Genomic DNA, 110,743 nt, shown 5'->3' with positions numbered 1-110,743 from the left:
GTCGCTGAAGGCGTTCACCAGCGCGGTCACCAGCTCGTCGAGCTTGCCCTGGCTGCTGGCGTCGGTCACCAGCCAGCCGTTGGCCAGGTCGATCCAGACCCAGGTGGCGCCCCGGCGCGGAAAGGCCTGGGGCAGCAGCGCCAGCAGCGCGTCTTCGCGCAGGGCCTTGGTTTCTTTTTTGCCGGGCTTGCGGCCGGTGGCGGCTTCAATGTGGTCGGCTTCTTCTTGCGCCTTTTCGCGCACCACCGAGCCCGGCACGCTTTTGGTTTCGATCATCAGCTTCAAAATGCGCTGCCCCGCTACCGACTCCACCAGCGGGCCGTGCGGCTCGCCGCGTGGCTCCACCCAGCCCACCGACTTGTCTTGCGAGGCCCCACAGGGCACAAAACGCGCCGCGTCCAGCGCGGCTTCCATCGCTTCCAGCGTCACGTCCCAGCCGGGCGCGATGCGGTAGATCGTTACATTCTTGAACACGGAAATCCTTGGGTTGTGCCGGTGCGTCTGGGACCGGCGCCCGCTCCCGCCATCGGGAGGGGGTTGAAGTGAGGGGCTTTGATGATACCCACCCAAATCCAGGGTTCAGGCCAGCGCGTTCAGCGGTGCCAGCTGGTATCCCGCGGCTTCCAGTGCTGCGCGCAGCTGCTGCGCCGAAGCCACAGCGTCTGGCCCGTCACCATGCACGCAGATGCTGTCGATGCGGGTCGGCAGGCGCTGGCCATCGGCGGTGACGATGCCTTGCGCGTCGAGCATGCGCAGCACGTGTTGCACGCAGGCCTGAGCGCTGTGCAGCACAGCGCCCGGCTGCGAGCGCGGTGTGAGCTGGCCGTCGGCCTGGTAGGTGCGGTCGGCAAACACCTCGCGGGCCACGCGCAAGCCGGCGGCCAGGCCCGCTGTTTCGAGTGCAGATAGGGCGGGCGCGAGCAAGATGAGTTCGCGGTCCAGCGCCCGCACGGCCCGGGCCACGGTGGCGGCCACCTCGGCGTCGGCGCAAGCGACGTTGCTCAGCGCGCCGTGCGGCTTGACGTGGGTGACCCGGCCCCCTTCGGCAGCGGCCATGGCCTGCAACGCACCCACTTGGTACAGGATGGTGGCTTCCAGCTCTTTGGCCGACAGTTGCATCGCGCGCCGGCCAAAGCCTTGCAGGTCGGGAAATGCAGGGTGCGCGCCCAGGCTCACGCCCTGGGCCAGCGCTTGGCGCACGGTGTCGCGCATCACCACGGGGTCGCCCGCGTGAAAGCCACAGGCGATGTTGGCGCTGCCAATGACTTGCAGCAGCGCAGCGTCGTTCCCCATGCTCCAGGCGCCGAAGCTTTCGCCCAGGTCGGCATTGAGGTTGATGGTGGGTTGGGTCATGGGGCTCCTTGTCAGGGCGTGGCGTGCAACACGCCACTGATCAGATTGGCGCCGTATAAGGCGGCTTCGTCTACGGTGCCGGGCGGCAGGTAGGTCTCACGGGTGGTGAGCCAACGTTGCCAGCGCTCGCGCTCGTTCAGCAGCGCACGGTGTGCCGTTTCCAGGTTGACGGCTTGAAAGCGCACGCGTGTGCCGGGCCGCAGGTGCGCCAGCCGGGGCAGGTCGGCGCTGATCACGGTGGCAATTTTTGGGTAGCCGCCGACAGTCTGGCCGTCGGCCAGCAGCACAATCGGCTGGCCATTGGCCGGCACCTGAATGGCGCCTGGCGCCACGCCGTCGGACACGATGTCGGCAGCCGCCGCGTTGACGTGGGCCAGCGGCTGGCCCACAAACCGCAGGCCCATGCGGTCCTGTGCCGCAGAAGCTTCCCAGTCCCGGCTCAAAAACTGCGCAATGGCGTCCGCCGTGAAATGGTCTTGTTGCGGGCCGAGCAACACCCGCACCGTGCCTTCGGTGGGGCTCCAGGGCGAGCGGCTGCGCCATTCTTTCGGGTCGGACACGCTCCACTGTCCGCAGGGCAGTAGGTCGCCAGGGCGAAAGGCGCGACCCAGCACACCCGTCAGCCCGGCACGCCAGTAGCTCGAACGGCTGCCGAGCTGTGGCGGCATGCGCAGTCCTCCCGCCACGGCCAGGTAGGCGCAGCCGCTCTCTGCCGTGCCCAGTTGCAGCAAGTCGCCCTCACACAGCGTGGCGCTGTGCCAGGCGGGCAGGGCGCTGCGCCTGCCATCGCTGCTTAGGCAAACTGCGCTGGTGCGGCCCGCCAGCGCCACCCGCACAGGGCCAGCCTGAACACGCAACACCGTGCCCATGCCGCGCAGCTCCAGCACGGCCTCGTCCAGGCGGTTGCCCAGCAGCGCGTTGGCGGCCTGCGCCAAGGGCGCGTCGAGCCACCCAGAGAGCGGCAATCCATGGTGCCGGTGGCCGGCGCGGCCGCGGTCCTGCACGGTGGTGCCGATGCCGGGTTGCACGATCTCCATCGCGCCGCTCATGCTTGGCGTGCCTTCAGAAAGGTTTCGCGCGGCAAACCCCGGGCAATTTCGGTTGCGAGCGCGTCATGGGTTTGTCGGTCCACGGCGTACCAGCGCACCTCATCGCCGGCGGCGAGCATCGCCGGTTGGTCGGCATGGCGCAGGTCAAACAACACCACCGGCGTGTGTCCGATCAGGTTCCACCCGCCGGGGCTTTCCCAGGGGTAGATCGCACACATTTCGCCTGCCACCGCCACGGATTGCGCCGGTACCTTCTGGCGCGGCACGGGCAGGCGGGGCATGTGCAGCTCGGGCGGTACACCGCCCATGTAAGGAAAGCCGGGTTGAAAGCCCAGCATGTAGACGCGAAAATCAGCGTCCAACAGACGCTGAATCACCGCGTTGGTTGTCAGCCCTTTGGCCTCGGCCAGCCGGGCGAGGTCGGGCGCCCAATCGGCGTCGAAACATACCGGGAGGTGCCAGAGACGTCCCTGCTGCATGCCGTGGCCAGTTCCCTGCGCCAGTACCAGCAGGCGCTCGCCCAGCGCGGCGGCGTTGGCCGCCAGCGGGTTGTAGTGCACTGTCAAAGAGCGGAAGGTGGGCACGACATCGGTGACGCAGGTCAGCAGCGGGTCTGCATGACGCGCCTGTTCCACGCGGTCAGCCAGACCCATCACGCGGGCGTTGACGTGTGGCGAGATAGATGTGCCCAGCTCCACGGTCCAGGCGCTGTCGCCCAGTGGCAGAAGGCGGGGCGCAGGCGCAGACGGATGGGCCACAGGGTGGGTGGCGGCAGCCGCTGGTTAAAGCTCTTCGACGCGCCGGGCCGGGTAACTGTCCCAGGCCTGGCAGCCAGGGCACTGCCAAAAATGCTGCCGGGCCTCGAAGCCGCAGGCCGCGCAGCGGTAGCGCTTGAGCGGGGCGCTGGCTTGCTCCAGTGCCGCCTGCACCCTGGTTTTCGCGTCGGGTTCTGAAAGGGGTTCACCCGCCAGCCATTGGGTGGCGATCACCAGCGAGGGTTCTCGCTCCAGGTGGCTGAGGTAGCGGGAGCGGGCCGTTTGCGGGTCTGCACTCAGGCAGGCCAGGGCTTCGGTCACATCCAGCGAAGGTGCCCGGTCATGGCAGGCCTGCAGCAGCGCCAATGCCTGAGCTTGCCGATCCGTTTGCTGGCCGAGGTCGGCCAGGGCGCGTGCGGCTAGCGGCATGCCTTGCGGGGCTTGTTGGCTGAGTTGAACCAACGCATCAAATGCGCCGGTTGGGTCACCGGTTTGAACTTTGAGGCTGGACAACGCCATCCAGGCCCGCGCCAGCTGCGGTGCCTTTTCGACGGCTTCTGCCAGCAGCCGGGCGGCCAGGGCGGTATCGCCGCTGCGTTGTGCTTGTTCGGCTTCTTCGCACAGGTAGTGCGCCAGCCTGGTGGTGAAGCTGCCTTGCTCGGCGGTTTCGAGCCGTTGCGCAATGCGTTTGGCCTGTGTCCAGTCGCGTGAGCGCTCGTATATGGCCAGCAGGGCCAGCAGGGCTTCGCCTTCAAAGGCAGAGCCTTCCAGCTTGTGCAGAGCGGTTTCGGCGCGGTCCAGTAGACCAGCTTTTAGAAAGTCCAGCGCCAGGGCGTGCTGTGCACGGTCGCGGTCTTTGCGGCTCAGGTCGGCACGGGCCAGCAGGTGTTCGTGGACCCGCACGGCGCGGTCGTAGTCGCCCCGTCGGCGAAACAGGTTGCCCAGGGCAAAGTGCAGTTCGGCGGTGTCGGGATCGCCTTGAACGGCTTCAATGAAGGCGTCGATGGCCTGGTCTTGTTGCTCGTTGAGCAGGTAGTTCAGGCCCCGAAAGTAGGCTTTGGGGGCTTGCCGACTTTCCATGCGCCACTGGCGCAGGTCCAGCCGGGAGGCACCCCAGCCCAAGGCAAAGGCCAGCGGCAGGCCCCACAGCAGCCAGGTCAGGTCAAAGTCCATGTCGTGGATCGTTCGGGCTCGGGATCAGGGTGGAATCGGCTTCAAAGGCGGTGCTGGCCGCTGCGTGCTGGCGCCGGGCCTTTTTGGCCCGCAGCCACAACGGCAGCATGACCGCCACACCCAGAAAGACGCCCAGCACCAGCACCATCAGCAAGACGAGCACCAGCGGCGCCTGCCAGCTGGCCCCAAAAAAGAGGCGCAGCGTGACGGGTTCCTGGTTGTTCAGCGCGAATGCGAACAACACAAAAAAATGGCTGCATTGAGCAGCCACATCAGGTATTTCAAATCATCCCCTTTGTGGAGGAGTGATTGTAGCGATCAGGTCGCTGCACGGGGCAGTCGCCTTCAAGCGGGTGTTTGGGGTTCGCGTCCCAGTATCTCTGCGGTCTTGGCGTCCACTTGTTCGCGCAGGGCTTTGCCCGGCTTGAAATGTGGCACGCGCTTTTCCGGAATCATCACACTCTCGCCCGAACGCGGGTTGCGCCCGATGCGAGGCGAGCGGCGGTTGACGGAAAAGCTGCCAAAACCCCGAATTTCGATTCGGTGGCCCTTGACGAGGGCGTCACCCATCGCGTCGAGAATCGTCTTGACGGCGAATTCCGCATCGCGGTGGGTGAGCTGGCCAAAACGGCCGGCCAAGGCTTCAACGAGGTCGCTTCGGGTCATGTCTGGGAGAAAGCTCGATCAGGCTGTTGGGCTGAAATGGGTGGGCGCTTGCGCTCCCACCCAGATTCAGTCGGCTCAGTTGTTGTTGTCGAGCTTGGCGCGCAGCAGGGCACCCAGGCTGGTGGTACCAGCGTTTTCGCGGGAAGACTGCTGGCTGAGCGTTGCCATGGCTTCGTTCTGGTCAGCCATGTCTTTGGCTTTGATCGACAGCTGGATGTTGCGGGTCTTGCGATCGATGTTCATCACCACGGTGGTGACTTCATCGCCTTCTTTCAGCACGTTGCGCGCGTCTTCCACGCGGTCACGGCTGATTTCGGAGGCGCGCAGGTAACCCAGCACGTCTTCACCGAGGTCGATCTCAGCGCCCTTGGCGTCCACGGTCTTGACCTTGCCGGTCACGACGGAACCTTTGTCATTCACCGACACGAAGGTGGTGAACGGGTCGCCGTCGAGCTGCTTGATGCCCAGGGAGATGCGCTCGCGCTCCACGTCGATGGCCAGCACGATGGCTTCGACTTCCTGGCCTTTTTTGAAGTTGCGCACAGCAGCTTCGCCGGTTTCGTTCCAGGACAGGTCGGACAGGTGCACCAGGCCGTCGATGCCAGCAGCCAGGCCAACGAACACGCCGAAGTCGGTGATCGACTTGATCGGGCCCTTGACGCGGTCGCCACGCTTGGTCTGTTCAGCAAACTCGTGCCATGGGTTGGCGCGGCACTGCTTCATGCCCAGGGAGATGCGGCGCTTGTCTTCGTCGATGTCGAGCACCATGACTTCGACTTCGTCGCCCAGCGACACCAGCTTGGAAGGGGCCACGTTCTTGTTGGTCCAGTCCATTTCGGACACGTGAACCAGACCTTCGATGCCTGGCTCCAGCTCAACAAACGCGCCGTAGTCGGCGATGTTGGTGATCTTGCCGAACATGCGGGTGCTTTGTGGGTAGCGGCGAGCAACGCCCATCCATGGGTCGTCGCCCATTTGCTTCAGACCCAGAGAAACGCGGTGCTTCTCGGTGTCGAACTTCAGGATCTTGGCGGTGATTTCCTGGCCAGCCGTCACCACTTCGCTTGGATGACGGACACGGCGCCAGGCCATGTCGGTGATGTGCAGCAGGCCGTCGATACCGCCCAGGTCCACGAACGCACCGTATTCGGTGATGTTCTTGACCACGCCGTGAACGATGGCGCCTTCTTTCAGCGTGTCCATCAGCTTGGCGCGCTCTTCGCCCATGGAGGCTTCCACCACGGCGCGGCGGCTCAGCACCACGTTGTTGCGCTTGCGGTCGAGCTTGATGACCTTGAATTCCAGGGTCTTGTTTTCGTATGGGGTCAGGTCCTTGGTCGGACGGCTGTCCACCAGCGAGCCTGGCAGGAAGGCGCTGATGCCGTTGACCATGACCTTCAGGCCGCCCTTGACCTTGCTGGAGGTCGTGCCGGTGACGAATTCGCCCGACTCGAGTGCTTTTTCCAGCGACATCCACGAGGCGAGGCGCTTGGCCTTGTCGCGCGACAGCAGGGTGTCGCCGAAGCCGTTTTCCACGGAGTCGATGGCGACCGACACAAAGTCGCCCACCTGGACTTCGAGTTCGCCCAGATCGTTCTTGAATTCGGCCAGAGGCACATAGGCTTCCGACTTCAGGCCAGCGTTGACCACCACGTGGCTGTGTTCGATACGAACCACTTCGGCGGTGATGACTTCGCCCGAGCGCATTTCAGCGCGTTTCAAGGACTCTTCGAACAGGGCGGCAAAAGATTCAGACATTGAATTTCCTAAAACCACTCAGGCGTCGGGATGCAGCACAGCCTTGCGGCGGTTCGCATGGAAATCGACGGATGGGCGGCGTTGACATTGCGGTGCGCAGCACCGCGGGGTTAAGTGAAAGAACCATCAGGCCTGCGGGCTGAGAACGCCCGGCTGTGCCGTCTGGGCCATCAAGGTGGCGCTTTCAGTCGCCTGAAAACACCGTTTTGCCTTGCCACCAGCTCAAAACCTGTTGCACCGATTGCTCGACGTTGAGTTGAGAGTTGTCCAGTAACAAAGCGTCTGCGGCGGGCTTGAGCGGTGCATGGGTTCGGGTTGAATCCCTCAAATCACGCATTTCCAAGTCCGCCAGAAGGTCTGCAATACTAGCAGCAATGCCTTTTGAAATCAATTGCTTATGCCGCCGTGCGGCGCGCTGTGCCGCTGTGGCAGTGAGGTAGACCTTCAGGGCAGCATCGGGGAAAATCACGGTGCCCATGTCTCGCCCGTCTGCCACCAGGCCCGGCAACTGGCGAAAGCCGTGTTGCAAGGCCAGCAGCGCCGCCCGCACTTCGGGCACGGCCGACACGCGCGACGCCGCCATGCCGGCGGCTTCGGTGCGCACGGCTTCGGTCACGTCCTCGCCGTTGAGCAGCATGTGTTGGCCGGTGAACCGGACCTGCAAACCGGCGGCCAGGGCGCCAAGCCGCTTCGCTTGGGCGGGTTCGCGCAGGGACGCTTCGGTGGTGGAAAGGCCTGCGCGTTCGGCCGCCAGCCCGACCAGCCGATAGAGCGCGCCCGAGTCCAGCAGGTGGTAACCCAGTTTCGCCGCCACCTCGGCAGACAGCGTGCCCTTGCCCGAGGCGGTGGGGCCATCGACGCAAATCACCGGAATGCGTGCCGTGTCGGTCTTGCAGACGCTGAACAACGTTTCGAAATAGTCCGGAAATGTTTTGCCCACGCACTTGGGGTCTTCAATGCGCACCGGCAACCCAGCCGGGTTGAAGGCCGCGAGCGAAAAGCACATGGCCACGCGGTGGTCGTCGTAGGTGTGGATGCTGCCGGTGATCCAGGCTGTGGGCGGGGTGATGCGGATGAAGTCAGCGCCTTCTTCCACCGTGGCACCCAGTTTGCGGCATTCGTTGGCCATGGCGGCAATGCGATCGGTTTCCTTCACGCGCCAGCTGGCAATGTTGCGCAGGGTGGTGGTGCCGTCGGCGTAAAGCGCCATCACCGCCAGCGTCATGGCCGCATCGGGGATGTGGTTGCAGTCGAGGTCAATGGCTTTCAGGGGCCAGGCGCCTCGCCGCACGTGCAGGGCGTTTGCGTCGCCTGAGATGTCGGCGCCCATGAGCCGGGCGGCTTCGACAAAACGGATGTCACCCTGTATCGAGGTCAGGCCCACGCCTTCAATGGTGACGCCATCGGTGCCCGGTGCGGGCGAGGCAATCGCGCCCAGCGCAATGAAGTAGCTGGCCGACGAGGCATCGCCTTCAACCGGAATGCGCCCGGGCGAGGCGTAGCGGCTCCCCGCAGGGATGGTGAAGCGCTGCCCGCCGTCCCGCTGCACCTGGACGCCGAATTTTTCCAGCAGGTTCAGCGTGATTTCAATGTAGGGGCGGGAGATCAGTTCGCCCACCACGTCAATGACGACGGGGCGATGCTGAGCAACCAGGGGGAGCGCCAGCAGCAGGGCGGTCAGGAACTGGCTGGAGACGTCGCCACGCACACGGATGGGTTCGTCGAGAGACAGCGTTTGGGGTACACCGTTGCCCAACTTGAGCGGTGGGTAGCCCTCGTTGCCCAGGCAGGCCACCGGACAACCGAGCTGGCGCAGGGCATCCACCAGGTCGCCAATGGGGCGCTCGTGCATACGGGCGATGCCACTGAGCTCAAAGGCACCGCCGTGCTGCGAGGCCAGTAGCGCGAGCGCGGCGGTGAGGGGGCGCATGGCGGTGCCGGCGTTGCCCAGAAAAAGCTGGGCCTCCCGCACGGCAAGCTGCCCCCCGAGACCGTGCACACGCAGCGCACCGTCGGCTTGGGGTTCGATGCGGCACCCCAGTTGGGCCAGCGCCGCCAGCATCACCTGCGTGTCGTCGGAGTCGAGCAGGTCCACGATGTCGGTGTGGCCCACGCTGAGCGCAGCCAGCAACAACACGCGGTTGGAAATGCTTTTGGAGCCTGGCAGCTGGACGGTGCCGCCCGCGCTGGTCAGCGGCGGGATGTCGAGATGATCGATGGAAAACATGCAGAAATGGATGTGGCCAGCGCCGCAGGCGCGCTCAGCTTTGCGGCTTGATGGCGGTCATGCGCCATTGGGCGCGGGTGCTGCTGGCTTGTTCGATCAGTGCTTCCAGCGCGTCTGGGTTGCCCGATGTGATGGCCACTTCAAGCGCGTGCAGGGCGCGCTGAAAATGCTTGGACTGGGCCAGCAGCTCTTCCCGGTTGGACACCAGAATATCGCGCCACACGCTGGGGTCGCTGGCTGCGATGCGGGTGAAATCGCGAAACCCCGGGCCGGCGAGCGACAAGAATTCCTCGCCCTGGGCTTGGCCCTGAATGGCATTCATGAGCGCAAACGCGATCATGTGCGGCAGATGGCTGACCGCGGCATAGGCCGCGTCGTGCGCCTCGGGCGACATCTGCTTGACGTGGCAGCCCAGCGCCGTCCACACGGCCTGCGCTTTGTTGAGTTGTACCGTGAGCGTGCGCTCAATCGGCGTCAGGATGACCTGGCGCCCGGTGTACAGGTCAGCGTCGGCATGCTCCACGCCCGACAGTTCTTTGCCCGTGATGGGGTGCGCGGGCACAAACATGCCCACCTGGTCGCGCAGCACCCGGCGCGCGGCATCAATCACTTCCCGTTTGGTCGAGCCCACGTCCATCACCAGCGTGTCGCCGCGCACCAGGTGGCGAATAGCCTTGAAAGTGGCCTCGGTGGCGGCCACGGGTACGGCCAGCAGCACCAGATCGGCACCCGACACCGCCAGCAGGGCCGACGGCGCTTCCACATCGATGACGCCCATTTGTCGTGCACGCTCGGTGGTGGAGGGCGATTTGCTGTAACCCACGACGCGCTTCACGAGTCCGGCGCGTTTGAGTGCGAGCGCGAACGAGCCGCCCATCAGGCCGCAGCCGATCAGGCCGAGTTGTTCAAACATAAGATTCCATCCAGAGCGCCGTCACGGCGCTCCAAGCTGCAACACCGGCCTTGGTGCGTGTTGCTGTCGGGTTGATGAAGGACGTACGGTTCATTCGTTCACCGGGTAGGCGCCCAGCACCTTGTAGAAGGCGCAAAGCCCTTTGAGTTCCTCAAGGGCTGCGGCCACGTGAGGCTGCGAGGGGTGACCCGCCAGGTCGATATAAAAATAGTATTCCCACTGCCCCGACTTGGCTGGACGCGATTCGAAACGCGTCATCGACACCCCGTTGTTCTTCAGCGGCACCAGCAGGTCGTGCACGGCACCGGGCCGATTGGGCACCGACACCACGAGGCTGGTGCAGTCTTTGCCTGAAGCTGGCGGCGTGGCCAGGGTTTGCGGCAAACAGATCACCGCAAAACGTGTGCGGTTGTAGGCCTCGTCCTGAATGGCGTGGTGCACGATGTGCAGGCCAAACTGGCTGGCCGCGCGTTCGCTGGCCAGGGCCGCCCAGGTCGGGTTGGTGGCGGCCAGGCGTGCGCCTTCGGCATTGCTGGACACCGCACGGCGCTCGGCCAGTGGCAGGTGTTGGCTCAACCAGCCCTGGCACTGCGCCAAGGCTTGCGGGTGCGCCATCACCACGTCAATGCCTGCGTCTGAATTGGTTTGGCGCAGCAGGTTGTGGCGAATCAACAGGCTGACTTCACCGACCACATGCACCGGCGAGCGCAAGAAAAGGTCGAGCGATCGCGCCACCACGCCTTCGGTGGAGTTTTCCATACCCACCACGCCGTACTGCGCCGTGCCGGCGGCCGTGGCATGGAAGACTTCGTCAAAGTTGGCGCAGTAAATCAGGTTGGCCGCGCTGCCAAAAAACTCAATCGCCGCTTGCTCGCAAAAGGTGCCCTGGGGACCCAACACCGCGACGCGCTGGGGCGCTTCCAAGGCCAGGCAAGCCGACATGATTTCGCGCCAGATGGACGCCACATGCTCGTTTTTCAGCGGCCCTGTGTTGGCTTGGGTGATCTTGTCGATGACCTGGGCCACGCGATCCGGACGGAAGAACGGCGAGCCCTCGGCCCGTTTGATTTCGCCCACCTGTTCGGCCACATGCGCGCGCTGGTTGAGCAGGCTGAGCAGCTGTTTGTCGATGGAGTCGATCTGCACGCGAAGGCCCGCCAGGGCTTCGGACTGGATAGGTTGTTGGCTCATGGTCCTGGGTTTGGCTTAGGCCTGTTGTTGTTCGAATTCGCGCATGTACGCCACCAGCGCCTGCACACCCGCGAGCGGCATGGCGTTGTAGAGGCTGGCGCGCATGCCCCCCACCGATTTGTGGCCCTTGAGCTGCAACAGGCCACGCGCCTTGGCGCCGGCCAGGAAGGCGTCGTTGCGGGTTTCGTCGCGCAAAAAGAACGGAATGTTCATGCGTGAGCGACAGTCTTTGGCCACCTTGTTCAGATACAGCTGCGACTGGTCAATGAATCCATACAGCAGGTCGGCTTTGGCCAGGTTGCGGTGCTCCATGGCGGCCACCCCGCTCAGGTTGCCTTCCCGTTGGCGTTTGAGCCACTGAAAGGTGAGCCCCGCCATGTAAATGGCGTAAGTGGGCGGCGTGTTGTACATCGAGCCGTTGTCGGCCACGGTTTTGTAGTCAAACGCGCTGGGGCAGATGGACAGCGCGTGGCCCAGCAGGTCTTCGCGCACCACTACCAGCGTCAGGCCGGCTGGCCCCAGATTTTTCTGGGCACCGCCAAACGCCAGGCCCACCCGCGACCAGTCCACGCTGCGCGAGGCGACGTGGGAGGAAAAGTCGATCACCAGCGGTGCGTTGCTGCCCAAGGCTTTCAGGTCGGGCAGCTCATGGACTTCCACGCCGTGGATGGTCTCGTTGCTGCACAGGTGCACATACTGCGCCTCGGCGCTCAGCTGCCATCCGCCCGGGGCGGGCAGGGAGGTATGGGCGTCGACTTCGTTGCTCGCTGCCAGATGCGGCTGGCAGTACTTGCGCGCTTCTTTGAACGATTTCTGGCTCCAGCTGCCCGTCACCACAAAGTCCACTGCGCCACCGCGTGAGAGGTTCAGCGGCACGATAGCGTTTTCAGCCAGGCCACCGCCTTGCATGAACAAAATGCGGAAATGTGCGGGCACAGCCAGCAGCTCTCGCAAATCGGCTTCTGCTGCGGCAATGATGGACATGAACTCCTTGCCGCGGTGGCTCATCTCCATCACGCCCATGCCGCTGCCCTGCCAGTCCAGCATTTCCGTCGCCGCTTGTTGCAGCACCTCGGTGGGCATGGCGGCAGGGCCGGCGGAAAAGTTGTAAGGGCGGTTCATGGCAAAAAATCGGTGGCTCAGGCCACGCTGCAAGGTGGCCAGGGGGTGCTAAGAGCGCCGTGCTGCCCCGGTGTGAGGCGGCGCACGGTGGGTTCCGTCAAGGTGCAGGCGTTCCTTCTGGCTCGCTGCCCTCGCTGTCGTCCGTTGGTTCCACCTCGTCGGCTGGCACATTGGCGTCGTTTTCCACAATGCGCTGCAGGCCTGAGAGCTCGGAACCCTCGTCCAGTGCGATCAGGGTCACGCCTTGCGTGGCGCGGCCCATTTCTCGGATCTCGCTGACCCGCGTTCGCACCAGCACACCCTTGTCCGTGATGAGCATGATCTCGTCGTCGGTGTGCACCAGCGTGGCTGCCACCACCTTGCCGTTGCGCTCGCTTTGCTGGATGGCGATCATGCCTTTGGTGCCGCGACCATGGCGGGTGTATTCCGCAATCGGGGTGCGCTTGCCATAGCCATTGATGGTGGCCGTCAGCACGCTCAAGCGGGTGGTCTCAGGTGTTGCGCCCTCGGGCGCCTCGTCGCGCTCGGCCACCAGCATGGCGATCACGTTCTGGGTTTCTTCGATCATCATGCCGCGCACGCCGCGCGCATTGCGGCCCATGGGGCGCACGTCGTTCTCATCAAACCGCACAGCTTTGCCACCGTCACTGAACAGCATCACATCGTGCTGTCCGTCGGTCAGCGCGGCGCCAATCAGGTAGTCGCCTTCGTCCAGGTCCACCGCAATGATGCCGGCCTTGCGCGGGTTGCTGAATTCGTTGAGTGTCGTTTTCTTGACCGTGCCCATGGACGTTGCCATGAACACATAGCGGTCTTCAGGGAAGCTGCGTGCCGCGCCTGTGAGCGGGAGCACCACGTTGATCTTCTCGCCTTCTTGGAGCGGGAACATGTTGACGATGGGGCGACCCCGAGAGCCGCGCGAGCCAGCAGGCACTTCCCACACCTTCAGCCAGTACAGCCGGCCACGGTTGGAGAAGCACAGGATGTAGTCGTGTGTATTGGCAATAAACAGCTGGTCGATCCAGTCGTCTTCTTTGGTGGCCGTGGCCTGCTTGCCGCGTCCGCCGCGTTTTTGAGAGCGGTATTCGCTCAAAGGCTGGCTCTTGATATAGCCACTGTGGCTCAGCGTCACCACCATGTCGGTGGGGGTTATCAGGTCTTCGGTGCTCAGGTCTTGCGCGCTGTGCTCGATCTCGCTGCGCCGGGCGCCCAGTTTGGTCTGGCCAAACTCCATCTTCACTTCGGTCAGCTCTTCACCAATGATGGTGGACACGCGCTCGGGCTTGGCCAGGATGTCCAGCAGGTCGTCAATGACGCCCATGACCTCCTTGTACTCCGCCACGATCTTGTCCTGCTCCAGGCCGGTCAGGCGCTGCAGGCGCATTTGCAAGATCTCTTGCGCTTGGGTTTCCGACAGCCGGTACAGGCCATCGCCACCCATGCCGAATTCCTTTTCCAGGCCGTCGGGTCGGTAGTCGTCGGCATTGACCACACCGCCGTCCTGACGCGAGCGCGTCAGCATTTCGCGCACCAGTTGGCTGTCCCAGCTGCGGGTCATCAGTTCGGCCTTGGCCACCGGTGGGGTAGGGCTCTCGCGGATGATTTTGATGAATTCGTCGATGTTGGCCAACGCCACAGCCAGGCCCTCCAGCACATGGCCGCGTTCGCGGGCCTTGCGCAGGTTGAACACAGTTCGCCGTGTGACCACTTCCCGGCGGTGCTCCAGAAACACCTGGATCAACTCGCGCAGGTTGCACAGACGCGGCTGGCCGTCGATCAGCGCCACCATGTTGATGCCGAAGGTGTCCTGCAACTGCGTCTGCTTGTACAGGTTGTTCAGCACCACTTCGGGCACTTCGCCGCGCTTCAATTCAATCACCAGGCGCATGCCCGATTTGTCCGACTCGTCCTGAATGTGGCTGATGCCTTCAATTTTCTTTTCGTGCACCAGTTCGGCAATGCGTTCCTGCAGCGTCTTTTTGTTGACCTGGTAGGGCAGTTCGTCCACGATGATCGACTGGCGCTGGCCGCGGTCGATGTCTTCGAAGTGGCACTTGGCGCGCATCACCACGCGGCCGCGACCCGTGCGGTAGCCGTCCTTCACCCCGTTGATGCCGTAGATGATGCCGGCCGTGGGGAAATCCGGCGCGGGGATGATCTCCATCAGATCGTCAATCGTCGCCTCGGGGTTTTTGAGCATGTGCAGACACGCATCCACCACCTCGTTGAGGTTGTGCGGCGGAATGTTGGTGGCCATGCCCACGGCAATGCCGGACGATCCGTTCACCAGCAAATTCGGCAGTCGCGACGGCAAGACCAGCGGTTCTTTTTCCGAACCGTCGTAGTTGGGGCCGAAGTTGACGGTTTCCTTGTCGATATCGGCCAACATCTCATGCGCGATCTTCGACAGACGGATTTCCGTGTAACGCATGGCTGCCGCGTTGTCTCCGTCCACCGATCCGAAGTTGCCTTGGCCGTCCACCAGCATGTGGCGCAGCGAAAAGTCTTGCGCCATGCGAACGATGGTGTCGTACACCGCGCTGTCGCCGTGCGGATGGTATTTACCAATCACGTCACCCACGATACGCGCCGATTTTTTGTACGGTCGGTTCCAGTCGTTGTTCAGCTCGTGCATGGCAAACAGCACGCGCCGGTGTACCGGCTTCAAGCCGTCACGGGCATCGGGCAGTGCACGGCCCACGATCACGCTCATGGCGTAATCGAGGTAGCTGCGGCGCATCTCTTCTTCAAGACTGATGGGCAGTGTCTCTTTGGCAAACTGTGTCATGAGCAGGTGCAGGTATCCATGTAAGAGCCGAAAGGCAACCCAGCATTTTAAGGGTGTCCACCACGGGCTTCGAAATTCATTGTTTGTTGTGCATCAACAACGAATAGGGGGCCTTCGTTGGAAGTGCTCACAGGCCGGGGTGCCATCATCTGGCAGCCTGTCGCTGGCTTGTGGCACAATAAAATCCAACGTTTTGAGTGGTGGTCACTCTCAGCGTCATTGATTTACGCAGTTTGTCTGCGGTTTACCTAGAGGAATACCATGAAAAAATTGAACAAAGTGGCAATGCTGATTGCAACCGCTGCCATGGCATCTGCTGCTGCCGCCGCTGGGCACTCCGCTGTGGGCGCAACGATTGACAACTGGCGTGCAGCTGACGGCACCGTTTGGAAAAACGGCACCAACGAACTGTGCTGGCGCGATGCCAACTGGACCCCAGCAACCGCAGCCGCAACTTGCGACGGCGCCATCGTGCCCAAGGCCGCTGCACCTGCTCCAGCACCTGCGCCCGCACCAGCTCCTGCCGCTGCGCCCGCACCTGCTCCAGCACCAGCGCCCGCACCAGCTCCTGCCCCGGCAGCTGCTGCCAAGGTGACCTACGCTGCTGACGCCTTCTTCGACTTCGACAAAGCCGTGCTGAAGCCTGAAGGCAAAGCCAAGCTGGACGATCTGGCTGGCAAAGTCGGTGGCATCAACCTGGAAGTCGTGATCGCTGTGGGTCACACCGACTCCACCGGCGCTGCTGGCTACAACCAGGCTCTGTCGAACCGCCGCGCTGAAGCTGTCAAGGCTTACTTGGTGAGCAAGGGCATCGAAAGCAACCGCATTTACACCGAAGGCAAGGGCCTGACCCAGCCGGTTGCTGACAACAGCACCCGCGAAGGCCGCGCCAAGAACCGCCGCGTGGAAGTGGAAGTTGTCGGCACCCGCGCCAACTAATCGACCCACCGCTTAGGCGAAAAAAACCGCGCTTCGGCGCGGTTTTTTTATGGCCGCCCGATAATCACACCATGAACACACACGTCAATGCCGATCCGGCCGAACTGGCCAAATTTTCCGACCTGGCCCACCGCTGGTGGGACCCCGAGAGTGAGTTTCGTCCCTTGCATCAGATCAACCCTCTGCGGCTGAACTGGATTGACGGGCTCGTGAATTTGAATGGCAAGAATGTGCTGGATGTGGGGTGCGGCGGCGGTATCTTGTCCGACTCCATGGCGCGCAAGGGTGCGCTGGTTACGGGCATTGACCTATCTGTCAAAGCCTTGCGCGTGGCCCAACTTCACGCGCTGGAGGCTGGGACCCGCAACGTGACCTACCGCGAAGTCAGTGCTGAGGCCATAGCGCTTGAGCAGCCTGGCAGTTTTGACGTTGTGACCTGCATGGAAATGTTGGAGCACGTGCCTGATCCGGCTTCTGTGGTCAAAGCCTGTTCCGATTTGGTCAAGCCTGGTGGTTGGGTATTCTTCTCCACCATCAACCGCAACCCCAAGTCGTTTCTGTTTGCCATCATTGGCGCTGAGTACGTATTGCAGTTGCTTCCCAAAGGCACCCACGAATACGCCAAGATGATCCGTCCCAGTGAGCTGGCCGGGTTCTGCCGGTCAAGCAGCCTGGAGCTGAGCGAAACCCGCGGCATGGAATACAACCCCTTGACCCGCCGGTACTGGTTGAGCCAAGACACCAGCGTGAACTACATGTTTGCGACCCGAAAGCCATGACCGGGTGTGTGTTCCGCGGTATCCGCGCGGTATTGTTTGATCTGGATGGAACCCTGATCGACAGTGCCCCTGACCTGGGCGCTGCGGCCGACCTGATGCGTACCGGCCGTGGACTGCCTTCTTTGCCGCTGGAGCTTTACCGGCCCATGGCAGGTGCTGGTGCGCGGGGCATGTTGCACGTCGCATTTGACATGTCGCCCGAGCACAAAGACTACGAAGCGCACAAAGAAGAGTTTTTTGTGCATTACGAGGCTTGCTTGACGCAGCGAACGCAAGCATTTTCAGGGGTGGGGGAGCTGCTGGACGTGCTGCGCGGACATGGATTTCTCTGGGGTGTTGTCACCAACAAGTCGCAGCGCTTCACCCTGCCCTTGACGCGAGCCATGCCGCTGTTCAATACGGCCAGCACCATCATCAGCGGCGACACCACACCCCATGCCAAACCCCATCCTGAGCCTCTGCTAGAGGCTGCCCGCCGCCTCAATCTGCCGCCCGCGGTGTGTGTGTATGTGGGCGATGACGAGCGAGACATCGCGGCCGGCCGGGCCGCTGGCATGTTTACTGTGGCTGCGCGATACGGTTATCTCGGCATGGGCGCCGACGTTTCTAGCTGGGGCGCTGATGCCGAGGTAACTTCTCCGGTAGGGGTCTTGAAATTGCTGGAAATGCCTTAAACTTGAATGCTCAGGGGCTGCACTGGTTTCGACGTGGGTTCGGACGCGCAGCAGGGCATGTCGAGGTTCTGTCACCTCGTTAAACCGCAGAAAAAAAACTAACTGCAAACGACGAACGTTTCGCACTCGCCGCTTAATTGCCGGTGAGCTTTGCAACAGCAGGCCTATGGGCTGGGCAAGGGTTCAGACGGCGCAAGCCGCGAGAGTCCAGGCTGCAAAGATAATTTAATAGGCTGGTCGTGCGTTGGGTAACTTAGCGCATGGCAAGACAATAGGTTGCTGGCGTTTTGTATAGCGTGCCACTGTGCGATACAAAATGTGAGACTCAAACCAGATGGCTACACATGTAGAACTGTTCGAAGAAGGCTTGCGGACGGGGGTTCAAATCCCCCCAGCTCCACCATACCCTGTGACAAAGGCCGCTAGGAAATGCTCCTAGCGGCCTTTTTCTTTGGCCGCACGGACAATCAACTTGTTGCCCTTCGCACACATCCAGGTGCGCCGAATAGGGCAGGGCATTGCGCGAGGGCTGGCTTTTGTGTGGTTGAGCCGGAGGCGGCGTTTTATGAAAGGCATTTGAACAACAAAAAACCGCCCGAAGGCGGTTGTTTGCTTTTTTTGCTGGCAGCGCACCGGTTTCAAACGGCAGACCCTGCGGGTCTGGGCTGTGGCCTGACTGTTCAGGCCGGTGTGTGATCAGGCAGCGGCGAGAGCCAGTGCTTTGACCTTGCTGGACAAACGGCTCTTATCGCGAGCTGCTTTGTTCTTGTGGAAGATGCCTTTGTCGGCAACGATGTCCACCACTTTTTGCATTTTGGCAAACAGTTCGGTGGCTTTGGTCTTGTCGCCGGCCAAAACGGCCTTTTCGACGTTTTTCACGGCGGTGCGGTACTTCGAACGCAGCGAGGTGTTGGCGGCGTTGATCTTGACGTCTTGGCGAACGCGTTTACGGCCAGACGCCAGACGGGGGTTTTTTTTCTTCGGCTTGGTTGCCATGGTAGTTTTCCTTCAAATGTTTGGAGATGATGCCAGCAAAGCCCGCGATTTTAGCATGTTCTAAATCACGGTCTCGCAGCGTCCCGCCGAGCGCAGGCGGCTCTGGTGCCTCTTTGGGCTGAAGCGTGCTCAAACTGCTTCCACGGGTGCTGGGTACACTTCCTTGGTGACCTTGTTCAAATCTGCCTCCCTCGTTTCTTTGTTGACGCTGGTTTCACGCATCACTGGCTTGGTGCGTGAGCTGTTGATGGCCGCCACGTTTGGTGCCAGTGCGCTGACCGACGCGTTCAACGTCGCTTTTCGCATTCCCAATTTGCTGCGCCGCCTGTTTGCGGAAGGGGCGTTTAGCCAGGCCTTTGTGCCTGTGCTGGCCGGTGTGCGTGAAAAGGAGGGCGATGAAGCGACCCGTCAGATGGTGGACCAGATTGCGACGGTGCTCGCCTGGGCCTTGACCATCACCTGTGTGCTGGGGGTCGCCGGCGCGCCGGTGCTGGTGTGGGCCATGGCCAGCGGTTTGAAGCAAAGCCCGCAGGGCTTTGAGGCCGCTGTTTTCATGACGCGCTGGATGTTCCCCTACATCGCGTTCATGTCGTTTGTGGCGTTGTCGGCTGGCATTTTGAACACGTGGAAGCGCTTTGCCGTACCGGCTGCCACGCCAGTGTTGCTGAATGTGGCGATGATTGCTGCCGCCTACTGGGGCGCGCCTTGGTTTAAAAGCCTGGGTATCGAGCCGATTTACGCCATGGCGGGTGGCGTGCTGCTGGGTGGTGCGCTGCAGTTGGCGGTACAGCTCCCGGCTTTGCACCGGTTGGGTATGCTGCCTCACGTCCGGTTGCGCTGGTCTTCGCTGAAAGCGGCGTGGAACCACCCGGGTACGCGGCGCGTCACCACGTTGATGTTGCCAGCGCTGCTGGGCGTGAGCGTGGCTCAAATTTCCTTGCTGATCAACACCCAGATCGCGTCCCATTTGGTCACCGGCAGTGTCAGCTGGCTGACGTATGCCGACCGGTTGATGGAGTTCCCCACGGCCATGCTGGGGGTGGCACTGGGTGTGGTGCTGCTGCCCCAGTTGGCTGCGGCCAGGGCGGCTGACGATGCTGTGCGCTACAGCGGCTTGCTGGACTGGGGACTTCGGTTGGTGGTGTTGCTGGCGGTGCCCTGTGCGGTGGCTTTGCTGACCTTTGCCAAGCCCTTGGTGGCTGTGCTGTACCACTACGGTGCTTTTACGGCGGCCGATGTGCAGCAGACGTCGGTGGCGCTGATGGGCTACGGCGCGGGCCTGATCGGTTTGATCGCCATCAAGGTGCTGGCGCCCGGTTTTTACGCTCGGCAGGACATTCGTACGCCGGTGAAGATCGCCATTGTGGTGCTGGTGCTGACGCAGTGTCTGAACTTTTTGCTGGTGCCGTATTTCGCCCACGCGGGTTTGGCGCTGGCCATTGGTCTGGGTGCCATGGTCAATGCCTTGTGGCTGTTGATGGGTCTGATGCGCCGCGGTGCCTACATGCCTACCCCGGGATGGGCGCGTTTTGGCTTGCAGGTGGTGGCGGCCAGCGCGCTGCTGGCGGTGTTTCTGATGTGGGCTGCGGCCCGCTTCGCATGGCTGGGTTTTGAGGGCCAAGCCTTGCAACGTGTGGGCCTGCTGGCCCTGTGTGTGGGGGGCGGTGTGCTGGTGTATTTTCTGGCCTTGTTGCTGGCGGGTTTGAATCTGCGCCAGTTCGTCAGAAAATAAGGCCCATTGCCGCTTCATGGCGCTGACTGGCGTTGCAACTCATGTCCTCTGCCTTTGACTTTTCTGTGCCCACGCCCCTGGGTTATTTCGCTGCTCTGGTGGGTGATGACGACAGCTTGCCGCTGTTGGAGGCTGCTGCGTCCATTGCGCAAGACGAGTACCCCGACCTGGATGTGCAGCAGGTGCTGGGCGACGTGGACCAACTGCTGGCCCGCGCTCGCCGGCGCTGTGGTGATGTGACCGACCCGCTGCAGCGGCTGCGCGTCTTGAACCAGTTTTTCTTTCGGGACATGGGGTTTGGCGGCAACGTCAACAACTATTACGACCCCGACAACAGCTATCTGAACGTGGTGCTGCGCACGCGCCGCGGCATTCCCATTGCGCTGGCCGTGTTGTGGCTGGAACTGGCCCAGGGTCTGGGGCTCAAGGCGCGGGGTGTCAATTTTCCGGGTCACTTCATGGTCAAGGTGAATTTGCCCAATGGCCAGGCGGTGATCGACCCGTTCACCGGGCAGTCGTTGAGCCGGGAAGACCTGTCTGAGCGGCTGGAGCCTTACAAGCGCCGCAACGGTCTCGTGGACGATTTCGACGTGCCGGTCGGGCTTTACCTGCAGGCGGCGACACCGCGCGATATTTTGGCGCGCATGTTGCGCAACCTGAAGGAAGTGCACCGCACGCAAGAAGACTGGCTGCGTCTGATTGCGGTGCTGGACCGGCTGCTTATTTTGCTGCCCGATGCCTGGACCGAATACCGAGACCGCGGCCTGGCATGGGCCGAAATGGGTGACAACCGGCTGGCTGTGGCCGATCTGGACACCTACCTGGCGCAAACCGACGACGCGCTGGACCGCGATGCGATTGGCCAGCGCCTGCAGGAGCTGCGCCGCGCCCTGAACTGATGACCGCAGCGCAAGCGCGGGCGGTGCTGTGTTTTACCTGCGCTCTGTGCGCCAGCGAACAGACTTTTTTACATTTTGAGCGCCTCATGTGTGGGGGTGTAACCGGGGTTGACCTGCCACCCCAAGCCCTTCAACAATGCCATTGGCGCTGTCATTTTTTGCAGCAAAGTCCAACCCAACGAGAACCACAACCATGCTGAAAAAACTCTACCGCCTCGTCGCCGCCGTCATGATTCCTTGCATCATGCTGGCGGGTGTTCCCCTCACGGCCCAAGCCTCCATGGTGTCCACCGAGCAAGCCATGGTGACCGCCGCTGGCGACGCCGACCGTGAGCGCGTCACGGCGTTCTTCTCGCGGGACGACGTCCAGACCTCGCTGCAAGCGCAAGGTGTGAGCGCCAGCGACGCCATTGCCCGTGTGCAGGCCTTGTCCGACGCCGAAGTGGCCCAACTGGCCGACCGCGTGGACCAGGCGCCTGCTGGTGCTGGCGTGGTAGGCGTGCTGTTCACGGTGTTCCTGATTCTGTTGGTGACCGACATCATGGGCCTGACCAAAGTGTTCCCGTTCACACGCAGCATTCGATGAGCGTCTGGCGATCTCGCCACGCAGCCCCCGCTTTGGCGGGGGTTCTGCTTTGTGTGTCGCTCTTGTTGGGCGGCTGTGCTGCCACCCCACAACTGGCGCAGCTGGAACGGCAGTGGCCCACGCAACTCCCCGAGCGCGTGTTGTTGGATCGGGTGCCTTTTCACCCGCAAGACGACAACCTCTGTGGTCCGGCCACCTTGGCCATGGTGGCGCAGGCGGCCGGCAAGTCGGTCACGCCCGAACAGCTCACGCCGCAGGTTTACCTGCCTGGGCGCCAGGGTGCCTTGCAGCTGGAAATGCTGGCGGCTGCGCGCCGCCAGGGCTTGGTGGCCTACCCGCTGGCGCCCAGCTTGCAGGCTGTGCTGACCGAAGTGGCCGGTGGCCATCCGGTGCTGGTGCTGCAAAACCTGTCGCTGCCTATCTCGCCCATGTGGCATTACGCGGTGGTGGTGGGCTTTGACCGCGATCGCCGCGAGATCTTGCTGCATTCGGGGACCACGGCCCGCATGGCCATGCCCTTGTCGACCTTCGAGCACACCTGGGCGCGGTCGGACCACTGGGCTTTCCGGGTCAGCCCACCCACCCAATTGCCGGCCACCGCACAACCCGACGCCTGGGCCAGTGCCGTGGCGCCGCTGGAGCGGGTGGACGCGCAAGCCGCCGAAACCGCTTACGCCACGGCGCTGGTTGCCTGGCCTGGGCACCGCATCAGCCTCTTGGGCCTGGGCAACACCGCTTACGCGCTGGGCCGCCGCGAAGACGCCGCGCGCGCGTTTGAGTCCACCACCCAGGCTCACCCAGACTTCGCCGACGCGTGGAACAACCTGGCGCAGGTGCGCCTGGAGTTGGGACAGCTGGGCGCGGCACACCAGGCGGCCTCGAAGGCCGTGGCGCTGGGCGGTCCCCGTTTGCCGGGGTACCGCGCATTGCTGGACAAGATCGACGCCCAGCGCCGGTGACCGCTGCCGATTTTTTTGCCGGCACCACAATGGGCGTTTTGCACAAGGAAGCACGTTATGTCACGTTTGATGCTGGTGGGCGCCACGGGTCTGGTGGGGCATTGCGTGCTGCAGCAGGCGCTGGCAGACGCGCGGGTGCACCAGGTGGTGGCGCCCACGCGCCGCGCGCTGGCGCCACACCCCAAGCTGCTCAACCCGCTGGTGGACTTTGACCACTTGCCGGAGGACGCCGATTGGTGGGCGGTGGAGGCGGTGATCTGCACACTCGGCACGACCATCAAGGCGGCAGGCTCACAGGCTGCGTTTTACCGTGTGGACCACGATTACCCGCTGCAGGTGGCGCGTCTGGCTCAGTGCCATGGCGCAAAGGCCTACGCGCTCAATTCAGCCCTGGGGGCTTACCCGACATCGCGTGTGTTTTATTCGCGCACCAAGGGCGAACTGGAGCGGGATTTACAAGCGCTGGGCTACCCGTCACTCACGTGTGTGCGGCCAGGCCTGATCGGTGGCAAGCGCCAGCAAGACCGCCCCGCCGAGCAGCTGGCGGTGCGGCTGTCAACGCTGCTGCAGCCCTTGCTGCCCAGGCGTTACCGCGTGGTGCCGGCAGCTCGTATTGCCCACTACCTGCTGCAGGCGGCGCTGGCAGGCACACCCGGCGTGCGGGTGCTGATGTCAGAGCAACTGGTCTAACCAGCTGCGCTGGCGTCAGACCACCGTGACGGCCGCGCCGTCGCCGCGCGCGCCGATGGCCCCGATCTCGTAAACCGTTTCACCCAGCTCGCGCAGCGTGGCGGCGCAGGCGGCCGCTTCCTCGGCGGCGATCACCACCACCATGCCAATGCCGTTGTTGAAGGTGCGGTTCATCTCCACATCATCAATACCGGCCGTGGCTTGCAGCCAGGCGAACAGCTCGGTCTGGGGCCAGCTGCCCTTGGTCAGGTGGGCGGCGGTGCCTTCGGGCAGCACGCGCGGGATGTTTTCCAGCAAGCCGCCACCCGTGATGTGGGCCAGCGCCTTCACGGGGTGCTTGGCCAGGGTGGCCAGCACGTTCTTCACATACAGGCGGGTGGGCGCCATGATGGCCTGCTTGAACGGCTGCCCGTCCAGCGTTTCTGGCAGGTTGGCGCCGGCGCGTTCGATGCATTTGCGCACCAGCGAGAAGCCGTTGGAATGTACGCCGTGCGAGGCCAGACCCAGCACCACGTCGCCAGCGACCACGTTTTGACCGGTCAGAATCTTGCTTTTTTCGACCGCACCGACGCAAAAACCGGCCAGGTCGTATTCGCCAGCGGGGTACATGCCGGGCATTTCAGCGGTTTCACCGCCAATCAGGGCGCAACCGGACAGTTCGCAGCCTTGGGCAATGCCACCCACCACGGCGGCAGCGGTGTCCACGTCCAGCTTGCCGCAGGCGAAGTAGTCCAGGAAAAACAAGGGTTCGGCGCCCTGCACCAGCACGTCGTTCACGCTCATGCCCACCAGGTCAACGCCCACGGTATCGTGCATGTTCCATTCAAAGGCCAGCTTGAGCTTGGTGCCCACGCCGTCGGTGCCGCTCACCAGCACAGGTTCCTTGTAACGCTTGGGCACTTCAAACAGCGCGCCAAAGCCGCCGATGCCGGCCAGCACGCCTTCGCGCATGGTCTTTTTGGCCAGCGGCTTGATGCGTTCGACGAGCGCGTCGCCAGCAACAATGTCAACGCCGGCGTCTTTGTATGAAAGGGGGGTGGTGCTTTGGGTCATGAAGGGCAGGGCACGGCGGGAGAGCCGGGCGGGTCGTTGGGACAGAATGGGCAAGACTTTCGGGTACCCTGAATGCGGCCCGATAGAATTTGCCCCAGATTTTAAGGGTTTGCCCCCGCGACCCGTTCAACCCCGACGCACCGACCCATGTCATTGACCCCCAACCAGATCCGTGCCGCACTCTGGGCCGCGATCGCCGTCGTGAGTTGGCTGCTGCTGTCGCTGCTGGCGCCGGTGCTGATGCCCTTTCTGCTGGCGGGTGTGCTGGCCTATGCGCTGCACCCCTTGGTGGAGCGGCTGCACGCCAAGCGTGTGCCGCGCTGGCTTGGCGCCGGTCTGGCCATTGCAGCGCTGATGCTGGTGCTCCTGGCGGTGCTGTTGCTGATCGTGCCCGTGATCACCAAGCAAGTGCCGCTGCTGCGGGAGCAAGTGCCGGCCTTGCTGGAGGGGCTGAACACCGCCCTGCTGCCGGTGGCCGCCCGCTTCGGCATTGACCTCCAGGTGGACGTGAGCCTGGTGCGCGAATGGCTTGGCAAACTCATCACCGGCCACGAAAGCGAACTCGTCGAAGGCTTGCTGTCGTCCCTGCGCATTGGTGGCAGTGCGCTCGCAGCGGTGTTTGGCAATTTGTTCCTCATGCCCATCGTGGCCTATTACCTCCTGCTGGACTGGATCAACCTGGTGGAGCGCGCCAAGACGCTTATTCCCCCTCGCTGGCGCATGGGTGTGCAAAGTTTTCTGGATGAAACCGACGGCGTGCTCGGCCAATACTTGCGGGGTCAGTTGCTCGTCATGGGGGTGCTGGCGGTGCTCTACACCGTGGGCTTGGCCCTGGTAGGCCTCAAGCTGGCGCTGCCCATTGGGGTGTTCACCGGCTTGGCGGTGTTTGTGCCTTACCTCGGTTTTGGTCTGGGGCTGGTGCTGGCGCTGCTGGCGGCTTTGTTGCAATTTCAAAGCCTGTTGGGTGTGGCGCTGGTGGGCGCTGTGTACCTGGTGGGGCAGGTCATCGAAAGCATGTACCTCACGCCGCGCCTGCTGGGCGAGCGCATTGGGCTGCACCCCATCGCCGTCATCTTTGCGTTGCTCGCATTTGGCCATCTGTTTGGTTTCGTGGGCGTACTCATTGCGCTGCCCGCCAGCGCCGTGCTGCTGGTGGCCATGCGGCGCGCCAAACACGGCTATATGGCCAGCAAGCTGTATCTGGACCAGTCGCCGCCTGCCACCGCATCTTCGAAGGCTGACGTTTGAGCACCGCATCCGTTCCCATGAAACAAATGGCGCTGGACATTGGTCTCGCACCGGTGCCTACCCTGGCCAACTTTGCCGTGGCGGGCAACGAAGCTGCGCTGGAGCACCTGCGCCTGTGGACCGACAACCCGCTGCGCTCCCCCGTGCCCACCTTTCTGTGGGGTGAGGGCGGCAGCGGCAAAACGCACCTGCTGAGCGCGGTGCGTGAAGCCCTGCGCGAGCATGGCAGCCGCGTGGGCTGGATCGACGCCACACGCCTGCACCCTGGCGAATACGACGACCACTGGGACGCGGTCCTGCTGGACGACTGCCACCTCTACACCGCCGAGCAGCAGGCCGCGGCCTTCAACTGGTTTATCAATGCACAGAACCCGGCCCACGGCCCCGCCCGCTGGGTGTTGGCCACAGCCGACCGGCCGCCTGCCGACCTGCAACTGCGCGAAGACCTGCGCACCCGCCTGGGCTGGGGCCATGTGTTTCAACTGCACGCCCTGGGTGAGGCCGAGCGGCGATCGGTGTTGCGCCGGGCTGCCGACGAACGTGGTGTGTTTCTGGGCGACGAGGTGATGGACTTCATGCTCACCCGTTTTTCCCGAGACCTTTCCAGCCTCATGCTGTTGCTGGACCAGCTCGACGCCTACGCCTTGCGCACCCAGCGGGCCATCACCATACCGCTGATCAAATCGATGCTCGAAAACGAATGAACCGACCGACCCAAGTCTTGACTGCCACCCCCCTTGCCGCCCAGCGCGTTCGACTGGCCCTGTTTGACCTGGACCACACGCTGATTCCGCTGGATTCCGACTACGCCTGGGGCCAGTTCACGGTGGGTCTGGGCTGGCGCGATGCCGACAGCTTCACCCGCGCCAACGACACTTTTTACGCCCACTACAAAGCCGGCACGCTCGATATCGCCGAATACGTGCGCTTTGCCACCGGCGCGGTCCGCGAGCACGGCCGCCAGCGAGCCGAGGAAGCCCACCACCGTTTCATGCAAGACGTCATCTTGCCCGCGCTGCGCGAGCCGGCGCTGGACCTGGTGCGTGCGCATCAGGCGGCGGGTGACGAGGTCGTCATCGTCACCGCTACCAACGAATTTGTGACCCGCCCCATCGCCAAAGCCTTTGGCGTGGACGAGCTGATTGCGATAGATCTGGAGCACGATGCCCAGGGCAATCCCACCGGCGCCATTCGCGGCACACCGTCGTTTCGCGAGGGCAAAGTCGCGCGTGTGGAACAATGGCTGTCCGCGCGTGGACTGAATTGGTCCAGCGTTGAGCACAGCACCTTCTACAGCGACTCCATCAACGACCTGCCGCTGCTGGAAAAAGTGCACGAGCCCGTGGCCACCAACCCGGACGCCCGGCTCCAGGCCATTGCTACCGAGCGGGGCTGGCGCATATTGAATCTATTCGAATGATCAAAAAATTCATCGACAAGCTGCTGGGCAAATCCAGCGCCTCCAGCCGCAAGGCCAGCCCATTTGGCAAGCGCGAAGACGTGCCCGTGTCGGTCCACGGCATCGACCGCAGCCTGGTGGACCAGCGTGCGCTCGACGTGGTGCACACCCTCAAGCAAGCCGGTTTTGAGGCCTACATTGTGGGCGGCGCCGTGCGCGACCTGTTGCTGGGCCTGCGGCCCAAAGACTTTGACGTGGCCACCAGCGCCACCCCCGAGCAGGTCAAAGGCCTGTTCCGCCGCGCCTTCATCATCGGGCGGCGCTTTCGCATCGTGCACGTGGTCTATGGCCGCGGCCGTGAGCACGAAATGATCGAAGTCTCGACCTTCCGCGCCTACCTCGACAGCGCCGACGCCGAGCAGGTGGCGGGCAACGAGCGCACGTCCAAGGGCGCACTGGCCGGCATGACGCATGCGGTAGACGCCAGCGGCCGCGTGCTGCGCGACAACGTGTGGGGCCCGATCGAGCACGACGCCGCGCGGCGCGACTTCTCCATCAACGCCATGTACTACGACCCGGAATCGCAGGTTGTGGTTGATTTTCACAACGGCATTCGCGACGCCAAGAAGCTTACCCTGCGCATGATTGGCGACGCCGCCACGCGCTACCGCGAAGACCCGGTGCGCATCATCCGCGCCGTGCGCTTTGCCGCCAAGCTCAGTGGCCTGGGCTTCAAGTTTGACGCCAAGACGCTGGAGCCACTGGCCTCGTCGCGCAACCTGCTGGCCGATGTGCCGCAGAGCCGCCTGTTTGACGAAATGCTCAAGCTGCTGCAAACCGGCCACGCGCTGGCCAGCGTGGACCAGCTGAAAGCGGTGGGGTTGAACACCGGCATTTACCCACTGCTCGACGTGGTGGTGCAGCGCGCCGAAGACCCGTTTGTGAAGCTTGCGCTGCAAGACACCGACCGCCGCGTGGGCGAAAACAAGCCTGTGGCGCCCAGCTTCTTGCTGGCCTGCGCGCTGTGGGCCGACGTGCGCAAGGGCTGGAGCCAGCGCCTGAATGCGCGCCCAGGCCAGCGTCCGCCGCCGCCGTTTGCCGCGCTGCAAGAAGCGGTGGACGAAGCGTTTGACGCCCGCATTGGCGACGTGTCGGGCCGCGGCAAGCTCGGCGCGGACATGCGCGAAATCTGGATGATGCAGCCGCGGTTTGACAAGCGCGTGGGCACCTCGCCGTTCAGCCTGGTCGACCAGGCGCGTTTCCGCGCTGGTTTTGACTTTTTGCGCCTGCGCGCCCAGGTGGGCGAAGTGGAAGAAGAACTGGCTCACTGGTGGGAAACCTTCCAGCATGCTTCTGACGAAGTGCGTGAAGACATGGTGGATGCCCAGCGCCGCGAAAGCCTGGCCAAACCGGGGCCGGGCAAGGCCCGCCGCGTGAAGCGCACCGATGCCGATCATCCCGCCCAAGCCAGCGGGGTATCGCCCGCCGCTGAGCCTGCGGACGCGTTGGCACCTGATCCCCGCTTTCGCGCGCCAGCCCAAGACGGCGATGACCGTAAGGGCGCTCAAGACGCCGACAGAGCACCGGCCAGTGTGGGTTTTGGCAGTGCGTTTTCATCCGACAGCGAAAGCGAGTCTGCCCCGGCCAAAAAGCGCCGTCGGCGCCGCCGCAAGCCCAACGGCGAAGGCGGACAGGGCAGCGAAAGCCCGACCGCAGATTGAGCCTGGCGGTGCACCGCGCAGCCAATGCCCAGACCGAAGGCCGTGACGCTGTCACGGCCTTTGTTGCGTTGGGCGCCAACCTGGGCGATGCCGCGCACACCGTGCGCGCTGCGCTGGTGGCGCTGGGCCAGGTGCCGGGTGTGCAGCGGGTGCGCAGCTCCAGCCTGTACCGCACAGCGCCGGTCGATTCCACAGGCCCCGATTACATCAACGCGGTGGCCGAAGTTGCGACCACGCTCAGCGCACCGGGCTTGCTGGCCGCGCTGCAGGCGATTGAAAACGGTGCAGGCCGCGAGCGCCCCTACCGCAACGCACCGCGGACGCTGGACCTGGACTTGCTGCTTTATGGCCTTGCGCGCGTCGATTCAAGCGCACTGACCGTGCCACACCCCCGCATGTTGGAGCGGGCGTTTGTGCTGGTGCCGCTGGCTGAAATTGCGCCGCAGTTTGTGAGCGCAGCGCAGCTGCAAGCAGTTGCTGATCAGACCATCGAACTGCTGGCCTGACGTTTTTTTGCTGTGTTCAGGGCGCTAGGCGTTCGCGCAGCCAGCCACCGTCGGTCTGGGCGGTGTAGCGCAGCCGGTCGTGCAGGCGGCTTTTGCGGCCTTGCCAAAATTCCCACTGCTCGGGCTTGAGCCGGTAGCCGCCCCAGTGGGGTGGGCGTGGCGGCTGCAGCATGAACTGCGCGCCGTAGCGGGCGGCGTTGGCCACCAGCACGGTGCGGCCAGAAATCACTTCGCTTTGCGGGCTGGCCCAGGCGCCGATGCGGCTGTCCAGGGGGCGGCTGTGAAAGTATTCGTCGCTTTCTTCGTCGCTCACTTTTTCAACCGTGCCTTCAATGCGCACCACCCGCTCCAGCTCCACCCAATGGAATTGCAACGCCGCATAGGGGTTGCCGGCCAGTTGCTGGCCTTTGCGGCTGGCGTAGTTGGTGTACCAGACGATGCCGCGTTCGTCGTAACCTTTGATCAGCACCACGCGGGTGCTGGGGCGCAGGTCGGAGCCCACGGTGGCCACGGTCATGGCGTTGGGTTCGGGCACTTCGCTGCTGATGGCTTCTTGCAGCCATTTCGCAAACTGTTGCAGCGGGTCGGTGTGCGAGGCCGACTCACTGAGTTCGGCTTTTTCGTAGCTTTTGCGGAGGTCTGCAATGTTCATGCAGTCAGTATAGAAGTGCGCTTCGAGCGCTGTCTTGTGCTGGGTCAATCGGCCAGTTGCAGCAAGGCGCGTAGCGCAGGGTCTTGAATGCCGTGCCGTTGCAGCCCATCCAGCGTTTGGCGCGCATAGTCCACCGTGCTGCCATAGCGCCCCACGGCGTGTTTGAAAATGTCGCGGTATTGCGCGGCGTCCAGCGTGCCGGTGTAGCTCGGGCTGCGGCGCGACAGCGTGAACGCCAGCGCTTGCACCGTGCCCTGGGCCGTTTGGCAGGACAACCATTTGGGGTCGTACACCGGGTTGGGCATTTCACGCGCCCACAGGGTGGGCATCATGGCTTCGACCTGGTGGTGGGGCACGCGCAGTGCCAGCCCGGTGCAGCTGCCGCCCGACACCAAGGCAAACACCAAACCCGGGCGCTCTGGCGTGCCGCGGTTGATGCGGCTCCACATTTGCAGGCTGCGGTGGTGGCCATGAACGCGAGCGAGCCGCTGTTCGGCGGCTTCAAACTCGGGCCGCCACACCAGCGAGGCGTAGGCAAACACCCACAGATCGGGTTGGGGTCCTTGGGCACGCCACTGCGCCAGGGTGGTGGCCATCATCTGGGCGCCATCACGCTGGGCAGGGTCCCAGGTGGCTGGTGGCCGCGTGGTGGGCCGTGTGCGGGCAAGACGGGTGTCAGGGTAGGCCATTTACAATCGCGGGCTGTTCTTGTCAGTCGTTTGGATTAACGTGTATTCCGTTGGCTGGCGGGCTTCAAATCCATTTCGGTTTTCTTCTCTTTATTATTCTTCACGGAGTGTTTCCCATGTCTTCCCAAGATAACGACCAGGATGTTCGCGTAGTAGCGGTGGTGTTGGTTGCCACGATTTTGCTGGCGGTTGGCCTGGCGCTCGGCATTGGTATTCACAAAGCCCGCAGCGGTGCTGAGCCCGCAGCAGCCGCCACTGCGCCAGCGGTGGAGGCTGTTGTGGCGGCCCCGGCCCCCGCGGCTGACGACGCCAGCGTGGTGGTGGACAACGGTGTGGTCAAGTTCTACTTTGCCTCGGGCAAAGCCGAACTCGCGACCGGCGCTCTGGACGCGCTGAGCGATGCCATTGCCGCGGCCAAGGCGGGCAAGCGGCTGGTGCTGTCGGGCTTTCACGACGCCACGGGCGACCCCGCCATGAACGCCGAGCTGGCCAAACAACGCGCTTTCTCGGTGCGTGACGCGCTGGTGGGTGCCGGTGTGGCCGAAAGCAGCCTGGAGCTCAAGAAGCCCGAGCAAATGCTGGACAGCGTGGGCAGCAACGCCGAAGCGCGTCGCGTCGAAGTGATGGTTGCCGAGTAACTGGCACGGTTTCCCGAACAAAAAACCCGGCGTTGCCGGGTTTTTTATGGGGAATGAATGGGTTTCGGTGGGTGTTCAGCGCAGGCCTTGGCCGGTCTGGGTATCGGCCCGCTGAATCAGTTCGATCTTGTAGCCGTCCGGGTCGGTCACAAACGCGATCACGGTGCTGCCACCTTTCACCGGACCCGCGTCACGGGTCACGTTGCCGCCCGCCGCCTTGATCTTTTCGCAGGCGGCGTAGGCGTCGGGCACGCCCAGCGCAATGTGGCCGTAGGCGGTGCCCATGTCGTAGCTTTCGGTGCCCCAGTTGTAGGTCAGTTCAATCTCGGCCTGGCCGGGGTTGCCGCCGTCGAAGCCCAGAAATGCCAGCGAGTATTTGTACTCCGGGTTTTCAGAGGTGCGCAGCAATTGCATGCCCAGGACCTGGGTGTAGAAGTCGATGGAGCGCTGCAGGTTGCCCACGCGCAGCATGGTGTGTAGGAATCTCATGGCGCTATTTTGAAGGCATTCTGAAAACCAGGCGGGCCGCCGTGTCACTTCAGGTCAGGCCGGGAGCCGCAGGGTCACCAGTTTTTCGCGCAACGCGTTGAGGCGAAAGGGTTTGCTCAAAAAGTCGTCCATCCCCGCTTGCAGGCAGCGCTCGCGGTCGCTCTCAAACGCGTTGGCCGTGAGTGCAATGATGTAGGGCTGGCGCGGCAGGGCCAGCAAGCGAATGGCTTGGGTGGCTTCTACGCCGTCCATACCCGGCATCTGCATGTCCATCAGGACAATGCTGTAGTCGTTGGCCGACACCATCGCCACCGACTCGTGGCCGTCTTTGGCGGCATCGGCCACCAAGCCCAGTTTGCCCAGCATGGCCACCGCCAGCGTGCGGTTGATGAAATCGTCGTCCACGACCAGCACCCGGTGTTGGGCGTTGCTCGCCTCCATGGGCAGCAGGGGCGACGGCGCGGTGTCCAGCGCCCGGGCGCCGTGGCCCAGAAACACAGAAAACTCAAAGGTGGAGCCCTCGCCCGCGCGGCTGTGCACGCTGATGCTGCCGCCCATGGCTTCGCACAGCCGCGCGCAGATCACCAGCCCCAGGCCGGTGCCGCCAAAACGCCGCGTGGTGGACGAGTCCACCTGCGAAAACGCCTGAAACAGGCGGTCCATGCGGTCGGCCGGTATGCCGATGCCACTGTCTCGCACCGAAAAACCCAGGCGCACACCGTCGGCATGGGTTTGCAGCAGTTTCACCGCCACGTGCACGGCCCCCTGGCTGGTGAACTTGATCGCGTTGGACAGCAGGTTGGACACAATTTGACGCAGCCGGTTGCGGTCACCCATGACGGTGGCGGGCAGCGCGGGGTCAAACGTGGTGTGCAGCGTCAGCCCTTTGTCGCTGATCTGGGGGCGAAACGGGGCCAGGGTGTTGTCCAGCGCGCGTTGCAGGTCAAAGCTTTTGGACTCCAGTTCCAGCTTGCCCGCATCGATCTTGGAAAAATCCAGAATGTCGTTGATGAGCGCCAGCAAGGCGTCCCCGCTGCTGCGCACGGTGCTCAGGTAGGCGCGCTGCTCGGTGTCGAGCTGGGTCATTTCCAGCAGCTGCGACATGCCCAGAATGCCGTTCATGGGCGTGCGAATCTCGTGGCTCATCATGGCCAGAAAATCGCTTTTGGATCGGGCTGAAGCTTCGGCGCGCTCCAGCGCCCCTTGCAGCTCGGCGGTGCGTTCGGCCACCTGCTGCTCCAGGCCCGCGGCCAGTTGCTGCAAGGACTGGTTGGTGTGGTAAAGCGCCAGGCTTTTTTCTTCAAGCAGACGCTCAGCCTCTTTGCGGGCGGTGCGTTCGCGTGCCAGGGCGCGGGTGAGCCTTTCGCTTTCGTCGGTCATGGGCGTGTCAGGTGGTGCGGGTGAGCACAAAGCGCTCGCGCTGCACACCGTTTTCTTGCAAGGCGCTGCGTGACAGGTCGGCGCGTTCGCCAAAATGGGCCATGCAGCCTTGCATGAGCCCCTCTGCCAGGTCTTCAAAATGGCGCGGCGAGTCGTACACCAAAATAAGGCGTTGGGGGGTGTGCTCCTCTACCGTGAAGCGGGGCAACTGAGCGTCGGGGTAGAGCTTGCGCACTTCGGCATGGATCACATCCTCAATGCCTGCGAGAAAGTCAAAAGCGTTGGTCTGGTGGGTGAAAAATCCCGGATAGCCGCGCGCAAACCGGCTAAACAGGTGTTGGCCGAATGTGAGCAACAAATCGCGCACGGCCACGCCGGAGCGCTGCGACAGGGCCACCACCATGGACACCATTTCGCTGTGGGGGTAAGTGCCGATGGCGGTGTAGGCGCCACCTGACGGCAAGTCCGAGTCGACAATGATGTGGTCCACCATCTCTGCCGAGAAGCGGTCTTCGACCATGTCCAAAAATTCGGTGAATACGACACCTTTCACGGTTCAACTCCTGGCATGACGGTGGTGCAGCGCGCGGGTGCGACTGCAGCCATTCTGATGGCATCACCTTTTCCCATAGCCGGGAAATATCCCCTTTTTGCTGTGCATTTGTAACGATCCAGAGCGCACCCTGTCTGCCGAATGACTTGAAAATGGGTTGCCGGGCTGCCCGGTGGTGGTTGCCCCCGTTTTTCCTGCCTGCACAATCAACGAACGGCCCACCCTACCGACGCATTCCCAGCCCATGAGCACCCCTTCCTTCCGTCCCTTTCGCCGTGTGGTCGTGGCTTACGCCCTGGCGGCGTTTCTCTGGATCTGGCTGTCAGACCGGGCGGTGGACCTGCTGTTTCATGACCACAGCTGGCATCTTTGGGCTCAGACTTGGAAGGGCTGGCTTTTTGTGGGCGTCACCACGGCGTTTTTGTATGTGTTGCTGCGGCGCCTGCACAGCCAGATGCAGCGTGCCGCGGCCCTGGAAACCGCCGCGCTGCGGCGCGAGGCTCATACAGCAGCGCTGCTCAGCGCCGTGGCCGACGGTTCGGGCGAGGCGATTTTTGCCAAAGACCTGGAAGGGCGCTACCTGTTGTTCAACCGCGAGGCCGCGCGCTGGACCGGGCAGGCGGCCGACAGCGTGCTGGGGCGCGACGACCGCGCCTTGTTTCCGCCAGAGCAGGTGCAGGCCATACAGGCCAACGACCGCCGGGTGATGGCGCAGGACAGCACGCAGACCTTTCAGGAGGTGCTGGACACCCGGCAAGGTCAACGCATTTGTCTGTCTACCAAAGGCCCATTGCACGGTGCAAACGGCGTCACGGGCCTGTTTGGCCTCACGCGCGACATCACCGCCACGGTGGCTGCGCAGCGCCAGCTGGAAAACAGCGAACGCGGGTACCGGCTGCTTTTTGAGGCCAACCCGCACCCCATGTGGGTGTTTGATCGGGCCAGCCTGCGTTTTTTGGCGGTGAACGAGGCTGCCATGGCGCGCTATGGTTATGAACGGTCCGAGTTTTTGGGCATGACGATAGAGAACATCCGGCCGCCGGACAGCGTGCCCGCCTTGCGACAGCTGTTGGCTGGCATTGAACAGTCCCGCCCGCGTGAAATTTTCAACGTGGGCGTGTGGACCCATCGCACCAAAGACGGCGGTTTGCTGGAGGTTGAAATACTGACCAGCGAGATTGATTTTGAGGGCCGCCCGGCGCGCCTGGTGCTGGCGCAGGATGTGATGGAACGCAACCGGGTGGCGCGCGAACGCGATGCCGCGCACCAGCGGCTTCAGGCTGTGCTCAGCCGCATCACCGACGCGTTCATGTCCACCGACACCGACCAGCGCCTGGTGTATGTCAACAACAAGGTGGCGCTGCTGGCGGGGCGTGTGTCGCCCGGCGAGATGCTGGGCCAGGTGGTGTGGGACGTGTTTCCCGAAGCGGTGGGCACCGCTTTTGAGGCCGCCTACTGGAGCGCCCTGGAAACCGGGCAGCTCACGGTGGCTGAAGACTGGTACCCGCCTTGGGGCTTGTGGCTGGAGGTGCGCTTGTTCCCGTCTGATGAGGGTGTGTCGGTCTACATCACCGACATCTCGGAGCGCAAACGGTCCGAGCAGGCGTTGTTGCAGTCGCAAAACGCCTTGTCCAAGCTGTCGATGCAGCTGATGGCCCAGGAACGCGAGACCGCACGGCGCATTGGCCAGGCGCTGCACGACCAACTGGGCCAGCAACTGGGCAGTGCCCGGCTGTACCTCGACGTGGCGATGGCGCAGGCCGCGGTGGTTGACAGCGCCCTGCCGACCCGCCATCCCTTGAGCCAGGTGTCGGCCTTGCTGGACGGCGCCATTGCCGAGGTGCGCCATGTGCTGCGTGACATGCGGCCCCCGCTGCTGGAGGACCAGGGCCTGGCCGCTGCGCTGGACAACGAACTGCGCCTGTCACCCGCGCAAGACCTGGGCTTGCGGGTGGCGCTGGAGCTGGGGCCTGCGGTGCGCGGCCTGCGTTGGCCCGATGCCGTGGAATACGCCAGTTTCATGATTGCCCGCGAGGCCATTGGCAACGCGCTGCGCCATGCCCAGGGCACCTGCATCCGGGTGGCGCTGGACGGTGACCCGGGCCACCTGAGCCTGCGCATTGAAGACGACGGTGTGGGCCTGGAGCCCGCCAACCTGCAAGGGCGCCCGGGGCACCTGGGTATGGTGGGGATGCGGGAGCGGGCTGCGGCCATTGGCGGGCGCCTGGTGGTCGAGCGCGGTGCGCAAGGCGGCACCGTAGTGGCGTTGACGCTGGAGCTGGTGGAGCCATGAGCGACATCTACATCGTGGACGACCACGCGCTCATGCGCGATGGTCTGCGCGTGGTGCTGGAGCATGGGGGGCACCGAGTGGTGGGTGAGTCGGACGACATCACCACCGCGCTGGCCGACATCCAGCGCCTGGCGCCCAGTGTGTTGCTGCTGGACCTGCACCTGGGCGAGCGGTCGGGCCTGGAGTTGCTGGAGCAGCTGGACAAGCGCCACAGCGCGGTGCGCACCATTGTGCTGACCATGTCCAGCCAGCCGCTGCATGTGGCCGAGGCCTTGCGGCTGGGTGCGGTGGGTTATGTGCTCAAAGGGTCTCCGGCGGCCGAGGTGTTGGCCGCGGTGGCTGGCGCCGCCCGTGCTGCCAGCTACCTGGGCCCCGGGGTGCAGGCGCTGGCCACGCTGGGCCGCCTGCAGGCCGAGACCACCGGGGGTCTGGCGCAGCTCTCGGCCCGCGAGCGCCAGATCATCACGCTGGTGGTGCGGGGGCGCTCCAGCGCAGCCATCGGTGAGCTGTTGCACTTGTCGTCCAAAACGGTCGACTCTTACCGCAGCCGGCTGATGGCGAAACTGGATGTGGCCGACGTGCCGGCGCTGGTTCGCCTCGCGATTCGCGAGGGTCTCATCAGTGCCGATGAGGTGTGACGCCCTGTAGATTGCTTGGTGGCGTGAATAAACGCACAGTGGGGTGGTATGGGCCACACGGTTTGTCCAGAATTCCCTACATCGCTGTGGGCCGGTAGCCTTCAAAGTCCCGGGACTGCTTTTCTTTCTTCATTCGCACCCGTCGCGCCCCCGCGTGTTTGGGGTGCATTGTGCTTTTGCCTGCCCACTTTTTCATGCCATCTCCCTTTCTGCCAGCCGACGAACTGTCTCGGCTGCAGCCATTGCGCTCCAGCGCCCGACTGGATGCCGCGTCCGATCGCGCCCTGAACGACCTTGCCCGTGTGGCCGCCCATGCCTGCCATTGCGCCATGGCGGTGATTTGCCTGGGTGACGACCACACCCAAACGGTGCACACCGTGTGTGGCGCCGAGTGGCCTTTGTCGGGCGCCGAGCTGTCCTTTTGTGCGCGGGCGCTGCAGGGCCAAGGGGTGCTGGTGGTGTCTGACGCCACCCTGGACCCTCTGCTGGCCGACAGCCCGTTGGTGGTGTCTGAGCCGCACGTGCGTTTTCTGGCTGCCACGGCGCTGCAGGTGGACGGCCGCCGCGTGGGCACGCTGTGCGTGATGGACGCACACGCCCGCACCATGAGCGCCGACGAACGCGCGCTGCTGGTGGACCTGGCGCATGCGGTCGAAAACGTGTTGGTTGGACGCAGCGAGCAAGACCGTGTGCGCGAAAGCGAGCAGGCTTTTCGCCAGCTGGCCGAGCAGTCGCCCGGCATCGTGTACCGCGCCGCCATGGACGACGCCAGCACCACCCTGTATGTGAGCCCGCGGGTGCAGGAACTGGGCTTTACGCCCGAAGAATGGCAAGCGAACCCGCAGGCCTGGGTGCAGGCCCTGCACCCGCAAGACCGCGACCGAACGTTGGACGCGCTGGCTCGCGGGGTGGCTGCAGGGAGGCCGTTTGAGCTGACTTACCGCTTGCGCAACGCAGCCGGTGCCTGGCGCCACTTTCAAGACGCCGTTTGCATCTTGCACCCCTTTGAAGGCGCCGCACCGGTGGTGCAAGGGGTGATGCTGGACATCACCGACCGGATCGAAGCCCAGACCTACCGCGACCTGCTGTTCATGCAGCTGCCTGACGGCGTGCTGATGGTGGACGCGCAGCAGCGCGTGGTGGACGTGAACCCGGAAGCTGAACGCCTGCTGGGGTTTGCGCGCGCCGCGCTCATGCACCGCCCGTTGGCCGAGCTGCGCTGGGGGCTGGCCGATGCTGCCCCGGCGCTGGCCGACTTGCAGGCGTCTGGCGCCATGGAGTGGCCTTACCGGCGCCCCGATGGGCAGGTGCGCTACGTTGACGTGACGACCCGCGCGTTTGACGACGGCCGGCAGATTCTGGTGCTGCGCGATGTGAGCCAGCGCAGGGCCGAAGTCAGCATGCTGCGCAAGCTCTCGCTGGCAGCCGAGCAGGCTTCAGAGGCCATCGTCATCACCGACCTGGCCGCCAACATCGAATACGTCAACCGGGCCGCCATCCAGTCGTCGGGCTATGCCCTTGAGGAGTTGCTCGGCCAAAACTCGCGCATCCTGCAGTCGGGGCTGACGCCCAATTCGCGCTACCGCAAGCTGTGGGGCGCACTGACCGCCGGCAAGGTGTGGCGCGGTTTTCTGAACAACCGGCGCAAAGACGGCTCGCTCTACATCGAGTTCGCGGTGATCTCGCCGGTGCGCTCGCCCGACGGCGCGGTGACCCACTACCTGGCGGTCAAAGAGGACATCACCGAAAAACGCCGCATGGGCGAAGACCTTGACCGCTACCGCACCCAGCTCGACGATCTGGTGGACCAGCGCACCCACGAGCTGGACCGTGCCCGCCAGTCGGCGGAAAACGCCAGCGCCGCCAAGAGCGCCTTTCTGGCGGCCATGAGTCACGAGATCCGCACGCCCATGAACGGCGTGATCGGGTTGTCCGAGGTGCTGCTGCAGACCCGCTTGTCGCCCCAGCAGCACGACATGGCCGAGACCATTCTGGAGTCGGGCCAGGCGCTGCTTAGGTTGATTGAAGACATCCTCGATTTTTCCAAAATCGAGGCCGGGCGCCTGACCCTGGAGTCCCTGCCCATGGAGCTGCTGCAGGTGGTGGAAAAAGCCTGCGACATCCTTCAGCCCATGGCCTCGGTGCGCCAGGTGCAGCTGCGCGCCTTTGTCGACCCGCAGCTGCCGCCCCAGGTGCTGGGCGACAGCGCCCGGCTGCGCCAGATCATCATCAACCTGGTGGGCAACAGCATCAAGTTTTCGGCGGGGCTGGAACACACCGGGCGGGTGTCGCTGCGGCTGACGCAGGCGGCGCCCAACAGCCTGCGGCTGGTGGTGGCCGACAACGGCATTGGCATGTCGGCCGAGGTGCAGCAGCGCGTGTTTCATGCCTTTGTGCAGGGCGACCTGGCCACCAACCGGCAATACGGGGGCACGGGGCTGGGGCTGGTGATCAGCCAGCGCCTGGTGCAGGCCATGGGGGGCACGATGGCGCTGCAGAGCGAGGCGGGCAAGGGCACGGTGTTCACGGTCGATCTGCCGCTGCACCCGGTTTTTGATGCGCCTGCGGCGGTGCCCATGCCCGAACTGGCTGGTGTGACCGTGTACCTGCTGCTGGACGATGAGGCGCTGGCCAGCGACTGGACCCGCTACCTGAGCGCCGCCGGAGCCCTGGTGGAGCGGGGCGGCACGGCATCGCCGGGGTTGCTCGCCCCGCGCCCTGCCGAGTCCCCTGTGGTGTTGGTTGCCGAAAACCTGGTGGCCAGCGATGCCGCATGGGCGCAGCAACTGGCGCAGCACCCGCTGTTGGTGGTGCAGCGCGGTGCGCCGCCAGCGGCACCGGGCCCGCTGGCCCACAAAATTCACCTGAACATGGACGGCCTGCATGTGCGCACGCTGCTAGATGCCGTGGCGCTGCTGACGCGGCAAGGTTCGTGTGAGCCCGGCGTTGCCGCGGAGTTGTGCGCCCTGCCTGAGCAGGCGCCTGTGGACCCGGAGCTGGCCGCCATTCAGGGGCGTTTGGTGCTGGTGGCCGACGACAACGAGGTCAACCAAAAAGTGATCCAGCGGCAGCTGGAGGTGTTGGGCTTTGCCTCGGAAACGGTGGGCGATGGAGAGGCGGCGCTGCAGCGCTGGCGCGAGCGCCCGGACCGCTATGGCCTGTTGCTGACCGACCTGTTCATGCCGAACTTGGACGGCTACGCTTTGGCCATCGCGCTGCGCCAGGAAGAGGTGCCGCGGCCCTTGCCCCACCACCGCCTGCCCATCATTGCGCTCACGGCCAACGCCAGCCGCAGCGATTCCGAGCGATGTCTGGCCGTGGGTATGGACGGGTACATCAGCAAGCCGGTGGCGCTGAACGATTTGCGGGCCCTGCTGGAGCACTGGATGCCTTCGAGCAGCAGCCCACCCGTAGCGTGTCGAACCCCTGCGCCCGCGCCGCGCGACGGGGTGGACGGTGGTGCCCTGGCTCGCCTGGTGGGCAACGATGCCGAGACCATCAAGAGCTTGCAACTGCAGTTCATGGCCAACCTGGAAGCCGGAATCGCCGAAGTGGAGGCCGCCCTGTCGCGGCAAGACTGGCCTGGGGCGGGCCTGGTGGGGCACCGGCTGAAATCGTCTTCGCGGGCGGTGGGGGCGGTGGCCCTGGGCGATGTGTTTGACCGCATGGAGCTGGCCTGGCGCACCGGGCGACCCAAGGAACTCACGGCGCTGGCCGGGCAGCTGCGCCCGGGTATGGATGTGCTGAAACCCTATTTTGCCGATGCTGCCGACACCGGAACCGCCGGCGAACCCCGCATCTTGTGTGTGGACGACGACAGCCAGCACCTCGCGCAGCTCCAAGATCTGTTGCAAGGGCTGGTCAGTGTGCCGGTGCAAACCTTCGCCAATGGCGCGGCCTTGCTGGAACACCTGAGCGGCGCCAGCACCCGTTCACTGCTGTTGCTGATCGACCTGAACATGCCGCAAATGGACGGTGTTGAGCTGGTGCAAGAACTGGCGCGGCGGCAGTTTGAAGGTGCGCTGGCCATGGTCAGCAGCACCGACCACCGGGTGCTGGAGATGGCCACCACGCTGGCCGAGGCCTACGGCCTGCAGTCGGTGGGTGCGTTGAACCGACCGGTGCGCGGTGATGCCCTGAAGGCGCTGCTGGAGCGCTGGCAACCCGCCTGCGTGGCATGAGCGGCGGAGCGCCTTGGAGACGGCGCGGCAGACCGATGCGTCAGCAGGCTTCGCAGGCGGCCAGTGCGAGCAGCACCGAGCGCTGCGTTTCCAGGCCCAGATAGTCCAGAAAAACGCGGGTTCGCTGCGGCATGAACTTGCGGCTGGGCAGCGCGGCGTACAGCGTGAACCGCCCGGCAATCCAGGGGCTGAGCACACGCACCAAGGCGCCGCTGGCCAGGTGCGGCGCGGCCAGCTCGACCGGCGTGGCTGAAATGCCGGCTCCGCCCAGGGTAGCCACCAGCAAGGTGTCGGTGTGGTTGGCCCACAGCACCGGTTGCACATCCAGTTCGGCTTTGTCTTCGGGGCGGTCCGAGCGAAATAGGGTCCAGGGCCGCTTGCCCAGGCCCTCGGGCTTGATCCGCAGGCAGGCATGGTGCAGCAAGTCTTTCGGCGTCTGCGGTGCTGGCTGGCGCGCCAGGTAGCTCGGCGCTGCCACCAAAATCGCTTCGGTTACGTTGATGCGCCGCGCGATCACGTTGGCGTCAAACGATGCGTCAGCGCCAATCAGGGTGAGGTCGAAGTCTTCAATGGGCGGCTCGCGGTAGGTCGCCACCTCGATATCCAGCACGATTTTGGGGTAGGCCTGGCGAAAACCCGCCACCAGCGGAGCCAGCACATGGGTGGCCAGCACCGGCGGCGCCAGGATGCGCAGCACGCCCGCCAGTTCGGTGGTTTGTGAGCTCACCAGGGCGTCGGCCTCGTCCACGTCTTGCAGGATCTGGCGCACCCGGTCCAGGTAGGCGGCCCCCGCCTCCGTGAGCGACAGGCGCCGCGTGGTGCGGTGCAGCAGGCGGGTGCCCAGGTGGTCCTCCAGGTCGGCCACCAGCCGGGTGACCACGGCGGGTGAGATGTCCAGGGCGCGCCCGGCAGCGGCAAAGCCGCCTTCATCGATCACCTTTTGGAAAACACGCATCGAAGTCAGGCGGTCCATAGGTCTGGGTTATCGGGTTTCAAGGGTTCAATTATTGCTGAAACAGCAACACACCAGTGGCTTGCGGCCTGTTTTTCTTCTTGAATAGAAACTTTAAAGTCCACCCATCGCGGCGAAAAACATCCGTTTAACGCTTCGATGCCAGGCAGAAACCCATGCGCGGACAGGCCCAGTGGCCCGTTCGAGACACAGTGAAACACCGTGCAATGAAGCGAAACGGCACTGAAAAGACGCAACGGCGCTGTCTTGGCACGATCCAGATGCATTTACTTTTTTCGTTCAACTTCAAGGAAATCACCATGAACCGCTCTTATCTCACCGCCATCACGCTTGCTGTTGCTGCCTTGTCTGCCGGGCAAGCCCTGGCCGCCGACACCGACGCCCCGAAAACCCGCGAACAGGTGCGCGCCGAACTGCGTGAAGCCCAGCGCACCGGTGACATCGTGTCCGACGGCGAAACTGGCCTGAAGCTCAACGAGCTCTACCCGCACCGCTACCCAGCCGCCGCCGTGGCCCAGGGCAAGACCCGCGCCACCGTGCAGGCCGAACTGCAAGCGGCGCAGCGCAGCGGTGACATCGTGGCCGATGGCGAAACCGGCCAAAAACTCAATGAGCTGTACCCCAACCGCTACCCCGCCACGGCCACGGCCCAGGGCAAGACCCGCGAGCAGGTGCGTGCCGAGTTGAGCGAAGCGCAGCGCACGGGCGACATCGTGGCCGATGGCGAAACCGGCCAGAAGCTCAACGAGCTGTACCCACACCGCTACCCAGCGGCCACGGCCACGGCCCAGGGCAAGACCCGCGAGCAGGTGCGTGCCGAGCTGCGTGAAGCGCAGCGCACGGGCAACATCGTGGCCGGTGGCGAGTCGGGCCAGAAGCTCAATGAGCTGTACCCTAACCGTTACCCTGCCAAAGCGATGAACTGAACGTTTCGCACCTCCGCAGCGCGCGCACCGCCAACGGTGTCGGCGCTCACAACGGCCGGTTGACCCAAAAGTCACCCGGCCGTTGGTGTTTGTGGGGTCGCGCGGGTGGGTTGCGGGCCAGCCATCTGGTACAACCGGGAATTCCCTTCAGGAGCCCGCCATGAGCGTTTTCAACAAAGTGGTGCTGTACACCGACACCGATGGCCGCGCGAAGTTTCGCGACGAAACCGTGGCCTTGAGCGAAGGCACGCCGGCGGCCCAGCTGTCGCCGCTGATGCCTTCGGGTGGCTACCAGCTGCGGCAAAGCCCGGTGGGTTTTCGCAGCCAGTTTCATTGCACCGGCGCGCCGCAGTGGTTGTTTGTGTTGCAAGGGCAGATGGAAATTGGGCTGCAAGACGGCAGTTCGCGCATCTTTGGCCCTGGGGCGCACTTCTATTCCGCCGACACCTTGCCCGAAGGCGCCACGTTTGACCCGGCCGTGCACGGCCACTGGAGCCGCCAGGTGGGCGGTGAGCCGCTGGTGACGCTGTTTGTGCGGGGCTGATCAGCCCGCCGTGGGTTCGGGCAAGCGCACGCGCAGCAGCGCGCGCACAAAACCGTGGTCGCTGCGGCTGCGGTCTCGGCCTTCAAACAGGTGGTCGTTGAATACTTCCACGCGCCGCACGTCGCCAATAGCGGCACGGCTGGTCGCCACAAACTCTTCGCTCACCAGCACCTGATCCAGCACTTCCGGGTAGCCCTGGTGGATGTGGGAATACGCCACGTCGCGGCGCAGCGCGGCCTCGCCTTGCACGTCCCATGCGCTGTAGAGCGCGTGGTCGCGCGCGCCCTTGTCGTAGGCCGTCTGCGAGGTGGCCGCGATCAATTGCGTGGTGACGCTGTGCGGGCTGTCGTTCAAGTCACCCATCAGCACCAACGGCAGGCGCGTGCGGTGCAGCAGTGCCACCACTTTCAGGCGCAGCGCCAGCGCTTCGCTGGCCCGCATGATGAGCGAACGCAGCGAGGCCACCGCCTGCACAGCCGGGTCCGCGGGGTCCTCCAGCGGCTGGCCGCTGGCGTCCTGCAAAAACTTGGGCCGCTTGGACTTGAGGTGCGCGGTGATGATGGCCACCGGCTGGCCGTGTTTCATGCGCAGCGTGGCCAGCAGGGGCGGGCGCTCAAAGCGCGTGTGCGCGCCCAGGCCCGGCACATCCACCACAGCGGCGGCGGGAAAGTCGACCAGGGATTCGACCGACTCCACCTTCAGCCGCGTGACGATGCCCACACGCGGCGTGCCTTGGGCGCCATGTTGGCCAGGTCCGTTTTCGGCGCCGGGCACGCTCACAGCGTTGTATTGAAGCCCGCTGCGCGCAATGGCGGCGCGCAGGGCTACCTCGTCCCAGACCTCTTGCACCGCCAGCACGTCGGCATTGAGCACCTTGATGCGCTCGCCCAGCCAGCTGACTTTGCGCTCAAACTCGGTCTGGCTGTAAGGGTCTTGCCCGTCGTAAAAATGCCGCCCCGGCTGCGCCAGGTTCAACACATTCGCCGTGGCGACCGTGAGGGTGGCAAAGCGTGGCGGCAGATGCGGCAACGCCCCGTTTGCAGCCAGGGCAGACGGGGCGCTGTTGGAAATTGCGGGCTCAAGAGAAGGGTCGGTTTTCATGGACCCAATGTAGCCCAAGGGGCGGAGCGCAGTGCCCCACCCAGAACACCGCGGAACGGGCTCTGCCCTGCCGCAGGTGTTGCCCCCTCGGGAGGTGACGCCGCAGGCGGCGCGGGGGGAACCAGTTACCGAATCCGGCCGTAGTTGGTGCGCAGTGGATCGGCGGGGCCGCCACGCGGTGCGTCGTTGTTGCGGCCTGGGCCGCCACGGCCTTGGCCCGAGCGGTTGCTGCGCGCACCCCGGCTGCCCAACGAATCGATGCTGGTGCGCAGGGGATCCGGCTGGCCGCCAGGGGCTGCTGCGCGTGGACGCGGCTCACGGATACGCAAGCTGCCCAGGTGGGCGTTGGGGCCGGGCTGGCGCTCGGCGCCGCCTTCACCGCGGGCTGGGCCACGGTCGCCGCGGTCGGGGCGGTCACCCCGGTCCATGCGGTCGCCCTGGGCCTGGCGCGGTGGGCGCTGGCCTTGTGCACCGCCCCGGTTGCCTGCGGCGCTGCGTGGTTGGCCGTTGCCACCGCCGCCGTTGCCTTGTGGGCGCTGGCCACCACCCTGTGGGCGGCGTGCTTCGCTGCGCTGGCCTTCGGCTTGGCCGCCGTCGCCGGCAGGGCGCTGGCGCTGGCCACCGCCATTGCCGCCACCATTCCCGCGGGCGCCTTGCGGTGCGTCGCTTGCTTTTTTCTCACGCACGCGCTGCAGCATTTCCGTGCGCGCGGCCTTGGCGGCCGCGGCCATCACGTCGCGGCTCGGCGGCTTGCCGGCGCCACCCCAGATGGTCTGGCGACCCATGGCAATGGGCTCTGCCTTCTCACCCGGCTCGGGCATGAATTCGGGGAAGATCTGCACCGGAATCTGCTGCTTGGTGAAGCGCTCGATGTCCATCATGAAGCCTTCTTCGTCCAGGCTCACCAGGTTGACGGCTTCACCGCTCTTGCCCGCGCGACCCGTGCGGCCGATGCGGTGCACATAGTCTTCGCTGACGTTCGGGATTTCGTAGTTCACGACGTGCGGCAGCTCGTCGATGTCGATGCCGCGCGCCGCGATGTCGGTCGCTACCAACGCGCGGATATCGCCGCTCTTGAAGCCGGCCAGCGCCTGGGTGCGGGCACCCTGGCTCTTGTTGCCGTGCAGCGCCATGGCCTGGATGCCGTTTTTGGTCAGGAACTCGGCCACGTTGTTGGCGCCAAATTTGGTGCGGGTGAACACCAGTACCTGGCTCCAGTTGTGCTCGTTGATGATGTGCACCAGCAAGGCTTTTTTCTTGCCGCGGCCCACCGGGTGGATCACCTGGGTGATGCGCTGCACCGTGGTGTTGCGCGGGGTCACCTGGATGCTCAGCGGGTCCTTGAGCAGGTTGTTGGCCAGGTCGCGAATTTCGTCGCTGAAGGTGGCCGAGAACAGCAGGCTCTGCTTTTCCTTCGGCACCAGGGCCAGGATTTTCTTCACGTCGTGGATGAAGCCCATGTCGAGCATGCGGTCGGCTTCGTCCAGCACCAGCATTTGAACGCCAGACAGGTCCAGGAAACCTTGTTGCTGCAGGTCGAGCAGGCGGCCGGGTGTGGCCACCAAAATGTCAACACCACGCTTCATGGCGTTGATTTGCGGGTTCATGCCCACGCCGCCAAAAATGACGGTGGAGGTCAGCGAGAGGTGTTTGCCGTAGACGCGCGCCGACTCTTCGACCTGGGCCGCGAGTTCGCGGGTGGGGGTGAGCACCAGCGCCCGGATGGCCACGCCGCCGAAGCGGTTCTTGGCGCGTTCGCCCGCTTGTAGGCGGTGCAACATGGGCAAGGTGAAGGCGGCGGTTTTGCCGGTGCCCGTCTGGGCGCCACCGAGCAGGTCTCGCCCGGCCAACACGGCGGGAATCGCCTCGGCCTGGATGGGGGTGGGGGTTTCGTAGCCGTGCTCGCGCACAGCTTGCACAATGGCCGGAGCCAGATTCAGATCGTCGAAGTTCATTGCTTGATGAGGCGCCCGTCCAGGGCGCTGGGGGCATCGGCCACTCCAGTTGCCGGTTCCGTGTGAGGAGCAGCGCCTGGCCAGTCTGGGGCAGATGGATTCAAGAGTTTGGTGGCAGCCAGTGGTTGGCAAGCACCCCAGCAAAGGGCTGGTGTTGAGCCAACTGAAGTGCTCAACAACGCATATTGTCGCATGCTGGGATAATCTTGGGTTCAGCGCCCATTCGGGCCGCACATTTCTCAGGCAAACACAGCAATGGCTCAATACGTCTTTTCCATGAACAAGGTCGGCAAAATCGTGCCGCCCAAACGCCAGATTCTCAAAGACATCTCGCTCTCCTTCTTCCCCGGCGCCAAGATCGGCGTGCTCGGCACCAACGGTTCGGGCAAGTCCACGCTGCTGAAAATCATGGCCGGTATCGACAAGGAAATCGAAGGCGAAGCGATTCCCATGCCGGGCATCCGCATTGGCTACCTGCCCCAGGAACCCAAGCTGGACCCCGAGCAAACCGTGCGTGAAGCCGTGGAGGCCAGCATGAGCGGCGTGCGCGCTGCGCAAAAACGCCTGGACGAGGTGTACGCGGCCTACGCCGAAGAGGATGCCGACTTTGACGCCCTGGCCGCCGAACAGGCCCAGCTCGAAGCGATCATTTCGACCGCCGGCACCGACAGCGAGCACCAACTGGAAATTGCCGCCGACGCACTGCGCCTGCCGCCCTGGGAAGCCAAGGTCGGTTTGCTCTCCGGTGGTGAAAAGCGCCGCGTGGCGCTGTGCTGCATGCTGCTGTCCAAGCCCGACATGCTGCTGCTCGACGAACCCACCAACCACTTGGATGCCGAATCGGTGGAGTGGCTGGAACAGTTCTTGAAGCGTTTCCCGGGCACTGTGGTCGCGATCACCCACGACCGCTACTTCCTGGACAACGCGGCGGAGTGGATTCTGGAACTCGACCGTGGCCACGGCATTCCCTACAAGGGCAACTACTCGACCTGGCTGGAGCAGAAAGAAGCCCGCCTGGAGCAGGAGCAGCGCACCGAAGACGCGCGCACCAAGGCCATGAAAAAGGAGCTGGAGTGGGTGCGCCAGAACCCCAAGGGCCGCCAGGCCAAGAGCAAGGCCCGCCTGGCGCGCTTTGAAGAGCTGAGCGATGTCGATTACCAGAAGCGCAACGAGACCAACGAAATCTTCATTCCCGTGGCCGAGCGCCTGGGCAACGAGGTGTTCGAGTTCAAGAACGTTTCCAAGAGCTTTGGCGACCGTTTGTTGATCGACAACCTGAGCTTCCAGATCCCGGCGGGTGCCATCGTCGGCATCATCGGCCCCAACGGCGCTGGCAAGTCCACGCTGTTCAAGCTGATCAGCGGCAAAGAGCAGCCCGATAGCGGCGAAGTGAAGATCGGCCAGACCGTAAAAATGGCTGTGGTGGACCAGAGCCGTGACGACCTGGCGAACGAAAAGACCGTGTGGGAAGACATCTCGGGCGGTCTGGACATGATCACCGTGGGCAAGTTCCAGATGCCCAGCCGCGCGTATTGCGGGCGTTTCAACTTCTCGGGCGGCGACCAGCAAAAACGCGTGGGCAGCCTCTCGGGCGGTGAGCGCGGGCGCCTGCACCTGGCCAAGACCCTGGCCGAAGGCGGCAACGTGCTGCTGCTGGACGAACCGTCGAACGACCTCGACGTGGAAACCCTGCGTGCGCTGGAAGACGCACTGCTGGAATTCGCCGGTTGTGCGCTGGTCATCAGCCACGACCGCTGGTTCCTGGACCGCATTGCCACGCACATCCTGGCCGCCGAAGGCGACAGCCAGTGGGTGTTCTTCAACGGCAACTACCAGGAATACGAAGCCGACAAGAAGAAGCGCCTGGGCGAAGAGGGCGCCAAGCCCAAGCGCTTCCGCTACAAAGCGTTGGGGTGATGGCGCCCCCCCGCGCCGCGCCTGCGGCGCGTCACCCCCCACTGGGGGGCAATGCCTGCGGGCCGGCGGAGCCGGACCCGCGGCATTCTTGGTATGACTCCCCTTCTTTCGATGGACGCTATTTCTGATGACCGACGAGCAAGTTCTGGCTGACACCCGCCACTGGATCGAGAAGGCCGTGATTGGCTTGAACCTGTGTCCTTTTGCGCGATCGGTTTATGTGAAAAACCAGGTGCGCATCGTGGTGAGTTCGGCGCGGCACCTGGATGCTTTTCTGGACGAGCTGGACCGGGAGCTGGACCTGTTGCAGGCCACGCCGGCCGATGAGATCGACACCACGCTGCTGGTCCACCCCACGCTGTTCCCGGACTTTGAGGTGTTCAACGATTTCCAGAACGTGGTGGACGACGTGGTGGCCGAGCACGAGCTGGACGGCATCATCCAGGTGGCCAGTTTCCACCCGCAGTTTCAGTTTGAAGGCACCACGCCGGACGACGTGACCAACTGCACCAACCGCGCGCCTTACCCCACGCTGCACCTGCTGCGCGAAGACAGCGTGGAACGCGCTGTGGCGTCTGATGCGGGTGACGCCGAGCAGATCGTGGAGCGCAACCTGCAGACGCTGCGGGATCTGGGTGCTGCAGGCTGGCAAGCCTTGCTTGAAAAGCCCTGAAATAGCGGGCATTTCCATGCCCATTCCATGCCTTTGGGGTGGTCCCGTCTGGCCATAATGGCCTGCATCGGACACCTATTCCCCACGGGGCAGAAAGACATCTGGCGGCATGGAACCCAGCAACCCACAGGCTTTTGAAGCCTGTCTGACAGAGGCCCTTGCGCACATGCGCGAGTGGGTGCCGCGCTGGTTGTCAAAATTGCATGAAACCCTGCAGCAGCGTGAAGGGGCGGTGAGCCACCTGCACGAAAAGCAGCTGCTGGTGCAAGCCCGCGTGCAGCTCGAAAGTCACCGCGAACTGATCGCGGTGCGGTTTATTGAAGCCTTTGCCGCGTCTCTTGACGCTGCCCACAGCGCGGCCAGTGCGCCTGCGCGGACCGCGCGCTCAATGAGCTTTGACGAGCTGGAGCTCATGGGTGACGAGCAGTTGCAGGAAACGGTGGACTCTGCCCGGGTGCAGCAGGTCATCAAGATGTCGGCCGACGAAGCCCTGGTGGCGCTGAACGCCCGCATGAGCCGCGCCCAGGGCTTGCAACGCGTGCGCCCGGAAGCCAATCCGCTGCGCACCGAAGCGGTGGTCGCGGCCCTGATGGACGCGCTCAATGGGCTGCATGTCGACCCCGCTGTGCGCGCACGCTGGTTGCAAACGGGTGCTGTGGCCCTGGGCCACGAACTGCACGGCATGTACACCCACCTGACCATCTTGCTGGACAGCTGGGGCATTGTGCCCGCGGGTTACAACGTGATCCAGGCGCCAGAAAGTCGCTTTCCCCCGGGTGCAGGTACCGCAGTCCCAGGGCGCACCGACGCTGTGCCGTCTGCTTCGGTGCTGGGTAGCGGTGCCTTGCTGACGCTGGACCACCTGCACCAGCTGCTGGTGGGCAACCTGGAGCAAAGCAACCACGACCCGGGCGACCCGGTGGCGGCCAGTACCGGCAACGGCATGGTGCGCACGCTGGCGGCCGAGGTGGTGACGCTGATGCTGCGCGGAATTGCTGAAGACAGCCGCCTGCTTGCGCCGCTGCGTGAGCTGCTGGCCGGCATGAAGCCCGCTCTGCTGCAACTGGCCCGCAGCGATCCCCGTTTTTTCGCCGACCGCAACAACCCTGCCCGGCGTTTGCTGGACACCGTGACCGAGCGCAGTCTGGCGTTCACCAGTGAGCAGGACCCAGGCTATGCGGCGTTTGCCACCGAGGTGCAGGGCATTGTTAGGGCGCTGCAAGCACCGGGTCCTGATTTGGCCAGCCGCTTCCCCGCGCTGCTATCAAACTTGAACCGATCCCAGCGCAACGCACTGGCGCCAGCGCAGGCGCAGGCGCGGGGACTGGCGGTCCAGACGCTGGTGCGGGTGGAGCAACGCAATCTGCTGGCTGAGCGGGTGCTGGCCGAATTCACGGCGCGCAACGACTACGACCGCGCCCCCGGTGTGGTGCGGCGTTTTTTGAGCGGCCCATGGGCCCAGGTGGTGGCTCAGGCCCGCATGGAAGCCGTGGAGTCTCAGGACCCGGCGAGCGTGCTGTCGCCGACGGAGTCGCCCGCGCTTCGCTACACCGACATCCTGCCCGACCTGTTGTGGTCCAGCCAGCTTACATTGGCCAGCCGCAACCGGCCGCGGCTGATCAAAGTCATTCCGGGCGTGCTGCGCACCTTGCGCGAAGGACTGGACTCCATCGATTACCCGCGTGAACAAACCGAGGCCTTCTTTCAGGCGCTGATGGGCCTGCACGAGGCCGCCTACAAAACGCAGCGCAGCGACGCAGCGGTCGATACCCTGCCGAGCCGGCAGTTTGACGTGGAGCCCGAGCCATGGATGCAACCCGACGAAGCACGCGACACGGGCTTCCTGGACGACATGGCCATGGACACCCAGCCGGCGTTCGTTGACACGCAGCCCATGCAGCGCGACTGGGCCGACATCAAGGCCGAGATGAAGCCCCAGAGCGCCCAGGCCTTGCCGGTCGGGACCTGGGTGGATGTGATGCAGGACGGCCAGGCGATGCGCTGCCAGATCACTTGGGCCAGCCCACACGGCACCATGTTTTTGTTCACGGGTGCAGATGGCCGGTCGCTTTCCATGACGCGGCGCGGGCTGGAGCGGCTGCTGGACCAAGACCGCCTGCGCGTGGTGGCCGACCATGGCGTGGTGGAACAGGCGCTGGACGCGGTGGCACGGCAGGCCTGGATCAACAGCGCAAGCCAGTAGCCCCCACGCTCCGCCGCTGCGCGGGTCGCTGCCCCCCGAGGGGGCTGGCCTTGCTTGGGGCGGCCCTGCGCTGCGGCCTCGTAGCCCCCACGCTCCGCCGCTGCGCGGGTCGCTGCCCCCCGAGGGGGCTGGCCTTGCTGGGGGCGGCCCTGCTCTTTGGCCTCGTTGCCCCCATGCTCCTCGTTGCGTTTGCTGCTCAGGGCTATCCCTTGCGCAGCAGCTTCTTTCTGACCAGGTGGATGTTGTTGCGCAGGGCGTAGAGTTCGTCGGTGTACGACAGCGGGACCACGATTTTTTCGACCTTGGTCTCCATCTCGTCGAGCTGCTCAAGCAGGGCTTGCACCGGGGTCGCGTCTTTTTCTTTGGCGCTTTCGTGGCGCTGTTCGATGTCGCGCAACTCGGCGTACCAGCGGAACACCCGCGAGCGGATGCGGAAGGTGTAGAGCGGCGGCACGATGCGCGACAAGGGCAGTGCCAGCGCGATGATCAGACCCATGGCCAGCCACATGCGCTCAATCAGGTTGGCCATCCAGAACGGCAGGTAGCGCTGCAAAAACGGCGGACCGTTCTGGATAGCGCGCACCGCCTCGGGTGACACGGGCACCTCGCTGTGCTCCAGGCTGGGGTATTCGCGGGCTCGGCTGAACCAGCCCGGGCGGCCATGCAAGCCGGTGGATGCTTGGGCAAACAGCTGCAGGATGGCCGGGTGCGTCTTGGCGCTGGCGAGCAGGCTGGTGGTGGACGCCACCAGGCGCACGTCGCGGGTGGGAATGTCGGCGGCCAAGTCGACCACACCTTGCGGCATGACCACGGGTGTGAGGTAACCAAAGCGACGTGAATAGGCTTCGCTCTGGGCAAAGTCCATCAGCTTGATGCCCGGGGTTTGCAGCAGCATCTGCACCATCAGCGACTCGGGCGCAGAAGCAAACACCACGGCGTCCAGCTCGCCATTGAGAAACGCCACGGTGGCCGGCGTTTGTTCCAGTTCGCTGAGCTGAATCTGGCCGGTGTCGATGCGGTTGACATCGAGCAGGGTGGAAAACAGCCGGGGCACGCCACTGCCTGGCGTACCCACGTTGACCCGCCAGCCCTGCAGGTCGGCCAGGTTGGCCACTGTGGGCGTTTGGTTGAGCCGCTGCGCTGCGTCTTCGCGGTAAAACAGCCACAAGGGTTCTACGAACAGGCTGCCCAGCGAGGCAATGGATTCTTCATCGTCGTAGCCAATGTCGGCCGTACCACCTTGCACAAAACCCAGGTCGGCCTGGCCCGAGCGCAGCAGTTCCAGGTTGGCCGAAGAGCCTTCAGACGGCAGCAACTCGACGGTGATGCCGTAGCGCTGCAGGGCTTCGGCGTAGCGTTTGCCAAACTCGTCGTAGGCGCTCTGGGCGGGGCCGGTGGCCAGCACCACCCGCTTGGGCGGGTTGGGGTCGAGCCACCAGTAGGTGAGGGCCAGCAGGGTGGCTGTGAGCAGGGCCACGGGGCCAATGGACACCGCCAGGTCGCGCAGCGACAGCAGGGTGTAGCGAATGTTGTGGGGCATGTCGCTACATTAGCACGGCCCTTACAGCCCCCACGTCCCGCCATGGCGCCTGTTTTGGCGCCCGCCCGGGTTCAGCGCAGTGCCACGGCCCGCTTGTCCAGCCGGAAGATCTGCACGGCCTCGTGCATGACCTGCGCCTGGGACTGCAGCGAGCCCGCCGCAGCGGCCAGCTCTTCCACCATGGCCGAGTTTTGCTGAGTGACGGAATCGAGTTGGCCCACCGCCTGGTTGATCTGAGCGATGCCCAGCGACTGTTCGTTGGTGGCGCTGGTGATTTCCGTGATCAGACCGCTGACCTGTTCGACGGCACCCACCACGTCGCCCATGGTCTGGCCGGCGCTGTGCACCAGTTGGCTGCCATGGGCCACTTTGCTGGCCGACTCGTCGATCAGCACCTTGATCTCTTTGGCTGCGCCCAGCGTGCGCTGCGCCAGGTTGCGCACTTCGGCCGCCACCACGGCAAAGCCCCGGCCCTGTTCGCCGGCCCGGGCCGCTTCCACCGCGGCGTTGAGCGCCAGAATGTTGGTCTGAAATGAAATGCCGTCGATCACCTGGATGATTTCCCCGATGCGGCTGGACGAGCGGCTGATGTCGTCCATGGTGCTGACCACCTGGCCCATGGCTTCATTGCCCTGGCGCGCCACGGTAGCGGCCCGCTGCGCGAGCACGGCCGCTTCGCGCGAGGTGTTCGCACTTTGTTGCACCGTGCTGGTGAGTTGCTCCATGGAGGCGGCGGTTTCTTCCAGGCTGCTGGCCTGAGATTCGGTGCGTGAGGACAGGTCCTGGTTGCCGCTGGCGATTTCATTGGACGCCACCTGCACGCCTTCGACCTCGTGGCGCACATCCGACACCACGGCCTGCAGGTTCACGTTGAGCTGGTTGAGCGCGCGCCCGAGATCACCGAAATCGCCGCTGGTCTGTCCTTTGAAGCGGGCCGAGAGATCGCCCGCCGCCATGAGGTTGGCAAACAGCACGGCGTCGTGCAGGGGGCCCACCATTTGGCCTCGCAGCATCCAAGCTGCCGCTCCAGCCAGCAAGACCATCCCAGCTGCACCTGCCAGCAACGCGGGGGTACCCATGCTGGCCAAGCCGGCACCGAGCGCCATGCCCACGAGCGCGAGCACGCCACAAATCAGGCCAATGCGCCGGCCCAGCGTCAGCTGGCTGGCGCGCTGCAGTGTGCCCACCAGGCCGGTGCGCACCACACGGCCACGGTGCAATGCCACTCGGGCATGGCCGCTTTCGGCTTCGCTGCGCATGCGGGCGTAGAGGGCTTCGGCTTCTTGAATCTGTTCGCGGGTGGGTTTGGTGCGCACCGACATGTAGCCGGCCGCCTGGCCGTTTTCCATGATGGGCGTGGCGTTGGCCACCACCCAATAGTGGTCGCCATTTTTGCGTCGGTTTTTTACCAGGGCAGACCACGGGAAGCCGCTGGCCAATGTGGCCCACATGTCCCGGTAGGCTTCCGGTGGCATGTCGGGGTGGCGCACCAGGTTGTGCGGCTGACCGATCAGTTCTTCGCGGCTGTAACCGCTCACCGCAATGAAAGCCGGGTTGCAGTAGGTGATGTGGCTTTTCAGGTCGGTCGTCGAAACGAGGGTGACACCGTCCGGGATGACAAATTCGCTCTGGGTTACAGGCAGGTTGGTGCGCATGGGGTCATCCGATCGTTTCAATGGTTCATTGAGTTTCGTCAACTCGGTGTAAGACTTGAGGCCGTTGGTCTCGCATACCGACCGTTCAAGCACCCGAGTCTAGGGACACACCTCCATGTAAAAGAGCAGATGAAGAGGAACTTGCGGGGCCAGTTCTGGGCTCAGCCGCCGCCCATGTGTACCCAAGCATGGCATCGGTGGCCTCTTTGTCATGCTTGGGTACACACAAAGTTCAAGGCGCGGGTTCGAGTGCCAGCACGGTGTAGCTGCCGTTGACTTTGTCGGCCGTGAAGCGAACGCGGTCGCCAGCTTTCAGGTTGCCCAGGAGGGCTTTGTCTTGCAGCTGAAACACCATGGTCATGGGGGGCATGTCCAGGTTTTTGATTTCGCCGTGTTTCAGGCTGATCTTGCCTGCTGCAGTGTCGACCCGGCGCACCTCGGCCTCTGCCCAGGGCAGGCTGCTGCTGGCGGTTTCAGTGGGTGCTGCCGGCGAGGCTGCTGCGGGTGTTGTCGGAGTGCCGTGCGCGTGGTTGTGCGTTTGCGCAAGAGCCAGACCGCTGCCCAGCAACAGGGCCAGCAGGGCGGTGGCGCGGTAGCCGTGTTTCACGGTTTTCAGGGTGTTGGGTGTGTGCATGGTGTGGTTTCCTGTATGCAGGGTGGTGACGGTCGGGTCAGCCGCGGAAATACGACTGGTAGACGCGGCTGCTGCCGTCGGCCAGCACCAGCACCACGTCGTAGGGGTCTTTGCGGGCGCCGTATTCCGGGCCGTCCATGCCGGGGCTGCCCACAGGCATGCCGGGCACCGACAGGCCAATGGCTTTGGGCTTTTCGGCCAGCAGACGGCGAATTTCGCGCGCGTTCACATGCCCTTCAATGACGTAGCCACCAATCAGACCCGTGTGGCACGAGCCGTATTTGTCGGGCAGGCCCAGGCGCTTGCGCACCGCGGTGTTGCCGGTGTCAAAGGTCTGCACCTGAAAGCCGTCGCGCTTGAGGTAGCTGATCCAGTCGTTGCAGCAGCCGCAGTTGGGGTCTTTCCATACTTGCAGCACCGGCAGGGCCGGGGCCGTTTGGGCGGTGCCCAGCGCGGGCAGCAGGGCCAGGGCGGCCAGCGCGGGCGAGGCGCGCAACAAGGAACGTCGTTTCATGGGGTTTCTCCGGTTCAAGCAAAGGGGTTCAGGCCGCGCGCACGCGCACAGTGCCGCGCATGCCGGCTTCAAAGTGGCCGGGGATGAGGCAGGCAAATTCGAAGTCACCGGCGCGGTTGAAGGTCCAGACGATGTCGCCCCGCTTGCCTGGGGACACATGGGCCATGTAGGGCTCGTCGTGTTCCATGCCGGGGTGCTTTTTCATCATGTCGGCGTGAGCGGCCAGTTCCTCACGCGTGCCGATGACGATTTCGTGCATCACCTTGCCCTGGTTCACGGCGCGCAGCCGCAGCGTTTCGCCCTCGCGCACGTCCAGGTGGCTGGGTGTGAACTTCATGTCGTCGGTCATGCGGATCTCGACGGTGCGTTTCGCTTCGCTGGGCTCGGCCGCAATGCCCCAGGGCTTTTGTTCTTTCACCACAGGGCCGGCCTTGGTGTGGCCGTCGTGGCGCTCGCCGTGGGCTTGCGCGGCTGTGGGCAGCCAGGCCGTGGTGGCCAGTGGCAACAAGGGCAGGCCGATCAGCAGTTGCTGAAAGCGGCGGCGGGTCGGTGCTGGTGTGTACATGGGTGGGTTCCTTGTGTTCAGTGGTGGCCGCCATGGCCTTGTGGCTTGCGGGCCGAGCCGATGGGAGCGGTTGGGGTTGATGACCGATTTGATGGCGCAGCGCTGGCGGGCGGCGATGCCTGGGCGGTGGGCGTGGCCACCTCGCGAGCCCGGGTGCCGGGCGGCTGCTGGTACCAGCCGGGGTCGGTGTAGTCGCCTGGTTTCTGGTCGGCGCGCACCTTGAGCGTGGTGAACATGCCGCCCATGCCAATGGGGCCATAAGGGCCGGTGCCGCTCATCATGGGGAAGGTGTTGTGGGGCAGCTCCATCTCCATCTCTTTCATGTCGGCCATGCCGCGCTCGCCCATCACCATGTAGTCGGGTACGGCTTTTTGCAAGCCTTTGAGCAGGCCGCGGTGGTCGGCGCCGATCATGGTGGGCACGCCGTGGCCCATGGCGCCCATGGTGTGGTGGCTCTTGTGGCAGTGCATGGCCCAGTCGCCGGGCTCGTCGGCCAAAAACTCGATCTGCCGCATCTGGCCCACGGCCACATCGGTGGTCACCTCGGGCCAGCGCGCGGTTTTGGGCACCGGCCCGCCGTCGGTGCCGGTCACTTCAAATTCAATGCCGTGGATGTGCACCGGGTGGTTGGTCATGGTGAGGTTGCCCACGCGCACGCGCACGCGCTCGCCCAGGCGCGCCACCAAAGGGCTCAGGCCGGGGAATACACGGCTGTTGAAGCTCCAGATGTTGAAGTCCAGCATGGTGTTGACCTGCGGCGTCATGCTGCCGGGTTCCACGTCAAAGGCGTTGAGCAGAAAACAATAGTCGCGCTGCACGTCGTCAATCAGCGGGTGTTTCTGCTTCGGGTGTGTGACCCAGAAACCCATCATGCCCATGGCCATTTGCGTCATTTCGTCGGCGTGCGGGTGGTACATGAAGGTGCCGGGCCGGCGCGCTTCAAATTCGTACACAAAGGTTTTGCCGGCCGGTATGTAGGGCTGGTTGAGACCGCTCACCCCGTCCATGCCATTGGGCAAGCGCTGGCCGTGCCAGTGGATGGTGGTGGGCTCGGGCAGGCGGTTGGTCACAAAAATGCGCACCTTGTCGCCTTCCACCACCTCAATGGTGGGGCCGGGGCTCTGGCCGTTGTAGCCCCACATGTTGACCAGAAAGCCGGGTGCCATCTCGCGCACCACCGGTTCGGCCACCAGGTGAAATTCTTTCACCCCGTTGTTCATGCGCCAGGGCAGGGTCCAGCCGTTGAGCGTGACCACCGGGTTGTAGGGCCGGCCGGCTCCGGTCACGCCGGGTGGCGTCCAGGGAGCTGCGGTGTCGGCGCTGGTTTGTTGCACCGCTTCGGGCAGCGCGGCCAGGGCCACGCGGCTCACGCTGGCGGCGGCCACCGCGGTGGCTGCTGCGCCTGCGAAAAAGTTTCTTCGGTTCATGGCTTGCGTCATGGTCAGTGTCCTTTGGGTGGGGTGCTGGCGCTGCCGCCGGGGGCAGACGAAGTGCCGGGGCCCTGGTAGTCGCCTCCGGCGAGCAGGGCTTGCCAGGCGGTGTGGGCTAGCCAGAAGTCACGGCGGGCCAGGTGTGCCGCGTCCAGCGAGGCCAGACGCTCGCGGGCCTGGGCCAGCAGGTCCCAGGTGCTTTGCAGCATGCCGTTGTAGCGCAGCAGAGTTTCTTGCTCCAGCGTGGTTTGCAGCGGGCTGACCACGTCTTGCGCGTGGCGTGCGCTGGCGTGCTGGGCTTGCAGTTGCGCCCAGGCCTCGCGCGCCATCGACCGGCGCTCGGCAGCCACCTGCAGCAGGGTGGACTCTGCGCGCACCGCGCGTTCCAGGGCGTGGTCGCGCAGCAGCGGCAAGTTGTCGATCTGGGGTACGGTCCAGGGGGCTTCCCGGGCTGTTGCGGGGGCGGCTTGAACGACCTTGTCCACCGCTTCATGCCAGGCGGCCAGCCGCGCGGGGGGCACTGCGGCGAGCTGGCGGCGCGCCTCAGTGAGCTGCCAGGCCAGCGTGGGGTGGCCGCGCAGCGCAGCGCCTTCCACCTCGGCCGGGCTGATACCGGGGCCGGGCGTGACTTGCTCAGGCAACGCCGGCAAGCTGGTCGGCAGGCGCTGCAGCAGGGCGGCTATGGCTGCCCCGTCCCACTGGCCCAACAGGCGGGCGAGCTGTTCGTCGCCGCTGTGTTTTGCATGCTGGGCCCGCGCGGCCGCCTGGTGGGCGGCGGCTTCTTGCACCTGTTCGCGCAGCAGTTTGGCCTGGCTCCAGTTGCCGGCCAGCACCATGCGCTGCCCCAGGGCCACGCCGGTGCTCGCGGCTGACAGCGCTTCGGTCATCAGGCGCAGGCTGTGGCGGGCGGTGACGGCCTCCACCCAGGCGGTGTGCACGGCTTGGACATGGGCCACGTAAGCCCGCTGCACTTCGCCCCGCTCGGGCTCGCTCATGCCCGCGTGGACCAGCAGGGCCGGGCGGTGGCGCAGTGAGATGCGCACGGCCTCGGCCACGTCGAGCGTGGGTGCGGTGACCGCCGGTGCTTCTGCGGACGGTGTGCCGCCGGGGTTTTGGGCCTCCCAGCGAAGGATGTCGATGTGGCCACGGGGGAACTCGGCCACGCGCTGGTTGGCCTGCTGCCAGATCGCCCGAGCGCGCTCGATGTCGGTGGGCAACTCCAGTGGCTGGGCGGGGGCGGCGGTTGGCAGCACCTGCACGGCGCTGGCGGGCGCGGGCGTGGCAGGGTCGGCAGCGCGCAGGGCCGCAGATGGCTGGGCCAGCGCAGGCGCTGCACACAGCAGGGCGGCCCACCACAGGTGTGCGAAAGGCGCCTTCAGGGGCGGTCGCTGAAGGGTGCCCGCTGGCGTGCGGGTGGGTACATGGCGCCTAAAAACAGGCATGGGGATCTCCTGACAAAACAAACCAGCGCCCGCCGCACAGGCCCGAAGGGGGCCGCGGCAGACGCACTACGGGCTTGGATGCTCAGGAGATGGGTGGCTTGATGCCTTGCTGCAGCGCAACGCTGGCAAAGCGCTCGGCAGGCAGCGCGAGCAGGGTGTGGTGCTGCGACACCGTGGCGGACAAGAGCAGTCCGACGACCAGCGCGGGGCCGTTGCACACGTCGCAGGCGTTGTGCTGGTGGTCTGGTGGGTGGTCAGGCTGCTGTGATTCGGCCGTACCGTGTGTGCTGCCATGCAGATCGTGCCCCGCGCTCAGGCTCAGGGCCAGAGGCCCCTCGCCCGCGTGGTCCGGGCAGTCGGGCTGCGCCCCTGCTGCCACCATGCTGGTTGCCGTGTGGCCCATCATGGACACCGCCATGGCGTCGCCCACCCAGGCGCGCAAGGGCAGCAGGGCAATGATGAGGGCGAGCAACAGGTGGCGCATGGCGTTGAATGATAAGCGCGCCGGCAGAAAGTTCAGTCGGCGTGGGGGATTCCCACCGCCTGTGGCGCCTGTGTGGGGCGCGTTGATGAAGCCCGGGCCAGCTCGGCCCGCGCCTGGCGCATGACGGAGAGCCCCGCTGTGAGCGCCAGCACGGCCATGACGGCGGCCACCGCCAGGTCGGGCCAGGCCGAGCCGGTGCCGAACACCCCGAGCGCGGCTGCCATGACCGCCAGGTTGGACAGCGCGTCGTTGCGCGAGCACAGCCACACGCTGCGCATGTTGGCGTCGCCCGTGCGAAACCCGTACAGCAGCACGGCCACGCCAGCGTTGGCCAGCAAGGCCACCAACCCCACCACGCCCATGGTCAGCGGCTCGGGCACGCTGCCGCTTTGCAGCAGCCAGCCAGCCCGCGCCAGCACAAACAGGCCGTAGGCGAACATGGTGGCACCTTTCACAAACGCCGCGCGGCTGCGCCAGACCAGGGCCATGCTCAGCACGGCCAAGGACAGCGCGTAGTTGGCGGCATCACCGGCAAAGTCCACCGCGTCGGCCAAGAGCGACACCGAATTGGCTTGCAAGCCCGCCACCAGTTCCACGCCGAACATGGCCGCGTTGACCACGAGCGCAATCCACAGCGCGCGGCGCCAGCGCGGGTCAATCGGCGGGGCTGCGTTGGCAGGCGTTTCGGTGGAGCAGCTGGAGTGGCAAGCGCAGGCCATGGCGGGTGTCTTTCGTGCAAGGGTTCAAGGTATGCCATGATTAAAAACCTTGAAGCCACTTGAAGGTCAAGCATGAACATGGAAGCCCAGCCGGTGACCCCGGTGCACCGCATTGGTGAGGCGGCGCAGCGCTCAGGCGTGAGCGCGGCCAATATCCGGTACTACGAGCGCGAGGGCTTGCTGAAGCCGCAAGCCCGCGCCGGTAACGATTACCGCCTTTACAGCGAGGCCGACATTCATCGTTTGCGCTTCATTCGGCAGTGCCGCGCGCTGGACATGTCGCTGGACGAAGTGCGCACCCTGTTGGCGCTGGAGCTCAACAACAAGGCCGATTGCGCCACCGCCAGCACGGCGCTGGACGCGCACCTGGGCCATGTGCGCCAGCGCCTGGCCGAGTTGCGCACCCTCGAAAAAGACCTGCTGGCCTTGCGCAAGCGCTGCGACGGCTCGGACGACCATTGCCACATCATCGAAGCGCTGCACCAGCGGGCCGACGAAGCGCTGCCGGGGGTAGAGCCGCCCGCCGGACACCGCCATGTTTAGGCGGCATCGGCCGCGCTCAGTGTCCCAGGATCTTTGAGAGAAAGTCCCGGCTGCGTTCGTTCTGCGGGTTGTTGAAAAATTCGTGCGGCGTGTTTTGCTCGACGATCTGGCCCTGGTCCATGAAGATGACGCGGTCGGCCACGGCCTTGGCGAAACTCATTTCGTGGGTCACGCAGATCATGGTGATGCCCATGTTGGCCAGCTCGATCATCACGTCCAGCACTTCCTTGATCATTTCCGGGTCGAGCGCCGAGGTGGGCTCGTCAAACAGCATGATCTTGGGCGTGAGACACAAGGCCCGGGCAATGGCCACGCGCTGCTGCTGGCCACCGGAGAGCTGAAGCGGGTATTTGCTGGCCTGCTCGGCAATGCGCACGCGCTGCAGCTGCTGCATGGCGCGTTCTTCAGCTTCCTTTTTGGGGATCTTGCCGACCCACATGGGCGAGAGCGTGAGGTTTTCCAGCACGGTCAGGTGCGGAAACAGGTTGAACTGCTGAAACACCATACCCACGTTTTTGCGCACCTGGTCAATGGCCTTGATGTCGTCGGTGAGCTCGATGCCGTCCACGGTGAGGTGGCCCTGCTGGTGCTCTTCCAGGCGGTTGATGCAGCGGATCAGCGTGGACTTGCCCGAGCCCGACGGGCCGCACACCACGATGCGTTCGCCTTTGGCGACATCGAGGTCGATGTCGCGCAGCACATGGAAGTCGTTGCCGTACCACTTGTTGACTTTGTCGAAACGGATGATGGGTTCAGCGGCGGTTGATGCGGTCATGTTGTTGTTCCTTCTGGGGCGCCTTCAGCGGGCTTTGCTGCTGCTCAATTGCTTTTCAACCCACAGGCTGTAGCGCGACATGGCAAAGCAGAAAGCGAAATAAACGAGGGTGATGAACAGATAGGCTTCGATCTTGAACGGGCGCCATTCCACATCGGAATTCAAAGCCAGCGACAGCGCACCGGTGAGCTCGTACATGGACACGATGGTGACCAGCGAGGTGTCTTTGAAGATGGAAATGAAGTTGTTCATGATGCTGGGCACCACCATGGCCAACGCCTGGGGCAGCACCACCTTGCGTTGTGTCTGCCAGTAGCTCAGACCCAGCGTGTCGGCGGCTTCGAGCTGTCCTTTGGGTATGGCCTGCAAGCCGCCACGGATGATCTCGGCCATGTAGGCCGCGGCAAACAGCGTGATGCCCACCACCACGCGGGTCAGCACGTCGATGGACACACCCTGTGGCATGAACAGCGGGAACATGAACGAAGCCATGAACAACACCGAGATCAGCGGCACGCCGCGCACCAGTTCGATGTACACCACGCAGACCGATCGAATGGCAGGCAGGTTGCTGCGCCGGCCCAGCGCCACCACAATGGCCAGCGGGAACGCCAGAAAGATGGACACCGTGGCCAGCAGCACCGTGAGCGGCAGGCCGCCCCACAGGTCGGTGCGCACGGACGACAAGCCCATGACGCCGCCGCCCATAAGGGCAAAGAACAGCGCCATGATGCCCACCCACATGATGGCCAGCCAGGGCTTCCAGAACACGCGGATGCAGCTCACCACCAGCCCGGCCAGCATGAGGCTGGTGGCCAGCACCGGGCGCCAGTGTTCTTCAAACGGATAGCGCCCGAGCAGGATGAGGCGGTACTTTTCAGCCACCACGCCCCAGCAGGCGCCGGTGCCGCGGGCGGCCTGGCAAGCGCTGGCGTCAGGGGCAAAAACGGCTTGCACCACACCCCATTGCAAGATGCCCGGCAGCGCGTAAATGCCCAGCGCGAGCACAAACAGGGTGGTGAGCGTGTTGCCGATGCTGCTGAACAGGTTGCGCCGGGCCCAGGCCACCAAGCCGGTGGTGCGCACCGGCGATGGACGGGGCGCGATGGGGGTGAAAACCGCGTTGGATGGTTGGGTGTTCATGGTTTCAACGCTCCTTGATCGCGCTGCGGGCGTTGTACCAATTCATGAACAACGAGGTGCTCAGCGAAGTGGAGAGATAGACCAGCATGATGATGGCGATGCACTCGACCGCACGGCCGCTCTGGTTGATGGTGGTGTTGGCCACCGACACCACGTCGGGGTAGCCCACCGCCACGGCCAGCGACGAGTTTTTGGTCAGGTTGAGGTACTGGTTGGTCAGCGGTGGAATGATCACGCGCATGGCCTGGGGCAACACCACCAGCCGCATGGTGTGTTTGGGCGTGAGCCCCAGCGCGCTGGCCGCTTCGGTCTGGCCGCGGCTGACCGACTGGATGCCGCCGCGCACCACCTCGGCCACAAAAGCCGCGGTGTAGGTGACCAGGCCGATCAGCACGGTCAGAAACTCGGGCGTGGCGCTGGCGCCACCGTCCACCATGAAGGCCATTTGCTCGGGCAGGTCCCATTGGCTGGGCATGCCGCCCAGCAACCAGCCCACCACGGCCAGCACCAGCACCAGGGCAAGCGGTGCCCACAGGCGGTCGCCTTCTTGCCCCGTGCGTTCAAACCGGCTCAGCATGCGCCGGCGCCACACACCTGCGGCCACCAAGCCGGCTACGGCGCCGAGCACGACCCAGCCCCAGCCCACACCCGCGCTGGGCCAGGGCATGGAGAAGCCGCCTTTGCTCAGGAAAAAGCCACCAAAGGCGTTCCAGGCTTCGTTGGACGGAGGCAGCACCTCCAGCATGAACAGGTACCACATCAGCAGCTGCAGCAGCACGGGAATGTTGCGAAAAACCTCGACGTAGCTGTAGCAGAGGCCGCGCACCAGACCGTTGCGCGAGAAGCGCCCCACGCCAATGGCCACGCCGATCAGGGTGGTGAACACGATGCCCAGAATGGCCACTTTGAGCGTGTTGAGCACGCCCACACCAATCGCGACCGCGTAGCTCTGGCTCGGGTCGTAGGGGATAACGGTTTCGCCGATGTCAAAGCCGGCAGGCGCGCCCAGAAAGTCAAATCCGCTGGGGATGCCCCGCGCCGCCATGTTGACTTGGGTGTTGTGCGACAGGAACCAGATGGACAGCGCCACCAGGATCAGGGCCAGCAACTGAAACAGCACGCCACGGGTGGCCCGGCTGTTGAGAGACCAGCGTTTTCGTGCATGAGGAGGTGGAACAGTGCTCACAACCGCCTTTCAAGGGAATAGGGAGGTATAAAAAAACCGAGACATGGAGCCAGTCCAGTCCCGGTTTGGTGGTTCAAAGCATCAGCGGACCGGTGGTGCGTACATCACGCCGCCCTTGTTCCACAGGTTGTTGATGCCGCGGGGCAGGCCGATGGTGGTCTTGGGGCCCACGTGGCGTTCAAACTGCTCGCCGTAGTTGCCGCCGGCCTTGATAGCGCGCAGCGCCCATTCTTTGTCCAGGCCGATCAGTTTGCCTGTGTCTTCGTTGCCGGCACCCAGCAGCCGCATCACGCTGGGGTTTTTGCTCTCGGCGCGCATTTTGTCGGCGTTGGCCTGGGTGATGCCAAACTCTTCGGCTTCCAGCAGGGCGTTGCCGACCCACTTGACGATGGCAAAGAAGTCGTCGTCACCACGGCGCACCATGGGGCCCAGTGGCTCTTTGGAAATGAGCTCGGGCAGGATCACGTGGTCGGCCGGGTTGGCGGCCTGCTTGGAGCGGTAAGACGCCAGGCCCGACGCGTCGGTGGTGAACGCCTGGCAGCGCCCGCTGAAATAGGCCGCCGTGGTGGCTTCGGCGTTGTTGAACACCACGGGCTTGATGTTCAGGTTGTTGGCGCGCGAATAGTCGGTCAGGTTCAGCTCGGTGGTGGTGCCGGCTTCCACGCACACGGTGGCGCCCTTGAGCTGTTTGGCACTCGTCACCTTGAGCTTCTTTGGCACCATGAAACCCTGGCCGTCGTAGAAGTTGATGCCCGCAAAGTGCAGACCCAGCGACGCGTCACGGGTCATGGTCCAGGTGGTGTTGCGCGACAGCATGTCGATCTCACCCGACTGCAGGGCGGTGAAGCGCTGTTGTGCGGTCAGCGGCACAAAGCGCGCTTTGTTGGGGTCACCCAGCACGGCGGCGGCCACGGCACGGCAGGTGTCCACGTCCAGACCAGCGTATTTGCCCTGGCTGTCGGCAGCCGAGAAACCCGCCAGACCGGTGCTGGCGCCGCAGATCAGTTCACCGCGTTTCTTGATCGCGTCGAGGTCTTTGCCGGCATGGGCTGACAGGCTCACCAAGGCAGCGGCAGCGCTCAGACCCAGGGCGGTCAGGTTCAGGGAAGTCATCTTCATCAGGGGTTTCTCCATACGTTGGTTGGATGCACATATTTCGGCGCTTGCGCACCACAGGGGTGCTCTTTGCGACCGCTCAGCGACTGTAGCCGTGCCCCCAGGGCGAAGGCATCGGGGTTTACGTGGGCAGGTTATGCAATGAATTCATAACACTATGGCGTTACAAACCTGTCCACGTTCGCCCGTTGGTACTCGCACGTTCCGTGCCACATTGCGTGGTCCCACGGGCGACATGCTGTGTTGTCCCATCTGGCGTGTGGCTCGTATGCTTTGACGCACAAGACCCGCTGCTGGAGACAAACCCATGAACAGCCACACCACCGCCGCCGATGCAGCACCACCGGCCGTGCGCCCGCACCACCGGTTTTGGCCCAAGCGCCTGCCGCACCGCATCACGCCACCCGCCACCTCGTTGTGGGACAACCTGGTGGTCAGCGCGCGCCGCTACCCCGACAAGCCTGCGCTGGTGTTTTTTGACCAGGTAACCACCTACCGCGAACTGCTGGAGCAGGCCGAGCGCCTGGCGGCTCACCTGCACACGCAGGGTGTGCAGGCCGGTGACCGGGTGATCTTGCTGATGCAAAACGCGCCCCAGTGGGTGGTGGCGCATTTCGCCATCCTGCGCGCCAACGCCGTGGTGGTGCCGGTGAACCCCATGAACCGCGCGGCCGAGCTGGGCCACTACATCACCGACCCGGACGTGAAGGTGGCCATTTGCGCCGCCGACCTGGCCGGCGAATTGCTCAAGGCCAACGCCGAGCTGCCTGCCGCCCAACAGCTGCAGCACCTGGTGGTGGCGCACTACCACGATGCCATTGGGCCGCAGGCCGACATTCCCCCCGCCTGGACCGAGTGGCTGGCCGCCCGCCACCCGCTGCCCAGCCTGCCCGGCGGCACGGTGGTGGACTGGGCCGATGCGCTGAGCGGCAGCGCTGCGCCACCGCTGCACAACCGCCAGCTCACCGACCTGAGCGTGTTGCCCTACACCAGCGGCACCACCGGCTTGCCCAAGGGCTGCATGCACACCCACGCCAGCCTGATGCACAACGCGGTGGCCGGTTCGCTGTGGGGCAGCAGCACGCCTGAAAACGTCTCGCTCGTGGTGGTGCCCATGTTTCACATCACCGGCATGGTGGTGGGCATGCACGCGGGCATTTACACCGGCGCCACGCTGGTGGTCATGCCGCGCTGGGACCGCGAGCTGGCCGGTCGCCTCATTTCAAAATGGCGTGTCACGCACTGGTCCAACATCCCCACCATGGTGATCGACCTGCTGGCCAGCCCCAACTTTGCGCAGTACGACCTGTCCAGCCTGGTGCTCATTGGTGGTGGCGGTGCCGCCATGCCCCAGGCGGTGGCGCAGCGCCTGTTTGAACAGTACGGCCTGCGCTACGCCGAAGGCTATGGCCTGACCGAAACCGCAGCGCCCTCGCACAACAACCCACCCGACGCTCCCAAGCAGCAGTGCCTGGGCATTCCGTTCATGAGCGTGGACGCGCGCGTGGTGGACCCCGACAGCCTGCAAGAAATGCCCCAGGGCGAGGCGGGCGAAATCATCATCCGTGGGCCTTCGGTGTTTTCGGGCTACTGGAAGCGCCCCGACGCCACCGAAGCGGCCTTCATCACGTTGGAAGGTCAGCGCTATTTCCGCTCGGGGGACCTGGGCCGGGTGGACGAAGACGGTTACTTTTTCATCACCGATCGCCTCAAGCGCATGATCAACGCCAGCGGCTTCAAGGTGTGGCCGGCCGAGGTGGAAGCGCTCATGTTCCGCCACCCCGTCATTGCCGAAGCCTGCGTCATTTCCACCCAGGACGCTTACCGGGGCGAGAGCGTGAAGGCCGTGGTGGTGTTGCGTGACAGCGCCCGCGGCCAGGTCAGCGAGCAAGACATCATGGACTGGTGCCGCGACAACATGGCCGTGTACAAATGCCCGCGCGTGGTGCAGTTTGTCGAGGCTCTGCCCAAGAGCGGCAGCGGCAAGGTGATGTGGCGGCTGCTGCAAGAGCAGGAGCCCAAACCCGTTGCTGCAACTTGAAGGTGCTGCACGGCCACCCGCGCGGCACAATGCGGTATGCAATTTTTGGCCCCTTCTGTGCAGCGCCTCTGGCAGCCCCGCAAGCCCCTGTTCTGGCTGGTCATCGCGTTCAATGTGTTGTCCTCGGCCATGGCCTGGGGCCTCCACCTGGCCGAGCCCGAAGGGGCTTTGCTGGTGGTGCTGACCTTGCTGGCCCTGGCCAACGCCGGCATGGGCTGGTGGCTGCTGTGGCGGCTGTGGAACGAAACCCCTTCAAACGGAGAAACCCATGTTCAAAGCTCTGCTGATCACCAAAACCGATGACGCTGGCTACCGCTGTGCGCTGACCGAGCTGGACGAGTCTCAGTTGCCCGCCACGGGCGACGTGACGGTGCAGGTGGCGTGGTCCACCATCAACTACAAAGACGGTCTGGCGATCACCGGCCAGTCGCCGGTGGTGCGCAGCTTCCCCATGGTGCCGGGCATTGACTTCGCTGGCACCGTGACCGCCAGCAGCCACCCGCGCTGGAAGGTGGGCGACGAGGTTCTGCTCAATGGCTTTGGCGTGGGCGAAAACCACTGGGGTGGCCTGGCGCAAATGGCGCGCGTCAAAGGCGACTGGCTGGTGGCCCTGCCGGCCGGCTTGAGCGCACGCGACGCCATGGCGGTGGGTACCGCCGGCTACACCGCCATGCTGTGTGTGACGGCCTTGCAGCGGCACTGGGCCGACAACGGCATGACTGCGGGCAGCGGCGAGGTGCTGGTGACGGGCGCCAACGGCGGCGTGGGCAGTGTGGCCATTGCTTTGCTGGCCGGGCTGGGTCACACGGTGGTGGCGTCCACCGGGCGGCCGCAGGAGGCCGAGTATTTGAAGTCCCTCGGCGCGGCCGAGGTGATCGACCGCGGTGCCCTCAGCGCGCCTGGCAAACCGCTGCAAAAAGAGCGCTGGATGGGGGTGGTGGATTCGGTCGGCAGCCACACCCTGGCCAATGCCTGCGCCAGCACGCGCTATGGCGGCGCGGTGGCTGCCTGTGGCCTGGCCCAGGGCATGGACCTGCCGGCCAGCGTGGCACCGTTTATTTTGCGCGGCGTCACGCTGTACGGCATTGACAGCGTCATGGCTCCGATCGGCAAACGCGAGGCCGCGTGGGCCGCGCTGGCCAGCACGCTGGACCGCCAGCAGCTCGCAACGATCACCCGCGAGATTGGCCTGGCCGAGGCCGTGGCTGCGGGCCGCGACATTTTGGCCGGCCAGGTGCGCGGGCGCTTGGTGGTGAACGTGAACGCCTGAAAACGCGCTGGCGATGCCTGCGGGATCGCCAGCGCGTTGGGTTCGTCAGGCGCTGTCTTCGGTCTTTTGGGGCACGATGTGCCGGTAGGCGTGCCAGGTGGCGTGTCCAATGACCGGGCCCACAACGATCAGGCCCAGAAACGCCGGCAGCATGGACAGGCCGATCAAGACCGTGATCAGCGCACCCCAAACCAGCATGACGCCGGGGTTTTGCAGGCAAGCGCGGATGCTGGTGAGCCCGGCCGACACAGCGTCGGTCTTGCGGTCCATGATCATCGGGATGGAGATCACGCTGGTCACAAAAATCAGGCCGGCAAAGAAGGCGCCCACCACCGTGTAGGTGATCAGAAACCCGATGTTTTCCGGGTTGAGCAACTGCGGCAGCAGCTTTTCGGTGGACGGCATGGTGTTGAAGGTGACGGCAAACACCACCAGCGAGGCGCGGCCCCAGATCAGTTCAAGGATCAGCAACACGCCAGCAAAGATGCCCATGGTGCCCTTGGTGGGCCGCCATGCCTGGAGCGAGGCGCGCAAGCTGGGGCGGTGTGAATGTGTCTGCATGGCCTTGCTGGCGTCGTACAGGCCCAGGCAAAGGAACGGTCCCATCAGCAAGAACCCGGCGCTCAGCGCCAGCACATAGGCCGGCGCGCTCTGAAACACCGCCAGCAGGGCATGGCCCATGGCGAAAAAGCACAAGCCGTAAAACAGGCCAATGCGGGGGCAGCGTTTGAAATCGGCCCAGCCCAACTGCAGCCACTGAAACGGGTCTGCTGGCTTCAAATGGGCCAGCTGCAGCGAAAACACCGAGGGCCCGCGTGGGCTTTCTGCGGGCGGGTTGTCGTTCTGGGGGGTGTCCGCTGGCGCCTCGGATCTGTCAGGCAGGTCGTTTGCAGCGGCGTGAATGGCTTCGGCCATGGAACTCTCCTCGTATCGGAGCAATATAACCACCGCCGAATATTGATTTCACATGGTTTACCCCATGCCCGTCAGGGTTTTGCGCCCGCCTCTGTGCGGCTCAGTGTGGCGCCCGGCCGCCGCGCTGTGCGGGCGCTTGTGGGTTGGCGCCACGGCGCGCAGGCGGCGCCGGGTGTCGGCGCAGGTGCAGGGCCAGGGCGGCGTCCTGTGCCTGGGTGTGCCGGGCAAACCAGGCGGCCAGCTCAAAGGCCATTTCGCGCACCGCAGCGAGCTGCCCGCTGCGCGCCTTCGCCAACCCGTCCCGCAGCAGGTTGAGCACCACCCGGTGCTGCAGGGAGTGGTTGGCTGCCGACGAAAAACTGGTGCGCTGCATGCAATCGTCTTCCCATTCAAACTGCGCCATGGTGTGGTCTACCAGCGCCGTCCAAGCTTGCGGCAGGTCGTCGTCGGGGGCTTGCTGGGCGCGGGCCAGCAGGTCTACAAACGTGTGGTGCAGGGTATCGATGGGTTCGAAATCCAGCACCAGCGCATCGGTCCATTCAATTGTGTTCACGGCCATCTCCTGTGCGTCACCACGTGATCAACATGTGTGGGTGAAACACAGCTTGACACCGAGAGAATGCCGCCGTTTTGATCCAGCGCAGCAACTGTGCACGCAACCCCTTGCTGCAGTCGGACGATGCGCCTGCGCGGGGCCGGAGGGTGGCGCCGGCCCGGTACACTGCCCGCCCATGACCAGCGAATTTCAACCCCCTTACGTGCCCTTGTCCGGGGTGTCCAGCGCCCTGCAAACCGGGGGCTTTGCCTTGCTGAGTGCGTCCGATGTGCAGCAGTCGCTGCCCGCCTCGACCGCTGAGCTGGACGCTTTGCACGCTGGCTGGAACGATCTGCCGCCCGACGCCTACCTGAAAGACGGTGGCCGCTACCGCCGCCGGCGCCACAGCTGCTTTGTGGTGGATGGCGCCGAGGTGAGCGCAGTGCCGCACCGCGCGCATTGGCAGCCGCTGGAATACAACGCCCTGCACGGCGGCATGCAGCGCTGGTTTGAACCCATGCAGCCCGAGCTGCTCGCCTTGCCGGTATGGAGCCGGTTGTTGGCGCAAGTAGGCGAGGCGGTGTCTGCGCTGCGCGGGCGCCGGCCCTGGTTTGTTGAGGCGCACAGCTTCCGCATCGACACCACCGACGGCATTGGCCGCCCCACGCCCGAGGGCGCGCACCGCGACGGGGTCGATCTGGTGGCCGTGTTCATGCTCGGGCGCCACCGCATCAAGGGGGGCGAAAGCCGGGTGTTTGAGGCCGAGGGCCCCAGCGGCCAGCGCTTCACGCTGCAGGAACCGTGGTCGCTGCTGTTGCTGGACGACCAGCGCGTGATTCACGAGACCACGCCGATTCAGCCGGTGGAGCCGGGCACTTTGGGCTGGCGCGACACGCTGGTGCTGACCTACCGCCAAGGCGGCTTTCAGGGCGACTGAGCGCCGCTGCGCGTTTCACCGCCGGATGGCGTTGGGGAAGTACAGCGCCGTCAGGCTGCGGCTGTGCACGGGGGAAAAGTTGTCGGCCACGGCGCTGGCGCCGCTGCCGTAGCGCCGCCATTCGCGCACCCAGTACAGGTGGTCACACACCTCCAGCAGGCCAATGGTTTCGCGGTCGCCAATGAGCACGCCATGGGCGCGCAGGGCCAGGCGCTCTTTGGCCTCGCGCAGGTGTTGCAGGGTGGCGGGGGTCACGCCAAATTCACCGTCGCTCACGATCAACAGGTCGGCGTCTTGCCAGCCGGTGGTTTGCACCAGCGCAATGGCGCGTTCGATCGGGGTCTGCACATCGGTTCCGCCGTCAAAGCTCTGGCCCATCAGGTCGAGCAGGTGCGCCAGGCCGTCGGCGTCCAGCGCCAGGTCGCGTTCCAGCAGCTCGCTGGGGCCACCAAAGGCCAGCAACCGGCAAGGGCGCTGGCCGGCGTGGGCGCTGCGCAGCGCCTGCAACACACAGGCCTTGGCCACGCTTTCCGGCGCGCCGCGCATGGAGCCCGAGGTGTCCAGGCAAATGATCAGTGGGCCGCGCCCGGCGTGGGTGGGCACGGCGCGGTGGGCTTGGGGGTCGGGTTGGGGCAGGGGGCGCTGCGCGGGCGCCCGGGCGCGGTCGTCGTAGCTCAGCAATTGCGCTTCGGCAAAACGCGCCCGCCACAAGCGGCGCAAGCCGGGGTGCGTGAGGTTGAGGCTTTCAGCGCCGGTCATGCGGGCCAGGTTGCGCGAGCGGCGCACACCATCCACCGCGGTGGGTTCCGGGCGCCGCTCGGTTTCGTCGGCCGGGTGGCGTGCGGCGGGTGTTTCGGCTTGGGGCGCGGGCTGGGTTTGGCGGGCGGGTGGTTGGCTGCGTGAGGCATCGCGGCGGCCGACGCCGTCGATGAAAGCGGCCAGCGCGGGCAGGCGCTGGAGCAGTTCGCCAATGCGCCGGGCTTCTTGCCATTCGCGCCGGTTGAGCTGCCCGGCCAGATCGTCCCAGCGCAACTGGGCCAGCTCACCCAGCGATTGCAGCAGCGCCAGCGCCTCGTCCCAGCCTTGGCGCTGCACGTCCCAGCTCTCGCGAAAGCTGGTTCGCATGCGGTCGATGGCCGCAGCACGTGGTTCGCTGTCCGGGCGGTCGATCAGGCTGTCCAGATGCCACAGCAGGCTCTGCAGCACCTGGCCGGTGAGCGGTGCGCTGTGGCGCGTGAGGGTGAGCAAGTCCAGTTCGGCCAACAGTGGGCGCAGCGCTTGTGTGGCGGCGGCGTCGCCGAAGTGGTGGCTGGGGTCGGGCAGGGCGCCGTCCATCAGCGCGCTGTGCCAGTGCGCAAGCTCGGGCAGGCGCCGCTCGGCTGGGCCGCTGCTGCACACCACGGCCCAGCGCCAGAGTTCGCGGGGCAGGGTGGCCAGGTGGTGGTAGGGGCGGTCGGTCGCGTTCGCTCCTTCGGCAGGCTCAGGGTGAACGTTGGCTGGGGGCGCCGTGCCGACCGACCCGCCCGTTCGGGCTGAGCCTGTCGAAGCCCTCATGGGTATTCGCAGGGCACTGGCGGCGGTGCGCTGGCAGTGGCCTCGGCATCCACCGGCAGGGCGGCAAAACCGTTGCGGGTGGACTGGTGCTGCGCACACAGGCCCACCAGGTGGCTGCAGCGCTCGGCGTGTGCGGCTTCGATCTGCAGCAGCCAGGACGGTGGCAGCCAGGGGTGCGCGCGGGCCTGTGCCAGCACCGCGTGCGCCATCGCCAGCCACTCGCCGTGCAGCGCCATCAAGCGTTCCAGCAGTTCGTCGCACTGCGCCACACGGGCTTGAATGTGCACGGGGCTGTAGCGGCGCTGCGCGCGTTCGCTGGTGATGCGCACCATCTCGCTTTCTTCGCCCGGGCGGGTGATGGCGCGCGCCAGCGCCAGCTTGCCGGCGCTGTCGTCCTGCGCGTCGGGCGGGGCGCGGCGCTCGGTGTCCAGTTGGGATTCAAAGGCCTGCACGGCGCGCTCCAGGCCATCCAGCGGTAAGGGCGCGGTGTGTGCCACTGCGTGCATGAACAAGGTGGTCCAGCCCGGCACTTGCGCCGGGTCGGACGCGAGCACGAAAGGCAGCAGCCACAGGTCCCAGGGGCTGATGGCGCTGGCCCCTCGGCTGGCCGCCTGCAATTGCAGCAGGGCCACCAGCTGGCGCCAGCGGCGGTCGGATACCGTTTGCCCAGTGTCGCTGGCGTGTTGCCGGGCTTGCTGCAGCAGAGCCAACGCCTCGTCACCCAGGCTGACCGACGGCGCGCGCTCACGCAGGACCTTCAAATCGGCTGGGTTGATCGATGCGTCGGCCGGGGTGTCGCCCGAGGCGGGCGCGTCGGCCAGCAGCAAGGCGGTGAAATGCGCGTCGTCCACCGGCTGCACCGGCACGCGCAGCAGAAAACGGTCGTAAAACGCCAGCAGGGTGTCGTCCTGCGGCTGCTCGTTGCTAGCGCCCACCAGGCACACCAGCGGCACGGGTAGGCGCTGGCTGCCGTTGTCAAACTGGCGTTCGTGCAGCAGGCCGAGCAGGGTGTTGAGGATGGCCGAGTTGGCCTTGAAGACTTCGTCCAGAAAAGCCACCTCGGCGCTGGGCAGGTAGCCCTCGGTCAGGCGCTCGTAGCGGTCGTCTTCCAGCGCGCGCAGTGAGAGCGGCCCAAACAGCTCTTCAGGCACTGTGAAACGCGTCAGCAGCCGTTCAAAATAGTGCGCGCCGGGCAGCAGACGCTGCAAGCGGCGCGCCAGCTCACTCTTGGCCGTGCCGGGCGGCCCGAGCAGCAACACATGTTCACCCGCCAGCGCGGCCAGCAGCAACGCACGCGCCGCCACGTCGCGCTGCAACAGACCACGTTCCAGCTCGGCCAGCATGGGCGCCCAGACAGCGCCAGAGGTGTATTCACGCGTCATGTGCAGATGCGAAGGGTTTCACGAGAGGTCGCATGGCCGGAGCGCGTGCCACACGCAGGATGCGGCGGAACTGGCTCGGCCAGGCCGCTCGCATCGCCCCCTGGGGGGTGACGCTGAAGGCGGCGCGGGGGGAGCCGACTCCGGAGCGCGTGCATGAGCCCAGGATGCGGCGGAGCTGGCTCCGCCAGGCCGCTCGAATCGCCCCCCTCAGGGCGGTGACGCGAAGCGGCGCGGGGCGCGGGTGTTTACACCCGCTCAAATACAGCCGCAATACCCTGGCCGCCGCCGATGCACATCGTCACCAGCGCGTAGCGGCCCTGGATGCGCTGCAGTTCGTACAGCGCTTTGACCGTGATCAGCGCGCCGGTGGCGCCAATCGGGTGGCCGAGCGAGATGCCCGAGCCGTTGGGGTTGACCTTGGCCGGGTCCAGGCCGAGTTCCTGGCTCACGGCGCAAGCCTGGGCCGCAAAGGCTTCGTTGGCTTCGATGACATCCAGGTCGTTCACACTCAGGCCGGTTTTCTCCAGCACCAGGCGCGTGGCCGACACCGGGCCCATGCCCATGATCTTGGGTTCCAGGCCGGTGTGGGCGTAACCCACCAGGCGGGCCAGCGGCTGCAGGCCGCGTGCCTGGGCAGCCTTGCTGTCCATGAGCACCACGGCGGCGGCGGCGTCGTTCAGGCCCGAGGCGTTGCCCGCGGTCACGGTGCCGTTTTCTTTGATGAACACCGGCTTGAGCTTGGTCATGTCGTCCAGCGTGCAGTTGGGACGGAAGTGCTCGTCGGTGGCGTAGGCCACTTCGCCTTTGCGGCTCTTGAGCATGACCGGCACGATCTGGTCTTTGAAGCGGCCTTCTTCGGTGGCGCGCTGGGCGCGGTTGTGGCTTTGCACGGCCAGCGCGTCCTGCATGTCGCGGGTGATGCCGTACTGGGCGGCCACGTTTTCAGCCGTCACACCCATGTGGATGGCGTGAAACGGGTCGTGCAGCGCGCCCACCATCATGTCCACCATCTTGGTGTCGCCCATGCGGGCGCCCCAGCGCGTGTTGAGCGACGCGTAGGGCGCGCGGCTCATGTTTTCAGCGCCACCGCCAATGGCGATGTCGGTGTCGCCCAGCAAAATGCTCTGGCTGGCGTTGACGATGGCCTGCAGGCCCGAACCGCACAGGCGGTTGACGTTGTAGGCGGGCGTGCTCTGGGCGCAGCCGCCGTTGATGGCCGCCACGCGCGAGAGGTACATGTCCTTGGGCTCGGTGTTCACCACGTGGCCAAACACCACATGGCCCACGTCTTTGCCGTCCACGCCGGCGCGCGCCAGCGACTCACGCACCACCAGGGCCGCGAGCTCGGTGGGGGGCGTGTCTTTAAGGCTGCCGCCAAAGGTGCCAATGGCGGTGCGGGCTGCGCTGACGACGACGACTTCTCTGCTCATGGGGTATCTCCTGCTTGTGGTGGTTTGGGGTGTGTGATTCCGGCGATCAACAGGTGATGGTATGCGCCCCTGCCTTACGCCGACCTTGTCGCAAGTCAAACAGGAGACGAACGGAAAACGGGGTGCTTCACCTTCACACCACCTGGCGCGCCAGCACCTTGAGCCGGTCGCCGCTGCGGCCGTTGGGCCGGGCAATAAAAATTTCACCCATGGCCGGGTACTCGCCGGTCAGTGAAGAGATGTTGACCTGGTGCGTCACCAGCACCAGGTTGCGGGGCGCTTGCAGGCTGGCCACGTCGCGCAGCACGGCCCGGGTTTGCTCGGGGCCGCTGTTGTCTCTGAAAAACGAGTTGACCGGCGCCCACACGGTGTGGCGGCCAAAGGCCAGGTCGGCGGTGTCGGTGCAGCGGCACCAAGCGCTGGAACGCACATCGTCCACCCGGATGCGCTCGCGCGCAAAGGCCTGGCCCACCCGCTGCGCCTGCTCGCGGCCGGCCTCGCTCAGGTTGCGCTGGGTGCTGCAGTCACCCAGGCGAAAGCCCGGGGGGTCGCCAATGCCGGCCACGGTTTGGGCATGGCGCATCAGCACCACGCAGCCACCAACGCGCAGCAAGGCCCAAAAATCGGCCTGGGTTTGTGCCATGGCTGCCGGCAGCAGCGCACCGCCAGCCGCCCAGCCCAGCGCGGTTTGAACAAAACGGCGGCGGGGCAGTGGGCTTTGGGGCATGGTGTGTCCGGTGGGTGTTCAGTCCCGCACGTCGGCCACGGGCTGGTCGCCAAAGTCGGGGCGGTCCAGCCAGGCGAGCACGCGGGCAGCGGCGGTGTCGGGCGGTGTCAGCTGGCCCTGGCGCTGGAGTTCCACAAAGCGCTGGACGTCGGGAAAAGATCCCGGGTCGCCCGCGCGCAACTGAACCTGCATGTCGGTGTCGATCACGCCCGGCGCCAGCGATACCAGGCGGGCGCCGTGCGGGTTGGCGGCTTCTTCCAGCGCGCAGCAGCGGGTGAAATGGTCCATGCCGGCTTTGGCGGCGCAGTAGGGCGCCTGTGCCGCCATGGCGTGGCGACCGAGCCCGGACGAAATGTTGAGCACCTTGCGCGGCCCCTGCCAGCCGGTGGCCACCCAGGCGCCGGTGGCGCGCAAAAAGGCGGCGGTGAGCTGCATAGGGGCTTCCAGGCCCACGCGCAACGCGGCCGAAAGCCCGTCGGGCGGGCAGCTGGCCAGCGGGCCAATGCGCGGGATCATGCCGGCGTTGTTGATGAGCGTGGCGCTGCGCAAGGCGCGGGTGTCCAGCCCAGCCAGCCAGTCCTGCAGGCGCTGGGCGGCGCCGGTGGTGTCGCTCAGGTCTTGCGACCATTGGGTCAGCGGGGCATGCAGGCGCAGCGCCTCGGTAGCCAGGTCTTCGTTGGTGCTGCGTGACATGCACAGCAGGTGCCGGCTGGGGCTCAGCAGCTGACGCGCCATGGCCAGGCCCATGCCGCGCGAGGCGCCGGTGAGGATGGTGATGTCGGGTGCGGTCATGTCGGGGCTTTTCAAAAAGGGCAGGGGCTGTGAAAACGCAGTATTTGCCCGGTGGCGGGGTGCGGCAATTCCAGTGTTTCTGCGTGCAGCAGCAGGCGGGTGGCCAGCGCTTGCTGGGCCAGGTTGGCGTACAGCGCGTCGCCCAAAATGGGGTGCCCCAAGGCCTGCAGGTGCACGCGCAGCTGGTGTGTGCGGCCGGTGACGGGTTCCATTTCTACCCGCGTGCCGATGCCCGTGTGTGCCGCTGGGGTTTGTGCGGCGGGCTGGGCCAGGCGCCAGCGCGTCAGGCAGGGCTTGCCGGTCTCAAGGCACACCTTGCTGCGCGGGCGGTTGATCCAGTCCACTGCCAGCGGCAGGTCGATGGTGTTCCAGCCGTTGTCGGGCTGCGGGTTGGCGAGGTGCCCCGCCACCACGGCCAGGTAGCGCTTGTGTACCCGGCGCTGTTCAAACGCGCGGCTCAGCGCGCGCTGGGCTTCAAGGCCGCGCGCCATCACCACCAGGCCCGAGGTGGACATGTCCAGGCGGTGCACCACCAGCGCGTCGGGCCACTGGGCCTGGGCGCGGCGGCTCAGGCAGTCCTGTTTGTCTTCGCCACGACCGGGCACCGCCAGCAGGCCGGCCGGCTTCTCCAGCACCAGCAGGGCTTCGTCGGCGTGCAGCACCGCCACAGGCCCGCTGGCGGGCTTGGTTTCGGGGTTCAGGGTGCGGGCCCCAGTGCGCGGCGAACCTCATCGCCGTCCAGGCTGCGGGCGGCGCCAAAGCCGGCCACCTGCCTGGCGCCCAGCAGGTGCAGGCGCACGAACCGAAAGTCGCCCAGGGCGGTCATGGGCGCCGCTTCGGGAAACCGCTGCAGGTACACGGTGCGGCAGGCCAGCGCTTCGGGGCTGTCGGGCGACAAGGTTTCGGCGCTGGCTTCCAGCGTGACGCGGGGCAGGGCATGCACCGGGCCTTCTGCCGGGGCAGCCTGGCTTACCAGCAGCGACACACGCGGCTCGCGCTGCAGGTTGCCGGTGTGGGCTGCCAGGCCACTCACGTGAATCACCAGGCAGCGTTGCTGGGCGTCCACCGCGTAGGGCACGAGCGATACAAAGGGCGTGCCGTCGGCCGACACGGTGCCCAGGGCAGCCGTGCGCTGCTGTTGCATCAGTTCGCGCAGTGCGCGGGTCAGGCTGTGTTCGGTGGCCATGCGGTGTGAAATTGTGGCGCGGATGCGGCCACCATGGGTTCAGCGCACCAGCAACTCGGCGCGGCGGTTGCGGGGTTCAGCCACTTCGTCGTCGGTGGGCACCACCGGCTCGCGCTCACCGCGGCCCACGGCTTCAATCAGGTCGGCCTTGAAGCCGCGCTCAATGAGCAGGGCGCGCACGGCTTGCGCGCGCTGCAGCGAAAGCCGGTCGTTGGCTTCAACGGCGCCCTGGCGGTCGGTGTGGCCGGTGACCACGATCTCACCGCCGGCACGGGCCTGGGCGCGCGCCACCACGGTGGCCAGCTGCGCCTGGGAGTCGGCGGTCAGCTGCGAGGTGCCGGGCTCAAACTCAAGCGTGAAGCGCTCGGGTGCCGGGGGCTGCAAGGCCACCAGTTCGGGGTAGGTTTCGCGCACCTTGTCGGCCGTGGTAGCGTCCACGCTGAGCGCCCCGCGGGTGCTCACGTTGGCCACCTGGTAGGGCTGGCTGATGCGCTGCGTGCCCTGGCCCGTGGTCACCTCCACGGCGCTGGGCGTGCCGTCGGCCTGCGGCAGCAGTGTCACGCGGGTGGCCGGTGCGCAGGCCGACAACAGAGCGGCCAGGGCCACGGTGGCGAGGGTGGCGGTGGTGAGTCGTGAGCGGTTCATGGTCGGTTGTCGTTTGGTAATGGGCTGTCGCGGTGTGCCGGCTTAGCGCGCGGCCTGGGTCTCGACGATGAAGTCGGTGCCGCGCACGCCCACCACCGAGGTGGGCGTCGAGATTTTGAACAGATCCGGGTTGATTTTGGCCAACAGGCCTGTGACCACGCGCACCGAGCCTTGCAGCAGGTCCAGCGCGAAATGGCCTTTCTGGGTGGTGGCGTCGTACTTGAACTGGCTCAGATCCATGGTCGAGTTGGGGCCCATGGTCAGCACCGTCCCGTCTTTGAGGGTGATGGTGGCAGCGCCCTGTTGGCCGGTGCTCACGCGCTCGGTTTCCAGTACGCCATCGCCCGAGGCGGCGGGGCGCCGCGCGTCGGGTTTGCCCAGCCAGCTTTCGCCCTTCACTTGCTTGAAGGTGCCAATGCGTTTGTCGTTGGCAGGGGCAGCAGGCACGGGCGTTGGTGTGGCTTCAACGGCTGAGGCTGCGGCGGGCTCTGCCGGCGCCACCACGGCGGGCACCGCCGCCGTTGCTGGCATGGTCTGCGCCCCGGCCATGGGCAGGGCCAAGCACAGCGCTGCGGCCAAAGGCAGGGCCAACGTCATTCCAGAATAGGTCTGCATGCGAGATCTCCGAAGGTAAGCCTTTGATGTTACCGGACTGCTGCCTTGGTTGGGTGTGGGGTGAAGGGCCATTGGCCTTGGGTAGATGGGCACGTCTTGTCGGTCCCGGCGCAGGGGAACCTTGGCCGGTTTGCCCTGTCCCTTGTATATCGCCCTGGCCGTTCGCCGGGCAAGCGCCGGGCGGGGCGCCCGTATCATCCGTCACCTTGATCTGAAAGGGCTGATCTTTTGTCTGTTTTGCAATCCGAACGTCTCACCGAACTCGCCGTCACCTACGGCATGCATCTTTTGCTGGCGCTGGCCGTGTTGCTGGTCGGCCTGTGGCTCAGTGGCTGGCTCAGCCGCCGGGTCGACGCCCACATGGCGCGCCTGAACGTGGAAGTGACCCTGCGCAGCTTTTTGCGCAGCCTGATCAGCCTGGCACTGAAGGTGCTGGTGGTCATCACCGTGGCCAGCATGCTCGGCGTGGCCACCACCTCGTTCATTGCGGTGCTGGGTGCTGCTGGCCTGGCGGTGGGTCTGGCGCTGCAGGGCAGCCTGTCGAACTTTGCAGGCGGTGTGCTGCTGATTTTGTTCAAGCCCTACAAGGTGGGTGACTTTGTGGAAATGCAGGGGCAAAGTGGCACGGTGGAGTCGATCCAGATTTTGAACACCGTGCTGAAAACACCCGACAACAAAACGGTCTTCGTGCCCAACGGGCCGGTGGCCAACGGGAATATTGTGAATTTCTCTTCTGAGGCCACGCGCCGTGTGGACATGGTGTTCGGTATCAGCTACGGCAGCAGCATTGACCTGGCGCGCCAGACGCTGGAAGGTCTGGTGCGCGCCGATGAGCGCGTGATGCAAGACCCGGCGCCGGTGATCGTGGTCGGCGAGCTGGCCGACAGCGCGGTCAACATCCGTGTGCGCGTGTGGACCGCCACGGCCGACTACTGGCCGGTGTACTTCGACATGCAAGAGCGTGTGAAAAAGCGGTTTGACGAAGTGGGCATCGGCATTCCGTTTCCCCAGCGCGATGTGCACCTGCACACCACCGCAGCCTGATTCCTTTTTTACGGCTGCACACCATGCTTCTGCTCGCGCCCATGGAGGGCCTGCTCGACGCCACGCTGCGCGATGTGATCACGCGCATTGGCGGCATTGACCGCTGCGTGAGCGAGTTCATTCGCGTGACCAACACAGTGTTGCCCGAGCGCGCTTTTGTGCGTGTGGTGCCCGAGCTGCTCAACGGCGGCTATACCCGGGCAGGGGTGCCGGTGCGGGCGCAGCTGCTGGGCTCCGACCCGGCTTGCCTGGCCGACAACGCCGCACGGCTCGCCGGCCTCGGCCCGCACGGCATCGACCTGAATTTTGGCTGCCCCGCCAAAACCGTGAACCAGAGCCGGGGTGGTGCCGTGCTGCTGGACGAGCCCGAGCTGATCGGGCGCATTGTGTCGGCGGTGCGCCGCGCGGTGCCGGCGCATGTGCCGGTGTCGGCCAAGATGCGCCTGGGCTTCAACGACGACAGCCGCGCCGAAGAATGTGCCCACGCCATCGCAGAGGCCGGCGCCGACGAGCTGGTGATACACGCGCGCACCAAGGCCCACGGCTACCGCCCGCCCGCCTACTGGGAGCGCATTGCCCAGGTGCGCGAGTCGCTGCCGGCGGGGCGGCGCGTCCCCATCATTGCCAACGGCGAAATCTGGACGGTGGCCGACGCCCAGCGGTGCCGCGAGGTGACCGGTTGCGACGCCCTGATGATTGGCCGCGGCATGGTGACCGACCCGGGCCTGGCGCTGGCCATCAAGGGGCAGGACGGAGCGAGCTGGAGCCACATCTCGCCGCTGTTGCAGGTGTTCTGGGTGCAAATGAGTGCGCGCGTGGAGCGCCGCCACCGCGCTGGGCGGCTCAAGCAATGGCTTAACTACCTGCGCAAACGCCACCCCGAGGCCCAGTGTGCGTTCGACGACCTGCGGCTGAGCAACGAGCCCGAGCAGGTGGAAGCCTGGCTGCGCCACAACACGCCGGTGCAGCACCCGGACCCGCCACCACCGCACCGCCAAGAGGCTCTACAACAAAGCTGCAACCCGGCGCTGACAGCAGAAATACCCCAGCCGTGTTAAGTTCCGGCCCCGGACCCGACACACGACCCCCTGTATGACTTCATTACAACAACGGCTGGACGCCCTCTCGGGCGACCGCCTGCGTGGCATGCGCCGCGGCCTTGAAAAAGAAAGCCTGCGCGCCCAGCCCGACGGCAAGCTCGCCCTCACGCCGCACCCGGCCGCGCTGGGCAGCGCCCTCACGCACCCGCACATCACCACCGATTACAGCGAGTCCCAGCTGGAACTGATCACGGGCGTGCACGACAGCGTGGGTGCCTGTCTGGACCAGCTGCGCGAAGTGCACCAGTTCACCGTGCGCAGCCTGCGCGCCGCGGGTGACGAAATGCTCTGGGCCTCCAGCATGCCCTGCGGCCTGCCCACCGACGAAACCATTCCGCTGGGCCGCTACGGTTCCAGCAACGTGGGGCGCGCCAAGAGCGTCTACCGCATGGGGCTGGGGCACCGCTACGGCCGGCGCATGCAGACCATTTCGGGCATTCATTACAACTGGTCGCTGCCCGGTGTGGACAACGACGGTTACTTTGCGCTGATCCGCAATTTCCGCCGCCACGCGTTTTTGTTGCTCACCTTGTTTGGCGCCTCGCCGGCGGTGTGTTCGTCGTTCGTTGAAGGGCGCCAGCACGAACTGCAGCCCCTGGGCAGCAGCGGTTCGCTGTACATGCCGCACGGCACCTCGCTGCGCATGGGCCGGCTGGGTTACCAGAGCGAAGCCCAGGCCACGCTGGCCGTGAGCTACAACGGCCTGGAAGGCTATGCGGCTTCGCTGCAAGATGCGCTCACCCGGCCCTGGCCTGCCTACGAGGCGCTGGGCATCCGCAACCCCGGGGGTGACTACAACCAGCTCGCCACCACGCTGCTGCAGATCGAAAACGAGTTTTACGGCACCATCCGGCCCAAACGCGTCATTTACCCCGGCGAGCGCCCGCTGCACGCCCTGCGCGAGCGTGGGGTGGAATACATCGAAGTGCGTCTGATGGACCTCAACCCCTTCGAGGTGATTGGGATTGGCGCCAGCACGCTGCGTTTTCTGGACGTGTTTTTGCTGCACTGCCTGCTGACGGACAGCCCGCCCGACACGCCTGAGGAAATTCACGAACTGGCCTACAACCAGCACCTCACCGCCGCGCGCGGCCGCGAGCCCGGGTTGTGCTTGCAGCGTCAGGGCCAGAGCGTGCCCTTGGTGCATTGGGGCCAGGAGCTGCTGGAACAGCTGCGGCCCATTGCCCGCACGCTGGACGCCACCCACGGCGGCACCGACCACGCCGACGCTGTGGCCCAGGCACTGGCGTCGCTGAATGCGCCCGACACCTTGCCCTCGGCACGCGTGCTCAGCGCGGTGCGCGAAGCGCATGGCGACTCGTTCGTGGCCTTTGCCCGCGCGCAGTCGCTCAAGAACCACGCCGAACTGCTGGCCATGCCCTGGAGCGCCAAGCAACAAGCCCGCTTTGAAGCCATGGCGGCGCAATCGGTGGCCGACCAACGCGCCATTGAGGCGGCAGACACCATGCCGTTTGAAATCTACCGGCAGGAATACACCTCGCCCGCGCGCCTGGGCCGCCCCCGTCCCGAAGCCGTACCCGCCTGATCGCCCGTCAGGCCCCGGGGCCGTGCAACACCACGTCGGTTTCGGCGCAAGCCACGCACGGCAGCACGCTGCCCGTGGCTTTTTCTTCGGGCAGCAGGCCCGGCCATTCCACCGTGTAACGCACCCGGCCCGCCGCCAGCCGGCCGATGCAGGCCCTGCATGTGCCGTTGCGGCATGACACCGGCCAGGGCACGCCCGCTTGCTGCAGGGCCTGCCACAGCGTCTGGCCGGGCGCTGAGTGCAGGGTTTGGCCCGTGTCCAGGCGGATCGTCAGGGGTTGCGCGGGCGGGGTGGGTTCCATGCACCGCAATCTACCTCAGGAGCCCGCGCAGGGTGCCGCGCAAGCGAAAGCTCTGAACTGCCTTTTAATTGGGCAGGTTAGTGAACTTCCTTTTAAATCAAGCACTTGCGTCCTCCGTACAGGACTCGCCCGGAGTTATGCACAAGCTTGTCCAGTGTTCTGTGGGACAAAAGGCCTGCCTGTGTCTAAACACCTCGGCGGGGCCATTTTTTGCCCTTGGCAGAGCCGGGTCTGTGGGTAACTTGGGTGTTCCGGGGTGGTTTTTTGGGTTTTTCAGGGTGTTGCCTGTTGATTAAGCAGTCTGTCAATACCCGTTAAAAATCAAGCACTTGCGTTCGCCGTACAGGGATTACCCTGGCTTATGCACACAGTTGTCCCAGATTTGCAGGGACAAGTCCTGCGGCGCTGTTGTGCGCGCTGCGCCGCGTTTCAGGCCCTGTGCATAAGCCCCCGCCCGCTACGGCCTCAGGCCGGGTAAGCCTGGCCCCAGTAATGAAACGTCCAGGGTTTGGGGCCGGGCAGGTAGCCGGTGTGCAGTTGCGGGCAGTGCAGGCCCGCGGCGTGCAGCAGCGCCGGGATGTCGCGGTTCAGGTGGCAACCACCGGCCAGCGGTCCCCACAGGCCTTGCAGCCGGTCTTGCCAGCGGGCCACCGCGGCGTCGGGTGCGCGGCCGTGTTCGCAAAACAGCAGCGAGCCACCGGGCGCGAGCACACGGCGCATTTCCTGCAGGGCGGCCAGCGGGTCTGGAATGGTGCACAGCGAATACGTGACGACCACCGTGTCAAAGCTGGCATCCGGCCTCGGGATGCGCTCGGCCGACAGCGCCAGCAGCTCCACATCAAGCCCGCTGGCTTCGATGCGGCGGCGGGCACGGGGTTGCAGTTCCAGTGCCGGGTCCAGCCCGGTGATGCGGGTCACGCGCCCCGTGTCGTAGTGGGGCATGTTCAGGCCGGTGCCCAGGCCTACTTCCAGCACACGGCCCTGCGCCAGGGGCACCACTTTTTGGCGCATGCGGCCAACCATGGGCAGGCCGCAGGCCAGGTCAAGCGCCCACGGGAATACCTTGTTCTGGTAACAGCGCCAGCACATCAAACCACCCCCGGTGTGGCGCGGCTCACACCTCGCCGCCGAAGCGGGCAATCAGGTTGTCGATGTACTTTTCCACCAGTTTTTCAAACTCGCCTTGCACCACCGGCACCACGATCATTTTCATCAGGCCCGGCAGGGGCACCTCAATTTCGCCCTGAATCGCCAGCTTCACGCTGGTGGACTTTTTGTTGTCCACGATCGTCCACTGGCCACCCACCAGGGCATTGCCCACGCCCTTCACAGGCGTCCACTTCACCGTGCCTTTGGCTTTGTCGCTCACGTACTTGCTGGCGTACACGGTCTGGATGTTCACCTGGGCGGTGCCCACTTTTTCCATTTCCCACTGGTACACGCCGCCGCCCAGATCGGTGAGCTGGTCCACTTTGGGAAAATGGCTGACCGAAGTGGGGACGTCCGACAGCACCTCGAACACCTCAGCCGCTTTGGCTTTGACGTCGAATTCGTAGCCCAGATCAATCTTGACGGTGATGCTCATACAAAGGCCCTTTGTGCGGTGTTGCGGGTGGTTCTGAAGAATGTAGGTTCATTGTAGGGACGCCCGTTGCGCACGGTGCACGGGGCTAACACCAAGCACCGGGGGCGGGCCTTGTACCTCAACGCCGCCCGCGGCAGGGCAAGGCACAATCTTGGGTTACGCGGCCGGGGCTGAACCGGCTGCGGACCCATTTCCCCAGAAAGACGATTTCCAGATGAGCATCCAGTGGTTTCCCGGGCACATGCACCTCACGCGCAAGGCCATCACCGAGCGTGTGAAAGAGATCGACGTCGTGATTGAAATGCTCGACGCCCGCCTGCCCGGCTCCAGTGCCAACCCGCTGCTGGCCGAGCTCACCAGCGGCAAGCCGACGCTGAAGGTGGTCAACAAGCAGGACATGGCCGACCCCGAGCGCACCGCGCTCTGGCTCGCGCACTACAACGCCCAGCCCAAGACCCGTGCCATACCGCTGGACGCCAGCGACACCGCGCCTGCCCGCGCCATCATTGCGGCTTGCCGCGAGCTCGCGCCCAACCGGGGCGGCATGGTCAAGCCCATGCGTGTGCTCATTTGCGGCATTCCCAATGTGGGCAAGTCCACGCTGATCAACACCCTCATGGGCAAGCGCTCGGCCAAGACCGGCGACGAAGCCGGTATCACCCGCAACGAGCAACGCCTGGCCCTGGCCGACGACTTCTACCTCTACGACACGCCCGGCATGCTGTGGCCGCGCATTGTGGTGCCCGAAAGCGGCTTCAACCTGGCCGCCAGCGGCGCGGTGGGCCGCAACGCTTACGACGACCAGGAAGTGGCCCTGGAGTTGCTGGCCAAGCTCAAGGTGGCTTACCCGGCATTGCTGGAAGGGCGCTACAAACTGGGCCTGGCGCTGGAGGCCATTGCCAGCATGCCCGACGAAGATGTGCTGGAGGCCATTGCGCGCAAGCGCGGAGCGCTGGCTACGGGTGGCCACGCCAACTGGCAAAAGGCCGCCGAGCTGCTGATTGCCGATTACCGCAGCAACAGCATCGGCCGCGTGACGCTGGAAACACCTGAAATGTTTGCCCAGTGGCTGGCGGCCGGCAACAAAGCCGACGCTGAACGCCAGAACCGCAAAAAAGAGCGCGGCAACAAACCCAGCAAGCCGCGCAAACGCTGAGCGGCTGAGCGTCTGCGGTCGCCTTGGTTGACCGGGCTCAACCACCGTCCGGTGGTCGGGTGACAGCATGGAGGCTCCATTGTCTGGAGCCTGCCATGCCGCCAACCGCCGCCGCCCGCCGTATTCTGTTGATTGAAGGTCACCCCGAAGCCGGGGCGCGCCACCTCAACCATGCGTTGGCCGATGCCTACGCCGACGGCGCCGAGGCGGGGGGCCACACCGTCAGGCGCGTGGTGGTGGCCGAGCTGGATTTTCCGCTGCTCAGAAGCGCCCAGGACTGAGAACACGGAAGCTTGCCGCCGGCATTGCAGGGCGCTCAGGACGACCTGACCTGGGCTCAGCATGTGGTGCTGTTTTTCCCGCTGTGGCTGGGCGACATGCCCGCGCTATTGAAAGGCTTTCTGGAGCAGGTGGCCAGGCCAGGGTTTGCGTTCAAAAAAGAGGGCAACAACCCGTTTGGTCACAAGGGGCTGAGCGGCCGCTCGGCGCGTGTGGTGGTGACCATGGGCATGCCCGCGCTGGTGTACCGCTGGTATTTCCGGGCACACAGCCTGAAGTCGCTGGAGCGCAATATTCTGGGTTTCGTGGGCTTTGCGCCCATTCGCGAAACCCTGGTGGGCACGGTGGACAAGCTGGGCGAGGCCGATGTGGTTCAGCTGGAGGCCAGCTTGCGCAAACTGGGGCAACGGGCGCAATGAGCGCTTGGGCCTGGCCGGGCGCTCAAGCCGGCGCGGTGCACGGGCTCAGGCCTCGACCTTCACACCCTTCCAGAACGCCACGCGCCCCCGGATGTTCTCGGCTTCGGGTTTGGGGTCGGGGTAGTACCAGGCCGCGTCGGCGTTGAGCTCGCCGTTGACCAGCAGCGAGTAATACTGCGCCTGGCCCTTCCAGGGGCAGCTGGTGCGGTGGTTGCTGAAGGTGACGAAAGCGCGGTTGAGTGCGCTTTCCGGAAAGTAATGGTTGCCTTCCACCAGCACCGTGTCGTCGCTTTCGGCGACCACGGCGCCGTTCCAGGTGGCTTTCATCGGCCCAGGCTCACTTGTTTTTCTCTTTGCCGCGCGGCAGCACCGAGGTCATGGGTGGTGTGGGGCGGTCCGAGGTGGCTGGGCCTTTGGGGGCCGAGGTGTCTTTCTTCGGCTTTTTTGACATCTTTTCGTTGCGCTGTTCTTTGCCCATGGGGGACTCCGTTTGCAGCCGCGACATGCGGTCTGATGTGTGAATGTTAAGCCACAAACGGCTGGGTTTTGCGGCTGCTGTGGGTGCTTGCTGCGGTTCCGGTCAGGGCTGTCCCAGGCCCAGAAATTCGCCCAGGGCTTCGGTGCTGAGCGCACCCGCCTGGGTGATCACCTGGCCGTTGCGGGCGTGGCGAGCCACCATGAACGGAACCGAGTCCGCACCCAGCCGGTCCAGCAACTGGCTGTTGGTCTTGATGGCCGCCAGCACGTCGTCGGGAATGCTGCTGGATGCCGACATGCCGCCCTGGCCGCTCAAAATGGACTGTTCGTGTGCCGACATGGTGGCCACCGGGTCGGTCGCCTGCATCAGCGCCGCGCCCTGGGGCACGCTCTTGGGGCCCATGATGGCCACCGGGACCCACACAAACTTCACTTTGCCCAGCAGGGGCAACGCTGCGTTCCACAAGTGGCCGCAGTGCGGGCACTGCGGGTCAAACAGCACGTACACCGGGTTGGCGCTCATGAGCGCCCCCACCGTGAAACCTTTGGCCTGCGCCGCGACCTCCTCGTAGGCTTGCGCGGGCGCAATGGCTGTGGCGGTTTCGGTGGATGCGGGCGGGTTGCTGTCTGTTTTGGAGCAGGCGGCAAGCCCCAGGGCCATGGCTGCGACCAAGGGAAGGATGGCGTGTCGGATGTTCATGGGGTGGAGCGCTTTGGCGTTGGACGGGCAACATCATCGCAGACAAGCCCGGTGTGCGCTCAGTAGTTCAGCACCAGGTGTGCAATCAGGCCGGTGGCCACGGCGATCAGCACGTAGTCAGCACCCACCTGCACCCACTGGTGGCCGCGTGGCGGTGCGCTCAGGCGGTGGGTGCGGTGGTTCACCACCACGTACTGGCGGTTGCGGTATTCGCGGGGAATAGTGGCGCCGCGTTTGAATGCCGGGCCGCGCGCATGGAAATGGCGGTCGTTGCGCTGGTCGCGGAAATCGCGGCGGTCGTCCTTTCGGTGGTCGCGTGCGCTGTGCCGGTCCTCCTGCCGGTGGTCGCGGGCGTCGCGCCGGTCGTCCCGGCGATCGTCTCGGCGGTCATCGTGTCGCTGTACCCGGGGTGGCTCCTCGCGCTGGCCGCGGGGGCTGTTGCCCTGGGCAAACGAGAGCGAGCTGACGCTCAGCGTGGCGGCGGCAATGGCGCAGACAACAAAATTTCGGGTTGACATGGAGGTTCTCCTGGTGGTGAACCTGCATGGTGTGGTGCCCATGTGTCGCGCCGGTAAAGCCCTGTGCCCGCGCGTGCAAAGCTGGGTAGCGAGTTGTGCGGGGCCTCGCTATCAGCCCTGGGTTTGCGTGGCTTCTTGCGCGCGCAGTTTGGCGCCGATGTATTCACCGTGGGTGACGTGCAGCAGCCCGGCCACCTTGCTGATCACGTGGTGCTCGTTGGCATGGATGTGTTCGTCGGCGTAGGCCACTTGCCACATGGCCTCCACCACCCGGATTTTCTGGGCTTGCGTGAAGCGCTCGTTGAGCAGGCTGGTGAAGCGCTGGTAGTCGTAAGCGGTTCGGGCCGTTTCATGGGCCAGCTCCAGCAGGCGTTCAAGCTCGTCGTCGGCCAGCGCAAACTTGCCGCGCAGCGCCAGCAGCACGGTGTCGCGCTCGGCTTCGTCCAGGGTCGGGTCGGCGCGCATCACTTCCACCAGCAGCACGGCGGTGGCGAGTTGCAGGGTGTGTTCTTGCTCGGCAGCGGGCTGGGCGCCGGCCGCTGAAGCGAGGTTGGCTGTCAGGGTGTCCAGCAGGTCTTTTAGGGTTTTGAACATGGGTTGGGGAGCTCGTGGCGTTGAAGGGCTGAGCCTGCGGCTGGCCCAATGGTTCCCCGCAAGGGGTGTCGGGCCGCACGCCTTCAAGGGGCGCGTTCAGGGTGGGCGGCCCCACACCAGCAGCAGGTTGTTGGACGGCATGGCGTGGCGCTGCAGCAGGGCCAGGCCGGCGTGTTGCGCCTGATCGGTCACGTCGGCGAGCTGGCGAATGCCCCAGTCGGGGTGGTTGGCGCGCAGGCTGGCGTCAAACGCCAGGTTGCCCGGCGAGGTGGGCACGCCGTGCTCCAGGTAAGGGCCGTAGGTGATGAGCACGCCGCCCGGCGACAAGTGGCGCGCGGCACCCTGCATCAGGGCTGCGCAGGTGGCCCAGGGCGCAATGTGCAGCATGTTGGCGCAGTAAATAGCGTCAAACAGGGTGCTGAATGCGGGCCCTTCGGCGGGCCACTGCGGCGCCAGCACATCCAGCAGCCGCGCTGGTGCCACACGGCTCAGGCCGGTCTCGGCCACGCGCGCATTGATGGCGGGCAAGGCGTGCGCTTCAAAGTCGGTGGGTTGCCAGTGCCAGCCCGGCAGCCCAGCGGCAAACCACACCGCGTGCTGCCCGGTGCCCGAGGCAATTTCCAGCGCCGCTCCCCGCGCGGGCAGCACCGCTTGCAGCCGCTCCAGAATGGGCGCCTTGTTGCGGTCGGCGGCGGGGCTGAAGGGCAGGTTGCTCATGGTGGGCGCTTTCAGGCTTTGGCCCGCATGCCTTGCGCCAGGGCGCCCAGCGCAATACCGGCCAGCGCCCACAGCAGGCTCCAGTTGCCGGTGCCCAGGCCGGCAATGGCGGGGCCTGGGCACACGCCGCACAAGCCCCAGCCCACGCCAAACAGCGCGGCGCCGGTGAGGGTGTCGCGGTTCCAGTGGCTCACGTGCTGGTGAAAGTAACCACCCAGCAGGGGGCGCCCCAGCACGCGCGGCGCCACTTTGTAGGCCAGCAGCGTCACCAGCACGGCCCCGCCCATCACCAGCATGAGGCCGAAGTCTTCAAAGCGCAGAAAGCTCAGCACCACCTCGGGCTGCACCATGGTGGACAGCGCCAGGCCAAAACCAAACAAGGCGCCGGCGGCCAGCACCGCCAACAATTTTGCGGGCGTCATTTGTGTGGTGCTCATGCCAGCCACCATGCCGCCAGATTGGCCGTGATGAACGCTGTGGCCATGAAGGTGAGCACCGCCAGCAGCGAGGGCCAGTTCAGCGAGCCCAGCCCGCAAATGCCATGGCCCGACGTGCAGCCGTTGCCCAGCCGCGCGCCATAGCCCACCAGAAAACCACCCACCAGCAGCAGCGCCACCGGCACCTCGGTGGTGAGCGGTGTGCCGTCCGACAACAACAGCCACCACACCCCGGCGCCCAGCACCAGCCCCAGCGCATACACCAGCCGCCACACGCGGGTGTCGGTGAGCCGGGCCTGCTGAAAAAACGGCCGCTGCAGCACAAACGACCAGGTGCTGGAAAACACGGTGCTCATGCCGCCCACCAGACCCGTGAACAGAAACAGCAGCGCCACACCGGCACCAATGAAGGCCCCGCCCAGCAGGTAGTGCTGCCAGCCGAGGGGAAAGAGAGAAAAGGCGTCGATCATGGGGCGGGATTATCCGTGGCTTTGATAATCGGAACCCGGTCCTGTCCCTCACTCTATTTGCATGCACACCCTGGAACAACTGCGCAGCGGCGCGCTCGCCGGCACCCGCCGGCTCGATTTGAGCTGTGGCCTCACCGAGCTGCCTCCCGAGGTGCTGGACCTGGCGGACACGCTGGAGGTGCTCAACCTGAGTGGCAACCGGCTCAGCCGCCTACCGCCCGACCTGGGCCGCTTGCACCGGCTGAAAATCATTTTTTGTTCGGACAATCATTTCACCCATTTGCCCGAGGTGCTGGGTGACTGCCCGGCGCTGGACATGGTGGGCTTCAAAGCCAACCGCATTGCGCATGTGCCGGCGGCGTCGCTGCCCGCCGCGCTGCGCTGGCTGGTGCTCACCGACAACGCCATTGCCGAGCTGCCCAGCGCGCTGGGTGAGCGCCCCGCGCTGCAAAAACTCATGCTGGCAGGCAACCAGCTGAGCCGCCTGCCGGGCAGCCTGGCCGGTGCGCAGCGGCTTGAGCTTGTGCGCCTGGCGGCCAACCGGTTGACCCACGTGCCGGGCTGGTTGACCGAGCTGCCGCGCCTGGCCTGGCTGGCGCTGGCGGGCAACCCGCTGGGCTGGACGCTGCCGCCGCTGCCACCCTTGCCCAGCGTACCCTGGCGCCAGCTGCAGGTTGGCGAGCGGCTGGGCGAGGGCGCTTCGGGCCATATTTACCGCGCCTACCGGCTGGATTTAGCCCACGGCGAGGCGCAGGCCCTCAAGCTGTTCAAAGGTGCCGTCACCAGCGACGGCTTGCCCGAGCACGAGCGCGCTGCCAGCCTGGCCGCCGGGCAACACCCCGCGCTGTGCACGCCCAGCGCGGAGCTGTGCGAGCACCCCCAAGGCTTGCACGGGCTGCTGCTGCCGCTGATAGCGCCCACCCACACCAACCTGGCAGGCCCACCCAGCCTGGACAGCTGCACCCGCGACGTGTACCCCAGCGGCTTGGGCCTGGGTGTGCCCGTGGCCCTGCGGCTCGCGCAGCGCATGACCGAGGCGGTGGCGCACCTGCATCGCCGTGGTGTGTTGCATGGCGACCTGTATGCACACAATATTTTGTGGAACCCGGCCAATGGCGACGCGGTGTTGAGCGACTTTGGCGCCGCCACCCGCCTGCCCGCCGACGCGCCTGCACTCAGCCAGGCGTTGCAGGCGCTGGAGGTGCGCGCCCTGGGCTGCCTGCTGGAAGAGTTGGCCCAACATGCCACAGTCCCTGCAGCCAGCCCCACCGTGGCTGGGCTGGCCCGCCTGGCGCAGGCTTGCCAGCATCCGCAGCCGGGCCAGCGGCCCACCGCAGCCGAGGTGTGCAGCAGCCTGCAGGCGCTGGGGTGAGGGGCTTTCGAGACGCTGAATTCAGGTTTGCCAGATGCCGGGCGCCAGCCCGTCCAGGCTGTGAGGGCCAATGGCCGCGCGTATGAGGCGCAGCGTGGGAAAGCCCACGGCGGCCGTCATGCGGCGCACCTGGCGGTTGCGGCCCTCGCGAATGATCAGCTCGATCCAGGCCGTGGGCTTGGACGCCCGCACACGGATGGGCGGGTCGCGTTCCCACAGCCCGGGCGGTGGCGCCATGGTGCGGGCGCGGGCGGGCAGGGTGATCCCGTCGTTGAGCTGCACCCCCCGGCACAGCTGGTTCAGCGCCGCCTCGTCGGGCTCGCCTTCCACCTGCACCCAGTAGGTTTTTTCCATCTTGAAGCGAGGGTCTGCAATGCGGGCCTGTTCCTGGCCGTTGTCGGTCAGCAGCAGCAGGCCTTCGCTGTCGGCGTCCAGCCGCCCAGCCACGTACACGCCGGGCAGGTCGATGAAGTCTTTCAGCCCGCGCCAGCGGCCCTCGGGGGTGAACTGGCTGAGCACGCCGTAGGGCTTGTTGAATCGGATCAGCATGGTTTGGAAGTCGGCACGTGGGTTGCTCAGGCGGCCAGAAACAGCGCCGGGTCCACCATGGTGCGGTTGAGCATGACACCCCAGTGCAGGTGTGGCCCGGTCACGCGGCCGGTGGCACCCACCGCGCCCACCGTTTCACCGGCGCTCAGCACATCGCCCAGCTTCACCTGTATCGCGCTCAGGTGGCACACCATGCTCAGCAAGCCGCCGCCGTGGTCCAGCCAGACCGTCTGGCCGTTGAAAAAATAGTCGCCCGTGTCGATCACCCGCCCGGGCAGCGGCGCCACCACTGGCGTGCCGGTGGGCGCGGCAATGTCCATGCCGCTGTGCGGGCTGCGCGCCTGGCCGTTGAAGACCCGGCGCAGCCCGAACGAGCTGGAGCGCCGCCCCGGCGTGGGAACCTGCATGCGCAGGCGGTTCAGGTCGGGCAGGGGTTCGCTGAAGGTGGCCATCACCTGTTGCTGGTGGGCGCGCTCGCGCTCAAAGCGAGTCAGGTCCTCGGCTGACAGGTCCACCGTTTTGGGCGCCACCTTCAGCCGCTGTTCGGCGTAGCGCTTGGGCGCAACGGTGTAGCGCAGGGTGTGTGGCGCAGCGTGGGCCGCGTGCACCTCAATGTGTGCTTCCCCAGGCACAGCGGCCAGCGGTATGCCCACCAGCGCCGTCCATTCGATCACGTCGCCCAGCACCAGCAAAGGCACCGTGCTGCCGTCGGTGGCGGTCACAAACGCCAGAGGCCGTGTGGCCGACGGCCCGAGCGACAGGCGAGCGATGCCGCCCGGCACCGGCGCCATGGGGGGCAAGACGCTGCTGGCACCATCGGCTGAGCTGGCCGCTGCGGCCCGCCCTCCTGCGCTCCAGGCCAGAAGGCCCGCGGCGCCCAGCAGCACGGTGCGGCGGTTGGGGGCTACGGTTGCCGCAGCGTGTGAACACACAAGGTCAGAAACGGACACCAAAACGCCTTACAAATAAAACCGATTTTGGCGGCAAAACGAAGGCGGCTGTTTCAGGCGCACCGGCCTTGGGTGGGTGCGCTGCTGCGTTCGGCTAGCATCGGCCGCATGAGTTCCCAATACGAAAGCCTGCAGCCTGCCGCGCTGTACCCCGATGCCTTTAACGTGGCTGCCCCCGAAACCCCTGTGGGGCGCAACGTTTGGCCGCGCCAGCCGGGGGTGTTCATTCGAAAAGCGCAAGCCACCGCCGCGCCAGCCCAGCCGCTTGAGCATGCCGAGTCCGAGATGCCCGATGCACCCGCTGAGGGCACCGCTGAGGCGGCACCCGCCGAGGCAGCGCCTCTGGTGCTGGAGCTGGTCTCGGGCCAGTTTGGTTTTGTACCGACATGGGTCAAATCGGCATCGGACGCCAAACTGCGCTCGACCAAGCTGGTGAATGCCCGCTCTGAAACGGCGAGCACGTCGAAATACTATTACGACGCCTGGACCCGCGGCCAGCGCTGCATCGTGCCCATGATGGCCTTCATTGAAGACGACTACCGCAGCGGCAAAGCCGTGCCCACCCGCATTGCCCGGGTGGACGGCAAGCCCATGGGCGTGGCCGGCTTGTGGGAACGCTGGACCGGTGCCGACGGCCAGGTCATCGTCAGCTTCACCTTGCTCACGGTCAACGCCAACAGCCACGCGCTGATGAACCGCTACCAGCAGCCTGGTTCAGAGAAGCGCATGCCGGCGGTGCTCAACGAGGGCGCTTACGGCGCATGGCTCACCGCCCACCCGCAAAAGGCCAAAGAGTTCATGCGCGCCTACCCGGCCAACTGGCTTACTGCCAACCCGGTTCAAAAAAAGTAGGCGCGGCGCCTCGGGCGGTCGTCTGGTGCAAGAGGGTGGTGTGAGGGCCACCCTTTTTTTCGTCTGGGCCGGCAGGCCGCGGATTTTTCTGGTGTGGGTGTTCGGCAGCGCACAGATCGCAGCGGTGCAAACACCTACGCTGGAATGCAACAGATGGACAAGCCTGTCCGTCGGGTTGCGCTGTGTGGTGCGCCTCAGAGGCGCCGTCACACCCCCTCACTACAAGGAATCCCCATGAACCCTATTCGCCATTCCCTCTTGCTGATCGCTCTGTTGTCCACTTTCGGTCTGGTGGCCTGCGACCGCGAGCCCACGATCGTCAACACAGCCCCGGCCAACATCATGGTCCCCGGCCCTGCCGGCCCTGCCGGAGCCACTGGCGCCACTGGCGCCACTGGCAACACGGGCAACACGGGTTACACAGGTTCCACCGGCGCCACCGGTAGCACCGGATACACAGGCGCCACCGGTGCCACGGGCGACACGGGTTACACCGGCTCAACCGGTGCCACAGGCCAGACCGGTACCACCGGCATGCAAGGCGAAACCGGCAAGACCGGTGGTGACACCAACGTCATCGTTGTGCCAGCCCCTGCCAATTGATTGACCTTTCAACCCACCGAAGGAGAACACCATGGGCATCGGCACCATTCTTTTGATTGTCTTGATCCTCATGTTGGTGGGCGCCATTCCGACGTGGTCCCACAGCAAAAGCTGGGGCTACGGGCCCAGCGGCGGTCTCGGGCTGATCGCGGTCATTCTGCTGGTGCTGCTGGTGATGGGCCGCATCTAGCCGCTCCTTTGGCCATGCTTCGAGAGTGCCCTCGGTGCTCTTGAGGCTTTTCTCTGCCGGTCTGGCCAGTCCGAAAAAAATGCCCCCGACGGTTCGCCACGGGGGCATTTTTTTGCGTGCGGTGTGTCCTCACAAGACGCGTGGCACAGATCACCCACGCGATGCCGTTCAAGCCGGGTGCGACGCAGGGCGCTCGTGCAGCAGAAAAACCTTGTTGCGTGGTCTTGCCGGGCCTGAAAGCTGGGGCGCTGCCGCACAGTGTGGTCAAGGTTTCCCGCGCCGATCTGCGCCGTCTGTATAAAAAATAGCGCCAATCGATGCCCGACGCACAGGCGGCAAAAAGGCCGCTGTCGCGGCCTTTTTTTCTGGTGCATGCGCGCCTGTCGCCAGACAGGCTGGCTCAAGGCGCTGGGTCGTTGATCAGCGGGTGCCGGTGACTTCCACGTCAACCCGGCGATCGGGCTGCAGACAGACCACAAGTGCTGGAGTGCGCTGGTTGCCTTGGCAGTCTTCAGGCTGGGTGACTGGCTGTGTCTCGCCCATGCCGATAGCCGAAATTTTGCTGGCATCGAGCTTGCCTGCCGTGACCAAGTGGCTCTTCACGGCCGCAGCGCGCTGTTCCGACAGGCGCTGGTTGTAGGCCTCGGAGCCCAGCCGGTCGGTGTGGCCTTGGACACGGACCGACCCGTAGGTGGTTCCTGCAAGATCTCGGGCGAACTGGTCGAGCGCCATTCGGCCTTCCGGCTTTACCGTGTCGGCGTCAAAGCCGAACAACGATTCCGCCGAGAGGCTCACGCGCTTGTGCACAACCACCGCTGGGGCAGCCGGCGCGGGCGGCGGCGGTGCCTGCACGATGACGGGCGCGACCACAAGCACCGGCTCAGGCGCCACGGCGCGTGCCACACGCTCGGGTTCAGGGCCTCCAAAACGGTACACCAGGCCGACCGACACCATATCGATGTCGCCTTTGTTGCCGATGGCGTCGTTGACACGGTAGCGCTCTACTTCCAGCCGCATGGCAAGGGCATCGCTGAACGCGTAGTTCAGGCCGACGCCATATTTGGCGTTGGTGCCATTTTTGCTGGCGGTTGGGTTGCTCACGTTGACTGCACCGGTGCTGGAGAATCGGTCGTTCGCGCGGGCGTAGTTCACACCGATGCGCCCGATGGCCGACAGCTTACCGGTCAGCGGCAGGGTGCCCACCAGGTCCAGGTTCAGACCTTTGACGCGCATCTCGCCATTGAGCGTGCCTTCTGGGACCGTATGGGCGGTGTAGCCGATCTTGCCGAGGTCAAAGTAACCACCTTCGAGCGCAAAGTAGGGGCTGAGCTGGTACCCGCCGAAGAGCTTGAAGCCGTTGCTGCGGTCCCGGTCGTCGATCGAGGTGGTGTTGAATCCCTGTACCAGCAGGCCACTGGCGATGCGGGCGTCGTCGATCTCCGCACCGGTGCGGCCAACGTTGGCCCCGCCGTACCAGCCGGACTGTTGTGCCAGGGCCATGGGGCTGGCGAAGAGTGCCAGGGTCAGCAGGCTCAAAGCGCCTGCACTTTTGTGGGTGGTGGGTGTCATGTTGTTCTTCAAAAATAGGTTGCTGAGCAAGGGCGCGTCAAGGCGCTGGCACGTTGATCACCGTGTTCACCAGGGTGACCGACGCGTCGAGCGAGAGCGCGCGGCCGTTGAGCGTGACCAGTGCGACGTTGCCTGGCGTTGAAAACGCGACACCCGCCTGAGAAATGATGGTGCCCACCATGGTGCCGCCACCGCCGGCGTTGATGGTGGCTGCGCTGCCCACCTGCCAGAACACGTTCTTGGCTTGTGCGCCGCCGGCGAGCACCACGCTCTGCGGAAATGCCGCGCCTGGGCCGCCCACCGTGAGGGTTTGGGCCATCTGAAACACCCACACCGCGTTGGCATCGCCTTGGGCGTCCAGCGTCAGGTCACCGCCTTCAATCATGAAAGTGCCTGCCGCAGCCGTGTAAACGCCGGGTGCGAGCACCAGGTTGGCCAGGTTGCCCGCACGGGGGTCAGGGCCACCGGCCAGACCAGCCAGCGTGTTGTAGGCCGCCAGAGCGTCTGCGCGTGCTGCGGTGGCTGTCGCAAAGGTGTTGGCCGTGCCTTCGGTCGGGCAGTCAACAGTGGGCGGCGGCGGTGCGCTGTAAATGCTCCCGGTCACCAGGCCGGCATTGGCGCCGGTCACGGTGTACAGACAGTTGGTGGGCGCCGTGTCGTAAAAGCCTGTGATCGCAGTCGATACCGCCGTGGTGCCAATGTCGCCATTGATGACGGTGAAAGTACCCTGGTTGGTCGTGCCCGCCGAACCGCCAAAGATGCCGAAGGTGGATGCAGAAGCCAATGCGACTGTGGTGCCCACCAGCGGTGCAACGGCTGAATCCACGGTCGGGTTGTTGGCCGTGCCGTCAAAACCCAGCACAGGGTCGCCACCGCCACAGGCCGCCACCAGGGTGCTGAGAACCAAAGGAGCGATCCATGTCCAGGGGCGGTGGGTGATTGGGTTGATTTTCATGGTGTTCTCGTTGGCGGGTTTTAGGGTCTTCGGCCACGTCTGGTTGTCTTGGTGGCCGCACGGCTCGAAAGGCTTCGCTGCTACGGCGTACCAGCGTTCGTGTGGTTGCAGTATCTGGACGGACTGCGCCGCTGTCTGTGCGTCAGCCTACATACGACCCAAGCGTCGATGCCATGCCTGGTGGTGGGCGCACCCAAGACCACCCCCTTGGCGCTTGACATAAGAGGCTTGTGACCCGACAAGCCACTACAGACAGCGCGGACTCCATGGCTGCGAACAGAATGGACTCGTCAGTTTTGGCTTTTATCTGGAGTTCTTCATGACCCCGTCCGCCCGCTTTGCCCACCCGTTTGCCCATACCGTCAAACACTTCAAGACCGCGTCGGGCAAGAGTGGTCGCCTGTATTCCCTGCCAGCGCTGGCCAAGCAGTTTCCTAACGTCTCGCGTCTGCCGGTGTCGCTGCGCATCGTGCTCGAAAGCGTGTTGCGCCACTGCGATGGCGAGCGCGTCACGGCCGAGCATGTTGCGCAGCTGGCCAATTGGCAGCCCAACGCTGCGCGCAGCGACGAAATACCTTTCACGGTGGCGCGGGTGGTGTTGCAAGACTTCACCGGCGTGCCCTTGCTGGCCGACCTGGCCGCTATGCGCAGCGTGGCGCAGCGCCTGGGCCAGGACCCGAAAAAGATTGAACCGCTGGTGCCGGTGGACCTGGTGGTGGACCACTCGGTGATGGTGGACCACTACGGGACCAAGAAAGCGCTCGACCTCAACATGAAGCTGGAATTTCAGCGCAACCGCGAGCGCTACGAATTCATGAAATGGGGCATGCAGGCGTTTGAAACCTTTGGCGTCGTGCCGCCGGGTTTTGGCATCGTGCACCAGGTTAACCTGGAGTACCTGGCGCGCGGCGTGCACCTGAAGGGCGGCCTGTATTACCCCGACACCCTGGTGGGCACCGACAGCCACACCACCATGATCAACGGCATTGGCGTGGTGGGCTGGGGCGTGGGTGGCATTGAGGCCGAAGCCGCCATGCTGGGCCAGCCGGTGTACTTTCTCATGCCCGACGTGGTGGGTTTTGAGATGACCGGCCGGCTGCGCGAAGGCGTGACCGCCACCGACCTGGTGTTGACGGTGACCGAGCTGTTGCGCAGCCACAAGGTGGTGGGCAAGTTTGTGGAGTTTTTTGGTGAAGGCACGGCCTCGCTGGCGCTGCCCGACCGCGCCACCATCGCCAACATGGCGCCCGAATACGGTGCCACCATGGGCTTCTTTCCGGTGGACGACAAGACGCTGGATTACTTCCGGGGCACCGGTCGCAGCAAGGCCGAAATTGAGGCCTTTGAAGCCTACTTTCGGGCGCAGGGCTTGTTCGGTGTGCCGGGTGCGCCAGGAGCTTCCATCGGGGCGGGTGGTATCGACTATTCGCAGGTGGTCACGCTGGATTTGGGCCAGGTCACCCCCAGCCTGGCGGGCCCCAAGCGGCCGCAAGACCGCATCGAGCTCGGCCAGGTGGCCAGCCAGTTTGCGTCGCTGTTCAGCAAGCCCAACGCCGACAACGGCTTCAACCGCCCAGCCGCTTTGCTGCACACCCGCCACCAGCTGCAAGTTGACGGCGACCAAGCACTGCACGAGTTGCGCGAGCAGCCCACGCCGGCAGGAGCACCGCGCTCGGTGGCCGAAATGGACGCCAACCGGCCTGCGCGCGCCACCGCCCAGTCCGAGGCCGCCACACCGCACCCCCACTCGCTGTCGGTGGGCAACGGCGATGTCCTGATTGCGGCCATCACCAGCTGCACCAACACCAGCAACCCCGGCGTGATGCTGGCTGCTGGCCTGCTGGCGCAAAAGGCGGTGCAGGCCGGGCTCAAGGTGAGGCCGCACATCAAGACATCGCTGGCACCGGGCTCGCGCATCGTCACCGAATACCTCACCGCCACCGGTTTGCTGCCCTACCTGGAAAAGCTGGGTTTTGCGCTGGCGGGCTACGGCTGCACCACCTGCATTGGCAATGCGGGCGATCTCACGCCCGAGCTCAACGAGGTGATCACGCAAAACGACCTGGTGTGCGCGGCGGTGCTGTCGGGCAACCGCAATTTCGAAGCCCGCATTCACCCCAACCTGAAAGCCAACTTTCTGGCCAGCCCGCCACTGGTGGTGGCTTACGCCATTGCCGGCAACGTGATGACCGACCTGATGACCGAGCCGCTGGGCCTGGGCGAAGGGGGCCGGCCGGTGTACCTGGGGGACATCTGGCCCAGCAGCGAAGAGGTGCACGCGCTGATGAAATTTGCCATGAAAGGCAAGGCCTACCGCAACAACTACGAGCGCATCAAGGGCGAGCCCGGCCCGCTGTGGGCGCGCATACAGGGTGTGAGCGGCAACGCCTACACCTGGCCGGCCAGCTCCTACATTGCCGAGCCGCCGTTTTTTACCGACTTCGAACTGGCGCAGCCCGCCGAGGTGGCCCCCGAGGTGCGTGGCGCGCGCATCATGGCACTGTTTGGTGATTCGATCACCACCGACCACATTTCCCCAGCCGGCAACATCGCCGAAAACTCGCCCGCTGGCCAGTGGCTGCGGGAGCGCGGCGTGCTCAAGGCCGACTTCAACAGCTACGGCGCGCGCCGGGGTCACCACGACGTGATGATGCGCGGCACGTTTGCCAATGTGCGCATCAAAAACCTGATGCTCGCGCCCGACGCCGCAGGCTCACGCGAAGAGGGCGGCTGGACGATTTACCAGAGCAGCGGCACCGGGCAAGGCCAGAAAATGGCCATTTTTGACGCTGCCACGCGCTACCAGGCCGCCGGTGTGCCCACCGTGGTGCTGGCGGGCGAAGAATACGGCACCGGCTCCAGCCGCGACTGGGCCGCCAAAGGCACCCAGCTGCTGGGCATCAAGGCCGTGGTGGCGCGCAGCTTTGAGCGCATCCACCGCAGCAACCTGGTGGGCATGGGTGTGTTGCCGCTGCAGTTCAAGGTCGGCGATTCGTGGGAAAGCCTGGGCCTCACGGGCGACGAAACGCTGGACGTGCTGCCGCACCCCGAACTGCTGCCCCAGAGCGACGCCACCCTGGTGATCACCCGTGCCAATGGTCACTGCCAGGAAGTGGTGCTGACGCTGCGCATCGACACGCCAGTGGAAGTGAACTATTACCGCGCGGGTGGAATCCTGCCCTATGTGCTCAGGCAATTGTTGAGTGCTTGAGCGGTGCCGCGCAACGCGGCATGATGTGCACAGCGCCCATTCCGGCGCACCAGGAGAAGCCCATGCGCCAGCCTGCCCTGTACAGCCGCTCGGCCCGCGCCGCTGCGGCGGCTGCGCCCGAAGCGGTGGACACGGCGCCGCAGGAAACGCCCGCGCCACCCCAGACCCGCCTCCGGCTGGGTCAGCGGCTCACCCAGGCCGGCACCAGCCCGCGCGTGATGTGGGCCGGCATGGCGGTGCTGGGTGCGCTGCTGTTGGCCAGCGTGCTGCTGCGCGGGCCGGGCGGCGCCAGTGGGCTGACGCAAAAGGACATCGATGCGGCGGTGCTGCGCACCCTCACCACCCAAAATCTGCCTTCGGCATCGGCCCGTGCGGCTGAAAAAATCCGCCCTTCGGTGGTGCGCGTCGTGTCGTTCGCCAAAAACAAAAAGGGTGAAGACGAAGAGCAGGGCGTGGGCACCGGGGTGGTCATCGTGGACAAGGGTGTGATTTTGACCAACCTGCATGTGGTGCAAAGCGCGCAGACCATCCGGCTGGTGTTTGCCGACGGCAGCATGTCGGCAGCCAGCGTGGTGGGCGCGCAGCCTGAAAACGACCTGGCCGTGCTGCAGGCCCACACCATTCCTGACGACCTGAGCGCCGCCACCATGCGGTCCACCACCGACCTGCTGCCCGGTGAACCGGTGGTGGCCGTCGGGTTCCCGTTCGGCATTGGGCCGTCCACTTCGGCGGGTGTCATTTCAGGGCTGGGCCGCTCGTTTCGTTCGCCCGAGGGCGAGCAGGAAATTGGCAACCTGATCCAGTTTGACGCCGCCGCCAACCCCGGCAATTCTGGGGGGCCGCTGGTGACCATGGACGGCGAGGTGGTGGGCATCGTCACCGGCATCCTCAACCCGACCAGCCACCGCACCTTTGTGGGCATCGGTTTTGCAGTGCCCATAGAAAGCGCCGCCAGCGCCGCCGGTCTTCCCCCCTTCTGAAACGGAGAGCAACATGAGCGACCCCAACGCCCCCGACACCGCCCAGCTGATGGAGCAGATCCTGTACGAAGTGAAGCGGGTGGTCGTCGGGCAAGACCGATTTCTGGAGCGTGTGATGGTGGCCATGCTGGCGCAAGGCCATTTGCTGGTGGAAGGGGTGCCCGGGCTGGCCAAAACCCTGACGGTGAAAACCCTGGCCGACGTGGTGCAAGGGCGTTTCAAGCGCATCCAGTTCACACCCGACCTGGTGCCGGCCGATCTGGTCGGTACGCGCATTTACAACCAGAAAACCGGCGACTTCAGCACCGCGCTCGGCCCGGTGTTTGCCAACCTGCTGCTCGCCGACGAGATCAACCGGGCGCCCGCCAAGGTGCAAAGCGCGTTGCTGGAGGTGATGCAAGAGCGCCAGGTGACCATTGCCGGTGAATCGCACAAGGTGCCCAGCCCGTTTCTGGTGATGGCCACGCAAAACCCGATTGAAACCGAGGGCACCTACCCGCTGCCCGAAGCGCAGGTGGACCGTTTCATGATGAAGGTGGTGGTGGATTACCCGACCGACGAAGAAGAGTTCGTCATCGTCGAGCGCGTCACCGGCCCGGCGGTGCAGGTGCAGGCGGTGGCCACCACCGAGCAGCTGGCCGCGCTGCAGGCGCAGTGCCGAGCCGTGTATGTGGACCCTTCGCTGGTGCAGTACGCGGTGAAGCTGGTGTCGGCCACGCGCAACCCCGACAAGCATGGCCTGAAAGACATGGCCCGTTTCATCACCTACGGCGCCAGCCCGCGCGCCACCATTGGCCTGGTGGAAGGGGCCCGCGCGCTGGCGCTGCTGCGTGGGCGCAGCTATGCGTTGCCCGAAGACATGGCCGACCTGGTGCCCGACGTGCTGCGCCACCGCATCGTGCTGTCGTACGAGGGCATCTCGGAAGACCTGAGCCCCGATGTGCTGGTGCAGCGCATCATGGCCGCGGTGAAACCGCCCGCCAAGCCGCTGGAGCACGAAAAGCGGGTGGCCTGAAGGCACACGGCCATGTTGTTCGGTCTCTTCAAACCCCGCACCGCCGCGCCGCCGCCGGCGCCGGTCAGCGCGCCGCGCGAGCGGGCCGACGCGTTGCTAAAACGGCTCGACTGGACCGTGATCCGCCGCCTTGACGGCTTGCTGCAAGGTGACTTTCGCAGCCTCATGCGCGGCAGCGGGCTGGACCTGGCCGACCTGCGCGAATACCAGCACCACGACGACGTGCGCCACATCGACTGGAACGTGACCGCGCGCCTGCAGCAGCCGCATGTGCGCGTGTTCACCGAAGACCGCGAAATGGCCGCCTGGTTTTTACTGGACCTGAGCCCCTCGGTGGACTTTGGCTCGGGCCCGCAACGCAAGAGCACGGTGCTGCGCGACGCGGTGGCGGTGCTGGCCCGGCTGATCACCCGCCACGGCAACCGCGTGGGTGCGGTGCTCTACGGCTCGCGCGGCCAGCCGCTGGTGGACGCGGTGCTGCCGGCCCGTGGTGGCCGCGCCCACTTGCTGCAGCTGATCCACCTGATCCAGCAGCCGCCAGCGCCTTTGAATCGTGAAGCCAGCCGCGAAGCCGCAAACGGCCCAACCCGCCTGTCTGACTTGCTCAGCGCCGCTGCGCGCACCGTGCACCAGCGGGCCACGGTGTTTGTGGTGTCCGACTTCATCAGCGAGCCCGGCTGGGAGCAGCCCCTGGGCGAACTGGCCCAACGCCACGACGTGGTGGCCGTGCGCCTGCTGGACCCGCTGGAACTGGCGCTGCCCGACCTGGGCCTGATCCCGATACGCGACGCCGAAACCGGCGAACAGCTGCTGGTGGACACGCACGACGCGGGTTTTCGGCAGCGCTTTGCCCGCATTGCCGCGCAACGGGAAGCCCAGCTGCGCGAGAGCCTGGCGCGCGCGGGCGTGGACACGCTCGAACTCTCCACCGACGACGATCTGGCCGACGCCGTGCTGCGCTTCGTGGACCTGCGCAAGCGGCGCAGCCGCCTGGGGCGCGGCACACCGCGCGGCCCCGCCGGCCCGCACCTGTCGCGGGCGGGTGCACCTGAAGGAGCACGCTCATGAATGGGCCCATCACCTTTCTCTGGCCGCAGCTTCTGTGGTTGCTGTTGGCCCTGCCGCTGCTGCTGCTGGGCTACCTGTGGCTGCTGCGCCGGCGCCAGCAAACGGCGCTGCGGTTTGCCAGCCTAGCCATCGTGCGCGAGGCCATGGGCAAAGGCCCAGGCTGGCGTCGGCATGTGCCCCCGGCGCTGTTGTGGCTGGCGCTGGCTGCCATGCTGCTGGCCTCGGCGCGGCCCATGGCCAGCATCGTGCTGCCGTCGCAACAGCAGACCATCATTTTGGCCATGGATGTGTCGGGCAGCATGCGCGCCACCGACGTGGAGCCCAACCGCCTGGAAGCCGCGCAAGCCGCCGCCAAGGCGTTTCTGGCCGAGCTGCCGCGCCATGTGCGCGTGGGTATCGTGGCGTTTGCCGGCACCGCGCAGGTGGTGCAGCCCATCACCCTGAGCCGCGAAGACCTGGTGGCCGCCATCGACAAGTTTCAGCTGCAACGCGCCACCGCCATCGGCAGCGCCATTGTGGTGGCGCTGGGCGAGCTGTTTCCGGGCCAGGGGCTCGATCTGGCCAGCCTCACCTATGGCCGCAACAGCGACCCGTTTGCGCCCCAGGGCCGTTCGCTCGAACAGGCCCGCAAAGACCAGCAGCCCCCGGCGGCGCCCGTGCCGCCGGGCTCTTACACCTCGGCGTCCATCATTTTGCTCACCGACGGCCAGCGCACCACCGGCGTGGACACCGCAGAAGCCGCCCAACTGGCCGCCGACCGGGGCGTGCGCGTCTACACCGTGGGCATTGGCACGGTGGACGGCGAAGTGATCGGGTTTGAAGGCTGGTCCATGCGGGTGCGGCTGGACGAAGACACGCTGAAAAGCGTGGCCCGCACCACGCAGGGGGAATACTTTTACGCCGGCACGGCTGAGAACCTCAAGCAGGTGTACGAGTCGCTCAGTACCCGGCTCACGGTGGAGAAAAAGGAAACTGAAATTTCGGCTCTGCTCGCGCTGCTGGCTTCGGTGCTGGCGCTGCTGTCGGCCGGCTTGTCGTTGTTCTGGTTCAACCGCGTGCTTTGACCGCGTTGCCCTGACCTGCGTCAAGGCCGCCGCGCACGCGGGCGGCACAATCGCTTCCCATGAATGAACATGTGGTGGTCGCCGGTGGCGGCATTGGGGGCTTGGCCTGCGCGCTGGCGCTGGCCCGGGCCGGGGTTTCGGTGGACGTGCTGGAGCAAACCAGCGCCTTTGGCGAAGTGGGCGCGGGCCTGCAACTGGGGCCCAATGCGGTGCGCGTGCTGCATGCCTGGGGCCTCACAGACGAGCTGCAGGCCTGCGCCGCCTTTCCCGAGCTGCTGTGGGTGCGCGATGCACACAGCGGCCAACGGCTGGGGCAGCTGCGCCTGGGTGCCATGGCCCTGGCCCGCTACGCCCAGCCCTACGCCACCCTGCACCGCGCCGACCTGCACGGCCTCTTGCTGCGCGCCGTCCAGCAAGAACCCGGTGTGCGCCTGCACCTCAACACGCGTGTGGCCGCTTATGAGCAGACGGCCGATGCCGTGCAAGTGACGACCGAAAGCGACACGACGCTGGAGGGGCAGGCCCTCATTGGCAGCGACGGCTTGTGGAGCCGTGTGCGGTCGCAGATGCTGGGCGCGCAGCCGGTGCGCGCCAGTGGCCACCTGGCCTACCGGGGCATGGTGCACCGCGACGACCTGCCCGCCGCGCAGCGCGACAACGCGGTCACCGCCTGGCTCGGCCCGCGCCTGCATGTGGTGCATTACCCCGTGCGCAGCGGCGAGTGGTTCAACGTGGTGGCGGTGGTGCACGGTGTGCTGGGCCAAGGCCATGGCGGCCCGGTGGGCAGCGACCCGCAAAGCTGGAGCCATGAAGCCCAGGCGGCCGACCTGAAACGCGCACTTGGCCCGGCCTGCAAAGACCTGATGACCATGATCGATGTGGTGAAGGGCTGGAAACTGTGGGCGCTGAACGACCGCGCGCCCATGACCGGCCCGCATGAGCACGCGCACGGCCGGGTGGCGCTGCTGGGCGATGCGGCCCACCCGCTGCGCCCTTACCTGGCGCAAGGCGCTGCTATGGCCATAGAAGACGCCTGGACGCTCGGCCGCCTGCGCGATGCCGCACCCGTGGCAGACTGGCCCGACCTGCTGGCGCGGTACGCGCAGACCCGCTGGGCGCGCAACGCCCGCGTGCAAAGCCGCTCGCAGCGCAACGGCACCATTTTTCATGCCAGCGGCCTGCTGCGCTGGGGCCGCAACAGCGCCATGGCCCTGCTGGGCGAAGGTCTGCTGGACAATGCCTGGCTGTACGAGGGGCCGCCCGACCCGCTCGACTGACCTGCCCACCGACACCCTGACCGAGAGAGACACCATGAACGCCACACACTGCCCCAACCGCCGCCAAGCCCTGGTTGTTGCTGCCACCCTGGCCAGCGCCTGGGCGCTGCCCACCGCGCAGGCCCAAACCACCTGGCCCAGCCGGCCGCTGAAAATCGTGGTGGGTTTCCCCGGGGGTTCGTCGCCCGACCTGATGGCGCGTGCGCTGGCCGAGCCCCTGTCGCAGGCGCTGGGCCAGCCCGTGGTGGTGGACAACCGCCCGGGCGCCGGTGGCAACATTGCCGCCGCCCTGGTGGCCCGCGCCACCGACGACCACACCATCGGGCTCATGATCAACGGCAACATGACGATCGCCAAGATCCTCAACCCGGCCACAACCTACGACCCCTTGACCGACCTGGCGCCGGTGTCGCTGCTGGCGGTGTCGCCCCTGGTGCTCACCGTGCCGGCCAACACCCCCACCAGCGGAGCCGGGTTTTTTGCAGCTGCGCGCGAGGCGGGCGACCGCTGGAACTACGGCACCCCCGGCGTGGGCACGGTGGCGCACTTGGGCATGGAACTGCTGAAAGGCCGCGCCGGCCTGGCGCCGGTGCATGTGCCTTACCAGGGCAATCCGCAGGTGATTTCGGCCATGTTGGGTGGCCAGATCCAGATGGCCTTGCTGCCACCGGGCCTGGCCCTGGCCCAGGTGCGTGGTGGCACCTTGCGCGCCATCGGTGTCACGTCGCGCGGGCGCAGCAGCGTCGCGCCCGAACTGCCCAGCCTGGCCGAGCTGGGCGTGCGCGACATGCAACTGGAAATCTGGAACGCGGTTGCAGCGCCCAACAGCCTGCCCAAGGCCCATGTGAACCGCCTGGCCACCTTGTTGACGGACATCGTGCGCCGCCCTGAAATTCGCCAGACCATTTTGAACCAGGGCTGGCAGGTGGCGGGCACCTCGCCCGAGGGGCTGGCGCAGCGCGTGCGGGCCGACACGGCCGCCATGACCGACGTGATCACCCGCAACAACATCCGGCCCTGAGCCAGCAGCGGTGATCCGGTTGGGCGGGCCTCAGCCCGCCGAAGCCAGCGCGCCCGCGCCGGTTTTGATGGGCATGATGTGCAGCATGCTCAGGTCCATGCACAGTTGCAGCGATTGGCCCGGCACCAGCGGGCCCACCTGCGGGCCGGTCAGCATGATCTGAAAGCTGGCCTGGGGTCCGTCCAGGCATTGCAGGCGCAGCAGCCACACATCGCCCAGGTGGCGCAGCGTGACCACCCGCACCTGCAGGCTCAGGCCGTTGGGTGGTGGCGCGCTGGACGCAGCGGTTTCGTTACACAGCCGCAAGCCTTCACCCGGCACCACCCAGGCCACCGACTGCCCCGGCTCAATGCGCCCTTTGTCGCGCACCGGCAGGTGCATGGCAGCGTCGCCGGTGCCCCAGCGCAGCCAGCCGGTGCCATCGGGGCTGTTGGCGTCGGGCCCCAGCCACACGCCGTCAAAGCGGTTGGCAATGCCCACGATGTCGGCCACGCGGGCGTTGCGCGGGGCGCGGTGGATGGCGTCGGCGCGGCCTTGCTGCAGCACCGCGCCTTCGGCCATCACCACCAGTTCGTCGGCCAGCAGGCGGGCTTCGTTCAGGTCGTGGGTGACCAGCACCATGGGCACGGCAATGTCTTCGCGCAGCTCGGCCAGCAGCGCATACAGCGTTTGCCGGTTCATCTGGTCCACGGCTGAAAACGGCTCGTCCAGCAGCAGCACGGCCGGCTCGCGCACCAGCGCGCGCGCCACGGCCACGCGCTGTTGCTGCCCGCCCGAGAGCTGGGCCGGGCGGCGCTGCATGTGCTCGGCAGTGAGGCCCACGCGGCGCAGTATGTCAAGCGCGCGGGGCAGGCGATCTGGCCCACGCAGGGGCAGGGCCACGTTGTCCAGCGCGGTCATGTGGGGCATGAGCGCGTAGTCTTGAAACACCAGACCCACGTTGCGCTGCTGTGGCGGCACCCACAGGCCTTGTGCGGTGTCGCACCAGCAGGCGCTGCCCACGTTGATGCGGGCGTTTTGCGGCTTCATGAGCCCGGCGATGGCGCGCAGCAGGGACGTTTTTCCCGCGCCCGACGGCCCCACCAGCGCCACCAGCTGGCCCGGCGCGCACTGAAAGCTGCCCGCCAGGCGCATGGGCAGGGCTTGGTCGATGCTGACCTGCAGGCTCATGGTGTGGTCTCTGGGCGGGGGCGGCCAAGCCGGCGGCTGGCCAGCAGCGACGCCGCGATGGCCAGCAGCGAAATGAGCAGCAGGGTGAGCGACATGGTGTGCGCAGCGCGCGTGTCAAACGCCTGCACCCGGTCGTAAATGGCGATGGCGATGGTTTGCGTTTCACCCGGGATGCTGCCGCCCACCATGAGCACCACGCCGAATTCGCCCAGCGTGTGGGCAAAGGTCATGACCGCTGCCGACATGATGCCGGGCCACACGAGTGGCAGGTCCACCTTGGTGAAGCGTTCCCAGGCCGAGAGGCCGCACACCAGCGCCGCTTCGTGCAGGCTGGGGGGCACGTTTTCATAGGCCCGCTGCAGCGGCTGCAGGGCGAAGGGAATGTTGAACACCAGCGAGGCAATGAGCAAACCGGTGAAGCTGAAGGTGAGCTGCACACCGAAGAGTTGCTGCGCCAACTGGCCCAGCGGCGAGCTGTTGCCCAGCCCCACCAGCAGGTAGTAGCCCAGCACCGTGGGCGGCAACACCAGCGGCAGCAGCATGGCGGCTTCGACCCAGATTTTCCAGCGCGCGGGCGTGCGCGCCAGCCAGCGGCCGAGCCACAGGCCCAGCGGTAGCAGCAGCGCCACCGTGGCGCCGGCCAGCTTGAGCGAGAGGGTGAGGGCGGTCCAGTCCATGCGCCGTCAGGGGGTCTTGGCGGCGGTGGGCTGGGTGAAGCCGTGGCGGCGCAGCACGGCCTGGGCGGCGGGTGTTTGCAGGTGGGCGTAAAAGGCGCGGCTGGCGGCGTCGGCACCGCGCACCAGCACCATGCGCTGGCGCAGCGGCTGGTGCCAGCTTTCGGGAATCAGCGCAAAGCTTCCCAGCGCCGACACCGCAGGCGCCAAAGCCAGCGAATACGCCACGATGCCGCCTTGCGTGCTGCCCGAGGTGGCGAACTGCGTGGCTTGCGAAATGTTTTCGCCCAGCACCAGCCGCGGCTGGATGGCCGGCCACAGGCCCGCGTGTTGCAGCGCTTCCATGGCCCGCGTGCCGTAGGGCGCGTGTTCCGGGTTGGCAATGGCCAACTTTTTCAGCCGCCCGTCTTTCAGCGCCAGCGCCAGGTCTTTGAGCTCACCGTCGGCCTTCAGCGGCGAGCCCTTGGGCACCATCAGGCCGATGCGGCCCACGGCATACAGCACGCCCCGGTCTTCGGTTTTGCCAGCATCGGCCAGCTGAAACACAAAGTTTTCATCCGCCGACAAAAACAGCTGGTAGGGCGCACCTTGCAAAATTTGGCGGTAAAAATTGCCGGACGACCCAAACACCAGCCGCACCGGGCTGCCGCCCGCTTTCTGGTGCAGCGCGGCCACTTCTTCCAGCGCAAACTTCAGGTCAGAGGCAGCCACCACCACCGGCTGCGCGCGTGCTGCCGAAGTGCCCCACGCCACCGTTGCTGCGGCCAGCCAGCCGACCACTACCAACAACCGGCGGCGAGACGGGATGAAAGGACGGAGGTGCTGAGAGGATGGCGTGCTCATCCGGCCATTATCACCAGCCGTGCGTTACAGGTCGGTACGCAGGCGCCAGATTTCGGGGAACAGCACCACGTCGAGCATCTTGCGCAGGTAGCTCACACCGCCGGTGCCGCCGGTGCCGCGCTTGAAGCCAATCACGCGTTCCACGGTGGTGACGTGGCGAAAGCGCCAGAGGCGAAAGGCGTCTTCCAGGTCGGTGAGTTCTTCGCCCAGCTGGTACAGGTCCCAATGGTCTTTGGGGTTGCGGTACACCTGCAACCAGGCTTGTTGCACCGCGTCGCTGGCTTCGTAGGGCTGGGTCCAGTCGCGTTGGGTGTGGCTGGCGGGCACCGCCAAGCCACGCCGGGCCAGCAGGCGCAGCGCTTCGTCGTACAGCGACGGGGCTTCATACGCTGCCTGCACCACGGCCAGCAGGTCGGGCCGGTGCGCGTGGGGCTTGAGCATGGCGGCGTTTTTGTTGCCCATGGCGAACTCGATGCAGCGGTACTGGTGGCTCTGGAAGCCGCTGGACTGGGCCAGGTAGGGCCGCAGGGCGCTGTATTCGGGCGGCGTCATGGTGGCCAGCACGTCCCAGGCGTGTACCAGCTGTTCCATGATTTTGCTGACACGCGCGAGCTGCTTGAAGGCGGCGTTCAGCTCGTCGCTGGCGATGTTGTTCACCGCGGCGTGCAGCTCGTGCAGCATCAGCTTCATCCAGAGTTCGCTGGTCTGGTGCTGCACGATGAACAGCAGCTCGTCGTGCGCGGGCGACAGCGGTTTTTGGGCGCCCAGAATGGCGTCGAGCTGCAGGTAGTCGCCGTAGCTCATGCGCTGGCTGAAGTCGAGCTGGGCCTTTTCTTCAGCGACGATGGCTTCGGTGGCGTGCGCGGCGGGGGCTGTCGATGAAATGGGGTTGTGTGGGCAGGCCATGGGGTGTCTCCGTTCGCCCTGAGCTTGTCGAAGGGCTTGTGCAATGCTGGGTTGAGAGGGCTTCGACAGGCTCAGCCCGAACGGCGGTTTGGATGAAACGGCATCAGGTGACGGCGTGTTGGCGGTTGAATTCGGGGCGCTGCCATTCGCCACTTTCCAGCACCTGCTTGAGGTGTTCCACCGCGTGCCACACCTCTTCAAAGCCGATGTAGAGCGGGGTGAAACCAAAGCGCAGGATGTCCTTGTGGTTGCCGCCGTCGCCCGCTCGGTAGTCACCCACCACGCCGCGCGCAATCAGCGCCTGCACGATGGCGTAGGCGCCTTCGTCCCGTGTCAGACAGACTTGTGAGCCGCGTTCAGCGTGCGCCCGTGGAG

113 protein-coding genes and 1 other RNA gene (2 of these 114 only partly in view) are annotated in these 110,743 nt (G+C 65.4%); 46 read left to right on the top strand and 68 right to left on the bottom strand.

Annotation, left to right across the window (positions count from 1 at the left end; genetic code table 11):
• The 13 genes from AC0GNR_RS04900 to gyrA form a co-directional block, all read right to left on the bottom strand.
• Positions 1-474 carry the 5' portion of a recombination-associated protein RdgC gene (locus AC0GNR_RS04900; protein ID WP_472899879.1) on the bottom strand. 522 nt of this gene lie to the left of the window's left edge, so the window shows 474 of its 996 coding nt (coding positions 1-474); it begins with the start codon at positions 472-474; its stop codon lies beyond the left edge, outside the window.
• Positions 475-579: 105 nt separating this feature from the next.
• Entirely contained in the window at positions 580-1,353 is a 774-nt protein-coding gene (locus AC0GNR_RS04895) for a LamB/YcsF family protein (RefSeq protein ID WP_472899878.1), read from the bottom strand.
• A gap of 11 nt (positions 1,354-1,364) precedes the next feature.
• Positions 1,365-2,402, bottom strand: a complete 1,038-nt coding sequence (locus AC0GNR_RS04890; protein WP_472899877.1) for a 5-oxoprolinase subunit C family protein — start codon at positions 2,400-2,402, stop codon at positions 1,365-1,367.
• Positions 2,399-3,160, bottom strand: coding sequence for a 5-oxoprolinase subunit PxpB (gene pxpB / locus AC0GNR_RS04885; RefSeq protein WP_472899876.1), 762 nt, complete (start codon positions 3,158-3,160; stop codon positions 2,399-2,401). The genes AC0GNR_RS04890 and pxpB overlap by 4 nt, the downstream gene beginning before the upstream one ends.
• Positions 3,161-3,184: 24 nt before the next feature.
• Positions 3,185-4,330, bottom strand: a complete 1,146-nt coding sequence (gene lapB, locus AC0GNR_RS04880) for a lipopolysaccharide assembly protein LapB (RefSeq protein WP_472899875.1) — start codon at positions 4,328-4,330, stop codon at positions 3,185-3,187.
• Positions 4,320-4,574 (bottom strand): lipopolysaccharide assembly protein LapA domain-containing protein, encoded by a 255-nt coding sequence (locus AC0GNR_RS04875; RefSeq protein WP_472899874.1) that lies wholly within the window; start codon positions 4,572-4,574, stop codon positions 4,320-4,322. The genes lapB and AC0GNR_RS04875 overlap by 11 nt, the downstream gene beginning before the upstream one ends.
• A 101-nt stretch (positions 4,575-4,675) precedes the next feature.
• A complete protein-coding gene (locus AC0GNR_RS04870; protein ID WP_439113496.1) occupies positions 4,676-4,996 on the bottom strand; it encodes an integration host factor subunit beta in 321 nt (106 codons plus the stop codon).
• A gap of 75 nt (positions 4,997-5,071) precedes the next feature.
• Complete coding sequence (gene rpsA, locus AC0GNR_RS04865; protein ID WP_472899873.1) at positions 5,072-6,754, bottom strand: 30S ribosomal protein S1; 1,683 nt, start codon at positions 6,752-6,754, stop codon at positions 5,072-5,074.
• Between the two features lie 184 nt (positions 6,755-6,938).
• Positions 6,939-8,981 (bottom strand): bifunctional 3-phosphoshikimate 1-carboxyvinyltransferase/cytidylate kinase, encoded by a 2,043-nt coding sequence (locus AC0GNR_RS04860; protein WP_472899872.1) that lies wholly within the window; start codon positions 8,979-8,981, stop codon positions 6,939-6,941.
• Positions 8,982-9,015: 34 nt separating this feature from the next.
• Complete coding sequence (locus tag AC0GNR_RS04855; protein ID WP_472899871.1) at positions 9,016-9,894, bottom strand: prephenate dehydrogenase; 879 nt, start codon at positions 9,892-9,894, stop codon at positions 9,016-9,018.
• Positions 9,895-9,984: 90 nt separating this feature from the next.
• Positions 9,985-11,085: a prephenate dehydratase gene (pheA, locus tag AC0GNR_RS04850; RefSeq protein ID WP_472899870.1), complete on the bottom strand. Its 1,101-nt coding sequence runs from the start codon at positions 11,083-11,085 to the stop codon at positions 9,985-9,987.
• Positions 11,086-11,100: 15 nt separating this feature from the next.
• Positions 11,101-12,207, bottom strand: a complete 1,107-nt coding sequence (gene serC / locus AC0GNR_RS04845; protein ID WP_472899869.1) for a 3-phosphoserine/phosphohydroxythreonine transaminase — start codon at positions 12,205-12,207, stop codon at positions 11,101-11,103.
• 97 nt (positions 12,208-12,304) lie between these two features.
• Positions 12,305-14,995 carry a DNA gyrase subunit A gene (gyrA, locus tag AC0GNR_RS04840; protein WP_472899868.1) on the bottom strand — a complete coding sequence of 897 codons (2,691 nt, stop codon included), beginning with the start codon at positions 14,993-14,995 and terminating at the stop codon, positions 12,305-12,307.
• Between the two features lie 261 nt (positions 14,996-15,256).
• On the opposite strand from gyrA, the gene ompA reads away from it, so the two are divergent.
• The 4 genes from ompA to ssrA all read left to right on the top strand — a co-directional run bounded on the left by ompA (position 15,257) and on the right by ssrA (position 17,790).
• Positions 15,257-15,934, top strand: coding sequence for an outer membrane protein OmpA (gene ompA, locus AC0GNR_RS04835; RefSeq protein ID WP_472899867.1), 678 nt, complete (start codon positions 15,257-15,259; stop codon positions 15,932-15,934).
• 71 nt (positions 15,935-16,005) lie between these two features.
• A complete protein-coding gene (gene ubiG, locus AC0GNR_RS04830; RefSeq protein ID WP_472899866.1) occupies positions 16,006-16,713 on the top strand; it encodes a bifunctional 2-polyprenyl-6-hydroxyphenol methylase/3-demethylubiquinol 3-O-methyltransferase UbiG in 708 nt (235 codons plus the stop codon).
• Positions 16,714-16,721: 8 nt separating this feature from the next.
• Positions 16,722-17,387 (top strand): HAD-IA family hydrolase, encoded by a 666-nt coding sequence (locus AC0GNR_RS04825; protein WP_472899865.1) that lies wholly within the window; start codon positions 16,722-16,724, stop codon positions 17,385-17,387.
• A gap of 13 nt (positions 17,388-17,400) precedes the next feature.
• Positions 17,401-17,790: a transfer-messenger RNA gene (gene ssrA / locus AC0GNR_RS04820) on the top strand.
• A gap of 293 nt (positions 17,791-18,083) precedes the next feature.
• Here ssrA and rpsT read toward each other — a convergent pair.
• Complete coding sequence (gene rpsT, locus AC0GNR_RS04815; RefSeq protein WP_304839857.1) at positions 18,084-18,383, bottom strand: 30S ribosomal protein S20; 300 nt, start codon at positions 18,381-18,383, stop codon at positions 18,084-18,086.
• A gap of 166 nt (positions 18,384-18,549) precedes the next feature.
• Here rpsT and murJ point away from each other — a divergent pair, with 166 nt between their 5' ends.
• From murJ to AC0GNR_RS04790, 5 genes are all read left to right on the top strand, one after another.
• On the top strand, positions 18,550-20,115 hold the full coding sequence (gene murJ, locus AC0GNR_RS04810) for a murein biosynthesis integral membrane protein MurJ (RefSeq protein WP_472899864.1): 1,566 nt from the start codon (positions 18,550-18,552) through the stop codon (positions 20,113-20,115).
• Between the two features lie 41 nt (positions 20,116-20,156).
• Positions 20,157-21,014 carry a SirB1 family protein gene (locus tag AC0GNR_RS04805; RefSeq protein WP_472899863.1) on the top strand — a complete coding sequence of 286 codons (858 nt, stop codon included), beginning with the start codon at positions 20,157-20,159 and terminating at the stop codon, positions 21,012-21,014.
• Positions 21,015-21,207: 193 nt separating this feature from the next.
• The gene (locus AC0GNR_RS04800; protein ID WP_472899862.1) at positions 21,208-21,600 is read left to right on the top strand and encodes a PA2779 family protein; all 393 of its coding nucleotides are present in this window, start codon (positions 21,208-21,210) and stop codon (positions 21,598-21,600) included.
• A gap of 53 nt (positions 21,601-21,653) precedes the next feature.
• Positions 21,654-22,559 (top strand): PA2778 family cysteine peptidase, encoded by a 906-nt coding sequence (locus tag AC0GNR_RS04795; protein ID WP_472899861.1) that lies wholly within the window; start codon positions 21,654-21,656, stop codon positions 22,557-22,559.
• A gap of 57 nt (positions 22,560-22,616) precedes the next feature.
• Positions 22,617-23,249: a Rossmann-fold NAD(P)-binding domain-containing protein gene (locus AC0GNR_RS04790; RefSeq protein ID WP_472899860.1), complete on the top strand. Its 633-nt coding sequence runs from the start codon at positions 22,617-22,619 to the stop codon at positions 23,247-23,249.
• A gap of 15 nt (positions 23,250-23,264) precedes the next feature.
• Here the strand turns inward: AC0GNR_RS04790 and purM are convergent, their stop codons facing one another.
• Positions 23,265-24,302 (bottom strand): phosphoribosylformylglycinamidine cyclo-ligase, encoded by a 1,038-nt coding sequence (purM, locus tag AC0GNR_RS04785; RefSeq protein WP_472899859.1) that lies wholly within the window; start codon positions 24,300-24,302, stop codon positions 23,265-23,267.
• 147 nt (positions 24,303-24,449) lie between these two features.
• Here purM and AC0GNR_RS04780 point away from each other — a divergent pair, with 147 nt between their 5' ends.
• The 5 genes from AC0GNR_RS04780 to folK are packed head-to-tail and all read left to right on the top strand — an operon-like array spanning position 24,450 to position 29,176.
• Positions 24,450-25,550: an AI-2E family transporter gene (locus tag AC0GNR_RS04780; protein ID WP_472899858.1), complete on the top strand. Its 1,101-nt coding sequence runs from the start codon at positions 24,450-24,452 to the stop codon at positions 25,548-25,550.
• Between the two features lie 17 nt (positions 25,551-25,567).
• Entirely contained in the window at positions 25,568-26,254 is a 687-nt protein-coding gene (gene hda, locus AC0GNR_RS04775; protein WP_472899857.1) for a DnaA regulatory inactivator Hda, read from the top strand.
• Between the two features lie 17 nt (positions 26,255-26,271).
• Positions 26,272-26,970: a histidinol-phosphatase gene (locus AC0GNR_RS04770; RefSeq protein WP_472899856.1), complete on the top strand. Its 699-nt coding sequence runs from the start codon at positions 26,272-26,274 to the stop codon at positions 26,968-26,970.
• Positions 26,967-28,670 carry a polynucleotide adenylyltransferase PcnB gene (gene pcnB, locus AC0GNR_RS04765; protein ID WP_472899855.1) on the top strand — a complete coding sequence of 568 codons (1,704 nt, stop codon included), beginning with the start codon at positions 26,967-26,969 and terminating at the stop codon, positions 28,668-28,670. Before AC0GNR_RS04770 ends, pcnB begins: the two co-directional genes overlap by 4 nt.
• Before the next feature lie 8 nt (positions 28,671-28,678).
• Positions 28,679-29,176 (top strand): 2-amino-4-hydroxy-6-hydroxymethyldihydropteridine diphosphokinase, encoded by a 498-nt coding sequence (gene folK / locus AC0GNR_RS04760; protein WP_472899854.1) that lies wholly within the window; start codon positions 28,679-28,681, stop codon positions 29,174-29,176.
• Between the two features lie 16 nt (positions 29,177-29,192).
• Here the strand turns inward: folK and pdxH are convergent, their stop codons facing one another.
• A complete protein-coding gene (gene pdxH / locus AC0GNR_RS04755) occupies positions 29,193-29,828 on the bottom strand; it encodes a pyridoxamine 5'-phosphate oxidase (protein ID WP_472899853.1) in 636 nt (211 codons plus the stop codon).
• A gap of 44 nt (positions 29,829-29,872) precedes the next feature.
• On the bottom strand, positions 29,873-30,427 hold the full coding sequence (locus AC0GNR_RS04750) for a gamma-glutamylcyclotransferase (protein ID WP_472899891.1): 555 nt from the start codon (positions 30,425-30,427) through the stop codon (positions 29,873-29,875).
• A gap of 206 nt (positions 30,428-30,633) precedes the next feature.
• Between AC0GNR_RS04750 and AC0GNR_RS04745 the strand changes: the two genes are divergently transcribed.
• Entirely contained in the window at positions 30,634-31,155 is a 522-nt protein-coding gene (locus tag AC0GNR_RS04745) for an OmpA family protein (RefSeq protein ID WP_472899852.1), read from the top strand.
• Between the two features lie 75 nt (positions 31,156-31,230).
• Here AC0GNR_RS04745 and gloA read toward each other — a convergent pair whose 3' ends face one another.
• Genes gloA through AC0GNR_RS04730 form a run of 3 tightly spaced genes read right to left on the bottom strand, consistent with a single transcriptional unit; the run spans position 31,231 to position 33,577 of the window.
• The gene (gene gloA / locus AC0GNR_RS04740; protein WP_472899851.1) at positions 31,231-31,644 is read right to left on the bottom strand and encodes a lactoylglutathione lyase; all 414 of its coding nucleotides are present in this window, start codon (positions 31,642-31,644) and stop codon (positions 31,231-31,233) included.
• Positions 31,645-31,698: 54 nt separating this feature from the next.
• Positions 31,699-33,024: an ATP-binding protein gene (locus AC0GNR_RS04735; protein WP_472899850.1), complete on the bottom strand. Its 1,326-nt coding sequence runs from the start codon at positions 33,022-33,024 to the stop codon at positions 31,699-31,701.
• Between the two features lie 7 nt (positions 33,025-33,031).
• Positions 33,032-33,577: a heme NO-binding domain-containing protein gene (locus AC0GNR_RS04730; RefSeq protein ID WP_472899849.1), complete on the bottom strand. Its 546-nt coding sequence runs from the start codon at positions 33,575-33,577 to the stop codon at positions 33,032-33,034.
• Between the two features lie 244 nt (positions 33,578-33,821).
• On the opposite strand from AC0GNR_RS04730, the gene AC0GNR_RS04725 reads away from it, so the two are divergent.
• From AC0GNR_RS04725 to AC0GNR_RS04715, 3 genes are all read left to right on the top strand, one after another.
• On the top strand, positions 33,822-35,870 hold the full coding sequence (locus tag AC0GNR_RS04725; protein WP_472899848.1) for a PAS domain-containing sensor histidine kinase: 2,049 nt from the start codon (positions 33,822-33,824) through the stop codon (positions 35,868-35,870).
• Positions 35,867-36,508 carry a response regulator gene (locus tag AC0GNR_RS04720; RefSeq protein ID WP_472899847.1) on the top strand — a complete coding sequence of 214 codons (642 nt, stop codon included), beginning with the start codon at positions 35,867-35,869 and terminating at the stop codon, positions 36,506-36,508. The genes AC0GNR_RS04725 and AC0GNR_RS04720 overlap by 4 nt, the downstream gene beginning before the upstream one ends.
• A gap of 194 nt (positions 36,509-36,702) precedes the next feature.
• Positions 36,703-40,689: a PAS domain S-box protein gene (locus AC0GNR_RS04715; protein WP_472899846.1), complete on the top strand. Its 3,987-nt coding sequence runs from the start codon at positions 36,703-36,705 to the stop codon at positions 40,687-40,689.
• 40 nt (positions 40,690-40,729) lie between these two features.
• Here the strand turns inward: AC0GNR_RS04715 and AC0GNR_RS04710 are convergent, their stop codons facing one another.
• Both AC0GNR_RS04710 and AC0GNR_RS04705 read right to left on the bottom strand, forming a co-directional pair.
• Complete coding sequence (locus AC0GNR_RS04710) at positions 40,730-41,644, bottom strand: LysR family transcriptional regulator (RefSeq protein WP_472899845.1); 915 nt, start codon at positions 41,642-41,644, stop codon at positions 40,730-40,732.
• Positions 41,645-41,649: 5 nt separating this feature from the next.
• Entirely contained in the window at positions 41,650-41,928 is a 279-nt protein-coding gene (locus AC0GNR_RS04705) for a hypothetical protein (RefSeq protein ID WP_472899844.1), read from the bottom strand.
• Positions 41,929-41,961: 33 nt separating this feature from the next.
• Here AC0GNR_RS04705 and AC0GNR_RS04700 point away from each other — a divergent pair, with 33 nt between their 5' ends.
• The gene (locus tag AC0GNR_RS04700; RefSeq protein WP_472899843.1) at positions 41,962-42,588 is read left to right on the top strand and encodes a DUF4148 domain-containing protein; all 627 of its coding nucleotides are present in this window, start codon (positions 41,962-41,964) and stop codon (positions 42,586-42,588) included.
• A 160-nt stretch (positions 42,589-42,748) separates the two neighbouring features.
• Positions 42,749-43,132, top strand: a complete 384-nt coding sequence (locus AC0GNR_RS04695) for a cupin domain-containing protein (protein WP_472899842.1) — start codon at positions 42,749-42,751, stop codon at positions 43,130-43,132.
• Here AC0GNR_RS04695 and AC0GNR_RS04690 read toward each other — a convergent pair whose 3' ends face one another.
• Together AC0GNR_RS04690 and AC0GNR_RS04685 are read right to left on the bottom strand one after the other, a co-directional pair.
• Entirely contained in the window at positions 43,133-44,161 is a 1,029-nt protein-coding gene (locus tag AC0GNR_RS04690) for an endonuclease/exonuclease/phosphatase family protein (protein ID WP_472899890.1), read from the bottom strand.
• Between the two features lie 197 nt (positions 44,162-44,358).
• Entirely contained in the window at positions 44,359-46,188 is a 1,830-nt protein-coding gene (locus tag AC0GNR_RS04685) for a DEAD/DEAH box helicase (protein WP_472899841.1), read from the bottom strand.
• A gap of 255 nt (positions 46,189-46,443) precedes the next feature.
• On the opposite strand from AC0GNR_RS04685, the gene ettA reads away from it, so the two are divergent.
• The 3 genes from ettA (at position 46,444) to AC0GNR_RS04670 (ending at position 50,981) form a co-directional block, all read left to right on the top strand.
• The gene (ettA, locus tag AC0GNR_RS04680) at positions 46,444-48,105 is read left to right on the top strand and encodes an energy-dependent translational throttle protein EttA (protein ID WP_305336463.1); all 1,662 of its coding nucleotides are present in this window, start codon (positions 46,444-46,446) and stop codon (positions 48,103-48,105) included.
• Between the two features lie 127 nt (positions 48,106-48,232).
• Positions 48,233-48,778 carry a DUF1415 domain-containing protein gene (locus AC0GNR_RS04675; RefSeq protein WP_472899840.1) on the top strand — a complete coding sequence of 182 codons (546 nt, stop codon included), beginning with the start codon at positions 48,233-48,235 and terminating at the stop codon, positions 48,776-48,778.
• 109 nt (positions 48,779-48,887) lie between these two features.
• A complete protein-coding gene (locus AC0GNR_RS04670; RefSeq protein ID WP_472899839.1) occupies positions 48,888-50,981 on the top strand; it encodes a DUF1631 family protein in 2,094 nt (697 codons plus the stop codon).
• A gap of 202 nt (positions 50,982-51,183) precedes the next feature.
• Here AC0GNR_RS04670 and AC0GNR_RS04665 read toward each other — a convergent pair whose 3' ends face one another.
• From AC0GNR_RS04665 to AC0GNR_RS04625, 9 genes are all read right to left on the bottom strand, one after another.
• Positions 51,184-52,521, bottom strand: a complete 1,338-nt coding sequence (locus AC0GNR_RS04665) for a TAXI family TRAP transporter solute-binding subunit (RefSeq protein ID WP_472899838.1) — start codon at positions 52,519-52,521, stop codon at positions 51,184-51,186.
• Between the two features lie 71 nt (positions 52,522-52,592).
• Positions 52,593-54,176, bottom strand: coding sequence for a methyl-accepting chemotaxis protein (locus tag AC0GNR_RS04660; protein ID WP_472899837.1), 1,584 nt, complete (start codon positions 54,174-54,176; stop codon positions 52,593-52,595).
• Between the two features lie 232 nt (positions 54,177-54,408).
• Positions 54,409-54,810 carry a copper-binding protein gene (locus tag AC0GNR_RS04655; protein WP_472899836.1) on the bottom strand — a complete coding sequence of 134 codons (402 nt, stop codon included), beginning with the start codon at positions 54,808-54,810 and terminating at the stop codon, positions 54,409-54,411.
• 37 nt (positions 54,811-54,847) lie between these two features.
• The gene (locus AC0GNR_RS04650) at positions 54,848-55,324 is read right to left on the bottom strand and encodes a DUF411 domain-containing protein (protein ID WP_472899835.1); all 477 of its coding nucleotides are present in this window, start codon (positions 55,322-55,324) and stop codon (positions 54,848-54,850) included.
• A gap of 28 nt (positions 55,325-55,352) precedes the next feature.
• Positions 55,353-55,889 (bottom strand): cupredoxin domain-containing protein, encoded by a 537-nt coding sequence (locus AC0GNR_RS04645; protein WP_472899834.1) that lies wholly within the window; start codon positions 55,887-55,889, stop codon positions 55,353-55,355.
• A gap of 17 nt (positions 55,890-55,906) precedes the next feature.
• A complete protein-coding gene (locus AC0GNR_RS04640; protein ID WP_472899833.1) occupies positions 55,907-57,316 on the bottom strand; it encodes a multicopper oxidase family protein in 1,410 nt (469 codons plus the stop codon).
• A 14-nt stretch (positions 57,317-57,330) separates the two neighbouring features.
• On the bottom strand, positions 57,331-58,761 hold the full coding sequence (locus AC0GNR_RS04635; RefSeq protein ID WP_472899832.1) for a TolC family protein: 1,431 nt from the start codon (positions 58,759-58,761) through the stop codon (positions 57,331-57,333).
• A gap of 82 nt (positions 58,762-58,843) precedes the next feature.
• Positions 58,844-59,245, bottom strand: coding sequence for a hypothetical protein (locus AC0GNR_RS04630; protein ID WP_472899831.1), 402 nt, complete (start codon positions 59,243-59,245; stop codon positions 58,844-58,846).
• A gap of 32 nt (positions 59,246-59,277) precedes the next feature.
• Positions 59,278-59,964, bottom strand: coding sequence for a cation efflux transmembrane domain-containing protein (locus tag AC0GNR_RS04625; RefSeq protein ID WP_472899830.1), 687 nt, complete (start codon positions 59,962-59,964; stop codon positions 59,278-59,280).
• 78 nt (positions 59,965-60,042) lie between these two features.
• Here AC0GNR_RS04625 and AC0GNR_RS04620 point away from each other — a divergent pair, with 78 nt between their 5' ends.
• Complete coding sequence (locus AC0GNR_RS04620) at positions 60,043-60,507, top strand: Cd(II)/Pb(II)-responsive transcriptional regulator (RefSeq protein ID WP_472899889.1); 465 nt, start codon at positions 60,043-60,045, stop codon at positions 60,505-60,507.
• A gap of 16 nt (positions 60,508-60,523) precedes the next feature.
• On the opposite strand, the gene AC0GNR_RS04615 is transcribed toward AC0GNR_RS04620, so the two are convergent.
• The 4 genes from AC0GNR_RS04615 to AC0GNR_RS04600 all read right to left on the bottom strand — a co-directional run bounded on the left by AC0GNR_RS04615 (position 60,524) and on the right by AC0GNR_RS04600 (position 64,730).
• Entirely contained in the window at positions 60,524-61,282 is a 759-nt protein-coding gene (locus AC0GNR_RS04615) for an amino acid ABC transporter ATP-binding protein (RefSeq protein WP_472899829.1), read from the bottom strand.
• Between the two features lie 24 nt (positions 61,283-61,306).
• Positions 61,307-62,425, bottom strand: a complete 1,119-nt coding sequence (locus AC0GNR_RS04610; protein ID WP_472899828.1) for an amino acid ABC transporter permease — start codon at positions 62,423-62,425, stop codon at positions 61,307-61,309.
• A gap of 4 nt (positions 62,426-62,429) precedes the next feature.
• The gene (locus AC0GNR_RS04605) at positions 62,430-63,611 is read right to left on the bottom strand and encodes an amino acid ABC transporter permease (RefSeq protein ID WP_472899827.1); all 1,182 of its coding nucleotides are present in this window, start codon (positions 63,609-63,611) and stop codon (positions 62,430-62,432) included.
• 81 nt (positions 63,612-63,692) lie between these two features.
• Entirely contained in the window at positions 63,693-64,730 is a 1,038-nt protein-coding gene (locus tag AC0GNR_RS04600) for an amino acid ABC transporter substrate-binding protein (protein WP_472899826.1), read from the bottom strand.
• 304 nt (positions 64,731-65,034) lie between these two features.
• On the opposite strand from AC0GNR_RS04600, the gene AC0GNR_RS04595 reads away from it, so the two are divergent.
• Genes AC0GNR_RS04595 through acuI form a run of 3 tightly spaced genes read left to right on the top strand, consistent with a single transcriptional unit; the run spans position 65,035 to position 68,038 of the window.
• Positions 65,035-66,768: a long-chain fatty acid--CoA ligase gene (locus AC0GNR_RS04595; protein WP_472899825.1), complete on the top strand. Its 1,734-nt coding sequence runs from the start codon at positions 65,035-65,037 to the stop codon at positions 66,766-66,768.
• 36 nt (positions 66,769-66,804) lie between these two features.
• Positions 66,805-67,071 (top strand): hypothetical protein, encoded by a 267-nt coding sequence (locus tag AC0GNR_RS04590; RefSeq protein ID WP_472899824.1) that lies wholly within the window; start codon positions 66,805-66,807, stop codon positions 67,069-67,071.
• Positions 67,037-68,038 (top strand): acrylyl-CoA reductase (NADPH), encoded by a 1,002-nt coding sequence (acuI, locus tag AC0GNR_RS04585; protein ID WP_472899823.1) that lies wholly within the window; start codon positions 67,037-67,039, stop codon positions 68,036-68,038. The genes AC0GNR_RS04590 and acuI overlap by 35 nt, the downstream gene beginning before the upstream one ends.
• Positions 68,039-68,083: 45 nt before the next feature.
• Here acuI and AC0GNR_RS04580 read toward each other — a convergent pair whose 3' ends face one another.
• Both AC0GNR_RS04580 and AC0GNR_RS04575 read right to left on the bottom strand, forming a co-directional pair.
• Positions 68,084-68,953, bottom strand: coding sequence for a DUF2189 domain-containing protein (locus tag AC0GNR_RS04580; RefSeq protein ID WP_472899822.1), 870 nt, complete (start codon positions 68,951-68,953; stop codon positions 68,084-68,086).
• Positions 68,954-69,053: 100 nt separating this feature from the next.
• Positions 69,054-69,506, bottom strand: a complete 453-nt coding sequence (locus AC0GNR_RS04575; protein ID WP_472899821.1) for a bacteriohemerythrin — start codon at positions 69,504-69,506, stop codon at positions 69,054-69,056.
• A 178-nt stretch (positions 69,507-69,684) separates the two neighbouring features.
• Between AC0GNR_RS04575 and AC0GNR_RS04570 the strand changes: the two genes are divergently transcribed.
• The gene (locus tag AC0GNR_RS04570) at positions 69,685-70,425 is read left to right on the top strand and encodes a 2OG-Fe dioxygenase family protein (protein WP_472899820.1); all 741 of its coding nucleotides are present in this window, start codon (positions 69,685-69,687) and stop codon (positions 70,423-70,425) included.
• A 15-nt stretch (positions 70,426-70,440) separates the two neighbouring features.
• On the opposite strand, the gene AC0GNR_RS04565 is transcribed toward AC0GNR_RS04570, so the two are convergent.
• The 9 genes from AC0GNR_RS04565 to AC0GNR_RS04525 form a co-directional block, all read right to left on the bottom strand.
• Positions 70,441-71,979 (bottom strand): VWA domain-containing protein, encoded by a 1,539-nt coding sequence (locus AC0GNR_RS04565; protein ID WP_472899819.1) that lies wholly within the window; start codon positions 71,977-71,979, stop codon positions 70,441-70,443.
• Positions 71,976-73,361: an AAA family ATPase gene (locus AC0GNR_RS04560; RefSeq protein WP_472899818.1), complete on the bottom strand. Its 1,386-nt coding sequence runs from the start codon at positions 73,359-73,361 to the stop codon at positions 71,976-71,978. Before AC0GNR_RS04560 ends, AC0GNR_RS04565 begins: the two co-directional genes overlap by 4 nt.
• 245 nt (positions 73,362-73,606) lie before the next feature.
• Positions 73,607-74,791, bottom strand: coding sequence for a beta-ketothiolase BktB (gene bktB, locus AC0GNR_RS04555; RefSeq protein WP_472899817.1), 1,185 nt, complete (start codon positions 74,789-74,791; stop codon positions 73,607-73,609).
• 133 nt (positions 74,792-74,924) lie between these two features.
• Positions 74,925-75,518 carry a histidine phosphatase family protein gene (locus AC0GNR_RS04550; RefSeq protein WP_472899816.1) on the bottom strand — a complete coding sequence of 198 codons (594 nt, stop codon included), beginning with the start codon at positions 75,516-75,518 and terminating at the stop codon, positions 74,925-74,927.
• A gap of 18 nt (positions 75,519-75,536) precedes the next feature.
• Positions 75,537-76,310 (bottom strand): SDR family NAD(P)-dependent oxidoreductase, encoded by a 774-nt coding sequence (locus AC0GNR_RS04545; protein ID WP_472899815.1) that lies wholly within the window; start codon positions 76,308-76,310, stop codon positions 75,537-75,539.
• Positions 76,311-76,321: 11 nt separating this feature from the next.
• A complete protein-coding gene (locus AC0GNR_RS04540; RefSeq protein WP_472899814.1) occupies positions 76,322-76,978 on the bottom strand; it encodes an RluA family pseudouridine synthase in 657 nt (218 codons plus the stop codon).
• A 29-nt stretch (positions 76,979-77,007) separates the two neighbouring features.
• Positions 77,008-77,496, bottom strand: a complete 489-nt coding sequence (locus AC0GNR_RS04535) for a HugZ family pyridoxamine 5'-phosphate oxidase (protein ID WP_472899813.1) — start codon at positions 77,494-77,496, stop codon at positions 77,008-77,010.
• Positions 77,497-77,535: 39 nt separating this feature from the next.
• Complete coding sequence (locus AC0GNR_RS04530) at positions 77,536-78,141, bottom strand: OmpA family protein (protein ID WP_472899812.1); 606 nt, start codon at positions 78,139-78,141, stop codon at positions 77,536-77,538.
• A gap of 42 nt (positions 78,142-78,183) precedes the next feature.
• A complete protein-coding gene (locus tag AC0GNR_RS04525) occupies positions 78,184-78,756 on the bottom strand; it encodes a FecR family protein (protein WP_472899811.1) in 573 nt (190 codons plus the stop codon).
• Between the two features lie 228 nt (positions 78,757-78,984).
• Here AC0GNR_RS04525 and AC0GNR_RS04520 point away from each other — a divergent pair, with 228 nt between their 5' ends.
• From AC0GNR_RS04520 to gshA, 3 genes are read left to right on the top strand one after another with little or no spacing between them, the layout of a single operon-like run.
• Positions 78,985-79,800: a mechanosensitive ion channel family protein gene (locus AC0GNR_RS04520; RefSeq protein WP_472899810.1), complete on the top strand. Its 816-nt coding sequence runs from the start codon at positions 78,985-78,987 to the stop codon at positions 79,798-79,800.
• A gap of 23 nt (positions 79,801-79,823) precedes the next feature.
• Complete coding sequence (locus tag AC0GNR_RS04515) at positions 79,824-80,858, top strand: tRNA dihydrouridine synthase (protein WP_472899809.1); 1,035 nt, start codon at positions 79,824-79,826, stop codon at positions 80,856-80,858.
• Between the two features lie 34 nt (positions 80,859-80,892).
• Complete coding sequence (gene gshA / locus AC0GNR_RS04510; RefSeq protein WP_472899808.1) at positions 80,893-82,446, top strand: glutamate--cysteine ligase; 1,554 nt, start codon at positions 80,893-80,895, stop codon at positions 82,444-82,446.
• 7 nt (positions 82,447-82,453) lie between these two features.
• Here gshA and AC0GNR_RS04505 read toward each other — a convergent pair whose 3' ends face one another.
• The 3 genes from AC0GNR_RS04505 to AC0GNR_RS04495 all read right to left on the bottom strand — a co-directional run bounded on the left by AC0GNR_RS04505 (position 82,454) and on the right by AC0GNR_RS04495 (position 84,332).
• Positions 82,454-82,747, bottom strand: coding sequence for a 2Fe-2S iron-sulfur cluster-binding protein (locus tag AC0GNR_RS04505; RefSeq protein WP_472899807.1), 294 nt, complete (start codon positions 82,745-82,747; stop codon positions 82,454-82,456).
• A 465-nt stretch (positions 82,748-83,212) separates the two neighbouring features.
• Positions 83,213-83,836, bottom strand: a complete 624-nt coding sequence (locus AC0GNR_RS04500; RefSeq protein ID WP_472899806.1) for a class I SAM-dependent methyltransferase — start codon at positions 83,834-83,836, stop codon at positions 83,213-83,215.
• A gap of 25 nt (positions 83,837-83,861) precedes the next feature.
• Positions 83,862-84,332 (bottom strand): SRPBCC family protein, encoded by a 471-nt coding sequence (locus AC0GNR_RS04495; protein ID WP_472899805.1) that lies wholly within the window; start codon positions 84,330-84,332, stop codon positions 83,862-83,864.
• A gap of 214 nt (positions 84,333-84,546) precedes the next feature.
• Between AC0GNR_RS04495 and ylqF the strand changes: the two genes are divergently transcribed.
• From ylqF to AC0GNR_RS04480, 3 genes are all read left to right on the top strand, one after another.
• Entirely contained in the window at positions 84,547-85,488 is a 942-nt protein-coding gene (gene ylqF / locus AC0GNR_RS04490; protein ID WP_472899804.1) for a ribosome biogenesis GTPase YlqF, read from the top strand.
• A gap of 95 nt (positions 85,489-85,583) precedes the next feature.
• Positions 85,584-85,769, top strand: coding sequence for a hypothetical protein (locus AC0GNR_RS04485; protein WP_472899803.1), 186 nt, complete (start codon positions 85,584-85,586; stop codon positions 85,767-85,769).
• 12 nt (positions 85,770-85,781) lie between these two features.
• Positions 85,782-86,186, top strand: coding sequence for an NAD(P)H-dependent oxidoreductase (locus AC0GNR_RS04480; RefSeq protein ID WP_472899802.1), 405 nt, complete (start codon positions 85,782-85,784; stop codon positions 86,184-86,186).
• A 45-nt stretch (positions 86,187-86,231) separates the two neighbouring features.
• Here the strand turns inward: AC0GNR_RS04480 and AC0GNR_RS04475 are convergent, their stop codons facing one another.
• The 8 genes from AC0GNR_RS04475 to AC0GNR_RS04440 all read right to left on the bottom strand — a co-directional run bounded on the left by AC0GNR_RS04475 (position 86,232) and on the right by AC0GNR_RS04440 (position 90,099).
• On the bottom strand, positions 86,232-86,513 hold the full coding sequence (locus AC0GNR_RS04475; protein WP_472899801.1) for a DUF427 domain-containing protein: 282 nt from the start codon (positions 86,511-86,513) through the stop codon (positions 86,232-86,234).
• A gap of 10 nt (positions 86,514-86,523) precedes the next feature.
• Positions 86,524-86,664: a hypothetical protein gene (locus AC0GNR_RS04470; RefSeq protein WP_304840148.1), complete on the bottom strand. Its 141-nt coding sequence runs from the start codon at positions 86,662-86,664 to the stop codon at positions 86,524-86,526.
• A 102-nt stretch (positions 86,665-86,766) separates the two neighbouring features.
• A complete protein-coding gene (locus tag AC0GNR_RS04465) occupies positions 86,767-87,363 on the bottom strand; it encodes a DsbC family protein (RefSeq protein WP_472899800.1) in 597 nt (198 codons plus the stop codon).
• Positions 87,364-87,422: 59 nt separating this feature from the next.
• The gene (locus tag AC0GNR_RS04460) at positions 87,423-87,881 is read right to left on the bottom strand and encodes an RcnB family protein (RefSeq protein WP_472899799.1); all 459 of its coding nucleotides are present in this window, start codon (positions 87,879-87,881) and stop codon (positions 87,423-87,425) included.
• Positions 87,882-87,992: 111 nt separating this feature from the next.
• Positions 87,993-88,475 carry a tellurite resistance TerB family protein gene (locus tag AC0GNR_RS04455; protein WP_472899798.1) on the bottom strand — a complete coding sequence of 161 codons (483 nt, stop codon included), beginning with the start codon at positions 88,473-88,475 and terminating at the stop codon, positions 87,993-87,995.
• A gap of 96 nt (positions 88,476-88,571) precedes the next feature.
• Positions 88,572-89,192, bottom strand: coding sequence for a DUF938 domain-containing protein (locus AC0GNR_RS04450; protein ID WP_472899797.1), 621 nt, complete (start codon positions 89,190-89,192; stop codon positions 88,572-88,574).
• 11 nt (positions 89,193-89,203) lie between these two features.
• Positions 89,204-89,629: a DUF6691 family protein gene (locus AC0GNR_RS04445; RefSeq protein ID WP_472899796.1), complete on the bottom strand. Its 426-nt coding sequence runs from the start codon at positions 89,627-89,629 to the stop codon at positions 89,204-89,206.
• The gene (locus tag AC0GNR_RS04440) at positions 89,626-90,099 is read right to left on the bottom strand and encodes a YeeE/YedE family protein (protein ID WP_472899795.1); all 474 of its coding nucleotides are present in this window, start codon (positions 90,097-90,099) and stop codon (positions 89,626-89,628) included. Before AC0GNR_RS04440 ends, AC0GNR_RS04445 begins: the two co-directional genes overlap by 4 nt.
• Before the next feature lie 61 nt (positions 90,100-90,160).
• Between AC0GNR_RS04440 and AC0GNR_RS04435 the strand changes: the two genes are divergently transcribed.
• Positions 90,161-91,471, top strand: a complete 1,311-nt coding sequence (locus tag AC0GNR_RS04435; protein ID WP_472899794.1) for a leucine-rich repeat-containing protein kinase family protein — start codon at positions 90,161-90,163, stop codon at positions 91,469-91,471.
• A 21-nt stretch (positions 91,472-91,492) separates the two neighbouring features.
• Here AC0GNR_RS04435 and AC0GNR_RS04430 read toward each other — a convergent pair whose 3' ends face one another.
• Together AC0GNR_RS04430 and AC0GNR_RS04425 are read right to left on the bottom strand one after the other, a co-directional pair.
• Positions 91,493-92,020 (bottom strand): pseudouridine synthase, encoded by a 528-nt coding sequence (locus AC0GNR_RS04430; protein WP_472899793.1) that lies wholly within the window; start codon positions 92,018-92,020, stop codon positions 91,493-91,495.
• A 26-nt stretch (positions 92,021-92,046) separates the two neighbouring features.
• Entirely contained in the window at positions 92,047-92,970 is a 924-nt protein-coding gene (locus AC0GNR_RS04425) for a peptidoglycan DD-metalloendopeptidase family protein (RefSeq protein WP_472899792.1), read from the bottom strand.
• Positions 92,971-93,078: 108 nt separating this feature from the next.
• Here AC0GNR_RS04425 and AC0GNR_RS04420 point away from each other — a divergent pair, with 108 nt between their 5' ends.
• From AC0GNR_RS04420 to AC0GNR_RS04405, 4 genes are all read left to right on the top strand, one after another.
• Positions 93,079-93,822: an SOS response-associated peptidase gene (locus AC0GNR_RS04420; protein WP_472899791.1), complete on the top strand. Its 744-nt coding sequence runs from the start codon at positions 93,079-93,081 to the stop codon at positions 93,820-93,822.
• Positions 93,823-94,056: 234 nt separating this feature from the next.
• The gene (locus tag AC0GNR_RS04415) at positions 94,057-94,425 is read left to right on the top strand and encodes a collagen-like protein (RefSeq protein WP_472899790.1); all 369 of its coding nucleotides are present in this window, start codon (positions 94,057-94,059) and stop codon (positions 94,423-94,425) included.
• 31 nt (positions 94,426-94,456) lie between these two features.
• Positions 94,457-94,615 (top strand): DUF3309 family protein, encoded by a 159-nt coding sequence (locus tag AC0GNR_RS04410; protein WP_472899789.1) that lies wholly within the window; start codon positions 94,457-94,459, stop codon positions 94,613-94,615.
• A gap of 140 nt (positions 94,616-94,755) precedes the next feature.
• On the top strand, positions 94,756-94,923 hold the full coding sequence (locus tag AC0GNR_RS04405) for a hypothetical protein (protein WP_472899788.1): 168 nt from the start codon (positions 94,756-94,758) through the stop codon (positions 94,921-94,923).
• Between the two features lie 112 nt (positions 94,924-95,035).
• Here the strand turns inward: AC0GNR_RS04405 and AC0GNR_RS04400 are convergent, their stop codons facing one another.
• Entirely contained in the window at positions 95,036-96,184 is a 1,149-nt protein-coding gene (locus AC0GNR_RS04400; RefSeq protein WP_472899787.1) for an outer membrane beta-barrel protein, read from the bottom strand.
• 37 nt (positions 96,185-96,221) lie between these two features.
• Positions 96,222-97,139 carry an ice-binding family protein gene (locus tag AC0GNR_RS04395; RefSeq protein WP_472899786.1) on the bottom strand — a complete coding sequence of 306 codons (918 nt, stop codon included), beginning with the start codon at positions 97,137-97,139 and terminating at the stop codon, positions 96,222-96,224.
• A gap of 319 nt (positions 97,140-97,458) precedes the next feature.
• Between AC0GNR_RS04395 and AC0GNR_RS04390 the strand changes: the two genes are divergently transcribed.
• From AC0GNR_RS04390 to AC0GNR_RS04360, 7 genes are all read left to right on the top strand, one after another.
• On the top strand, positions 97,459-100,350 hold the full coding sequence (locus tag AC0GNR_RS04390) for an aconitate hydratase (protein WP_472899785.1): 2,892 nt from the start codon (positions 97,459-97,461) through the stop codon (positions 100,348-100,350).
• Between the two features lie 62 nt (positions 100,351-100,412).
• The gene (locus AC0GNR_RS04385; RefSeq protein WP_472899784.1) at positions 100,413-101,330 is read left to right on the top strand and encodes a S1C family serine protease; all 918 of its coding nucleotides are present in this window, start codon (positions 100,413-100,415) and stop codon (positions 101,328-101,330) included.
• A 13-nt stretch (positions 101,331-101,343) separates the two neighbouring features.
• Entirely contained in the window at positions 101,344-102,345 is a 1,002-nt protein-coding gene (locus tag AC0GNR_RS04380) for an AAA family ATPase (protein WP_472899783.1), read from the top strand.
• Between the two features lie 12 nt (positions 102,346-102,357).
• A complete protein-coding gene (locus tag AC0GNR_RS04375) occupies positions 102,358-103,413 on the top strand; it encodes a DUF58 domain-containing protein (RefSeq protein WP_472899782.1) in 1,056 nt (351 codons plus the stop codon).
• A gap of 8 nt (positions 103,414-103,421) precedes the next feature.
• Positions 103,422-104,477, top strand: coding sequence for a VWA domain-containing protein (locus AC0GNR_RS04370; protein ID WP_472899888.1), 1,056 nt, complete (start codon positions 103,422-103,424; stop codon positions 104,475-104,477).
• 59 nt (positions 104,478-104,536) lie between these two features.
• Entirely contained in the window at positions 104,537-105,754 is a 1,218-nt protein-coding gene (locus AC0GNR_RS04365) for an FAD-dependent monooxygenase (protein ID WP_472899781.1), read from the top strand.
• Between the two features lie 34 nt (positions 105,755-105,788).
• Positions 105,789-106,775 (top strand): Bug family tripartite tricarboxylate transporter substrate binding protein, encoded by a 987-nt coding sequence (locus AC0GNR_RS04360; protein ID WP_472899780.1) that lies wholly within the window; start codon positions 105,789-105,791, stop codon positions 106,773-106,775.
• 30 nt (positions 106,776-106,805) lie between these two features.
• On the opposite strand, the gene AC0GNR_RS04355 is transcribed toward AC0GNR_RS04360, so the two are convergent.
• The 5 genes from AC0GNR_RS04355 to kynU all read right to left on the bottom strand — a co-directional run.
• Positions 106,806-107,945 carry an ABC transporter ATP-binding protein gene (locus tag AC0GNR_RS04355; RefSeq protein ID WP_472899779.1) on the bottom strand — a complete coding sequence of 380 codons (1,140 nt, stop codon included), beginning with the start codon at positions 107,943-107,945 and terminating at the stop codon, positions 106,806-106,808.
• Positions 107,942-108,622, bottom strand: coding sequence for a molybdate ABC transporter permease subunit (modB, locus tag AC0GNR_RS04350; protein WP_472899778.1), 681 nt, complete (start codon positions 108,620-108,622; stop codon positions 107,942-107,944). The genes AC0GNR_RS04355 and modB overlap by 4 nt, the downstream gene beginning before the upstream one ends.
• A 6-nt stretch (positions 108,623-108,628) precedes the next feature.
• Complete coding sequence (gene modA, locus AC0GNR_RS04345; protein WP_472899777.1) at positions 108,629-109,462, bottom strand: molybdate ABC transporter substrate-binding protein; 834 nt, start codon at positions 109,460-109,462, stop codon at positions 108,629-108,631.
• 24 nt (positions 109,463-109,486) lie between these two features.
• Entirely contained in the window at positions 109,487-110,368 is an 882-nt protein-coding gene (gene kynA, locus AC0GNR_RS04340; protein WP_472899776.1) for a tryptophan 2,3-dioxygenase, read from the bottom strand.
• A gap of 103 nt (positions 110,369-110,471) precedes the next feature.
• On the bottom strand, positions 110,472-110,743 hold the 3' portion of the coding sequence (kynU, locus tag AC0GNR_RS04335) for a kynureninase (protein ID WP_472899775.1). Its footprint extends 1,003 nt past the window's final position; 272 of the gene's 1,275 nt are visible here — the last part of the coding sequence; its start codon lies off the right edge, out of view; the stop codon is at positions 110,472-110,474.

The sequence above is a fragment of the Hydrogenophaga sp. LT287 genome (genome assembly GCF_055702805.1).
Note: the sequence above shows the minus strand (reverse complement) of the source record. Positions and strands in the feature narration are given on the sequence as shown.

Bases quoted from the DNA above. Each gene is read 5' to 3' on its own strand.
- AC0GNR_RS04895 (WP_472899878.1), bottom strand. From the start codon at position 1,353: ATGACCCAACCCACCATCAACCTCAATGCCGACCTGGGCGAAAGCTTC.
- AC0GNR_RS04890 (WP_472899877.1), bottom strand. From the start codon at position 2,402: ATGAGCGGCGCGATGGAGATCGTGCAACCCGGCATCGGCACCACCGTG.
- lapB (WP_472899875.1), bottom strand. From the start codon at position 4,330: ATGGACTTTGACCTGACCTGGCTGCTGTGGGGCCTGCCGCTGGCCTTT.
- AC0GNR_RS04870 (WP_439113496.1), bottom strand. From the start codon at position 4,996: ATGACCCGAAGCGACCTCGTTGAAGCCTTGGCCGGCCGTTTTGGCCAG.
- rpsA (WP_472899873.1), bottom strand. From the start codon at position 6,754: ATGTCTGAATCTTTTGCCGCCCTGTTCGAAGAGTCCTTGAAACGCGCT.
- AC0GNR_RS04860 (WP_472899872.1), bottom strand. From the start codon at position 8,981: ATGTTTTCCATCGATCATCTCGACATCCCGCCGCTGACCAGCGCGGGC.
- AC0GNR_RS04855 (WP_472899871.1), bottom strand. From the start codon at position 9,894: ATGTTTGAACAACTCGGCCTGATCGGCTGCGGCCTGATGGGCGGCTCG.
- pheA (WP_472899870.1), bottom strand. From the start codon at position 11,085: ATGAGCCAACAACCTATCCAGTCCGAAGCCCTGGCGGGCCTTCGCGTG.
- serC (WP_472899869.1), bottom strand. From the start codon at position 12,207: ATGAACCGCCCTTACAACTTTTCCGCCGGCCCTGCCGCCATGCCCACC.
- gyrA (WP_472899868.1), bottom strand. From the start codon at position 14,995: ATGACACAGTTTGCCAAAGAGACACTGCCCATCAGTCTTGAAGAAGAG.
- ompA (WP_472899867.1), top strand. From the start codon at position 15,257: ATGAAAAAATTGAACAAAGTGGCAATGCTGATTGCAACCGCTGCCATG.
- ubiG (WP_472899866.1), top strand. From the start codon at position 16,006: ATGAACACACACGTCAATGCCGATCCGGCCGAACTGGCCAAATTTTCC.
- rpsT (WP_304839857.1), bottom strand. From the start codon at position 18,383: ATGGCAACCAAGCCGAAGAAAAAAAACCCCCGTCTGGCGTCTGGCCGT.
- AC0GNR_RS04805 (WP_472899863.1), top strand. From the start codon at position 20,157: ATGTCCTCTGCCTTTGACTTTTCTGTGCCCACGCCCCTGGGTTATTTC.
- AC0GNR_RS04800 (WP_472899862.1), top strand. From the start codon at position 21,208: ATGCTGAAAAAACTCTACCGCCTCGTCGCCGCCGTCATGATTCCTTGC.
- AC0GNR_RS04790 (WP_472899860.1), top strand. From the start codon at position 22,617: ATGTCACGTTTGATGCTGGTGGGCGCCACGGGTCTGGTGGGGCATTGC.
- purM (WP_472899859.1), bottom strand. From the start codon at position 24,302: ATGACCCAAAGCACCACCCCCCTTTCATACAAAGACGCCGGCGTTGAC.
- AC0GNR_RS04780 (WP_472899858.1), top strand. From the start codon at position 24,450: ATGTCATTGACCCCCAACCAGATCCGTGCCGCACTCTGGGCCGCGATC.
- hda (WP_472899857.1), top strand. From the start codon at position 25,568: ATGAAACAAATGGCGCTGGACATTGGTCTCGCACCGGTGCCTACCCTG.
- pcnB (WP_472899855.1), top strand. From the start codon at position 26,967: ATGATCAAAAAATTCATCGACAAGCTGCTGGGCAAATCCAGCGCCTCC.
- pdxH (WP_472899853.1), bottom strand. From the start codon at position 29,828: ATGAACATTGCAGACCTCCGCAAAAGCTACGAAAAAGCCGAACTCAGT.
- AC0GNR_RS04750 (WP_472899891.1), bottom strand. From the start codon at position 30,427: ATGATGGCCACCACCCTGGCGCAGTGGCGTGCCCAAGGACCCCAACCC.
- AC0GNR_RS04745 (WP_472899852.1), top strand. From the start codon at position 30,634: ATGTCTTCCCAAGATAACGACCAGGATGTTCGCGTAGTAGCGGTGGTG.
- gloA (WP_472899851.1), bottom strand. From the start codon at position 31,644: ATGAGATTCCTACACACCATGCTGCGCGTGGGCAACCTGCAGCGCTCC.
- AC0GNR_RS04735 (WP_472899850.1), bottom strand. From the start codon at position 33,024: ATGACCGACGAAAGCGAAAGGCTCACCCGCGCCCTGGCACGCGAACGC.
- AC0GNR_RS04725 (WP_472899848.1), top strand. From the start codon at position 33,822: ATGAGCACCCCTTCCTTCCGTCCCTTTCGCCGTGTGGTCGTGGCTTAC.
- AC0GNR_RS04720 (WP_472899847.1), top strand. From the start codon at position 35,867: ATGAGCGACATCTACATCGTGGACGACCACGCGCTCATGCGCGATGGT.
- AC0GNR_RS04715 (WP_472899846.1), top strand. From the start codon at position 36,703: ATGCCATCTCCCTTTCTGCCAGCCGACGAACTGTCTCGGCTGCAGCCA.
- AC0GNR_RS04710 (WP_472899845.1), bottom strand. From the start codon at position 41,644: ATGCGTGTTTTCCAAAAGGTGATCGATGAAGGCGGCTTTGCCGCTGCC.
- AC0GNR_RS04705 (WP_472899844.1), bottom strand. From the start codon at position 41,928: ATGCATCTGGATCGTGCCAAGACAGCGCCGTTGCGTCTTTTCAGTGCC.
- AC0GNR_RS04700 (WP_472899843.1), top strand. From the start codon at position 41,962: ATGAACCGCTCTTATCTCACCGCCATCACGCTTGCTGTTGCTGCCTTG.
- AC0GNR_RS04695 (WP_472899842.1), top strand. From the start codon at position 42,749: ATGAGCGTTTTCAACAAAGTGGTGCTGTACACCGACACCGATGGCCGC.
- AC0GNR_RS04685 (WP_472899841.1), bottom strand. From the start codon at position 46,188: ATGAACTTCGACGATCTGAATCTGGCTCCGGCCATTGTGCAAGCTGTG.
- ettA (WP_305336463.1), top strand. From the start codon at position 46,444: ATGGCTCAATACGTCTTTTCCATGAACAAGGTCGGCAAAATCGTGCCG.
- AC0GNR_RS04675 (WP_472899840.1), top strand. From the start codon at position 48,233: ATGACCGACGAGCAAGTTCTGGCTGACACCCGCCACTGGATCGAGAAG.
- AC0GNR_RS04670 (WP_472899839.1), top strand. From the start codon at position 48,888: ATGGAACCCAGCAACCCACAGGCTTTTGAAGCCTGTCTGACAGAGGCC.
- AC0GNR_RS04665 (WP_472899838.1), bottom strand. From the start codon at position 52,521: ATGCCCCACAACATTCGCTACACCCTGCTGTCGCTGCGCGACCTGGCG.
- AC0GNR_RS04660 (WP_472899837.1), bottom strand. From the start codon at position 54,176: ATGCGCACCAACCTGCCTGTAACCCAGAGCGAATTTGTCATCCCGGAC.
- AC0GNR_RS04655 (WP_472899836.1), bottom strand. From the start codon at position 54,810: ATGCACACACCCAACACCCTGAAAACCGTGAAACACGGCTACCGCGCC.
- AC0GNR_RS04650 (WP_472899835.1), bottom strand. From the start codon at position 55,324: ATGAAACGACGTTCCTTGTTGCGCGCCTCGCCCGCGCTGGCCGCCCTG.
- AC0GNR_RS04645 (WP_472899834.1), bottom strand. From the start codon at position 55,889: ATGTACACACCAGCACCGACCCGCCGCCGCTTTCAGCAACTGCTGATC.
- AC0GNR_RS04640 (WP_472899833.1), bottom strand. From the start codon at position 57,316: ATGAACCGAAGAAACTTTTTCGCAGGCGCAGCAGCCACCGCGGTGGCC.
- AC0GNR_RS04635 (WP_472899832.1), bottom strand. From the start codon at position 58,761: ATGCCTGTTTTTAGGCGCCATGTACCCACCCGCACGCCAGCGGGCACC.
- AC0GNR_RS04630 (WP_472899831.1), bottom strand. From the start codon at position 59,245: ATGCGCCACCTGTTGCTCGCCCTCATCATTGCCCTGCTGCCCTTGCGC.
- AC0GNR_RS04625 (WP_472899830.1), bottom strand. From the start codon at position 59,964: ATGGCCTGCGCTTGCCACTCCAGCTGCTCCACCGAAACGCCTGCCAAC.
- AC0GNR_RS04620 (WP_472899889.1), top strand. From the start codon at position 60,043: ATGGAAGCCCAGCCGGTGACCCCGGTGCACCGCATTGGTGAGGCGGCG.
- AC0GNR_RS04615 (WP_472899829.1), bottom strand. From the start codon at position 61,282: ATGACCGCATCAACCGCCGCTGAACCCATCATCCGTTTCGACAAAGTC.
- AC0GNR_RS04610 (WP_472899828.1), bottom strand. From the start codon at position 62,425: ATGAACACCCAACCATCCAACGCGGTTTTCACCCCCATCGCGCCCCGT.
- AC0GNR_RS04600 (WP_472899826.1), bottom strand. From the start codon at position 64,730: ATGAAGATGACTTCCCTGAACCTGACCGCCCTGGGTCTGAGCGCTGCC.
- AC0GNR_RS04595 (WP_472899825.1), top strand. From the start codon at position 65,035: ATGAACAGCCACACCACCGCCGCCGATGCAGCACCACCGGCCGTGCGC.
- AC0GNR_RS04590 (WP_472899824.1), top strand. From the start codon at position 66,805: ATGCAATTTTTGGCCCCTTCTGTGCAGCGCCTCTGGCAGCCCCGCAAG.
- acuI (WP_472899823.1), top strand. From the start codon at position 67,037: ATGTTCAAAGCTCTGCTGATCACCAAAACCGATGACGCTGGCTACCGC.
- AC0GNR_RS04580 (WP_472899822.1), bottom strand. From the start codon at position 68,953: ATGGCCGAAGCCATTCACGCCGCTGCAAACGACCTGCCTGACAGATCC.
- AC0GNR_RS04570 (WP_472899820.1), top strand. From the start codon at position 69,685: ATGACCAGCGAATTTCAACCCCCTTACGTGCCCTTGTCCGGGGTGTCC.
- AC0GNR_RS04565 (WP_472899819.1), bottom strand. From the start codon at position 71,979: ATGAGGGCTTCGACAGGCTCAGCCCGAACGGGCGGGTCGGTCGGCACG.
- AC0GNR_RS04560 (WP_472899818.1), bottom strand. From the start codon at position 73,361: ATGACGCGTGAATACACCTCTGGCGCTGTCTGGGCGCCCATGCTGGCC.
- bktB (WP_472899817.1), bottom strand. From the start codon at position 74,791: ATGAGCAGAGAAGTCGTCGTCGTCAGCGCAGCCCGCACCGCCATTGGC.
- AC0GNR_RS04550 (WP_472899816.1), bottom strand. From the start codon at position 75,518: ATGCCCCAAAGCCCACTGCCCCGCCGCCGTTTTGTTCAAACCGCGCTG.
- AC0GNR_RS04545 (WP_472899815.1), bottom strand. From the start codon at position 76,310: ATGACCGCACCCGACATCACCATCCTCACCGGCGCCTCGCGCGGCATG.
- AC0GNR_RS04535 (WP_472899813.1), bottom strand. From the start codon at position 77,496: ATGGCCACCGAACACAGCCTGACCCGCGCACTGCGCGAACTGATGCAA.
- AC0GNR_RS04530 (WP_472899812.1), bottom strand. From the start codon at position 78,141: ATGAACCGCTCACGACTCACCACCGCCACCCTCGCCACCGTGGCCCTG.
- AC0GNR_RS04525 (WP_472899811.1), bottom strand. From the start codon at position 78,756: ATGCAGACCTATTCTGGAATGACGTTGGCCCTGCCTTTGGCCGCAGCG.
- AC0GNR_RS04515 (WP_472899809.1), top strand. From the start codon at position 79,824: ATGCTTCTGCTCGCGCCCATGGAGGGCCTGCTCGACGCCACGCTGCGC.
- gshA (WP_472899808.1), top strand. From the start codon at position 80,893: ATGACTTCATTACAACAACGGCTGGACGCCCTCTCGGGCGACCGCCTG.
- AC0GNR_RS04505 (WP_472899807.1), bottom strand. From the start codon at position 82,747: ATGGAACCCACCCCGCCCGCGCAACCCCTGACGATCCGCCTGGACACG.
- AC0GNR_RS04500 (WP_472899806.1), bottom strand. From the start codon at position 83,836: ATGTGCTGGCGCTGTTACCAGAACAAGGTATTCCCGTGGGCGCTTGAC.
- AC0GNR_RS04495 (WP_472899805.1), bottom strand. From the start codon at position 84,332: ATGAGCATCACCGTCAAGATTGATCTGGGCTACGAATTCGACGTCAAA.
- ylqF (WP_472899804.1), top strand. From the start codon at position 84,547: ATGAGCATCCAGTGGTTTCCCGGGCACATGCACCTCACGCGCAAGGCC.
- AC0GNR_RS04485 (WP_472899803.1), top strand. From the start codon at position 85,584: ATGCCGCCAACCGCCGCCGCCCGCCGTATTCTGTTGATTGAAGGTCAC.
- AC0GNR_RS04475 (WP_472899801.1), bottom strand. From the start codon at position 86,513: ATGAAAGCCACCTGGAACGGCGCCGTGGTCGCCGAAAGCGACGACACG.
- AC0GNR_RS04470 (WP_304840148.1), bottom strand. From the start codon at position 86,664: ATGGGCAAAGAACAGCGCAACGAAAAGATGTCAAAAAAGCCGAAGAAA.
- AC0GNR_RS04465 (WP_472899800.1), bottom strand. From the start codon at position 87,363: ATGAACATCCGACACGCCATCCTTCCCTTGGTCGCAGCCATGGCCCTG.
- AC0GNR_RS04460 (WP_472899799.1), bottom strand. From the start codon at position 87,881: ATGTCAACCCGAAATTTTGTTGTCTGCGCCATTGCCGCCGCCACGCTG.
- AC0GNR_RS04455 (WP_472899798.1), bottom strand. From the start codon at position 88,475: ATGTTCAAAACCCTAAAAGACCTGCTGGACACCCTGACAGCCAACCTC.
- AC0GNR_RS04450 (WP_472899797.1), bottom strand. From the start codon at position 89,192: ATGAGCAACCTGCCCTTCAGCCCCGCCGCCGACCGCAACAAGGCGCCC.
- AC0GNR_RS04445 (WP_472899796.1), bottom strand. From the start codon at position 89,629: ATGAGCACCACACAAATGACGCCCGCAAAATTGTTGGCGGTGCTGGCC.
- AC0GNR_RS04440 (WP_472899795.1), bottom strand. From the start codon at position 90,099: ATGATCGACGCCTTTTCTCTCTTTCCCCTCGGCTGGCAGCACTACCTG.
- AC0GNR_RS04435 (WP_472899794.1), top strand. From the start codon at position 90,161: ATGCACACCCTGGAACAACTGCGCAGCGGCGCGCTCGCCGGCACCCGC.
- AC0GNR_RS04430 (WP_472899793.1), bottom strand. From the start codon at position 92,020: ATGCTGATCCGATTCAACAAGCCCTACGGCGTGCTCAGCCAGTTCACC.
- AC0GNR_RS04420 (WP_472899791.1), top strand. From the start codon at position 93,079: ATGAGTTCCCAATACGAAAGCCTGCAGCCTGCCGCGCTGTACCCCGAT.
- AC0GNR_RS04415 (WP_472899790.1), top strand. From the start codon at position 94,057: ATGAACCCTATTCGCCATTCCCTCTTGCTGATCGCTCTGTTGTCCACT.
- AC0GNR_RS04410 (WP_472899789.1), top strand. From the start codon at position 94,457: ATGGGCATCGGCACCATTCTTTTGATTGTCTTGATCCTCATGTTGGTG.
- AC0GNR_RS04400 (WP_472899787.1), bottom strand. From the start codon at position 96,184: ATGACACCCACCACCCACAAAAGTGCAGGCGCTTTGAGCCTGCTGACC.
- AC0GNR_RS04395 (WP_472899786.1), bottom strand. From the start codon at position 97,139: ATGAAAATCAACCCAATCACCCACCGCCCCTGGACATGGATCGCTCCT.
- AC0GNR_RS04390 (WP_472899785.1), top strand. From the start codon at position 97,459: ATGACCCCGTCCGCCCGCTTTGCCCACCCGTTTGCCCATACCGTCAAA.
- AC0GNR_RS04385 (WP_472899784.1), top strand. From the start codon at position 100,413: ATGCGCCAGCCTGCCCTGTACAGCCGCTCGGCCCGCGCCGCTGCGGCG.
- AC0GNR_RS04380 (WP_472899783.1), top strand. From the start codon at position 101,344: ATGAGCGACCCCAACGCCCCCGACACCGCCCAGCTGATGGAGCAGATC.
- AC0GNR_RS04375 (WP_472899782.1), top strand. From the start codon at position 102,358: ATGTTGTTCGGTCTCTTCAAACCCCGCACCGCCGCGCCGCCGCCGGCG.
- AC0GNR_RS04365 (WP_472899781.1), top strand. From the start codon at position 104,537: ATGAATGAACATGTGGTGGTCGCCGGTGGCGGCATTGGGGGCTTGGCC.
- AC0GNR_RS04360 (WP_472899780.1), top strand. From the start codon at position 105,789: ATGAACGCCACACACTGCCCCAACCGCCGCCAAGCCCTGGTTGTTGCT.
- AC0GNR_RS04355 (WP_472899779.1), bottom strand. From the start codon at position 107,945: ATGAGCCTGCAGGTCAGCATCGACCAAGCCCTGCCCATGCGCCTGGCG.
- modB (WP_472899778.1), bottom strand. From the start codon at position 108,622: ATGGACTGGACCGCCCTCACCCTCTCGCTCAAGCTGGCCGGCGCCACG.
- modA (WP_472899777.1), bottom strand. From the start codon at position 109,462: ATGAGCACGCCATCCTCTCAGCACCTCCGTCCTTTCATCCCGTCTCGC.
- kynA (WP_472899776.1), bottom strand. From the start codon at position 110,368: ATGGCCTGCCCACACAACCCCATTTCATCGACAGCCCCCGCCGCGCAC.